The organism is Micromonospora haikouensis, assembly GCF_900091595.1.
GTDB classification, from domain to species: Bacteria; Actinomycetota; Actinomycetes; order Mycobacteriales; family Micromonosporaceae; genus Micromonospora; species Micromonospora haikouensis.
Map to the genome: position 1 here is coordinate 56,879 of NZ_FMCW01000008.1, position 111,686 is coordinate 168,564.

Here is a 111,686-nt window from a genome sequence, read left to right on the forward strand (position 1 = left end):
AGCGGGCCGACCAGCTCGAACGACTTGGGCCGCACCACGCCGCCGGCGACCACCACCTTCATCCGGGAGCGCACCAGCAGCTCGTTGGCGATGTTGAGCGCGTTGGTGACGACGGTGAGCTGCGCGCCCTCGGCGCTGGTGTTCAGGTCGGGCCGGACGGCCAGCGCGCGGGCCACCTCCGTGCTGGTGGTGCCGCCGTTGAGGCCGACCACGGTGCCCGGGGTGACCAGCGCGGCGGCGGCGGCCCCGATCCGCTGCTTCTCCGCCGAGTGCTTGGCCGTCTTGTAGCGCAGCGGCAGGTCGTAGGAGACGCCGTTGGCGACCGCGCCGCCCCGCGTCCGGGTGATCATCTGCTGCTGGGCGAGCTGGTCGAAGTCGCGCCGGATGGTGGCCTGGGAGACGTCCAGCCGCCCGGCGGCCTCCTCCACGCTCACCCGCCCGCTGTCAGTGAGCATCTCCAGCAGCGCGTTCCATCGGGCGTACCGGTCCACTGCGGCACCTCCACTGACTGCACGAAGGGTGATTGATTGCGTGCACAGTAGTGCGCGAAACTACCAAGGTGCAAAACTCCGCTCTGCGCGATCGGGTACCCGGTTGCCAGAGACGCGAGGTTTCGCGCAGAATAACGCGCGAAAGGCGGCCGTATTGCGCCGTATTGCGCACGACCTCCCAGCGAGGAGTTCTCATGGCGTTCGTGCACGCGGAGATCGCGAGTCAACCCGACTGTTGGCGGGAGGCAGCGCTGCTGGCCCCCACGGTCGCCGAGCACCTGCCGCGCCCTGGGGAGCGGGTCGCCGTCGTCGGTTGCGGCACGTCGTGGTTCATGGCGACGGCGTACGCCGGGCTGCGCGAGGCCGCCGGCCACGGCGAGACCGACGCGTTCCAGGCGTCCGAGTTCCCCACGGGCCGCCGCTACGACCGGCTGATCGCCGTCACCCGCTCCGGCACCACCACCGAGGTGCTGGAGCTGCTCGCCGCGCTGCGCGGCCAGCTCCCCACCACCGTCATCGTCGGCGACCCGGCCTCCCCCGCCGTGGACGTCGCCTCCGCCGTGGTCGCCATGCCGTTCGCCGACGAACGCTCCGTGGTGCAGACCCGCTTCGCCACCACCGCCCTGGCCCTGCTCCGCGCCCACCTCGGCGACAACCTGGCCGCGCTCTCCGCCGACGCCGAGGTCGCCGTCCGGGCCCCGCTGCCGATCGACCCGGCCCGCATCGAGCAGGTCACCTTCCTCGGCCGGGGCTGGACGATCGGGCTGGCCCAGGAGGCCGCGCTCAAGTGCCGCGAGGCGGCCACCTTCTGGGCCGAGGCGTACCCGGCCATGGACTACCGGCACGGCCCGATCTCGGTGGCCGCGCCGGGCCGGCTGGTCTGGGCGTTCGGCGACATCCCCGAGGGGCTCGCCGAGGACGTCGCCGCCACCGGGGCCGCCTTCGTGCACAGCCGCACCCACGGCTGCCGCGCCGTGCTCACGAGCTGGGCCGCCGGGCGTACGCCGGTCGACCCGATGGCCGACCTGATCCTCGCCCAGCGGTTCGCCGTCGCCCTGTCCACCAGCCGGGGCCTCGACCCCGACGCGCCCCGCCACCTGACCCGCTCCGTGGTCCTCGCGTGAGCCCAGCCGACGCCGCCGGTCCCGCCGACGTCGTCGTCGCGCTGGACGTGGGCGGCACCGGCATGAAGTGCGCGCTGGTCCGCCCGGACGGCACCACCGTCCACACCGAGCGGCACCCCACCGACGCGGGCCGGGGCCCCGACGCGGTCGTCGAGACGATCCTCGACGTCGCCGAAGGGCTGGCCGGCAAGGCCCGCGCCGACGGGCTCGACCCCGTCGCGCTGGGCATCGCCGTGCCCGGCGTCGTCAACGAGGCCGCCGGGGTGGCGGTCTGGTCGGCGAACGTGGGCTTCCGGGACGTACCCCTGCGGGATTTGGCGGCGGCGCGGCTCGGGCTGCCCACGGCGCTCGGCCACGACGTGCGCGTCGGCGGCCTCGCCGAGGCCCGGCTCGGCGCGGGCCGGGGCACCGGGCACGTGCTCTTCGTCGCGATCGGCACCGGCATCGCCGCCGCCCACGTCGTCGACGGCGTGGCCGCCACCGGCGCGCACGGCGCCGCCGGGGAGATCGGCCACATCCTCGTCCGCCCCGGCGGCCCGCGCTGCGGCTGCGGGCGCGACGGCTGCCTGGAGGCCGTCGCCTCCGCCTCGGCGATCGCCCGCCGCTACGCGGAGGCCACCGGCGCGGGCCCGACCGGCGCGGCGGGCGGCGGTGGGCTGACCGGCGGTGGGCTGGCCGGCACGCCCGCGAGCGCCGCCGACGTGGCCGACCGGGCCGCCGCCGGGGAGCCCGCCGCCGCCGGAGTGTGGGCGGAGGCGGTCGAGGCGCTGGCCGACGGGCTCGCCACCGGCCAGTCCCTGTACGACGTGGAGAGCATCGTGATCGGCGGCGGCCTCGCCCGGGCCGGTCCCCGCCTGTTCGACCCGCTGCGCGCCGCGCTGCACGAGCGGATGACGTTCCACCGCCGGCCGCGCCTGGTCGCGGCGGCCCTCGGCGACGAGGCCGGCTGCCTCGGCGCCGCCCTGCTGGCGCTCGACGCCCGCTGATCTGTACCGGCACGCCTCACACATCTGGAGAAGCGATGACCCTGCGGGCGAACGGCAAGGTGGTGACCCCGACCGGCGTGATCCGGCAGGGCTGCGTGGAACTCGACGGCGACCGGATCACCGCCGTCGCCGAGTACCCGTCGGTGCGCGACGGGCACTGGATCGTCCCCGGCTTCGTGGACATGCACACCCACGGCGGCGGCGGGCACACGTTCACCACCGGCGACGCCGAATCCGCCCGCCAGGCGGCGGCCTTCCACCTGGGGCACGGCACCACCACCCTGCTGGCCAGCCTGGTCAGCTCGCCGTTCGAGCTGATGCGGGCGGCGACCGCCGCATACCGGCCGCTCGTCGAGGAGGGCACGCTGGCCGGCGTCCACTTCGAGGGGCCGTACCTGTCGGCGGCCCGGTGCGGCGCGCAGAACCCGCAGTTCCTCCGCGACCCGTCCGTCGCCGAGCTGACCGAGCTGATCGAGCTGGGCGGGGGCGCGGTGCGGATGGTCACCCTGGCCCCCGAGCGGGACGGGGCGCTGGAGGCGATCAAGCTGCTCACCGCCCACCGGGTGGTCGCCGCCGTCGGCCACACCGACGCGACGTACGACCAGACCAGGGCCGCCGTGGGTGCCGGCGCGAGCGTCGGCACCCACCTGTTCAACGGCATGCGCCCGGTGCACCACCGCGAGCCCGGCCCCGTCGTGGCCCTGCTGGACGCCCCGAACGTGGTCTGCGAGCTGGTCGCCGACGGGGTGCACCTGCACGACGGGATGCTCACCTTCGTCACCGCCACCGCCGGCCCCGAACGGGCCGCGCTGATCACCGACGCGATGTCCGCCGCCGGCATGCCCGACGGCGAGTACGAGCTGGGCGGCCAGGCCGTCACCGTCACCGACGGGGTGGCCCGGCTGGCCGCCGACGGGGCGATCGCCGGCAGCACCCTCACCATGGACGCGGCCCTGCGGCACGCCGTGCACGCGGGCGTGCCGATGGCGGACGCCTGCCGGATGGTGGCCACCACCCCGGCCCGCGCCATCGGCCTCGGCGACCGGGTCGGCGCGCTCCAGGTCGGCCTCCGCGCCGACCTCGTCGTCCTCGACGACGACCTGAACGTGGTCCGGGTGATGCGCAGCGGCTCCTGGGTGGAGTGACGCTGGCGCGGCGGTGGCGCGGCCGACCCGACAGGCGCACCACGCGCGCTAGGGAGCTGAGTCGTCTACGACATCACGCTCCCGACGACGCGCGCTTCCGACGGCCACCCGATCCATCCACGACATCAGCTCGCTAGCGTCGGCGGGAGGCATTGCCGGGCAGGGCGGCGGGCGGCCGGGTCAGGGCAGGGCGTCGACCTCGACGCCGAGGACGGCCTGCTCGTCGGGGCGGTGCACCAGCACGTCGGCCAGGTACGACTGCACCGCGTGCCGCATGCCGACGTCCCGGCCGGCGCGCTCGGAGAGCAGCCACTTGTGCTCGATGATCTGCGCGAACAGCTCCTGCGGCTCCAGCTTGCGTCGCAGGTGCGCCGGCACCGCCCGCACCACCGGCTCGAAGACCTCGGTGAGCCAGCGGTGCGACGCCTGCTGCTCGTCGGTCAGGTCGCTCTCCGCCCGGTACGCGTCGAGGTCGTTGAGCAGCTTGCGGGCCTGGTTCTCCTCGGCGTCCAGCCCGGTGAGGCGGAGCAGCCGGCGGTGATGGTAGCCCGCGTCGACCACCTTCGGCCGCACCAGGTACCGCCCGCCGGGGATGGTGGACAGGGCCACCTCGGCCACGTCGAAGCCCAACTCGTTGAGGCGGCGGATCCGGCGCTCGATGTCGTGCCGGGCCTCCCGCTCGACCTGCTGCTCGTAGGTGATCTCGTGCCAGAGCCGCTCGTAGCGCTGCACGACCTCCTCGCACACCACCTCCGGGTCGATCGACTCGTGCAGCAGGCCCGCGGCCTGGAGGTCGAGCGCCTCGCCGAAGATGTTGACCCGGGCGATCTCCAGGTCCTCGCCGCGCTGGCCGTTGGACAGCGAGCTGTGCAGGGCCCCCGTCTCGGCGTCCACCAGGTACGCGGCGAACGCGCCCGCGTCCCGGCGGAACAGCGTGTTCGATAGCGAGCAGTCGCCCCAGAAGAAGCCGGTGAGGTGCATCCGGACGATCAGGGCGGCCAGCGCGTCGAGCAGCCGGCCCATCGTCTCGGGGCGCAGCGTGTGCGAGAACAACGCCCGGTAGGGCAGCGAGAACTGGAGGTGCCGGGTGATCAGCACCGGGTCCAGCGGCTCCCCGTCGTCGGTCTGCCGGTCGGCGACGATCGCCACCGCCTCCACCGACGGGAAGTCGATCCGCTCCAGCGCCCGCAGCAGGTCGTACTCCCGCTCGGCGACCCGCTCGCCGGTCTCCTTGACCGCGTAGACGTACCCGCCGAGGCGGACGAAGCGCACGATGTGCCGGGAGATGCCCTGTGGCAACGCCACCAGGTGCTCGGCAGGCCACTCCTCCAGCGGGGTCGACCACGGGAGGTCGAGCAGCGCCGGGTCCACGAGGGCAGAGGTGATCCGCACGCCGACCAGCATGACGCGTCACCCCGCCGAAGCGCACCCCATCGTGCCTCGCCCCACAGCGGGCGGGCGGCGGCCCGGTAGCGTGGTCGGGTGCGTGAAACCCAGACGGTACGGCGGAAAGTGCAGCTCAGGCCCGTACGCCCGGCCGGCTGGTGGTGCGATCTGCTGCTGCTCGCCGGACTGGTCGGGTTGACGGCCGCGCTCGCCGCCGGCCGGCTGTTCGGCGTCGACCGCGCGATCGCCGACTGGGCGGAGGCGCACCGGCCCGGTGCGGCGTACTGGGGGGCGGTGGTGTTCAACTACCTGGGCCAGGGCACCCCGCTGACGCTGATCGCGCTGGGCATGGGGGTGCTGCTGGCCGTCCGGGTGCGCTCGGTGCGCCCGGTGCTGCCGCCGGTGCTCGCCTTCGTGTTCACCCTCTTCACCATCGGGCCGCTGAAGGTGTGGACCGCCCGGCCCGCACCGAGCGCCAGCGTCAAGGAGCCGTTTCTGCCCCCCGAGGCGACCCTGCCGCTGTTCCAGCACGACCTGCCGGTGCGGTTCGCCCAGTCCTACCCGTCGGGCCACGTCGCCAACGCCATCGTCTGGTACGGCGTCATCGCGCTGCTGCTGACGCCGCTGCTGGCCAGCTTCGGCCGGACCGTGCCGCCCCGGCTGGTGGCCGTCGTCCGGCTGGTTCCGCCGGCCGTCGTGCTCTGCACCACAACCTACCTGGGGTGGCACTGGTTGACCGACTCGGTGGCCGGGCTGCTGCTGGGGCTCCTGCTGGACCGGCTGCTGCACCGGGTGCCGTGGGACGACGTGCCGCTGCCCCGGCGGTTGCTGGGCGGCTGGGATCGGCCCGCGCTGTTCACCTCGGCCCCCTAGGGTCCGGGTCATGGAGCGGCTGGCGCGGCGTTTGGGCGTACCCGATGCGGTGGTCATCGGTCTGGGGTCGATGCTCGGCGCGGGCGTCTTCGTGGTCTTCGCCCCGGCGGCGGCGTCGGCCGGCGGCGCGGGCCTGCTGGTGGCGCTGGCCCTCGCCGGGTTCGTGGCGTTCTGCAACGCGACCAGCTCGGCCCGGCTGGCCGCCCGCTATCCCGAATCCGGCGGCACGTACGTCTACGGGCGGGAGCGGCTGGGCCCGTTCGCCGGTTTCGTGGCGGGCTGGGGCTTCGTGGTCGGCAAGACGGCGAGCTGCGCGGCGATGGCGTTGACCATCGGGGCGTACCTCTGGCCGGGGCGCGCCCGGTTCGTCGCCGTCGCCGCCGTCGCGGCGGTGACCGCCGTCAACCTGCGCGGCATCGGCAAGACCGCGACGGCCACGAAGGCCCTGGTGGGCGTGGTGCTGGCGGTGCTGGCCCTGGTCGCGGGGGCCGGCCTGCTCGGCGGCGGCTTCGACGCGGGCCGGATCGCCGGGCCCGGCGCCTCCAGCAGCCCCGGCACGCACGGCGTGCTGGCCGCCGCCGGGCTGCTCTTCTTCGCCTTCGCCGGGTACGCCCGGATCGCCACCCTCGGCGAGGAGGTGCGCGACCCGGAGCGGACGATCCCCCGGGCGGTGCCGCTGGCGCTCGGCGTGGTGCTGGCGATCTACCTCGTGCTGGCGGTGGTGGCGCTCGGGGTGCTCGGCGCCGGGCGGCTCGCCGCGTCCGCCGCGCCCCTGGCCGACGTGGTGACGGCCGCCGGGCTGCCCGGCCTGGCCTGGGTGGTGCGGGCCGGGGCGACCGTGGCGGTGACCGGGGTGCTGCTGTCGCTGGTCGCCGGGGTGGGCCGGACCCTGCTGGCGATGGCCCGCCGCCGGGACGTGCCGCACGGCCTGGCCGCCGTGCACCCCGTGCGCCGGGTGCCGCACCGGGCCGAGCTGGCGGTGGCCGCCGTGGTGACGGTCGTGGTGCTCGTCGGCGACGTACGCGGGGCGATCGGCTTCTCCAGCTGCACGGTGCTGGTCTATTACGCCATCACCAACGCCTCGGCGCTCACCCTGGGCCGCGACCCGGGCCGCCGGCTGCCGGTGCGGCTGCTCGCCGTGCTGGGGCTGGTCGGCTGCGTGGCGCTCGCGGTCAGCCTGCCGCTGGCCAGCGTGCTCGCCGGGTTCGGCGTGCTCGCCCTCGGCGCCGCCTGGTACGCCCTCCGCCCTCGGCAAGCCTGAAGAAGTGCGCCGATCAGTCCGTCTCGCGGGGATGTCCGGCACCTGCATAGGTGAGCCAGACCGTACGCCGTTCGTCGTCGATCAGATACCAGATCCGCCCGCCACCGGTCACCTCGTACTGCCAGCGCTCGAACTGCTCCCCCTTCCAGGCCGCCGAGGCGAGCGCGCCCTTGAGGCGGTGCTGCCTCTCGGGTGCCGTCCTCGACCTGGGGTCGGCTCGTAGGACCTCGTAGGCGCGCCGGAGGTTGGCCGGCACCTGCCGGGCAAGCTGCTCCCAGCCGTCGGCCGCCGCAGAGTCGGCGAACCGCAGCTCGAACTCGGTGCCGACGGCGGGCGGGGCCGCCCGATCTCCCCGCTTCGGACTCACTGGCGAACCTCGGGGGCGGGCACCGGGCCGAGATCACCGGTCGGCTCTCGGGTCAGGATCTCCAGCAGCGTCGGGTCGGCATGGATCTCGGCGGTGTGCCGCCACTGGGCCAGCAGCACCGCCACCGGCGACAGGTTCTCCAGTGACGCCGCGCCCTGCGCCACCTCGATCAACTCGCCCAGCAACTGGTCGACGTCGTCCTCAGGCAGGAAGGACACCCAGGGCAGTGCCTCGCCCAGCACTCGACGCACGGCCTCCGGGGACTGGGTACGAACGAGGCCGGCCAGCAGACGCGCGGTGAAATCGATGACGACAGCGTCCTGTTCCAACTGGTCGGCGCGGGTCAACGCCAGGTCCCCGGCGCCGCGCCGCCGCAGCCGCAGAGCACGTACGGAGTCCAACCGATCGGCCACAGCCGCCGGCCTGTGCAGGAACTCGCTGAACGGGAGTTCTTCGTATACAGCCGTCACGACTTCCACAGTACCGTGGAAGTCGTGGGGAGTAGGTGGCCGGACGCGCCACTACTCTTCACTCGTCCTGGGCGGGGGTGGGCCGGCCGGGGCGGGCGGGGGCTCCGGGGCGGGCGGGGTGGTCTCGCGCAGCAGGGCGGTCAGCCCCGCCCGGCGGGCCACCACGGTCAGCCGGTCCCCGGCCGTGATCACCAGGCGGGGGTCGGCGGACCAGTCCGCCTTCTGGCCGGGGCGGGCGTGCGCGAGCAGGCGTACCGCGCCGGGCTGGGCCACGGCGGACAGCGGGCTGCCGTCCAGCGGCGACCCGGCGACCACCTGGACCTCGGTGACCAACAGGGCGTGCCGGCCCACCGGGATGGTGGCGATCACCGCCCGGTCCAGCAGGGCGGCGGCGAACGACGGCGCGGCGAGATACGACACGCTGCGCGAGATGCCGATGCCGAACGCCTTCTGGACTCGCTCGGCGAAGTCGCCGTCGAACAGGCGCAGCACCACCCGCAGGTCGGGGGTGAGCCCCCGCGCGTTCAGCGCGGCCCGCAGGTTGACGTCGTCGTCGGTGGAGACCACCACGAGGGCCTGGCAGGTCTCGACGGACGCCGACCGCAGCGTCTCCTCCCGACCGGCGTCGCCGACCACCATCGGCACGCCGAGCCGGTGCGCCAGCGACGCGCCCCGGGCTTCCGGGTCCTTGTCGATGGCGACCACCTCGACGCCGAAGTCGTTGAGCTGGGCCATGACGCGGGTGCCGATGTTGCCCAGCCCGACGACCACGACGTGCCCGGACCGGGCGGGCTGGATCCGGCCGGTGTGCAGGGCCAGCCGGGCGTTGACGATCCCGTCGACGACCACGGCCGTGATCAGCGGGATCAGCGCCAGCCCGGCCAGGTTGAGCACCACCTGCATGACCTGTGCGGCGACGGGCTTGGCGACGTCCGGGTCCTCGCCGGTGAGCGTGGTGACCAGGGTGAGGTAGAGCGCGTCGGCCCAGCCCACGTGCGCGGCCCGGGCGTTGAGCCAGCCCAGCGCGGCGATGACGGCCAGCAGCACCAGCACCGCGATCCCGATCTTGCGGGTGGCGAAGCTGCGGACCGCACGCAGCAGCACGGCGACGGGCCGCCGCCGGCGGCGGGCCCGGACCAGCCGGCGGGCGGCCAGCTCCGTGCCGGGCGGCTGCCCGGTCGCCTCGGCCAGCACCACGTCGGCCGTCGACTCGTCGGCGGGCAGGAGGCGCGGCCGGGCCGCATCCCGGGTGTCGGCCACCCCGCACACGACATCCTTCTCGCGTACGTCGGCGCGACGCGCCACGTAGAGGGTGCGCCCGCCGTGCCGGAAGTGCGTCGGGGCGACCTCGCCGAGGGCGGCGGCCACGAACGCGGGGGCGGCCATCGACGCGTCGGAGAGCACCGCCGAGTCGGGGAAGAGCTGCCGCAGCCCGTTGGCGAGGCTGGTGTTGAACATGCGTACCACCAGCCGCAGCCGGGGCTCCACCTCCTGCGCGCAGAGCGCGGCGTGCATGTTGCCGACGTCGTCCTGGTGCAGCAGCGCCAGCCCGTCCGCGCCGGTCAGGCCGGCCCGCCGGAACGTCGCCTCGTCGAGCCGGTCGGCGCGGACGACGTGGAGACCGGGAAGGTCGCGCCCGTCGGGGCCGTCGGAGCGGCGGCGCTCCGGCACCACCAGGGTGATCCGCGCCCGGCCGGAGTCCAGCTCGGTGGCGAGCAGCGCCCGTACCACCCAGTAGGCCAGCGGATCCGACCCGCAGACGACGTAGTGCGGGCGGGTCTCCCCGTTGACCCGCAGCCGCCAGCCGGTCGCGCGGCGCGCGCGGTCGCGCAGGGGCTCCGCCATGCGCCGAATCGTAGTCAGCGGCGCGGAGCCCGCGCAGCCCCGTGATCATGAACGATCATCGGGAACGATTGTCGCGCCCGGGGACGGGTAGAGCGGGGCATGCAGACGTTCCTGCCGTACCCGGACTTCCTGGCCAGCGCGCGGGCGCTGGACACCCGGCGGCTCGGCAAGCAGCGGGTGGAGGCCATCCAGGTGCTGCGCGGGCTGACCCGACCCGGGTACGGCTGGCGCAACCACCCGGCGGTGAAGATGTGGGCCGGGTACGAGGAGGCGCTGGTCCGCTACGGCCTGGACGTCTGCGCGGTGTGGTGCGGGCCGGGGCGGGCCGACACCTGCGCGGCGACGCTGGTCGCCGACCTCGCCGCCGCCTGCGGCGTGACCACCGTACGCACCCAGGCGGAGCTGGCCGACGCCGGTGAGCTGCCGCCGTGGCTGGGCCGCGACGACCTGCACCGCAGCCACCGCTCGTCGCTGCTGCGCAAGGACCCGGACCACTACCGCCCGATCTTCGGCGACGTCGACCCGGGCCTGGAGTACGTCTGGCCCGCCTCCGACCGCGAGCGCCGCGGCACGCTGTGCTGAGGCGCTGGGAGGCGCAAGAAGGGGACCCTTCTCGACCGCAGGCGTTAACAGGGGGCCCTTCCTTGCACCTCGGGCAGACTGGGCGCATGGCACTGTCTCAGGTGGTGGGCCGGCTGATCGGCGTACGGCAGCACGTGGTGGACCCGGGCGGCGGTGGCGCCCACCGCGTGCCGCGCCCGGTGGAGGCCGTGGTCGTCGGCGGCGGGATCGCCGGCATGTCGGCGGCGGTGGTGCTCGCCGAGCGCGGGGTGCGGGTGACCGTGCTGGAGGCCGCCCCGACCCTCGGCGGCCGGCTCGGCGCGTGGCCGCAGGAGCTGGCCGACGGCGTCCAGGCCAACGAGCACGGCTTCCACGCGTTCTTCCGGCAGTACTACAACTGGCGGTCGATCCTGCGCCGGGTCGACCCGGAGCTGCGGTTCCTCAAGCCGGTCCCCGGCTATCCGATCCTGAGCGCCGACTGGCCCACGGAGGAGTTCGGGCGGCTGCCGCCGGCCCCGCCGGCCAACCTGCTGGCCCTGCTGCTGCGCAGCCCCAGCCTGCGGCTGGCCGACCTGCGGGCGATGGACCGGGACGCCGCGCTGCCGCTGCTCACCTACGACCCCGTGCGCACGTACGCCGAGTTCGACGGCAGGACCGCCGACGAGCTGCTGAACTCGCTGCGGCTGCCCGACCGGGCCCGCGCGATGCTGTTCGAGGTCTTCTCCCACTCGTTCTTCAACCACGAGGCGGAGATGTCGGCGGCCGAAATGATCGCCCAGTTCCACTTCTATCTGCTCGGCAACCCGGAGGGGCTGGCGTTCGACTGTCCCGACGAGGACTACGGCACCGCCATCTGGCAGCCGCTGGCCCGGCACGTCGAGCGCCACGGCGGGCGGGTACGCACCGGCGTCGCCGCGACCCGGCTGGACCGCACCCCCGACGGCTGGCGGGTGAGCGCCGCCGACGGCACGGCGTACCCGGCCGGGCACGTGGTGCTCGCCGTCGACGCGCCAGCCCTGGCCGCCCTCGTCGCCGCCTCGCCAGTGCTGACCGGTGCCGCACCGGAGCTGGTCGCGGCGATGCCCGCGTTCGGCACCCCCGGCCCGCCGTACGCGGTGGCCCGCTACTGGTGCGACGGGGACGTCGATGCGGGGCGGGCGGTGTTCAGCGGGGTGTCCCGCCAGCCCACCCTGGACTCGGTGACGCTCTACCACCGGCTGGAGAACGAGTCCCGCCGCTGGGCGGAGCGCACCGGCGGCTCGGTGCTGGAGCTGCACGCGTACGCCTGCGAGCCGGGCGTGCCGGCCGAGGAGCTGGCCGAACGGATGCGCGCCGAGCTGGTGGCGCTCTGGCCGGAGGCGGCCCGGCTGCGGGTGCGCGAGCTGCGGGCCCGGGTCGAGGCGCAGGCCCCCGCGTTCACCCCGGGCGGTCACGCCCGGCGGCCGGGGGTACGCACCGACGCCGACGGGCTCTACCTGGCCGGCGACGGCATCCGCACCGACTTCCCGAGCGCCCTGATGGAGCGGTCCGCGGCGACGGGGATCGTCGCCGCGAACCACATCCTGCGCGCCGAGGGCGGGGCGGCCGAACCGGTCCGCTCGATCCGCCCCCGCGGCCTCCTCGCTGGGAGGTAAGGAAGGGCACCTTGTTAACGCTTTCTGCATAGGAAGGGCCCCCTCCTAACACCTGCGTCAGGCGGCGGCCCAGCGCGTGCCGTGGTACGCCGCCCGCATGAGCTGCTGCATGTCGTCGAGCATCGGCATCCTCGGGTTGGCCGGCGCGCACTGGTCCTCGTAGGCGTTGAGCGCCTGCTGCGGCAGGGCCGCCTCGAACGCCGCCTCGTCCACGCCGATCGCGGCGAACGACGGCTCGATGCCGACCGCGTCGCGCAGCCGTTCCACGGCCGCCGCCAGCGACTCGACGCCCTCGGCCGGGGTCGCCGCCGGCAGGCCCAGCGTCCGGGCGATCTCGGCGAACCGCTCCGGCGCGCGGTAGCTCTCGTACTTGGGCCAGCCGGACAACTTCGACGGGACGGTGCCGTTGTAGCGGATGACGTGCGGCAGCAGCACCGCGTTGGTGCGCCCGTGGGCGATGTGGAAGGTCGCCCCGAGGGTGTGCGACATGGCGTGCACGATGCCGAGGAACGCGCTGCCGAACGCCATCCCGGCGATGGTGCCGGCGTTGTGCATCCGTTCCCGCGCCTCGGCGTCGCCGCCCGCCGCCAGGGAAGCACCGGCGGCCGAGGAGCCGCCCGCCGCCGAGGAGGCACCGGCGGTCGAGGAGCCGCCGGTCACCGAGCGCTCCAGGTTGGCGAAGATCAGCCGGATCGCGTGCAGGGCCAGGCCGTCGGTGAAGTCGTTGGCGTAGACCGACACGTACGCCTCGATGGCGTGGGTGAGCGCGTCGAAGCCGCTGTCGGCGGCGATGGCGCGCGGCATGCTGGCGGTCAGCACCGGGTCGACGATCGCCACGGTCGGGGTGAGCGCGTAGTCCGCGAGGGGGTACTTCTTGCCGGTGCGGCGGTCGGTGATGACCGCGAACGGAGTCACCTCCGCCCCGGTGCCCGAGGTGGTCGGCACGCAGACCAGCCGGGCCTTCTCGCCGAGGGTGGGGAAGGCGAAGGCGCGCTTGCGGATGTCGAAGAACTTCTCCCGCAGGTCGTCGAAGACCACCTCGGGGTGCTCGTAGCGCAGCCACATCACCTTTGCGGCGTCCATCGCCGAGCCGCCGCCGAGGGCGATGATCGTGTCCGGTTGGAAGGAGCGCATCAGGGCGGCGCCCCGGTCGACGGTCTCCACGCTGGGCTCGGGCTCGACGTCGTCGATGATCTGGAGCGCGATGTGGCCGGGGCGGCGCTGGAGGATCCGGTTGACCCGGTCGACGAAGCCGAGGCGGGTCATGGTGGCGTCGGTGACGACGGTGACCCGGTGCACGTCCGGCATCTCGGCGAGGTAGCGCAGCGCGTTCGGCTCGAAGTAGATCTTCGACGGGACCTTGAACCACTGCATGTTGTTGGTCCGCCGGCCGATCCGCTTGATGTTGACCAGGTTGACCGCCGAGACGTTGTTCGACACCGAGTTGCGGCCGTAGCTGCCGCAGCCGAGGGTCAGCGACGGCAGGAAGGCGTTGTACATGTCGCCGATGCCGCCCTGGGAGGCCGGCGAGTTCCAGATGATCCGGACCGCCTTGACCCGCTGCCCGAACTCCTCGACCAGCGCCTCGTCCTCGGTGTGGATCACCGCGCTGTGGCCGAGGCCGTGGAACTCGACCATCTCCTCGGCATACCGCAGGCCCTGCTCGCGGGTCGGGGCGCGCAGCACCGCGAGGACCGGGCAGAGCTTCTCCCGGGTCAGCGGCTCGTCCGGGCCGACGCGGTCGACCTCCGCCAGGATGATCGAGGTACGCGGCGGAACGGTGATGCCGGCCCGCTCGGCGATCCACTCCGCCGGCCGCCCGACGACGTCCGGGTTGAGCCGGCCGGCGGGGAACAGCAGCGCCTCCAGCTTCGCCTTGTCCTGCGCCGACGCCACGTACGCGTGCAGGGCCCGGAACTCGTCGAGCGCGGCGTCGGCGACGGCCTCGTCGAGGATCACCGCCTGCTCCGAGGCGCAGATCATGCCGTTGTCGAACGCCTTGGACAGCACGATGTCGTTGACGGCGCGCTTGAGCTTCGCGCTGGCCGCGACGTACGCGGGCACGTTGCCCGCACCGACGCCGAGCGCCGGCTTGCCCGCCGAGTACGCGGCGCGGACCATCGCGTTGCCGCCGGTGGCGAGGATGGTGGCGATGCCGGGGTGGTGCATGAGCGCGGTGGTCGCCTCGACCGACGGCTGCTCGATCCACTGGACGCAGTGCTCGGGCGCGCCCGCCGCGACGGCCGCGTCGCGGACCGTGCGGGCCGCCTCCACGCTGCACCGCTGCGCCGACGGGTGGAACGCGAAGACGATCGGGTTGCGGGTCTTCAGCGCCAGCAGGGCCTTGAAGATGGTGGTCGAGGTGGGGTTGGTGACCGGGGTGATGCCGGCGACGACGCCGACCGGGTCGGCGATCTCCACGCTGCCGTCGATCTCGTCGCGGCTGATGATCCCGACGGTCCGCACCCGCGCCATGCTGTGGGTGACGTGCTCGCAGGCGAAGATGTTCTTCACGGCCTTGTCCTCGAAGACCCCCCGGCCGGTCTCCGTCACGGCGAGCCGGGCGAGTTCGGCGTGCCGGTCCAGCGCGGCCACGGACGCCTTGCGGACGATCCGGTCGATCTCCTCCTGGGTGAACCGGTCGTACTCGGCCAGGGCCTTGAGCCCGTCGGAGACGAGGGCGTCGACCATGGCGTCGAGCTCGGTCGACGGGGCGGTCCTCGGTTCGGCCTTCATCTGTCACACCTCGGCGGTCGCGGCTTCTTCGGTCACCTTCAGCATCGATCGCCGGCGATCCCGACGGTGGTGCGGAAGGGCCCCTCCGGCACCGCCGAAGGTCCCGACCCCGCACCCCAATTCACCACAAAGCAAACTATTGGTGCATATGCTCGAAGGGGTGCCCGGGTGGCCGGCAGGGCCCGCCCGGGAGGTCGGACGGGGGTGTCGACGGGTGTCGACGGTGCACCGGCGGGGCGCGGGACGCGAACCGGCCACTGGCGACGCGGCCGACGGGCCGCTGCCCGGTGACGCCTACGGCGGCCGGGACGGCGACGCGCACGGCGGCCGGGGCGACGACGCGGCCGGGCGGCTCCGGGACGAGCGGGGCTGCGTCGTGACGGCCCTGCGGCTGGGCTGGCGGCTGGCCGACGCGTACCACCACGCGCAGACGGCCGACCTGTCGGCGCCGCAGCGACGCCCGGGCGGGCCGCCGGTGAAGCTGACCAATCTCACCGAGATGTCCGGCCGGCGGCGGCTGCGGATGTACCTCGACGGGATCGACGTCGCGCTGGCCCAGATCGCCACGCTGACCGGCACCGGCGGCGCCGCGCCGTCCACCGCCGCCGCCCGGGCGGCCACGCCGACCGACACGACGACGGCGGAGGCGACAGCGGCCCTGCCGGCCGAGACGACGGTCCCGCCCACCGAGCCGGCGACGGTCCCGCCCACCGAGGCGACGGCGGCGCTGCTGCTCGCCCTGGACGACCTCAACGTGGACGTGCTGCGCTGGGCCATGGCCGCCAACCCCCGGGTCGGGCTGGCCTACCGCCTCGGCCGGTCGCTGGCCGACACCGTCCGGCACGGCGAGGCCGAGCAGGTGCCGTGGCGCTTCGCCGGCCGGCAGCACGAGATCAGCCGGTGGCTCGACGAACTGGCCAGCGTGCTGCCGCCGTACTCGGCCGCCGTCGTGCGCCGGTCGCTGCGGGCGTGGGCCGACGCGGTCACCCGGGCCCTGATGGGCGACCCGGCCGAGGCCGGCCTCGACGAGTTGGCCCGCGAGCTGCGCAACCAGGGCGACCGGTGGCGCAACGTGCTGACCGGGGGGCTGCACCCACGCGACCTGCTCGACGAGGAGGACTACGCGGTCGTCGCCCGGAACGTGATCATCCGGGACCGGAAGTTGGTCGTGCAGGCGGCCCGGGGGATCTTCTGGCCCGTGCTCGTACCCCTGCTGGTGGTGCTGTTCGCGGTGGTCGGGGTGAGCGCCGCCGCGGCGGCCGGCTCCCCCACCACCCGCGCGGCCGTCGCCCTGGTCGGGCTCGGCGCCGGGCTGACCGCGATCTGGCGGACGGTGTCCGGGCCGACCCTCGCCGTCGCCGGTGAGGTCAACCGGCCGCTGCTGGAGGGGGAGCTGACCGTGCGGATGGCCGGCCGGGTCGACGGACCGCTGGCCGACGCGCGGGCCGCCGCCCGGACCCGACGGCCACGCCATCCGGACCAGGTCCCCGGTGGATCGAAATACGTTGCCGGCCTCACCCCCGCCGACCTACCGTGATCGCGCAAGGTCAACCAGCCAACCGGGAGACGATCATGTCGTTGTCGCACGTCAGAGGCGTGCCGTCGGCGCTTACCGTCGGCGGTTGTCGATTCGTCGCGCCCCGGGAAGGGCGGCCCGGCTGACGCGCGTCCGCACGCGTCGAGCCGCCCGTCCCCGCCGGACCCGGGCGGCTCTTCGCTGTCCGGCCCGACCCACCGTCGCCCCTGGAAGGAGACCCGGTGGACGCCGTCCTCGTCATCAACGCCGACCTCGGCCCGCTGCACCGGGTCACCGTCCAGCACGCGATCCGGATGCTCTGCCGCCGGGTCGCCGAGATCCACGAGGCCGAGCCGGACCGGGTGATCGGGATCTTCCCGGTCCCCCGGGTGGTCCGCCTCGTCCGGTACGTGGTGACCCGCTGGCGGTTGCGCGCCGGCCCGGCCTGGTCCCGGGCGGGTGTGCTGCGCCGCGACGACCGGTGCTGCGCCTACTGCGGCGGGCCGGCCAGCACCGTCGACCACGTCCTGCCCCGCTCGCGCGGCGGCCGCAACACCTGGCGCAACACCACCGCCGCCTGCTACGCGTGCAACCAGCGCAAGGGCGACCGGACGCCAGCCGAGGCGGGCATGCCGCTGCGGCACGAGCCGGCCGTACCGAGCTGGGCGTCGCTGGCGGGGCGGTGACCGGCCGGCCGGCGGGAACGGGGGGCCGCGTCGGGGGTACGCCCCGGCGCGGCACCCGCCGGCCCCGGCCGGGCAACCGCAGGCCGTGCCACCGCGGGCCGGGTCAGCGCTCGATCTCCCGTACCCTCGGCACCACCATCCCGTTGGCGCAGCTCGCCCGGACGTCGCTGGCGTGGGCGGCGGAGCCGAGCACGACGCGGACCTCCCGGGTGGGGCCCGGCACGTACTCCTCGACCTGGTAGCCGTCCGCCGGCACGGTCGACGTCACCGCCGCACTCTGGCCCGTGCAGGACACCCGGACGATGCCGCCGCTCGCGCGCACCGCGACCGTCGGCGGCTCGGCGGGGGCCGGCTCGGCCGGGTCCTCGCCGGAGTCCGGGGCGGACGGCGACGCGGAGGTGGAGGGGGACGGGGCCGCCGACGGCGACCTGCCCGACCCGCCGGGGGCCGACGGGCCCGGGGCCCCGCCGCCCGGGGCGGGGCTGCGTGCGGGGTCGCCGGGGCGCGGCGAGCCGGCGTCCCCGGCGGGGACGCCGACGTCGCCGGCGGGTCGGACCTCGCCGACGGGGGCGACGACCTCGTCGGCGGAGGGCACCGGCGACCCGGTCGGACCGGCCGCGCCGGACCGGTGCGGGCGGGACGAGTCGGCGAGCGAGCCGGCGGTCGCCACGGCGATGACCAGCGCGGCGGCGACCACGAGCAGGGCCCGGTACCGCCGCCGGGCCGGATCCCGACGGGGCGCGGGGCGCGGTGCCGGCCCGCGCGGCGCGTCGCCGGAGCCGGCCTCCGCCCCGCCCCCGCTCCCGCCCGCAGCACCGGACATGTCGGCACCGCCGGACCGGTCGGCACCCCCGCCGGCCGGGCCGTCACCGGCGGCGGCCGCGGTCGGCTCGGGCCGGGCCGCCTCGGCGGCCCGCATCCGGGTGACCACCGCCGCCAGCCGCGCCGCCGCCTCCTCGGCGGACGGCCGGGCGGCCGGGTCCTTGGCGAGGCAGCGCCGGCACAGCTCGGCCACCTCGGCCGGCACGCCGACGACCGGCGGCAGGGGCCTCGGCTCGACGTAGACGTGGGCCCGCAGCATCTGGGTGGGGGTGTCGGTCTCCCAGGGCAGCTCGTCGGTGAGCACGAGGTGGACGAGCAGCCCGAGCGCGTAGACGTCGGAGGCGGGCACCACCTCCCCGGCGTCGAGCCGCTCCGGCGCCAGGTAGGAGGGGGTGCCCAGCAGCTTGCCGTCGAAGTCGATCTCCGGCTGGCCGACGGCGGCAGCCGTGCCGAAGTCGACCACCTTCGCCCCGGACGGCGTGAGCACGACGTTGGCCGGCTTGACGTCGCGGTGCACCAGACCCCGCGCGTGCGCCGCGGCGAGCGCGGCGGCGACCTCCGCGCAGATCCGCAGCCCCTCCACCGCCGGCAGCGGTCCGTCGTCGAGCCGCCGGGCCAGGGTGGGACCGGGCAGCAGCTCCATCACCACGTACGGCGCGGGCTCTCCGGTGTGGGTCAGCGCCTCGCCGTAGTCGTAGACGTTGGTGACGTTCGGGTGCGAGAGCCGGGCGGCGGCCTTCGCCTCGGCGCGGATGCGTCGGCGGGCGGCCCGGTCCGAACCGAGCAGCACCTTGACCGCCACCTCGCGTTCCAGCAGCTCGTCGTACGCCCGGTGGACCACCGCCGTGCCGCCCTTGCCGATGCGATCTCCCAGGCGGTACCGGCCGTTGAGGAATTGATCGATCTGCACCGGCACAGCGTGCCAGTATGGGCCCCGTCACACCAACCGATCATCGAGAAAACCCGATCGGGCAGTTCAGGGCCCGGGTGCCGGGCGTTCCGGTGTGGACGGTCCGTCGGCGGCGGGCGGGGCCCAGCCGAACCGGGGCGCCCGGCGCCCGTTGGCGGCCGCCACCCCCTCCCGGGCCTCCCCGATGTCCCGGACCTGCCCGTGCCACCAGGCGATCCGTTCCGCGTCGGCCCGGTCGTCGACGATCTCCTTCGCGGCGGCGACGGTGAGCCGGGAGCGCTCGGCGATCGTGGCGGTGAGCGCCGCCACCCGGGCGGCGAGCCCGGCCGGCGGCAGCACCTCGTCGACCAGCCCGATCCGCAGGGCCCGCTCGGCGTCGATCAGCTCGGCGGTGAAGAGCAGGTGCTTCGCGGCCGACGGGCCGACCAGCCGGGCCAGCCGGCGGGTGGTGGGCGCGGGATAGACCAGGCCGAGCCGGGCCGGCGGCACCCCGAACCGGGCGTCGGCGGCGGCGAGCCGCAGGTCGCAGGCCACCGCGAGCTGGCAGCCGCCCCCGACGCAGGCACCCTCGATCGCGGCGACGGTCGGCCGGGCGAAGGCGGCGAGCCGCTCCTCGGCGGCGACGGCGATGCTGGCGTCACCGGCGTCGAGCAGTTCGTCGAGGTCACCGAGGTCGGCCCCGGCGCAGAACGTGCCAGCCGCGCCGGTGAGCACCAGCGCGCGGATCCGCTCGTCGGCCTCCAACCGGTCCAGCAGCACCGGCAGCCGCCGCCACATCGCCGGGGTCATCGCGTTGCGCCGCCGCGGGTTGGAGATCACGATCGTGGCCACCGGGCCGGTCGTCCCGACGGTCAGCTCCGCGTCCGGCACCGCCACCACCCCTCGACGATACCGACGTGGGCCCGGCGACCACCCGAGTGGGGTGGCCGCCGGGCCGGGAGAGGTACGGCTACGTCAGGCGACGTCGACCGCGGTGTCGTCGACGACGAAGGACGTCTGGAGCGAGAAGTCCTCGGTGCCGGTGAACTTCAGGGTGACGGTCTGGCCGGCGTACGAGGCCAGCGAGAAGGACTTCAGCGAGTAACCGGTGGCCTTGTTCAGGTTCGAGTACGTGGCCAGGGTCGCCAGCACCGTCCCGGACGAGTTGAGCACCTGCACGGAGAGCTTGTCGTACTGGGTGCTCGTGGTGCTCTCGTTCGAGTCGATGTGCAGCCAGAAGCTGAAGTTGTACGAGCTGCAGCCCGCCGGCAGGCTCACCGACTGGGACAGCGTCTCGGTGTTGCTGGTGGCGCGCCCGTTGAGCCAGGCGCTGTAGGTGCCGGTGCGGGCCGGCTGGCTGGTGCCGTGCTGGGCGATGACGCCGGAGGAGGCCGTCCACACCGTGTTGCCGGACTCGAAGCCGGCGTTGCCGAGCTTCTGGCCCGCGCCGGTGCAGCCGCCGACGCCGCCGACCGTCAGCGTGTAGGTGGCCGTGTGGTTCACCGAGGTGCCGGTGCCGGTCACCGTGACGGTGTAGGTGCCCGCCGGGGTGCTGGCGCCGGTGGCGATGGTGAGGGTGGACGACGCGCCCGAGGTCACCGAGGCCGGGCTGAACGACGCGGTCGCGCCGGAGGGCAGGCCGGACGCGGAGAGCGCGACGGTCTGCGCGGTGCCGCTGGTGGTGGCGGTGGCCACGCTGGTGCTGGCGGAGCCGCCGGCGGTGACCGAGCCGGAGGTCGGCGAGAGCGTGACGGAGAAGTCGTTGCCGGTCGACGAGCAGGGCGCGTCGCTGCCGGCCACGTTCACCGCGGTCCACGCCGCCTGGACGGCCTTGTACTCGGTGGAGCAGCTGCCGTAGAGGTCGGTGGCCGCCTTGAGGCTGTACGCCCGCGCGGTGTTCGCCGGGTTGCTGGTGTTGACGTACGACGTGTTGGAGGTGAAGTACACGTCGAGCGCGCGGAACCAGATCTTCTCCGCCTTGGCCCGGCCGATGCCGGTGACCGCCGGGGCGGAGCCGCAGACGGGCGAGGTGCCGTACGCGGTCGCGCCGGTGCCCTCGGCGAGGTTGAAGTAGAAGTGGTTGCCGACGCCGGAGGAGTAGTGCACGTCCTTGTTCTTGGTGCTGGTCGACCAGCACGAGTCGGACGAGCCGTCCAGCGACGGGTTGTACATGTAGCGCAGCGGCGTGCCGTTGCCGTTGATGTTGATCTTCTCACCGACCTGGTAGTCGCCCGGGTCGCTCGGCGCGGCGGCGTAGAACTCCACCATGTTGCCGAAGATGTCGCTGGTGGCCTCGTTGAGGCCGCCGGACTCGCCGGAGTAGACCAGGCCGGCGACGGCCTCGGTGACGCCGTGGCTCATCTCGTGGCCGGCCACGTCGAGGGAGACCAGCGGGCGGGAGTTGCTGGACCCGTCGCCGTAGGTCATCCGGGAGCCGTCCCAGAAGGCGTTGACGTAGTTGTTGCCGTAGTGCACCCGGCTCGGCACGCCCGCGCCGTTGCCGAAGATGCCGTTGCGGCCGTGCACGTTCTTGAAGTAGTCGAACGTCTTGGCGGCCCCGAAGTGGGCGTCGACGGCGGCCGACTGCCGGTTGCTGTTGGCGCCGGTGCCCCAGACGTTGTCGGCGTCGGTGAACGTGGTGCAGGTCGACGTGCCGTTGTTCATGTCGCAGGTGGTGCCGTTGCCGCGCACCGGGTCGATCATCTGGTAGGTGCTGCCGGAGAGCGTGGTGTCGATGGCGACCGCGCCGGTGTAGATGCCGGTTCCGCTGCCGGCGACCGACTCGATCTCGTCGTACGAGCCGATGAGCGCGCCGGTGACGGCGTCGGTGATCACGTGCAGCTTCGACGGGGTCTGCTTGTCGGCCTTCCAGCCGCTGACGACGGTCTCCCAGGCCAGGCGGCCCTTGCCGGAGCTGGCGTCGACGAAGAGCTCCGGGGTGCCCACGGCGGTGAGCGAGCCGGAGAACTCCTTGCGCGCGGCAGCCTTGGCCTTGGCGGAGGTGACCTTCGGGCTGGTGCCGAGGGTCAGCGGGGCGGCGAGGCCCACCGAGGCCCCGGCGTACTGGCCGTTCGCGGTGGCGTGGATGACGAAGTCACCGCCGTAGACGCGCAGGCCGTGGTAGGTGCGGGTGTAGCGGGTGTGTGAGGCACCGCTGCCGTCCACCTTGGTGCGGACGACCTGGTAGGCCTCCGCGCCGGTCCCCTGCACGGCACCGGGGTTGGCGCGCAGGACCGAGTCGGCACGGGCCGCGGCGGCGGCGTCCGGGGTGGGGGCGGCGGGGGGTGCCGCTTGCGCCGTGGTGGTGACGCAGGCGAGCAGGCCGCCGGTCAGCAGCGCTGCGCTCGCAGCGGCGAGGGTTTTCTTCACGTGCCCTCCTGGCAAGAAGATGTGACGGGGGTAGTCACGCATGTAGATATAGAGTCACATCAACCAGAGGGGAAGGGCGGGAGCGCTATCAGACACCAACACTGGCCGAACGGATGAGTAACGGCAGGTGACGGAACCGGGTCGAGTCCGGACACGTCCCACCAATATGAGATCGACTCTCCTCCGCGCCGTCCTCGTCGCCGCCGCCGTCACCGCGTCGCTGGCGTCGGTCGGATGCTCCGCCGGCGACCCGGGCACCCCCACGTCGACCCCCTCCGGCGTCACCGGGCCGACGCCCGCCCCGGGCGCGCCGACCACCGGCCCGGCGGGGTCCACCGGAGGCCCGGCGACCACCGGCACCGCCGCCCCGGTGGCCGCCGACCGTGTGGTCGTGCGGCGCTCCGGCGGCTACGGCGGGCTGGACGACACCGTCACCGTCGAGCCGGACGGCCGGTGGACGGCCGTCGACCGGGCCGGCGCACGGCGGACCGGCCGGTTCACCGGGGCCGACCTCGACCGGCTGCGGCAGCTCGCCGCCGCCCCCCGGATCGCCGAGGGCGGCACCGACGACTCCGACGGTCGCTGCGGCGACGCCTTCGAATACCAGGTCAGCGTCGGCGGCGCCACGGTCGACTGGACCGACTGCCCGGTCGCGGGCACGCCGCCGCCGGCCGCGTCGGCGCTGGCCGAGTTCGTGCTCACGTCCGCCCGCTGACCCGGGTGGCGGCCACCGTCGGCGACCACGCCCCACCGGGGGATCAGAAGCGGTAGGCCGCCGGGAGGCCGGTGGCCCGCAGGTCCGGCGGCAGGTGGGACACGTCGTTGACCGCGACCAGGGTCGCCGGCCCGGCCGAGCGGTAACGGATCACGGTCAGGCCGGCGTTGTGGTGGCCCAGCCCGAGCCAGCGCCCCGGCGGCGCGTCCAGCGCGTGCCGCACCAGCCAGGCGATCAGGAAGGTGTGGGTGACCACCAGGACCCGGTCGTCGCCGGCTGCCGGCACGGCGGCGAACCGGGCCACGGCCGCCGCCGTCAGCCGCGGCCCGTCGACCCGCTCGGCCGGCGAGTAGGCGGCCAGGAGCCTCGCGTACGCCGGGGGCAGGCCCGCCGGGTCGGTGTCGTGCGGCAGGTGGTCGCCGGCCAGCTCGGTGGCGTACACCGGGACACCGGGCAGCGACCGGGCGACCAGCCCGGCGGTCTGCGCGGCCCGGGGCAGCGGCCCGTGGTGGACGGCGGCGAACGGCACCCCGCGCAGCCGCTCGCCATCGTCACCTCACCGGTCGGGAGGCGCGATGCTAACCCGCGCCCCCGACGCCCCGCCGGCCCGGCCGCACGGAACGGGCTCAGCCGCGCGGGAACATCTGCCCGATACGGATCTTGTTGCCGAACGGGTCCCGGATGCCGAAGTCGATGCCGTACGGGCGCTCGGTCGGCTCGTCGGTGACCTCCACGCCCTTGCCGACCAGGTCCTCGTACGTCTTCTGCGCGTCGTCGGTGGTCATGAAGAGGTAGCCGCCCAGCGCACCCTTGGTGAGCAGCTCCCGCACCTGCTCGGCCGTCGCCGGGTCGAGGGCCGGCGGCCCCGGCTTCTCCAGCAGGATCTCCCGCTCCGGGTCGCCCGGCAGGTTGACCGTCAGCCAGCGCATGAAGCCGAGATCGGCGTCGGTGTTGACCTCCAGGCCGAGCTTGCCCACATAGAAGTCGAGCGCCTCGTCCTGGTCGAGCACGTAGATCTGGGAGCGGCTGATCGCGTTCATCGTCATGCCCGGAACGCTATGCGACCGCCCTGACCTGCCGCTTATCCAAAACTGCTGGGTCGCGTCCAGGCCTTGGCGAAGCAGGCGGGCACGTCCACCGGGGCCCGGCCCCGCCGGTACGCCGTCGGCGGCTCGCCCACGATCCGGTGGAACGTCCGGCTGAACGTCCCGAGGCTGGCGAACCCCACCGCGAAGCAGACGTCGGTGACGTCCCGGTCGGTCTGGGTCAGCAGGTACATGGCCCGCTCGACCCGACGACGTTGCAGGTAGCGGTGCGGGGTCTCGCCGAAGGTGGCCCGGAAGGTGCGGATGAAATGCGCCGGTGAGACGTGCGCGATCCGCGCCAGGGCGGGAATGTCCAACGGCTGGGCGTACGACCGGTCCATGGCGTCGCGGGCGCGCAGCATCGCCCGGTTGGACTCCTCCACGGCGCGGCTCATCCCACCCCCGTCGCGCTACGGTCGCCGCTGCTGTCACGCCACCGGGACGGCCCGGCAGGACACCGGAACCGCCTTGTGGGACTGGAGCCCCCGGCCGGGATCGAACCGGCGACATCTCGCTTACAAGGCGAGTGCTCTGGCCAGCTGAGCTACAGGGGCGCATCGTGCGTGGTCAGCATAAGCGACAGACCTGCGAACATCCCCCTCGGCAGCCCCTCCGAGCACGGAAAACGCAATCTTTCCGAACCGGGAGGCGACCGTTCGTCGCCGGCCCGGCGAAACCGCGCGGAGATTGATGCCCGGCTGTGCCCGACTGCCCGGAATGCGTATGCCGTCCGTCGCACCCGATGGTTCATGTCTTGGCAGGATACGAAAAGGCGTTTACCGTGCAGTGACACGGATGACACTTCCGGCGGCCCCGGCTGCCCGGCGTGTCGCCCGATGGCCGGCGTCACACGACGCCGGTCGCTCCTTCACTCGGATCGTCCGGCACGTTCCTGCCGGTGAAAGGAAGCGCTCCAGCATGGCTACGGTCACCTACGCGAAGGCGTCCCGCATCTACGCGGGCACCGAGCGTCCCGCAGTGAACCAGCTCGACCTCCAGATCGGGGACGGCGAGTTCCTGGTCCTGGTCGGCCCCTCCGGTTGCGGCAAGTCCACCAGCCTGCGCATGCTCGCCGGCCTGGAGGACGTCGACGACGGCGCGATCTACATCGACGACCGCGACGTCACCCACCTGCCGCCGAAGGCCCGCGACATCGCGATGGTCTTCCAGAACTACGCCCTCTACCCGCACATGTCGGTGTACGAGAACATGGCGTTCGCGCTCAAGCTGCGCAAGACCCCCAAGGACGAGATCGACCGGCGGGTGAAGGAGGCGGCCGGGCTGCTCCAGCTGGAGGAGTACCTCAGCCGCAAGCCGAAGGCCCTCTCCGGCGGTCAGCGCCAGCGGGTCGCGATGGGCCGGGCGATCGTCCGCGAGCCGCAGGTCTTCCTCATGGACGAGCCGCTGTCGAACCTCGACGCCAAGCTCCGGGTGCAGACCCGCACCCAGATCGCGTCGCTGCAGGCGAAGCTCGGCATCACCACCGTCTACGTCACCCACGACCAGGTCGAGGCCATGACCATGGGTCACCGGGTGGCGGTCATGCTCGACGGCGTCCTCCAGCAGGTGGACACCCCCCGGGCGCTCTACGACACCCCGGCCAACGTCTTCGTCGCCGGCTTCATGGGCTCCCCCGCCATGAACATCAAGACCGTCCCGTTCAGCGAGCGGGGCGCGGCGTTCGCCGAGATGAACATCCCGCTGACCCGCGAGCAGGCCGAGGCGGCCCGCGCCGAGGGCGGCAACAACAAGGTCACCGTCGGGTTCCGCCCGGAGGACTGCGACCTGGTCAGCCCCACCGAGGGCGGCATGCCCGTCGTGGTCGAGCTGGTCGAGGACCTGGGCTCCGACGCGAACGTCTACGGCCACGCCGCGCTGGAGGGCCACAACGAGCGCTTCGTGGTCCGCACCGACCGGCGCACCATGCCGAACATGGGTGACACCGTGTTCGTCAAGCCGCGCGCCGGGCGTACCCACGTCTTCAACGCCGCCACCGGCAAGCGGATCTGACGCAGCAGCACGGAAAGGGGCGGTCCGCCGGGTGGCGGGCCGCCCCTTCCGCGTACGCCTGCCGGAGCCGGACGCACGACGGGCCGCCCCCTGGTGCGGGGACGGCCCGGCGCGTCGGTCGGGTGCGGCGGGTCAGGACTCCGCGGCCCGGCGGCGGGCCACCTCGGCGAGAGTGACCGCCGCGGCGACACTGGCGTTGAGCGACTCCACCTCGGAGACCATCGGGATGCTCACCGTCAGGTCGCAGGTCTCGCCGACCAGCCGGGACAGCCCGCGCCCCTCGGAGCCGACGACCACGACCAGCGGGCCGACGGCCGCCTCCAGGTCGTACAGGTCGGTGTCGCCGTCGGCGTCCAGGCCGACGACCATGAACCCGGCGTCCTGGCACGCCTTCAGCGACCGGGTCAGGTTGGTGACCTGGGCGACGGGCACCCGCGCCGCCGCGCCCGCGCTGGTGCGCCAGGCCGTCGCGGTGATCCCGGCGGCCCGCCGCTCCGGCACGAACACGCCCTGCGCGCCGAACGCGGCGGCGGACCGGATCACCGCGCCGAGGTTGCGCGGGTCGGTGACCCCGTCGAGGGCCACCAGCAGCGGGGCCGTCTGCTCCAGCGCCGCCGCCACCAGGTCCTCGAACGGCTCATACGCGAACGGCGGCACCTGCAGGCCGATGCCCTGGTGCAGCACGCCGCCGGTCATCCGGTCCAGCTCGGCCCGGCTGATCTCCAGGATGGAGATGCCCCGGTCGGCGGCGGTGCGGACGATCTCGGTGACCCGGTCGTCGATCTCGATGCCGTGGGCCGTGTAGAGCGCGGTGGCCGGCACCTGGGCGCGCAGCGACTCCAGCACCGGGTTGCGCCCGACCAGCAGCTCCGGGCTGTCCTTCGCCGGGTTGGACTTGCGGCCCGGCGCGACCCGGGGCCCGCTGCGGGCGGTCGGCTTGCCGCCCCGGCCGCCGGCGCCGCCCCGCAGGGTCGGCACCCCCCGGCCGCCGCCCCGGCCCCAGGTGGTGTCCTTGGTGCCCGGCTTGCCGACCTTCGGGGTACGCCCCTCCTCGGCCGCCGCCCGGCGCTCCTTGTCCTGCTTCCAGGCGGTGCGCTGGGGCAGCTTCTCGGTGCCCGAGTAGGCCTTGTGCCAGGGGCGCTCGTCGGCGGGCAGGGTCTTGCCCCGGCCCGCGAGAGAGTCCTTGTTCTTGCCGCCGGAGCCCTTGGGGGCACCCGCCTTCGACGTCAGTCGCCGGCCACGGCGCTGCGAGTTGCCGGCCATCAGTCCTGCTCTCCAATAGTCCAACGGGGGCCCTGGGGGGTGTCCTCGACCACCACGCCGGCCAGCTTGAGCTGGTCGCGGACGGCGTCCGCGGCCGCCCAGTCCTTGCGGCTGCGGGCCTGCGCGCGCTGTTCCAGGGCCAGCGCGACCAGTGAGTCGACCACGCCGCGCAGGTCGTCCACGCGACCGCCGCCGGTCCAGGCCTCGTCGAGGGGGTCGATCCCGAGGATATCCAGCATCGCCCGCGCGGAGCCGAGCGCCGTGCGGACGGTCACATCGTCGCCGGTCGCCAGGGCGGTGTTGCCCTCCCGGAGCACCTCCTGGAGCACCGCGAGCGCGGCCGAGGTGTTCAGGTCGTCGTCCATCGCCGCGACGAAGCCGGCCGGCAGCTCGCCGAGCCCACCGGGGCCGACCCGCTCGGCGGCCCGCTGGACGAACCCCTCGATCCGCCGGAAGCCGCTGGCCCACTCGCGCAGCGAGTCCTCGGTGTAGTCGATGTGCGACCGGTAGTGCGCCGCCGCGTAGTAGTAGCGCAGCTCGATCGGACGCACCCCGAGCGAGGCGACGTACGCCAGGTCGAGGGCGTTGCCGAGCGACTTGCCCATCTTCGCCCCGCCGATGCCGAGCAGCCCGTGGTGCACCCAGTAGCGGGCGAACGGCAGGCCCGCCGCCTGCGACTGGGCGATCTCGTTCTCGTGGTGCGGGAAGGTCAGGTCGAGCCCGCCGCCGTGGATGTCGAACTCCTCGCCCAGGTAGCGCCAGCACATCGCCGAGCACTCGATGTGCCAGCCGGGCCGCCCCCGCCCCCACGGCGACGGCCAGTAGGCGTCGGCCGGCTCGTCGGGCTTCGCGCCCTTCCACAGGGCGAAGTCGCGCGGGTCGCGCTTGCCCCGCTCCGGGGCGTCGTCGGCGGCCTGCATCGCGTCGGGCGACTGCCCGGACAGCGCGCCGTAGGCCGGCCAGGACGCCACGTCGAAGTAGACGTCGCCCGAGCCGTCGGTGGCCGGGTAGGCGTGCCCGGTGTCGATCAGCTTCGCGATCAGCTCGTGCATCTCGGGGATGTGCCCGGTGGCCCGCGGCTCGTACGTCGGCGGCAACACGTTCAGTGACCGGTAGGCGGCGGTCAGCGCTCGCTCGTTGGCGTACGCGATCGACCAGAACGGCCGGTCCTGCTCGCAGGCCTTCACCAGGATCTTGTCGTCGATGTCGGTCAGGTTGCGGATGAACCGCACCTCGAACCCCCGGGCCAGCAGCCAGCGGCGCAGCACGTCGTAGTTGACGCCGGAGCGGAGGTGGCCGATGTGCGGAGGACCCTGGAGCGTGAGACCACACAGGTAGACCCCCACCTTGCCGGCTTCCCGCGGGACGAAGTCCCGCACCGATCGGGTGGCGGTGTCATACAGGCGTAGCGTCACGGCTCCAGGGTAGCCGTCCACACGTTGCCGGTTCGCCCCGCGCCGGGTCGTCCGCCGCCCCGCGTTCCCGGTTCGTCCCGTGCCGGGTCGTACGCTGCCCCTCGTGGATGAGGCGGCGCGGCAGGAGCGCACGACGACCCGGACCGACGACGGCACGCGCGGTGGTGAGCGCGGCGGTGAGCGCGGCGGTGAGCGCGGCGGTGAGCGCGGTGGTGAGCGCGGTGGTGAGCGCGGTGGTGAGACAGCTCAGACGCTGGACCGGGGGCTGCGGCTGCTGCACCTCGTCGCCGACGCCCCGGGCGGGCTGACCGTCACCGAGGCGGCCAACCGGCTGGGCATCGGCCGGGCGGCCGTCTACCGGCTGGTCGGGGCGCTCAGCGGACACGGCATGGTGCGCCGCGACGGCGACGGCCGGCTGCGGCTCGGCGCGGGCGTGCTGCACCTGGCGAGGAGGGCCCAGCCGCTGCTCGCCGAGGGGGCGCTGCCCGCCCTGCGGCGGCTCGCCGAGCAGGCCGGCGCGACCGCGCACCTGACCGTCGTCGAGGGCGGCGAGGGGGTCGCCCTGGCGGTGGTGGAGCCGAGCTGGACGTCGCTGCACGTGGCGTACCGGACCGGGACGCGGCATCCGCTGGAACGGGGGGCGGCCGGGCGGGCCATCCTCGCCGCCCGCGCGGGCTCCACCGGCCCGGTGAGCACCAGCGGCGAGTTGCAGCCCGGGGCGTACGGCGTGGCCGCTCCGGTGCTCGGCGTGCCGGGGCTGGAGGCGAGCGTCGGCGTGGTGGCGCTGGCCCCGCTGGACCCGGAGTTGGTCGGCGAGCAGGTGCTCGCGGCAGCGGCGGCGATCAGCGCGGCGCTGGCCCCCTGACGCGAGCCGGCTGGGCCCGGGCGGGGCGAGCACCGGGCTGGTTGGCCCGGCATGTCGGCGACATGGCGGTATCCCAGCCGCCGGATACCCCTACGTCGCCGACACTGCGTCCCCGCTAGCACATCCGAGGGCGGGTTGGGCGGTTATCCACAGGGTGGGGAGCCGGCGAGGTGGCCGGTTGTCCACAGGGGTGTCGCCGGGCGTACCGGGACGGTGACGCTGGTCGACATGCCCCCACAACCTTCCCGCCCCGCTGCCCTGGCCCGGCAGGTCTTCCGCGGCTCGGAGGCCGTCCGGCTCGGGCTGCTCAGCCGGCACCAGCTCCGCGGCGCGTCCTGGCTGCGCCTGCGTCAGGACGTGTACGCCGACGCCCGACTCCACCGAGACCACGGCCTGGCCTGCCGCGCCGCCGTGCTGCGGTTGCCGCCCGAGGCGGTGCTCGCCGGCCCGTCGGCGGCCTACCTGCTCGGCGTCGAACACGCCGCCTCGTTCACCGACGACGTGCATGTGCTCGTCCCCCGGTCGGCCCGGATCGACTCACAGCCCGGCATCCGGGTGCACACTCTCGGCGCTGCTCCGGCGCTCTTGCCAGTGGGTGGCGGCCCAGCCACCCGGGCGGGCACCGGCCGGACACTCGACGACCACCCAGCCGGGAGCTGGACGGGTGCGGCGGGCGCCGCCGCAGACCCGGCCTTCGGTCCCGCCACCGCCGGCCAGGGAGCCGTCGAGAGGACCGCCGCCGGGCTGGGCATCATCGACGCGACCGCCGCCGGTGTCGGGGCCCTGCGGTGGACGCAGCCGGCCCAGGCCGCATGGGAGACGGCGGTGTGGCTGGAGCCGTTCGAGGCGGTGCCGATCGTCGACAGCCTGCTCGGTCGAGGGCTGGTCACCTGGGATGACCTGACGGCGGTCACCGAGCACAACGCCGACCGGCCGGGCGGGCGGCGCGCCCGCTGGGTGTTCGGGCTCGCCGACGGCGGCGCGCAGTCGCCACCGGAGTCACAGCTGCGGTTGCGGCTGGTGCTCGCCGGCCTGCCCCGCCCGGTGGCCCAGCACCCGGTTCGGCTGGCGTCGGGGCTGATCCTGCACCCAGACCTGGCCTGGCCGGCCTTCCGGGTCGCCGTCGAGTACGACGGGCACTGGCACGCCGACGCCGAGCAGCTGCACCGCGACCGCCAGCGGCTCAACCACCTCGTCGGGGCGGGCTGGGTCGTGCTGCACGTGACCAGCCGCCGCCTTCACCGGGACTTCCCGGCGGTGGTCCGCGAGGTGCGCGCCGCCCTGGTGTCCCGAGGCTGGCGGCGATGACCCGCCCCAACCCGGTGGCCTGGCCCCAAACGGGCCTGTGCCTGTGCCTGGGCCTGAGCCGGGGCGCGACGGGGCGGGGCGGGGCGGGGCGGCGGGTTGCGCCGCCATGTCGGCGGCATTGCGCCATCCCAGGCCCCTGGACCCCGCCATGTCGCCGACATGGCGCAACGCCAGCGACGCCCGCAACACGAGCGAGGCCAGCGACGCCCGGAACCCCGGCGACGCCAGCGACGGCCGCAACACGAGCGACGCCAGCTACGCCCGCAGCCGGAAACGCGCGAGGGCCCGGGCGACCGTGGTCACCCGGGCCCAGCCGGAGAGGATCCGGGATGTCACATGCGGGTCGTCACCGCGGCGTACGCGTCGATGATGCCGTGACCGTAGAAGCCGTTGAACGTCGAGCTACCGGCGCAGAAGGCGTCGAACTCGGCCGGACGGCCCTCGTTGGTGTAGGTCTGCAGCCGGGGCTCCGGGCAGGCGCGCTCGGCGGCGGTGCGGTAGAGCTGCCGCTCCACCTTGTCCGGGTCCATGCCCAGACCGCCCTTGACCTTCTTGCCGTACTTGCTGACGATCAGCGCGGCGACGCCGCTGACGTGCGGCGACGCCATCGAGGTGCCCTGCAGGTAGGTGTAGTAGCCGCAGTCGCCGTTGGCCTTGCACTCCTTGAACACCGACTCCTCGAAGCCGGCGACGATGTTGCCGTTCTCGTCGACGGAGCCCTCCTCCTGGAGGACGTGCTTCGGGTACGCGGAGAGGATCATGTTGGAGTCGAGGCGGTAGGTGTCGGTGCCGTAGCCGTCCCGGAACCAGCCACCCGGCGCGGCGACGGCGATCTGCTCGGTGCCGTAGTTCGAGTAGTCGGCCTTCTTGCCGGACGGGCCGACCGCCGACACGCCGATCACGTGCGGGCCCTCCACCGGGAAGTCCCAGCAGCTGGCGTTGTCGATCGGCCGCTCGTACGGGTCGGCGCCGTAGTCGGGGCTGGAGAAGTCGGTGCGCGGGGCGCCCAGGTCCTCGTGGTTGTTGCCGAGCGAGCCGACCAGGGTGACGCCCTTGCGGTGCGCGTAGTTGAGCGCCCGCGTCATGGCCTCGATGATCGCCCGCTGCTCGGCCTGCGACTCGGGCGAGTCGGCCGGGTTGGCCGTGCAGTTGTAGAGCCACGGGTCGACGTAGAACGACATGTTGACCACGTCGAGGCCGACCTTGCCGGCGTGGACCAGGGCGTTGACGACCGGGTCGAGGAAGAAGTAGCCGGAGTCCTGGCCGCCCTTGAGTTCGACCAGGGTCACGTTCGGGGCGACGCCGGAGAGGCCGAAGCCGTCGGCGGCGGCGCCGATGGTCCCGGCGACGTGGGTGCCGTGCCCGCCGTCGTCGGTGCCGACCGGGTCGAGGCAGCTCGCCACCTCGCACTCGCCGTCGACCTCGGGGATGTCGGGGGCGAAGTTGCGCGACAGTGACCAGCTGAAGTTCGCCGCCAGGTCGGGGTTGCTGGCGTCGAGGCCGGTGTCGAGGACGCCGACGGTGACCCGACGGTCGCCCGGCTCCACCTTGCGCGCCTTGTCGGCCCGGATCATGCCCAGGCCCCAGAGCTTGTCGTCCAGCGGGTCCAGCTTCGCGCCCCGCTTGGCGGGGGCACCCTTCGCCTTGGCCTTGGCCTGGGCGAGGAGGTTCTCCTGCTCGACCCGGTCGAGCTTCGGCTTGCGGCCGATGGCCTTCTTCTCGGCCGCGCCGAGCAGGGCGGTGTTCGCGGCGGCCCGGCTGGCGAAGTCGGCGCGGTCGCTGGTGACCTGGTACAGGCCGACCTCGTCGGTGCGGGACACGACCGTGCCACCGGCGGCCTTGATCGCGGCGATCGCCGCGTCGGCGGAGACGCCGGACTCCGCCACGACGGTGAACTCCCGGGTCACGGTCGGCTCGGCATTCGCCGGGCCCACCACGCCGGTCACCGTGAGTGCCAACGCCGTTGCGGTTGCGACGGCACCGGCGGTGAAGCGCTTGCTCACCACATCAGATCCTCTCGTTGAGGGACGTGGCAGCCATCCCATACCACCGGGGAGCGTTCCGCTAGATGGGAGTCCGTATTACACGGCAATCAGGCTTTCGTCGGCCCGCTGTCATCCAACGCCGACGGACCGGCCGGCGAGGGCTTGCGGGCCCGCCCGACCGGGCGGCCTACGTGCCGCTCAGCTCGACCCGGGCGTACCGGTCGAGGACGTCCGGCAGGGCGGCCAGCGTGGACACCTCCGCGTCGGCGGGCACGCCCTCCGGGCGGGGCAGCCCACCGCGGTTGAGCCACACCGCCCGCATCCCGGCCCGCAGGGGCGCGACGACGTCGTGGCTCGGGGAGTCGCCGACGTACACGATCTGGCGCGGGGGCACCCCGGCGGCCTCGACCACGGCGGCGAAGAACTCGGGGGCGGGCTTCTTCGGCAGGCCGTTCTCGTGCGCGTACACCTCGAAGGTGAACTCGCCGGTGAGCCCGCAGCGTTCGGCGCGGCTGTTGCCGTTGGTGGCGTAGCCCAGGGTGTAGCGCGGGCGCAGGGCGGCGAGCGCGGGCAGCGCGTCGGGGAACGGCCGGGTGAGCGCGAAGCGCCGGGCGAAGAAGAGCGCCGCGAGGTCGTCGAGGTGCGCGTCGAGGCCGGCCCGGGCGAGCGACCGGGCCAGCGCGGCCCGCCGGATCTCGTTGACCGGCGCGGCGCTCAGCGCCCCGAAGACCGCACCCCAGTCCGACTCCAGGTCCGCGAGGGTGACCTCGGCCGCCGCCGGGGTCAGCCGCCGCATCTCCTCGAGTACGGCCGCCAGCCCGCCGGTGACCGCCGGGCGCAGGTCGAGCAGGGTCTCGTCGGCGTCGAACACGACGTGGGTCAGCATGCCGGCAAGGGTGCCACCGAGCCGGGCCCCGGGCCACGTCGGCCCTGTTTCCCCGGGCTGGGCGTGCCGGTACGGGCCCGGCCGGCCCCGACCGGGTGCCGGCTGCCGGCCCGGACGGCGCGATGGCGGATGGTCATGCCTCGGCCGCGAGGGCGGGCGACCGGCCGAGGGCCCGCGCCTCGCGCAGTTCGTCGACCCGGACCAGGGCGACCCCGGCGACGATCAGGGCGCCGCCGAGCAGCTGCACCACGGTCGGCAGCTCGCCCAGCACCAGCCAGGCGATGAGCACCGCGAACATGACCTCGGTCAGCCCGACGAACGACGACAGCCGGGCCCCGAGGATCCGGGCCGCCGCGATCCCGGTCAGGTACGCGACGACCGCCGCGACCAGCGACAGGCCGACGATGGGCACCAGCCAGCTCGTGCGCTGCCCCGCGAAGGTCACCTCGCCGAAGGTGGCCCGCAGCGGCAGCGCCCCGGCGAGGCCGAGCACGAGCAGGGCCGCCGCGCCGACGCCCATGCCCGCGCTGGCCATCGCCACCGACGGCAGGCCGTCGTCGAGTCGCCCGGCGATCACGAAGTAGCCGGCGAGGCCGACGGCCGCGCCCAGCCCCCAGAGCACGCCGGCCGGGTCGAGGCGACCGCCGCCGGTGACGTCCAGCACGGCGGGGAGGCCGGCGAGCGCGGCCACCGACCCGGCCACGGTGAGCCGGCGGGGGCGCTGCCCGTGGACCGCCCACATCCAGCCGACCACGAGGATGATGCCCAGGTATTCCAGCAGCAGCGCCACCCCGACCGGGAGGTAGCGGACGGCGTTGAAGAAGCACGCCTGCGCGAGGGCGACGGCGAGCAGCCCGAACGCGCCCACGGAGGCGTGGTTACGCCGCAGCACGTCCCACCGGCCGCGCAGGGCCAGCACCGCCGGCACCGCGAGGACGGCGGCGGCGCTGCCGACCCGGGCGATCACCACGGCCTCCGCGGACCACCCGGCCTCGATCAGCGACCGGGCGAAGGTGCCCGAGGTGGCGAAGGTGACGGCCGACAGCAGTGCCAGGCCGAGACCGACGCCGGTGGGTCGTTGACGCATCGACTCTCCTCGGGACGTCATGAGTCAAGTAGCTTTATGCTCGTGACGCTAGGTCGGTCGGCCGACAGGAGTCAAGTTGCTTTTCGCCCATGACACCGAGCCCGCGCTGATCGCCGCCGCCGCGCTGGTCAACACCGGGGGCAGCCACGGCGAGGCGCTGCCCGACGTGGCGGCCCTGGACGCGTTCCTCGCCACGCACGGCTGGACCGGCCGGCACGAACGCACCGACGCGGAGCTGCGGGCCGTCCGGGACCTGCGCCCCCGGCTGCGCCGGATCTGGTACGCCGACACCGACGAGGTCGTCGCCACCGTCAATGCGCTGCTGCGCGACGCCGGGGCGCTGCCGCAGCTCATCCGCCACGACGACGAGCCGTATCACCTGCACGCCGTGCCGAGGGACGCGCCGCTGCCCACCCGGATGGCCGTCGAGGCCGCGATGGCCCTCGCCGACCTGGTGCGCGGCGACGAGCTGAGCCGGCTGCGCGTGTGCGACCATCCGGACTGCGACAACGTGCTGGTGGACCTGTCCAAGAACCGGTCCCGCCGATACTGCGACGCCGGGTGCGGCAACCGGGCGGCGGTCACCGCCTACCGGGCCCGCCGGGCCGCCGCCCGGTCCTGACCCGGGCGCTCGGCCCCGCCGCTGGGCTGAACATCATGTCGGGCGGGTGGTGGTATCCCGGCCGCCGGATACCGCCCCCTGCCCGACATGACGTCGATCAACCGGCCTCGCGCGCCGTCCACTCCGCGCGGAGCAGCTCGTACTCGACCTCGCCGTGCTCGGTGCCCTCGATCGGGTCGTCCCAGTCGAGGTGGAACGTGCGCACGTACCGCAGTCCGGCCTTCTCCATCACCCGCCGGGAGGGCGTGTTGACCGCCATCGTCTGCGCCCACACGCGGGCCAAACCGACGGTGGCGAACGCGTACCGGAGCAGGGCACGGGACCCCTCGGTGGCCAGGCCGCGCCCCCACGCCGCCCGCCGCAGCCGGTACCCCAACTCGGCCTGCATCCCCGGTTGCGCCGCCGCCGGGGCGTCCAGGGCGAACCAGCCCAGGAACGTCTCCGTCGCCCGGTCGACGGCGGCCCACCGGCCCAGGCCGGGACACCGGTCGTACCCGGCCAGGAGGCGGGGCAGCAGCTCGCCCCGGACCACGTCGGCCGGGGTCGGCCGGCCACCGGTCAGGTAGCGCATGACCTCCGGGTCCGAGTCCAGCTCCGTCAGGGCGTCGGCGTCGGCCTCCGTGAACCGGCGCAGCCGCAGCCGCCCCGTCTCCAGCAGGACCGCCCCGGACCCGTCGACCCCCGTCATCCCCGCCACCCCCGTCATCCCCTTCACGCTGAAGATCATGTCGGGCGGGTGGCGGTATCCCGACCCGCCCGATACCGCCATGTCGCCGACATGAAGTCGATCAACCGGCCGGGCCGGCGGTCACGAGGCGCTGCCAGCCATCAGCCAGCGGGTGACGGGGACCCGGATCAGGACGTTCTCCCCGGCGGGCCCGGCCGGGGCGGTGACGTCCCAGTCGTACTTGCGGCGGAACCCGTCGTCGACCCACTCGGGGAACGGCTGGCGCACGATCACGGCCGCACCCTCGGCGACGACCGGGAACTTGCCGTCAGGCAGCGCCAGCGACACCCGGGGGTCGACGACGATGTTGCGGACCTTGCGGTTCCGCTCCTGTGTCCAGATCCACCACTCGTCGCCTCGGAACAGGAACCAGACCGGCGTGACGTGCGGCGAACCGCTCGGCCGCACCGTGCACAGCCAGACGATCCGCTCCTGGGCGAGGCGGTCCAGGACCTCCGGCCCGGGCACCGCTTGGCCGGTCAGCGCGGGACCGCCGCGACGAAGGCCCGCCACGCGTGCGCGTCGACGGTCAGCACCGGCCCCGAACGGTCCTTGCTGTCCCGCACCCCGACCACCCCGGGAAGATCCGTCGCCACCTCCACACACTGGTCGTTCGACCCGCTGCGGCTGCTCTTCCGCCAGTGGGCACCCATCAACTCCATGACTCCGCCACTTCCCTCAACCGATCGATCGACTCCTGCGGGGGCAACGCCGCGCCGAGGGTAGCCTCCCAGGTCCGCTGGAGACGACGCAGATCCTCGGGCTTGTCCAGTTCCTGCCCGCCGATCTGGCCACCGAGGAACGCCAACTCGACGTCGTCGGACAGCGTCGCGAGGATGAACGGTCCATTCAGGCCCGGATACTCCTCGGCCGTGCAGGGCACCACGTGCACCCGCACCCCCGGATGCTCCGTGGCCAGCCGCGCAAGATGCGATGCCTGGTCACACATGATCTTGCGACTGCCGACGCGGCGCCGGAGCACGGACTCGTCGACCACCGCGACGACACGGGGCTGGCGGTCTCCGTAGAGGACTGCCTGGCTCTCCATCCGATCGTCCAGCCGGCGCTGCACCTCCTCGGCATCGAGCAGGTCGTCTGCTTCGAAGACGGCGCGGGCGTATGCCTCGGTCTGGAAGAGGCCGGGCACGTGCAGCGGGTCGAACCAGCGCAGCGCGCGGGCCTGGCCCAGGATCACCCGCCAACCGCGCAGCCAGACCTGGGCCTTGTCCAGGGTGACCAGCTCGGCGAGCATGCGGCCGAAGAGGCCGCCGGTGTCGAGCGCCTCGTCGAACAGCTCCAGGTATTTCGGCGCGGGTGGGCCCTCCACCCTCACGGTGATCCACTCCGATGCGCCGCCACCTGCGGAGATGCCCGGAACACCCCGGCTCCCGCAACGGCCGGAGACGCTTCCGAAAGTAGCGACCCGATCACCAGACTGTGCAGGGCGGACGGCCAAAGTGGCCTATCCCCCGGCCCCGTCGCCCGCCCGGGGACCGCCCCGCTCCCCCGGCCGGGCGTCCCCGACCAGGGCGCGATGACGCAGATGACTCAGCTCCCTAGGGAGGCCGCTCCATGTCCCGGCCCGCGCGCGACCGACGAGTCGTACCCCCGCCGACCCCGCACGCGGCGCTTCGGCCGCTCTGGCTGTGCCGGGCCTGCGCCGCGCCCTGGCCCCAGCACAGGCACCGGCAACCATCCCGACCGGTGAGCGTCAGGGGTGGGTCATCCGGAGCAGGTCGAGGGCCTCGTCGAGCTGCTCGGCGGTGAGCTTGCCGTTGGCCACGTGCCCCCGGGCGATCACCACGTCCCGGATCGCCATCTCCTTGGCCAGCGCCTCCTTGGCGATCGAGGCGGCCTCGTCGTACCCGAGGTGGCGGTTGAGGGGGGTGACGATCGACGGCGAGCCCTCGGCGTACGCCAGACAGACGTCCGCGTTCGCGACCAGGCCGGCCACGCAGCGGTCGGCGAGCAGGCGACTCGACGCGGCCAGCAGCTTGATCGATTCCAGCAGGTTGCGGGCCATCACCGGGAGCATGACGTTCAGCTCGAAGTCGCCCTGCGAGCCGGCGAAGGCCACCGCCGCGTCGTTGCCGATGACCTGGGCGCAGACCTGCCGCACGGCCTCGGCGACGACCGGGTTCACCTTGCCCGGCATGATCGACGAGCCGGGCTGGAGGTCGGGGATGCGCAGCTCGCGCAGGCCGGCGCGGGGGCCGGAGCCCATCCACCGGATGTCGTTGGCGATCTTGTAGAGGCCGACGGCGATGGTGCGGAGCTGCCCGGACGTCTCCACCAGCGCGTCCCGCGCGCCCTGCGCCTCGAAGTGGTTGCGCGCCTCGCTCAGGGGCAGGCCGGTGGACTCGCGCAGCTTGGCGATCACGGCGGCTGCGAAGCCGAGCGGCGTGTTGATGCCGGTGCCGACGGCGGTGCCGCCCAGCGGCAGCTCGGCCAGCCGGGGCAGCGCCGTCTCCAGCCGCTCGACGCCGTAGCGGACCTGGGCGGCGTACCCGCCGAACTCCTGGCCGAGGGTGACGGGCGTGGCGTCCATCAGGTGGGTGCGGCCGGCCTTGACCACGGTCTCGAACTCGGCCGACTTGGTCTCCAGCGCACCGGCGAGGTGGGTCAGGGAGGGCAGCAGGTCCTCGACGATGAACTGAGTCGCCGCCAGGTGGATCGACGACGGGAAGACGTCGTTGCTGGACTGCGAGGCGTTGACGTCGTCGTTCGGGTGCACGTCCCGGCCCAGCTCCCGGCTGGCCAGGGTGGCGATGACCTCGTTGGTGTTCATGTTGGACGAGGTGCCCGAGCCGGTCTGGAACACGTCGACGGGGAACTGGTCGTCGTAGCCGCCGTCGGCCACGTGCGCGGCGGCGGTGGCGATCGCGGCGGCCACCTCCGCGTCGATCACGCCCAACTCGCCGTTGACCTGCGCCGCCGCGCCCTTGATCTGGGCCAGGGCCTTGATCTGGGCCGGCTCGATGCCCCGGCCGGAGATCGGGAAGTTCTGCACCGCGCGCTGGGTCTGCGCCCGCCACAACGCCTCGGCGGGCACCTCCACCTCGCCCATCGAGTCGCGTTCGATCCGGTAGCCCGCTGCCTCTGGAGTCGTCACGCACACCATCCTGCCCCGCCCGCCGCCGGCCCGCAGATGATCGCCCGCCCAGGCGGACGGGCGGGCCGAAAGTCGAAGGCGCGGAGCCAGTCACGTAATTAAGATCATGGAATCGTTTGCCTTCCACGAAAGGGCCTGACTTGCAGTTCAACGGGGGTTCCACCGGCGTTCGTTCCGGACGCCCGCGGCGCGCACCGCGCCGCGTGACCACCATCGGCCTCGCCGGCCTGCTCGCCGCCTCCGGCGCGCTGGTCGTGACCGCCGCGCCGGCCAGTGCCGGCGTGACCCGGTACGTCCTGCCCATCAGCGTCAGCTACACCGACGCCCGGCAGCCCACCGTCGCCTTCCCCACCACCGACGCCGACGTGCCCGTCGGCACGTGGCAGGCCGACGGGGTGAAGCACACCTCGCGGGCCTACTTCACCTTCGACCTCACCCCGTACCGGGGCAAGGAGGTCATCTTCGCCCAGGTCGTCACCGGGGAGTCCTCGGTCGCCGACTGCACGAAGCCGCGCGAGCTGGAGCTGTGGCGCACCGACACCCCGGCGGCCCCGCCCACCTGGAACACCGCGCCCGCCGTACGCGAGAAGGTCGGCGATGTCGGTCCCACCGCGCCCTGCCCGGCCGGCTACCTGGAGCTGGGCGTCACCGACGTGTTCCGGCAGGCCGTCGCCGACGGCCGCGACTCGCTCACGCTGATGGCCCGGATCGCCGGCGACCACGAGGGCAACAAGCACTTCGGGCGACGGATGGAGAAGCCGGGCGTCTCGCTGCAGGCGAACGGCGCGCCCGACGTGCCGGGCAAGCTGAGCGTCTCGGGCCGGGCCTGCGCCGACGGGCTGCTGGTCGGCACCACCACGCCGGTCCTCACCGTCGAGGTGACCGACCCGGACAGGCTGGAGCCCTACGCCGGGGACCAGGTGCGGGCCACCTTCGCCTGGTGGCCGGTCGACCGGCCCGCCGAGCGGACCGAGTGGACCTCCTCCGCCTGGTACGCCCCGGCCACGATCCCGTACACGGTGCCTGGCGGCCTGCTGGTCGACGGCGGCACGTACGCCTTCGCGGTCCGCGCCGCCGACGAGCGGGCCGCCTCCGCCTGGTCGCCGGAGTGCCGCTTCACCGTGGACACGGTCCGCCCGCCCGCGCCCACGGTGGCCTCCGCCGACTACCCGGCCGACCCGGGCTTCCCCGGCCACGGCGGCCCGGGGATCGCCGGTGACTTCACCTTCACCAGCGCCGCCGACGACGTCGCCGGATTCTGGTACGGCCGCTCCGGCCTCACCACCTACGCCGCCGCCGGCCCAGGCGGCACCGCCACGGTCAGTTACGCCCCCGAGCGGTACGGCCCGGACTGGCTCAACGTGCAGGCCGTGGACCGCACGGGCAACCGCTCGGCGCAGACCCGGTACGAGTTCTGGGTGCGCAACACCGCGCCGACGGTCACCGACGGCAACCCCGACGGCTGGCTCGGGCAGCCGCGCGAGGTCACGTTCGCGCCGAACATGACGGACGTGGTGGAGTACGTGTGGTCGCTCAACGACGGCACCGAGCGGACCGTGGCGGCGGACGCCGCCGGGGCGGCCACGGTGACGGTCACGCCGACGGTGGTCGACAACACGCTGCACGTGCGCAGCCGCACCCGCGACGGGGTGCTCTCCGGCGACGCCGGTTACACGTTCTCCGTGCGCACCGCCCCGTTCGTCACCTCCGGGGACTGGCCGTTCGACGGGACGCCGGGCGCGCCGGCCGGCACCGAGGGCAGCTTCACGTTCGCCCCGGCGATGGCCGACGTCACCGAGTACGTCTACGCGTTCGACCGCGGCGACGAGCGGACCGTCCGGGCGGGCGCGGACGGCAGCGCGACCGTGTCGTACACGCCGGCCGACGCCGGGTACCACACGATCGAGGTGTTCAGCCGGACCAGCGCCGGGGTGGAGTCCGACCCGATCGGCCTGGCGTTCTATCCCGCCTCGGTCGCGCCGACGGTGGCGTCCGAGGCGTACCCGCGCAACATGACCGGCGGCGGACCGGGCGTGCCGGGCACCTTCACCTTCGCCCCGCACCCCTCGGTCACCGGCGTCACCTCGTACGTCTACCAGTTCCGCGACGAGCCGGAGCGGACCGTGGCGGCGAACGCGGACGGCACCGCCAGCGTCGAGTGGACGCCGTCGGCGTACGACAACACGTACGGCGGCTGGGTGGAACTGCGGGTACGGGCGCGCACGGCCGCCGGGGTGACCACGGACGCGCAGTACTACTCGTTCCGGGTCGACCCGCAGAGCCCGCTGGTCACCTCTGACGTGTTCGGCTGGCAGGGCGGCGCCGTGGTCGGGCAGACCGGCGAGTTCGTGTTCACCGCCCAGTTGCCGGGCACCACCGAGTTCGTCTACTCGTTCGACGACGGGGCGGAGGTCACCGTGGCGGCGGGCGCGGCCGGCACGGCCCGGGTGAGCTGGGCGGCGGACTCGCCGTACGGCCACAGCCTGACGGTGCGCAGCCGCACGGCGGCGGGGATCGTCTCCGGCCCGACGTACTACAGCATCTTCATCGACCCGAGCTGACCCACGCCGTACGCCGAAGGGGCGCCGGGCTCACGCCCGGCGCCCCTTTCGCGTTCCCCGAGGATGGTCAGCCGTGGCACCGCACAAGGCCGCCGGAGCTGCGTGCTTACGAGTAGACGTCCTTGCGGTGCCCGACGTCGTGGATGGTCAACTCGTCGCCGTCGAGGCGGTAGAGGACGCGGTAGTCCCCGACCCGCAACCGACGCCCGGACCCATCGCGCATCTCGGTCGAGCTCTGCGGCACTGGGTCGGAAACCAGGCCGAGGATCGCGCTCAGGACGGTCAGGAACACGTTGCGCGGCTGCTTGTGCAGCCAGACCAACACATCCCGGTCGATCTGAACCTTCACGCCGCGGCACCGCCGGCCCGGTCGGCCAACAGCGCTTCCACCTCGCGGGGATCAACCCCGAGCGACTCCAGAGCCGCCGACAGCGGCACGAACTGACCCTCGGCACGAGAACGAGCGATCACCGCCGAGTCCCTGCGGTCTCGGAAGGCCTCGATCTCCTCCCACTCGTCGATTCCGAGCAACACGGCCACGGGCCGCTCGTACTTGGTGATGATGACCGGTTCTCCGGTGCGCTCGACCCCGTCCAGCACTCGGCCCGCGCCATCGCGGAACTCCCGCAGGGTAATCTTCATCATGTACCAAACCGTACCATGCGGTACCGCGCCACGCGCCTTAACCCTCAACTAAGCGTCAGGGTCGTCGGCACTCTCGGGCGGGACGTGCCAGCCCACGCCCGGAACCATGACGGCCAGACGCTCGGCCGCCAGTGCGTCCATCGCCTTGGAGGCGGTCTCACGCGCCACCCCGTAGGTCTGGGTCAGCGTCTTCTCGGACGGGAGCCGGCTCCCCGGCGGGTACTCGCCGGCCTCGATCGCCTTCCGAAGGATCACGGCGAGTTGCCGGTATCGCGGCACCGGCGACATCGGGTCGGTCCTCGCAGTCATGGCTTCATCCTCGCGGGCGACAGGAGTCACGTCGAGAACCGGAACCGCTGCTCACCCTCTGACGCTCAAGCGTCAACGGACCCGGTGTCACCGGGCTCCACACCGGCGGCTCGCAAGATTCGCCGGACCTGTTCACGGCCGTAGCCCGCGACGCGGGCAATCTCGCCGACCCGCTGACCGCCCCGGTACGCCGTCACGATCGCGGTGGCCAACCGCTCGCGCACCTTCGGCACATCGGCACGGGCCGAGGCGACTTCCGCGAGCCCGTCCTGCACCCGCTGGAGCGCGGCTCGGTACGCCTCCGACGCTGCCTCAAGGTCGCCCGCCACGTGGCCAACTCTGACACGTGCAGCACATCCCACTAGGTGGCACATATCAGTGGCCACCTCAAAGGTTTACAGGTGGCCTCCTGACATTTATCGTGGTGGGACATTGCAAGCGGCCCCCGGCAGGCGTGGTAGCGCCGGCCGGGGGCCTTGATCGGACATGGGAGGTCCGACCCGATGAATAGTTTCCCTGACCGCCTCCAGCCGCCTCGCATCGGAAGGTGCGCCTCATGACGATCCTGGCGATCGGCCCACGCAAGCTACCGGCTGGGGACACGGTGGAAGTGTGGTTCGACGCCGGCAGCAGCGCGACAGGGCAGCGCGTCATGGTCCCCGTGAAGCGTCTGACCCTCTCCGACCAGGATCGCGGAGAGGGCGCGACGGCCCTGTACGAGTACGAGTCGCACGACCGCCGGAACTGACCCGAACACCCGACACCAAGGAGCCCTGGCCAGCCGACCGGGGCTCCTCGGTGTCCGATGGTCAGCGGCGGCCGACGGTGAGCACAGGCTTGGTGACCTCGGCGAAGAAGTCGTTGCCCTTGTCGTCGACGACGATGAAGGCCGGGAAGTCCTCCACCTCGATCTTCCAGACCGCCTCCATGCCCAGCTCCGCGTATTCGAGCACCTCGACGTGCCGGATGCAGTCCTGGGCGAGGCGGGCGGCGGGGCCGCCGATGGAGCCGAGGTAGAAGCCGCCGTGCTGCTGGCAGGAGCGGGTCACCTGGGCGGACCGGTTGCCCTTGGCGAGCATCACCATCGAGCCGCCGGCCGCCTGGAACTTCTCCACGTACGCGTCCATCCGGCCGGCGGTGGTCGGGCCGAACGAGCCGGAGGCGTACCCCTCGGGGGTCTTGGCGGGGCCGGCGTAGTAGACGGCGTGGTCGCGCAGGTACTGCGGCATCGGCTCGCCCGCGTCGAGCCGCTCGGCGATCTTGGCGTGCGCGATGTCCCGGGCGACGACGAGCGGGCCGGTCAGCGACAGCCGGGTCTTCACCGGGTACTTCGACAGCTCGGCGCGGATCTCGGCCATCGGCCGGTTGAGGTCGACGCGCACCACCTGCTCGGCGTCGAGGGTCTCGTCGGTGACGTCGGGCAGGTAGCGCGCCGGGTCGGTTTCGAGGCGCTCCAGCCACACGCCCGACGGGGTGATCTTGGCGACGGCCTGCCGGTCGGCGGAGCAGGACACGGCGATCGCCACCGGGCACGACGCGCCGTGCCGGGGCAGCCGGACGACCCGCACGTCGTGGCAGAAGTAGCGCCCGCCGAACTGCGCCCCGATGCCGAAGTTGCGGGTCAGCTCCAGCACCTCCGCCTCCAGCTCCAGGTCGCGGAAGCCGTGCGCGGTCATCGAGCCCTGCGTCGGCAGGGCGTCCAGGTACTTCGCGGAGGCGTACTTGGCGGTCTTGAGGGCGTATTCGGCGCTGGTGCCGCCGATGACGATCGCCAGGTGGTACGGCGGGCAGGCGGCGGTGCCGATGAGCCGCAGCTTCTCCTCCAGGAACTGCATCATCCGCGTCGGGTTCAGCAGCGCCTTGGTCTCCTGGTAGAGGTACGACTTGTTGGCCGACCCGCCGCCCTTGGCCATGAACAGGAACTTGTACGCGTCGGGGTGCCCGTCCGGGTCCTCGGCGTAGAGCTCCACCTGCGCCGGCAGGTTGCTGCCCGTGTTGCGCTCCTCCCACATCGTCAGCGGGGCGAGCTGCGAGTAGCGCAGGTTGAGCTTCGTGTACGCCTGGTAGACGCCCCGGGAGATCGCCTCGGCGTCGCCGCCGTCGGTGAGCACGTGCCGGCCGCGCTTGCCCATCACGATGGCGGTGCCGGTGTCCTGGCACATCGGCAGCACCCCGCCGGCCGCGATGTTCGCGTTGCGCAGCAGGTCCAGCGCGACGAACCGGTCGTTCGGCGAGGCCGCCGGGTCGTCGATGATCGCCCGGAGCTGGGCCAAGTGGGCGGGGCGCAGGAAGTGGGCGATGTCGTGCATCGCCTCGGCGGTCAGCGCGGTCAGCGCGGCCGGCTCCACCGTGAGGAACCGGCGCCCGCCCGGACCGTTGACGACGTCGACACCCTCGTCGGTGACCAGGCGATACTCGGTCTGGTCGGCACCGGTCGGCAGCAAGGGAGCGTAGGAGAACGCGGCGGCACTGCTCATGAGCGGAAAGCCTAGGGCAGACCGGTCGATCGCTCGCACCCGACGGGGGCCTGAAGGGACCTCGCTCTCAGCACCCCGGCCGGACCGCGCTCAACGGCCCGGCTCCACGCCGCTCAGCACAGCTCGCGCTTCGGGCCGCAGCGGTCCTCGTCGGCCGGCCCGTCGCCGCCCGGCGCGTCGCCGCCGGGGTCGCCGCCGCTGCTGCCGGGGCCGGGCACCCCGGCGTCGCCGCCGGGCGCGGTCCCGCTGCCGCCCGCGCCGAAGCGGACGTACCCGATCTCGCGGCCCTCGCCGATGACCATGCCCGCCGGGCCCACGGCCAGGGCGTTGGCCGAGGTCCGCAGCACCAACAGCTCCTTTCCGGTACGCGGGTCCAGCGCGATCAGCCGGTTCGGCTTCTCCTGCGTGAGCACCGCCGCGTACGGGGTGAGCGTCGCGCCGTTCTTCTCGCCGGTGGGCCGGGTCCACCGGGTGCGGTCCGCGCCCAGCTCCCGGGCGACGATGGAGCGCTTGTCGGCGGTACGCAGCAGCGCGTACCGGTCGTCGACGGCGATCAGCTTCTGCCCCTCGTCGTTGACCTGGAGCAGCCGCCCGTCGTACCCGTCGATGACCGCCTCGCGGCCGTCCGGGGCCACGCCGATGAGCACGTTCCGCGCGCCCTGCGGGTCCTCCCGCTGCACGCAGCCGGCGCTGTCCGCGGTGCGCAGGTTGATCCCGGTGCGCCGCCACACCTGCTTGCCCGTGGTCGGGTCGTGCGCGGTGAGGGTGAACGCGCACGCGCCGTCCCGGCCGACCGCGCTGATCCGCAGCATCCGGCCGCCGACCACGGCGAGCCGCTCGTCGCGGCCGGGCTCGACGTTCTGGAGCACCCGGCCGGTGGCGGTGTCCACCACGTGCACCCGGCCGTCGACGGGGAAGCCGAGCAGCGGCGGGACCGGCTCCGGCCCGGCCGCCCCGGCGTCGATCCGGTTGGCGGTGAGCCGGCGGGTGCCGAGCAGGTCGGGGTTGTCGGCGAAGAGGCCGGTGCTGACGCCGGGCAGGAACGCCGTCCACAGCGGCGCGGTGCCGCGCGGGTCCCAGGCGCTGAGCGTGCAGTCGGTCGCCTCGACGCAGTGGGCGTCGAGCAGCAGGTTCCGGTACGTCCACACGGCCACCGCGTCGCCGTCGCGGCGGCGGGTCGCGCCGGTGGTGGGGTCGAGCACCTCGTACCCCTTGACCAGGAGCTTGCCCACGGCGACGACGGGGTCGCGGTCCCCGCCGGCCACGGCGGCCCAGTCGGCCTTGCGGTCCCACAGCTGCGCGCCGGTGGCGAGGCTGCGCGCCTCGACCCGGGTGCGTTGCTCGACGATCACGGTGTCGCCGGCGATGGTGACGCTCTTCGGGGTGCCGCCGACGCGCTGCTGCCAGATGACGTCGGGCTCGGAGATGGGCTCGCTGCGGTCGACCCAGTCCCACACGCCCGGCCAGGGGTTCCACACCCCGGCCACGGCGAGGACGACCACCGTGACGAGGCCGAGCAGGAACCAGCCACGCATCCTGAGGCCGCCCACCTTCGCCACACCGGACACGGTAACGACGATCACCGCCGCCCCGAGTGCCGGTGCGGCCGTGTCGCGGCGCTTTCTCGGTGACCGGCGTGTTAAAAGGGGGCCCTTCCTCGACAAAAGGCGTTAGGAGGGGGCCCTTCCTTCTCCCCGGGCGGCGGAGCGGACCAGGGGGAGCGTCCGGTACGGGATCTGCTGGGCGAGCGCGATGATCGTCGACGCCCGCCGGATCCCCTCGTACGCCACGATCTGGTCGATGACCCGCTGGAGGTCGGCGTTGGAGCGGGCGACGATCCGGCAGAGCAGGTCGCTGGAGCCGGTGATGGTGTGCGCCTCCAGCACCTCGGGGATCGCCGCGAGGTGGGCGGTCACCGGGTCGTGCCCGAGCCGCTGGCTGATCTCCAGGGTGACGAAGCTGGTCACCGCGAAGCCGATCGCGGCCGGGGAGATGTCCGGCCCGAAACCGCCGATCACCCCCCGGTCGACGAGCTTGTCGAGGCGGGCCTGGACGGTGCCCCGGGCCACCCCGAGCCGCCGGGAGCACTCCAGCACCCCGATCCGGGGCTCCTCGGCGAAGAGTTCGATCAGTCGCGCGTCCAGCTCGTCGAGCTGGACATCCTGCACAGCGGTCACGGGTGACGACCATACCGAATGCGCAACCTGACCAGGGCTATCCGCGACTGTTGCCCAACCAAATCCGTTCCGGAGATGCTTCCTGGACAACCAGCCCACGGCGGCCCACGAGGCCGGCCGGTACGCGAGGGAGGCCACCGTGACCCAGGCGATCGACCGACCCAAGCCCACCGAGGAGATCGACGTCGACCGGCTCGTCGGCGCCGTCGACCACGACATCAGCCGCGACCCGTTCCCGGTGAAGGCGCTCGACCACGTCCACTTCATGGTCGGCAACGCCAAGCAGGCGGCGCACTACTACTCGACGGCGTTCGGCATGACCTGCGTGGCGTACCGGGGGCCGGAGCAGGGCTTCCGCGACCACGCCGAGTACGTGCTGACCAGCGGTTCGGCCCGGTTCGTGCTGACCGGCGCGGTGCGCCCCGACGCCCCCGGCGCGGAGCACGTGACGAAGCACAGCGACGGCGTGGTGGACATCGCGCTGGAGGTGCCCGATGTCGACGCCGCGTACGCCCACGCCGTCGCCCAGGGCGCGACCGGCCTGGTCGAGCCGCACGACGTGGGCGACTCCCACGGCACCGTGCGGATGGCGGCCATCGCCGCGTACGGCGACACCCGGCACACCCTGGTCGACCGGTCCCGCTACACCGGGCCGTTCCTGCCCGGCTTCGTGGCCCGGGGCCCGATCGTGGACCGGCAGCCGATGATCGACGCCGGCCTCCAGCCGAAGCGCTTCTTCCAGGCCGTCGACCACGTGGTCGGCAACGTGGAGCTGGGCCGGATGGACGAGTGGGTCGACTTCTACAAGCGGGTGATGGGCTTCTCCAACATGGCGGAGTTCGTCGGCGACGACATCGCCACCGACTACTCGGCCCTGATGAGCAAGGTCGTCGCCAACGGCACCCGCAAGGTCAAGTTCCCGCTCAACGAGCCGGCCGTGGCCCGCAAGAAGTCGCAGATCGACGAGTACCTGGAGTTCTACCAGGGCCCGGGGGCCCAGCACATCGCCGTGGCCACCAACGACATCCTGGCCAGCGTCGACGCGATGCGCGCGGCCGGCGTCGAGTTCCTGGACACCCCGGACTCGTACTACGACGACCCGGAGCTGCGCGCCCGGATCGGCCGGGTGCGGGTGCCGATCGAGGAGCTGAAGGCCCGCAAGATCCTGGTCGACCGGGACGAGGACGGCTACCTGCTGCAGATCTTCACCAAGCCGGTGCAGGACCGCCCGACCGTGTTCTTCGAGCTGATCGAGCGGCACGGCTCGCTCGGCTTCGGCAAGGGCAACTTCAAGGCCCTGTTCGAGGCCATCGAGCGGGAGCAGGAGAAGCGGGGAAACCTGTAGCCACCTGCGACACTGTCGAGCGTGACCCAGCCTCCGACGTACCCGACGCCGCCGGCCGGCGGGCAGCCGCCCGCCGGTGGCGGCGCGCCGCCCGCCGCCCCGGTTCCGCCGGGGTACGCCGTCCCGGCGCAGCCCGGCCCCACCGGCTACGCCCCGCCCGGGGGTTGGGCCCCGCCGGGGGCGTGGACCCCGCCGGGCGGTTACGCCCCACCACCGGCCGGGTGGGCCCCGCCGCGCCCCGGGCACCCGCCGGTGCCGGTCGGCCCCGGCGGGCAGCCGCTGGCCAGCTTCGGCGACCGCCTGCTGGCCTTCCTGATCGACAGCGCCGTCGCCGGCCTGGTCGGCCTGACGCTGTTCCTGCCGGCAATGATGTACGTCTGGTTCACCGTGTTCGACCAGTTCACCCGGACCGAGCCGGTCGACAGGCTCCTGGGATACCACCCCAAGTCGTTCCTGACCGACCTCATGCTGCCGCTGCTCCTGGCCGAGCTGGGGCTGGTCGTGCTGATGCTCGGGCTCTACTGGCTCTACCACGTCGAATACCTGCTCCGGTCCGGGCAGACGCTGGGCAAGAAGGTGATGAAGCTCCAGGTCGTCCCGCTCGACCCGACCCGGACGCTCGACCGCGGCATGGCCGGGCGGCGCTACCTCGTGCAGTTCGTCGCCGCCACGGTGGTGCCCGGGTTCAACTACCTCGACGGGTTCTGGCAGCTCGGGGACAAGCCCTGGCAGCAGTGCCTCCACGACAAGTTCGCCGCGACGGTCGTCGTTAAGGTTGCTCCGTGAGCGTGCAACCAGGCTGGTACGTCGACCCCGCCGATCCCGACACCAGGAGGTACTGGGACGGTGAGGGCTGGATCGGCGCGCCGATCCCCGTCGACGCCACCCCGCCGGAGGGGCCGCCCCCGGTCGAGCCCTCGCCGCCGGCCAGCCCCGCCCCCGGCCAGGGCGGTCCGGTCGCGCCGACGACCACCGGCGGCGTCCCCGCTCCGGCCGGTGGGCCCGGCACGCCGCCCGCCCCGGGCCCGTTCCCCGGCTGGCCGGGGACCGGCCAGCCCCCGTTCCCCGGGCAGCCCGGCCAGCCGCCGCACCCCGGCCAGCAGCCGGGACCCGTCGGCGGCCCGCCGTACGGCCCGCCCGGCGGGATCCCCGGCCAGCCGGGCCCACCCGGGCAGGGGTACCCGCCCGGGTGGGCGTACCCGGGGTGGCCGGGGCGTCCGCCCGTGCCCCGCCCGCACGGGCTGCCGCTGGCCTCCTTCGGTGCCCGGTTCGTCGCCCGACTGATCGACTTCGGCGCGGTGTTCCTGCTCAACGCCGTCGTCAACGGCTGGTTCGTCTACCGGTACGTCGAGGAGGTCACCCCCTACTTCCGGGAGGTGCTGCGCCGGAGCATGGCCGGCGACACGTCCACCGACGGGCTGCCGCAGCCCGGCGAGCAGGCCGGCGGGCTCCAGGTCGCCATCCTGCTGATCGCCACCGCCCTCTGGTTCGCGTACGAGGTGCCGGCGATGGCCGGCAACGGGCAGACCCTCGGCAAGCGGCTGCTCGGCGTACGGGCCGTGCCGGTCGAGGCCGACCAGCCGCTCGGCTTCGGGCGGGCGCTGCGCCGGTGGAGCACGCTGGGCCTGCCCACCCTGCTGTGGTACTGCTGCGGCTTCGGCCTGCTGCTCCAGCTCGTCGACGCCGTGTCGCCGCTGTTCGACCACCCGCTGCGGCAGGCGCTGCACGACAAGCGCGCGCAGACCGTGGTGGTCCGGCTGCCGCCGCGCACCCCCGCCGCCGGCGGCGGCGCCCCGTCGGGCGGTCCCGCCGAGCCGGCCGACGACCCCACCACCCCCGCCACCCCTTCGGGAGACAAGCCATGACCGACACCGGACGTCACGAGCCACCGCTGCGGCTGACCCGCGCCGACCTCGACGCGCTGCCCAACTACGTGCCGGGCCGCAGCCCCGCCGACCTGGCCCGCGAGCTGGGCCTGCCGGAGGCGATCAAGCTGGCCAGCAACGAGGTGCCGTACGGGCCGCTGCCCGGCGTGGTGGAGGCGGTCGCCGAGGCGGTCGCCGGCTCGCACCGGTACCCGGACATGGGCGTGGTGGCGCTGCGCCAGGCGCTCGCCGAGCGGCACGGGGTGCACCCCGACCGGATCGCCACCGGCTGCGGGTCGGTGGCGCTGGCCGAGCACCTGGTGCGGGCCACCTGCCTGCCCGGCGACGAGCTGCTCTACTCGTGGCGGTCGTTCGAGGCGTACCCGATCATCGCGGCCACCAGCGGCGCGACCAGCGTGCGGGTGCCCAACGACGCCGGGCACGGGCACGACCTTCAGGCGATGGCCGCGGCGGTGACCGACCGGACCAGGATGGTGCTGGTCTGCAACCCCAACAACCCGACCGGCACCGCCGTGCGCAAGGCGGAGCTGGACCGGTTCCTCGACGCCGTCGGCGAGGACGTGCTGGTGGTCATCGACGAGGCGTACCGGGAGTTCGTCACCGACGCCGAGGTGCCGGACGGCCTGACCTACCTCGACCGGCCGAACGTGGTGGTGCTGCGCACCCTGTCGAAGGCGTGGGGGCTGGCGGGCCTGCGGATCGGCTTCCTCGTCGCCGCGCCCGAGGTGGCCGCCGCCGTGCGCAAGGTGGTCACCCCGTTCTCCACCAGCATGGCCGCCCAGGCCGGCGCGCTCGCCGCCCTCGCGCAGGCCGACGAGGTGCAGCGGCGCTGCGCGCTGGTCGTCGCCGAGCGGGACCGGGTCACGGAGGCGCTGCGCAAGTTCGTCCCGGACGTGCCGGCCAGCCAGGCCAACTTCGTGTGGCTGCCGCTGGGCGACCGGGCGGTCGGGTTCGGCAAGGCGTGCGAGGCGCGCGGCGTGATCGTCCGGCCGTTCCCGGGCGACGGGGTGCGGGTCACCATCGGCACCCCGGCCGAGAACGACGCGTTCCTCGCCGCTGCGGAGTCCGCCCTGGCCTGAGCCGCCCCGACCCGAACCGAGCCGCCCGATCAGGGTGGCGGCGAGGATCTCATGCCCCCCGGGGGCGGCGTCGGCGGGCGAGGGTCAGGGCCAGGCCCAGGAGCACGCTGGCCGCGCCGACGGCCAGCGGCCACGCCGCCCCCCACGCTCCGCCGGTGACCGGCAGCCGGCCCGGCCGCGAGGGGGCTGGCTGCCCTGACGGGGCCGGCCCGCCCGTGGGGGTGCCCGTCGGCGGCGGCACGGTGGGCTGCGTCGGGCCCGGGAGCACCTGGAAGCCGACCACGGTGCCGGCGGACGGTCCGGGGGGCGGTTGCGGCGGGGCCGCGGCGACGGGCACGGCCCGGGGCAGCGCTTCGGGCGCGCCGTCCGCCGACTGGCCGGCACCGGCGAGGGCGGCCACCAGCAGGGCAGCCAAGGCGCCGCCCAGGACTCGCGGTGCGGCTGCGGAGCCGATATGGCCGGGCATGGGGGGAAGGTAACCCTTCCGACGTCGGCAGCGATGAGGGTTCGCGGGATCCCACCCGCCCGTAGTCCGGCTATGGACGACCAACTCCAGGCTTTTGTCCCGTTTTAAACCCTTAAGACACTCTTGTCGCTAACGTCCATCCTGGCTCGTGGGCCCTCGACCACGACGGTCCGCACCAACCGAGCAAGGGATGAGAGAGCATGCGTACTCGCACGATCCTGGCCGCGACCGCCGCGGCCGCCACCGCCGCCCTGGTCGCCTCGCCGGCGCTGGCCGCGCCGACCGACACCACCACTGTCACCTTCGACGTCCTCGCCGGAACCCTCGACATCGACGCGCCCGCCACGGCCAACCTCGGCTCCGGCGCGCCGGGCACCACGATCACCGGGCAGCTCGGCACCGTGACCGTGTCCGACACCCGGGCCACGGGCGCCGACGCCTCGTGGACGGCGTCGGTGACCTCGACCGACTTCACCACCGGCACCGCCACCGCCACCGAGACCGTCCCCGCCACCGCCGTCGACTACTGGTCGGGCCCGGCGACGGCCACCAGCGGCACCGGCACCTTCACCGAGGGGCAGACCGCCTCCGGCAACGCCGTGCCGCTGGACAACACCACACCGGTCACCGCGTTCACCCACACCGGCGGCACCGGCATCAACTCGGCCTCCTGGAACCCGACCCTCGAGGTCAACGTGCCGTCGGCCAACCAGTCCGGCACCTACACCGGGACGGTGACACATTCGGTCGCCTGAGCCGCTGATCCGCCTCGCGGCCTGGTCGGCCGCGGTGCTGCTCTGCGCCGCCGGTCCGGGCGTCCCTGCCCGGGCCGGCGCGCCGGCCGCGGAGCCCGACAGTCGCGCGATCGGGATCCAACTGCTGGAGGCACCCGTCGCCCGGCACGACGACCCCCGGGCGTTGCGCTACATCGTCGACCATCTGCCCCCCGGCAGCACGATCAAGCGGAAGATCAGCGTCGTCAACCACTCCGCCGAGCGCCGCCGCCTCGACCTGTACGCGGCCGGCGCTGACGTCGCCGACGGCAAGTTCCGGTTCGCCGAGGGCCGCACGGCCAACGAGCTGAGCGGCTGGATCACCCTCGACGAAGGCTCGGTCACCCTCGACCCGCAGGAGAGCGCCCGGTTCACCGCGACCGTGCGGGTGCCCCGGGAGGCGTCGGCCGGCGAGCGCTACGGGGTCGTCTGGGCGTCCACAGTTCCCGCCCGGGACACCTCGGCCAACGTCAACATCGTCCACCGGGTCGGTGTCCGGGTCTACCTCGACGTGGGGCCGGGCGGCGAGCCGCCGTCCGACTTCACCATCGGCGACGTCGTGCCGGCCCGGGACGGCGGGGGCCGGCCCTCCGTCGACGTCGCGGTCCACAACACCGGCGGGCGCGCCCTGGACATGGGTGGCAGTGCCACGCTCTCCGACGGCCCGGGCGGGGTCCGGGCCGGCCCGTTCGACGTCGTCCAGGGCACGACGCTGGCCGCGGGCGAGGCCGGCAGCGTGCGGGTGCTCTTCCCCGCCGAGCTGGCCGACGGCCCGTGGCGGATCGCCCTGGACCTGGAGAGCGGCAAGGTCAGACGCAGCGCCAGCGGCACGATCACCTTTCCCGAGCCCGGCCAGGCCGGCACGCGGACCCCCCTGTTCGACCGCCTCGCCCGGAGTTGGTGGCTCCGCGGCGGGTCCCTCGCCGTCGCGGCGGCGGCGATTGCCGGAGTCGCCCTGCTGGTCCGCCGGCTCCGTCGGCGGCGGCGGGCGGTCGTCGGACCGGCCGTTCACCGGGGCCGTCAGGTGGCGGCGAGCAGCACCGGCTCGGACATCAGGAAGTAGCGCTGGTCGTCGGCGTCCGGGGCGACCGGCTCGCGCAGCCGCTCCACCGCCACGTAGCCGCCGCCCGCGTACGCCAGGCCGGCGGCCCAGCCGATGCCGTCGCGGCCCACCTCCAGCCGGAAGCGGGAGCGCTGCGCGCCGGTCCTCGGGTCGAGGGTGACCAGGTCCCGGGTCTCGGTGAGCAGGTGCACCCGGCCGGGCTGGACGGCCAGGATCCGGGCCGGGCCGAGGTCGGCGCGCCGCCACAGTTCCTCGCCGGTGCGGGCCGACCGCGCGGTCACCACCCCGCCGGCCGTGCCGACGGCGCGCTCGCCGTCCAGCTCCGTCCCGGCCGCGTCCAGGCCCGGGGCGGTGACCGGGTCGGCGGTGCCGACCAGCCAGCCGCGGCCCGCCCCGTCGGCGAAGCCCTCGGCGTGCAGGCCCCGGCACCGGGAGCGGGGGCTCACGCAGCCGACCGGGGTGACGGTGAGGTCAGCGGTGGCCCCGGTCGGCGTCAGGCGCACCGTCGGCGTGCCGGTGGCCACGTCGCGGAACTCGACGGCCACCGGGGCGGCACACCGGTCGACGGCGACGAGCTGCCCCGCCGACGTGGTGGCCACGTCGTCGCGGCATCCGCCGTCCACGTCGACCGACCAGAGCCGCCGGCCGTCGGCGAGCGCGAAGCCGGCGACCCGCTCCGGGCCGGCGACCACCAGCACGGGCCGGCCGTCGGCGGCGCGGGCGAGGAACAGCCCCGGCGGGGCCCACACGGTGCCGGCCCCGGTGCGGCGGGCGGTCCAGCCGTCGGCGGGCTCCGGGCCGTCGGACTGCCAGGCCACCCGTCCGGTACGCGCGTCCAGCGCCACCAGCTTCCCGTCCGACCAGCGGCTGACGACCGTGGTCGCGTCCGCCACCACCCCGCTGACCTCCGCCGGCCAGCGCCGGTACGACCAGTACGGGGTGACCCGGTTGCGGGAGTCGGCGGGCTGGTCGGCGTACACCTGGCGGGTGGCGGCGTAGACACGGAGCCGGCCGTCCACGATCAGCGGGGCCGCCGGCAGCCGGCCCACCACGCCGATCGTCGGGGTGGCCGTGGCCGGGTAGGCGGCGCTGGCGGGGGTCTCCACCTCGGCCGGCGCGAGCACCCGGTGGACGACGAAGGCGACCGCCGCGACGCCGACCAGCGCCGCGAGTGTCATCGCGACGCCCCGCCGTCCCTTCGCCACAGTCATGCCGCACCTCCGCCCGGCACCCTACCGAGGCCGGTCCGCTCCGGTGCCGGCCGGCACCCGGCCCGGCGCACCGGCCCGGCGCGCTTTCAGGCCGCCTCGGCCGGGGTCGGTGGGTGGGCGGCGCGGGAGAGGTCGGCGAGGTCGCGGCGGAAGGTGCCCTCGACCGCGCGGGCGGCCAGGCCGCCGAAGAGCAGGGCCAGCACCCGACCGTACGGTGCCGTGGCGACCGCCTCCTGCGCGACGGTGACGGCGGTGCAGGCCCGGCGGCGGCGCTGGACGGTGCGCAGGACCCAGGTGGTGCGGTAGGACACGCCGATGCCCGGCGAGGCGAGCACCAGCCGCCGGGGCGGAACGCACTCCACCACGACGAACTCCTCGGCCTGGGTGCCCCCGTCCGGCCGGGTGCGGGTCTCCCGCCAGGCCGTGCCGGGGGCGAGCGGGCCGGGGGTGAGCAGCTCGACCCCGCCGACCGTGCGGAGCCAGTCGGCGCGGACCGGCAGGTCGACGAGGAGCCGCCAGAGGTCGACGGCGGGCGCCTCGATGAACTCGGTGACCGTGACCGTCGACATGACACCTCCCGTGTCGTCCACGGTACGGCCGGTGAGCGCGCGGTGGGGCCCCAGCGGCGGAACTTCCGCCGCTGGTGGCCGATCCGGGGGTGACGGGCACCCGGGGTCAGGGTCAGGCCAGGAAACGCCCGACCCGGATCGCGTCGACGAACGCGGTCCAGCCCGGCGGGCTGACGGTCAGCGCCGGGCCCGCCGGGTCCTTGGAGTCGCGTACGGCGACGACTCCGGCGCTGCTGACCAGGTTGTCCGCCACCTCGACGCACAGCCCCTGGTCGTTCGAGCGGCTGCTGGTGCGCCAGACGGCACCCGAAAGATCGATCATGTTCATTGCCTCCACTCCGTTGGGACGTCCCACGACGGCCGGGCGGCACCACCCGGAGCCGCCGGCCGGGTTCCGCCACGCGGGGAACCCGGCTCGATCAACGAGCGGGGTCAGGCACCGGTCGCACCTGATGTGCGACCGCGGTTCCCCGGCTGTCACCGGGTGGAGTCCGCCGGTCCGGACGGCCCGGACGAAGGGCGCGGCGGGGCCGGCGGGCGGAACGGACGGCGGGGCGCTGACGGGGTCAGCGGGCGGGGCGGATCGTGCCGGTCACCTCGCCGAGGGCGATCGTGGTGCCGTCGGGGCCCGGCGCGGTGGCGGTGACGGTGACCGTGTCGCCGTCGGCCAGAAAGGTGCGCTCCGCCCCGCCGACCGTGACCGGCTCCGCGCCGCCCCAGGTCAGCTCCAGGAACGAGCCGACCTGATCCCGCCGGGGGCCGGAGACGGTGCCGGAGGCGTACAGGTCGCCGGTGCGCAGGGACGCGCCGTTGACGGTGAGGTGCGCCAACTGCTGGGCGGGCGTCCAGTACATGGTGGCGAACGGCGGCTCGCTGACCCGCTCGCCGTTCCACTCCACGACCAGCCGCAGGTCCAGCCCCACGTGCGGCACGTCCCGCAGGTACTCCGCGACCGGCGGGTCCTGCTCGGGGGCGGGCACGAACGCGTCGGCGAGCGCGTCCAGCGGGGTCACCCAGGCCGACACGGAGGTGGCGAAGGACTTGCCGAGGAACGGGCCGAGCGGCTGGTACTCCCAGGCCTGGATGTCCCGCGCCGACCAGTCGTTGACCAGCACCACCCCGAAGACGTGGTCGGCGAAGTCGGCCACTCCGACCGGCTCGCCGAGCACGCTGGGCACGCCGACGACGAAGCCCACCTCGGCCTCGATGTCGAGGCGCACGGACGGCCCGCAGACCGGCCCGTCCGGGGTGGCCCGCTGCCCGGTGGGGCGCACGACCGGCGTGCCGGACACCACCACCGTGCCGGCCCGGCCGTGGTAGCCGATCGGCAGGTGCTTCCAGTTGGGCAGCAGCGGCGGCTGGCCGGGGCGGAAGATCTGCCCGACGTTGCCCGCGTGGTGCTCGGAGGAGTAGAAGTCGACATAGTCGGCCACCTCGAACGGCAGCAGCAGCTCGGCCTCGGCCAGCGGCACCAGCAGCGGCTCGACGGCCGGCCGGTGGGCGGGGTCGGTGAGCAGCTCGGTCACCCGCTGCCGGACGGCGGTCCACTGCGGCCGCCCCAGCGCCAGGAACGCGTTGAGCGTGGACCGGCCCAGCGCGCCGGCGGCCAGCACCAGCCCGGCCGCCTCGGCCGCGCCCAGGTCGAGCACGAACTCCCCGATCCGTACGCCGACGCGGGGGTCGCCCCCGCCGGAGCGGAACACCCCGTACGGCAGGTTGCGCACCCCGTACGCCGAGCCCTCGGCACCCGTCACCCAGGTCATGCCCCGTGTCCCCCGTCACCGTCGTGTCCTGCGTTCACGTCGTCTCCCCCGCTCCCGTCGTGTCCTGCGTCGACCAGGCCCAGCCGGATCAGGTCGGTCAGTGGTTCGGTGATGCTGCACGAGCCGTACCCCACCCACAGCGGCCGGTCGGCGGCGCGGGCGGCCCGGGCCCGCTCGACGAGCGGCACCGGGTCGGTGGTGGCGAGCACGGCGGCCACCTCGTCCACCTCGGCCCCGTCGGCGGCGGCGAGGGTCGCGGCGAGCACGTTGCCGAAGCCGTGGTGGGTGAAGCCGGTCTCCGGGTCGCGGTGCCGCACGGCGTGGTGCAGCCCGGCGGTCAGCTTGAACGGCAGCGCCCGGTCCCGGCAGGCGCAGATCACGGCGGCCAGCTCGACCGGGGTGGGGAACAACTCGGCGGCCAGCCCGCCGGTGCGGAACTTCGCCGCGACCGGCACCCCGTCGGCGCGGGCGGCGGCGACCGCGTCGAGCGCCCCCATCAGCCCGAACGTCAGCGGCAGCTCGGCGTGGACGTCGACCCCGCCGGACCGCCCGGCCAGGCCCAGCAGCGCGGTCAGGCCGGGCAGGGGGTCCTCGCCGCGCTTGGCGACGGCCACCTCGACCTGGCGGGCGGTGACGCCGGCCGGCAGGGCGGCCAGCGCGGCGGGCAGCCCGTCGATCCCGGTGTCGCCGATCAGCCCGACCACGAGGCTCGACCCGACCCCGGGGCCGTTCGCGGCGCTGTCGCCGGCGGACGCGGCGGGGCCGGCCGGGCCATCCGGCGCGTCGACCAGTTCTCGGGCCAGCTCGCCGGAGACGACCGCCGAGGCGGGCACGAGCAGCGGGCCGACCAGGTCGGCGTACCAGGAGGCACGGTGCCGACGGTGCGCGGCGAGCGCGTCGGGCAGCGCCGCACTGCCGGGCGGGAAGACGGCGGCGTCGTCGACGAGGCCGGCGAGGAGGTGTGGCACGTGCGTTGACACGGAACAAGAACTTACGGGACGCTACAAGGAACGGACAACAGCGTCCGACTATCGGACGCGAGCGGCCGGTGAACGGGACGATGGCCGGTGAACGCGCCCATGCTCGGGTGAACGCGACGAATCGGGAGGCGACATGCCGTACTACCGCAGCGTCGGCGAGGTGCCCCGCAAGCGGCACACCCAGTTCCGCCAGCCCGACGGCACCCTCTACGCCGAGGAGCTGATGGGCCAGGAGGGCTTCTCCGCCGACTCGTCCCTGCTCTACCACCGGCACGCCCCCACCGCGATCGTCGCCGCCGAGGCGTACGACCCGCCGGCCGTCACCCGCGTGCCCAACCTGCCGCTCAAGCCCCGCCACCTGCGCACCCACCAGCTCGACCACACCGGGGCCGACCCGATCCTCGGCCGGCGCTACCTCCTCGCCAACGACGACGTGCGCATCGCGTACGTGTCGGCCGACCGGCCGTCCCCGCTGTTCCGTGACGCCACCGGCGACCACTGCCTCTACCTGGAGTCCGGGGCGCTGCGGGTCGAGTCACCGTTCGGCGCGCTCGACGCGGTGGCCGGCGACTACGTGATCATCCCGACGTCGACCATCCACCGACTCGTCCCCACCGGCGACGAGCCGGCCCGGCTGCTGGCCATCGAGGCCGCCGGGCACGTCGGCCCGCCCAAGCGCTACCTGTCGGTGCGCGGCCAGTTCCTGGAGCACTCGCCCTACTGCGAGCGCGACGTCCGGGGGCCGGACGCCCCGCTGCTCGTCGACGGCTCCGACGTCGAGGTCCTGGTCCGGCACCGGCGCGGTTGGACGAGGTACGTCTACGCGCACCACCCGTTCGACGTCGTCGGCTGGGACGGCCACCTCTACCCGTGGGCGTTCTCCATCCACGACTTCGAGCCGATCACCGGCCGCATCCACCAGCCGCCGCCCGTGCACCAGACGTTCCAGGGCCCCAACTTCGTGATCTGCTCGTTCGTGCCCCGCAAGGTCGACTACCACCCCGACGCCATCCCGGTGCCCTACCACCACCACAACGTCGACTCCGACGAGATGCTGTTCTACACCGGCGGCAACTACGAGGCCCGGCGCGGCTCCGGCATCGGGCAGGGCTCCATCTCCCTGCACCCGTCCGGCTTCACCCACGGCCCCCAGCCCGGCGCGGCCGAGCGCTCGATCGGCGTCGACTTCTTCGACGAGCTGGCCGTCATGGTCGACACGTTCCGCCCCCTCGACCTGTGCGCCGCGGCGGACGAGTGCGAGGACCCCGCGTACGCCTGGACCTGGGCCCGGCCCGGCACCACTCCGGCCGGCTGAGCCCCGGACCATCAGGACATGGACACCGTCGCGCAGCTGACCATCGTCCGCCACGGGCAGAGCACCGCGAACGTGGCCTTCGCCGACGCGCAGGCCTGCGGGCTGGCCGACCACGGCCTCACCGGGCGCGACGCCGACATCGAGCTGTCACCGCTCGGCTGGCAGCAGGCCACCCACCTCGGCCGTTGGCTCGCCACCCGACCCGCAGACCAGATCCCCGAGGCGGTCGTCTGTTCCCCCTACCGGAGAGCCCGGCAGACGTGGGCGCAGGCCGCCGACACCGCCGCCACGCTCGGCAGCCCCCATCCCCAGGCGTGCATCGACGACCGGCTGGGTGACCGGCTCATGGGGGACCTGGAGCTGCTGACCCCCCTCATGATCGCCCGGAGGTTCCCCGCCGAAGCGGCCCGGCTCGCCGCCGACGGCCTCTACGCCTACCGGCCGCCGGGCGGTGAGACGTTCGACGACGTCGCCGCACGCATCGGCGCCGTCCTCACCGACCTGAACAGCCGGCATGCCGGGCAGCGGATCCTGGTCGTGGCTCACGACGCCGTGGTCGTCGCCGTACGGCACCTCCTCGACCGACTGTCGTTCACCGACCTCGACGCGATCCTCACCGTCACCCCGGTCGCCAACACCTCGCTCACCCGCTATGTCCACGCCGACGGCCGCCTCGCCCTGGTCGAGTTCGCCGCCACCCCCCACCTGACCGGATGAGCGGAGCCAGGATGCCGGGCTCCCCGGCGAACCCCACCCCGCACCCGACGCGACAGGACGACTCAGCGCACCGTCCGGGAGAACACCGCCAACTCCGCCACCGCCGCCACCGCGATCGCCGCCACGAGCGGCCACGGCGTCCCCACCGCCGCGTAGACCAGCAACAGCACCGGCCCGGCGGCCACCGCGTACACCGCCAGGGCCAGCGACCGGTCCGAGCGCAGCAGCCCGGGCAGCACCGTACGGGTCAGCCCCGGCACCCGCGCCGCGAGCAGCCAGCCCAGCACCGCCCCGCTCACCGCCACCAGCACCGCGAGGAACCTCGACGGGCCGGACGACGACGTCCCGGCCGCCGCGACCGCCACCAGCACGGCACCCACGAGGGTCCAGCCCGCCCCGTACAGCACGAGCCGGCGCAGGTCGTCGACGACGCCCCGGGGCCTGTCGGGCGCGACCGGGGCCGCCTGGACGGCCGGCACGCTCTCCGCCAGCTCCGCGAGCGCCGCCGCGTACCAGCGTCGTTCCAGCCGGACGATTCCCGGCTCGTCGCCGGCCCGGTCCAGCTCCGGGTCGAGCCGCAGCGCCTCCCGGTACGCCCGCTCGGCCAGGTCGTACAGCCGCAGCCGGGCGGCGACGAGGGCGAGCACCAGGTGCGCCTGGGACTCCTCCGGGGCCAGCTCGACGCCCCGCCAGGCGGCGTTGAGGGCCGGCTGCCCGTTGCGGGAGCCGGACAGGATCGCGGCGGCGCTGCGCTGGGCGTACGCGTCGTCTGCGGCGGCGAGCAACCGGCCCGCGGTGCCGGCCGCCTCGGCGTACTCGCCCTGCTCGACCAGGGCCAGCCCGCGGGCGACGAGCGGGGCGACGGCGTCCGGGGCGAGGGCCAGGGCCGCCTCGGCGGCGGCGCGCGCCTCGGCGGGGCGGCCGGCGGCCAGGTGCACCCGGGCGAGGGTGGTCAGCGCGTCGGCGTTCGCCGGCTCCAGGGCGAGGGCGAGGCCGACCTCCCCGGCGGCCTCGTCGTACCGGCCGAGGTCGGCCAGGAGTTGGGCGCGCTGGAGGTACCCCTCGGCGGTGGCGTCGCTCGACATCGGGCGACCCTACGCGGGCGGGACCGGGTGGACCAGGGCCACCGCGATGCCGGCGAGCCCTTCGCCGCGCCCGGTGAAGCCGAGCCCGTCGGTGGTGGCAGCGGAGACGGTCACCGGCGCGCCGACCGCCTCGGAAAGCACCGCCTCGGCCTCGGCGCGACGCGGGCCGATCTTCGGCCGGTTGCCGACGACCTGCACGGAGACGTTGCCGATCTCGAAGCCGGCCGCCCGGACCCGGCGGGCGGTCTCGGTGAGCAGCGCCACCCCGGGCGCCCCCGCCCATTCGGGCTCGGCCACGCCGAAGTTGGCGCCGAGGTCGCCGAGGCCGGCGGCGGAGAGCAGCGCGTTGCAGGCGGCGTGCGCGACCACGTCGGCGTCGGAGTGCCCGGCCAGGCCGTCCTGGTCGGGCCAGAGCAGGCCGGCCAGCCAGCAGGGTCGGCCCGCCTCGAAGGCGTGCACGTCGGTGCCGATGGCCACCCGAGGAACGATCATGAACCGAGGGTACGCGTCACGCGCCGCCGGCCAGCAGGTGCTCGGCCAGCGCGAGGTCGAACGGGCGGGTGACCTTGAGGGCGTGCTCGGAGCCGGGGACGCAGACCACCGGCACGCCCTGCTTCTCGACGAGGCCCGCGTCGTCGGTGAGCGGGTCGCCGGCCGCCTCGTGGGCGGCGGTCAGCACCGCCCGGCGGAAGCCCTGCGGGGTCTGCACGGCGCGCAGGGCGGACCGGTCGACCGTGCCGAGGACCACCTCGCCCGGGCCGACCTCCTTGATCGTGTCGACGACCGGGAGGACGGGGATCACCGCGTCGTGCCCGGAGCGGACCGCCGCGGCGACGGACTCGACCAGCTCGGGCGGGGTGAGCGCGCGGGCCGCGTCGTGCACCAGGATGATCTCCGGGCCGGCGGGGACGGCGGCCAGCGCGGCGGCCACGGACGCCTGGCGTTCCGCCCCGCCGGGGACGACCGTCACCGGGGCGACCGGGGTCAACAGGTCGCGGACCGCCTCGACCTCGGCCGCCGGGGCGGCCACCACGATCGTGTGCACGGACGCGGCGGCGGCGATCCGGCGCACGGCGTGCACGAGCAGCGGCTCACCGGCAAGGGGACGCAGGGCCTTGGGCGCGCCCGGGCCCAGGCGTACGCCGGCACCGGCCGCAGGCACGAGGACCGCGACGTCACCGCGCGGATTGAGCTGCGCGGTCACGTCGCGGTCCTCGGATTCTGCTGCTGCGGGGTGGTCGATGATCAGGTGCGGATCAGGCCTCGGTCAGCACCTTGTCGAGCAGCGTCTCCGCCTCGTCCTTGGTGCTCTTCTCGGCCAGCGCGACCTCGCCGACGAGAATGTCCCGCGCCTTGGCGAGCATGCGCTTCTCGCCCGCCGACAGGCCCCGCTCCCGCTCCCGGCGCCACAGGTCGCGCACGACCTCGGCCACCTTCAGCGGGTTGCCGGAGGCCAGCTTCTCCAGATTCGCCTTGTAACGCCGCGACCAGTTGGTCGGCTCCTCGGTGTGCGGAGCCCGGAGGACGTCGAAGACCTTGCCCAGGCCCTCTTCGCCGACCACTTCGCGCACGCCCACGATCTCGGCGTTCTCAGCGGGCACCCGGACCGTCAGGTCACCCTGCGCGACCCTGAGGACGAGGTATTCCCTGGGCTCGCCCTTGATGACCCGAGTCTCGATTGCCTCGATGAGTGCGGCCCCGTGGTGGGGGTAAACAACGGTCTCGCCGACACTGAAAACCATAGGTTCGAAACCCCTTTCGCTGTGTCTAGGGTAACACGCTCAGGCACCGATGTCCCACCGCTGTCCTGACCGTTGGCGCAGCTCAGGGGCCCTGTGAGAGGTATTTCTTCAGCTTGACAGGAGGCCAAACCGATGGTCTGAACACGCTCCGTGATTGGCGGATGACACCCCGACGTGGGTGATCGGAGCGTGGATTTCTCGGGCTATGCGCTGTTCCCATGGTATCCCGGTCGCGCCAGCCGCGCCCAGGTGTAGCGGGAGGAGCTAGCGGTGCGGGACCCTGGAGGCACAACACTGTCCGCGCGCCGAGACGGTTGCAGGGGGTCCGATGGGCATGCCCGACGCAGAGGGCCAGGGCTCCGCCGACGGCCTCCCCGGCCTGCCACCGGAGTGGGGCCGCATCGTCGTGCCGGACGACCCGTCCGCGCTCGCGGAGGAGGCGGCACGGGTCCGCCGCGAGCTGCGCCGCCAGGCCAACCAGACCCGCTGGCGTCGCCGCCTCGGCCTGCTCCCCCGCCCCGACGGCCGGCCACCGCTGCGGCTGCCGCTGCTCGTCCTGCTGGTCACGCTGCTGATCACCCTCGCCGGCCTGTTCGCCGTCACCTGGCCCCGGTCGCCCCGGGGCGGCGACCGCCCCACCGTCGTGCCGTACCCGACGGCGACCGACCTGAGCGGCCGGGCGCTGCCGGCGCTGGACCTGGTCGACGCCGGGAACTCGGCCGTCTCGCTGCGCGGCCTCACGCCCGCCGTGATCATCCTGGTGGACGCCTGCCCCTGCCCCGAGCGGGTCGCCGAGGCCGCGGCGCTCGCCCCGCCCGGCGTGACCGTGGTCACCGTGGAGGGTGGCCGCACGGTCCACGCCACCCCGGCGTCGGCCACCGCGACCGTACGTCCGCTCGCCGACCCGGCCGGCGGCCTGCGCACCTTCCTGCGGCTGCCGGCGCAGCCCGGGGCGGCCACCGCCCTGCTGGTCGACCGCGCCGGCGTGCTGGTCCGGGTGGTTGCGGAGCTGCGCTCCGCCGAGGACTACCGCGCCGACCTGGCCCGCCTCGGCACCTGAGCCGCCCTGCGTTGCGGCTCAGAAGACGAGCGCCGCCAGCCGGGCGTCGACCACGACCGGGGCGTCGCCGGACGCGGCGAGGACGAAGCGGAGCTTCCTCCCGCCGTCGAGCAGCACGGTGGCGGACGAGCCGTCGCACGCCACCCGGTGGCTCTCCCGCTGGCCGAAGGGGAAGGCCACCAGCACCAGCTCTCCCAGGCCGGTGCACCGGGCCTGGAGCAGGTGGGGCCGGGACCCGGCGGCGGGAACGGCACGCTGCTGCGGCGGCAGGCCGGGGCGCAGGGTCAGCCGGGCCTGCCACAGGGTGCCGAACCCACCGAGGTCGCCGCCCCGGTCGTAGGAAACGGACCCGCTGGCATCGTCGGCCAGCACCCGCCCGGTGGGTCCGTCGAGGACGACGGCCCGGCGCGGGGACCTGAAGACCACCCGACCGTTCGCCGGATCGACGACGAAGAACTGGGGACTGTCACCGGGGGCGACCCGAACCGTTTCCCGGCCCGTTGGCACGGAGTCCACAGCGTCTACAGAATCCACGGCGCCCACGGCGTCCATGTCGGACGAACGGTCCGGCCCACCCGTCGGGTCGATCCGGGGAGCCGCGCCCCGCCACCACGCGCCGCCGGCGACCACGAGGAGCACGGCCAACCCGGCCAGCACCCCGCCCCGCAGCCGATCAACCCAGACATCCCCCGCCCCACCCACACCGCTGAGCCTAACCCGCCCCACCCTCCGCTCGGCTCGGTGATCAAGAGCTTTGCGTCATCGTCGAGATCAACTTTGACACTTTTCTCTTGATCACCGGGGCGAACCTGGGGGCGGGGAGGGTGGGTCAGGGGGTGTGGTCCAGGAGGGCGGCGTAGAGGGTCAGGCCGGGGCCGAAGGCGAGCATCAGGATCCGCTCGGCCGGGCGTTGCGCGCGGAGCAGCCGGTCCAGGATCAGCAGCACCGTCGCCGAGGAGCAGTTGCCGTGGGCGTCCAGGGTGGCGCGGGCCGCGTCCAGCGCCTGCGGCGGCAGCGCCAGCTCGCGTTCCACCACGTCCAGGATGCGCGGGCCGCCCGGGTGCACCGCCCAGCCGCCCACCTCCGACAGCGTCGCGCCGTGCCGGTCCAGCAGGTCGTCGACCAGGCCCCGGACGTGGCGGGAGAGCACCTGCGGGACCTTCGGGGACAGCCCCATCCGGAAGCCGGTGTCGGTGACGTCCCAGGTCATGTGGTCCGCCGTGGACGTGTCGGTGATGGCGGTCACCTCGCGCAGCGCGTACCCCCGGCCGCCGGGGACGACCACGGCGGCGACGGCGGCGTCCGAGAAGAGGGCGTGGGAGACGATCTGCTGGGTGTCCAGCCGGGCCGTCGCGGGCTGGATGTGCAGGCTGGTCAGCTCCGCGCAGAGCAGCAGCGCCGGCCGCTGCCGGGCGGTGACGAAGTCACCGGCCGCGCCGAGCCCCGGCAGGGCCGCGTAGCAGCCCATGTGGCCGACGACCATCCGCTGGGTGTGCGGGGCCATGCCCAGGTCCCGGGCGAGGAGGATGTCCAGGCCGGGCGTGGCGTACCCGGTGCACGAGCAGACGATGAACATGCCGACGTCCCCGGCGTCCAGGCCGGCGGCGGTGAGCGCCCGGCCGACCGCCTCCTTGCCCAGCGGCAGCGCCTCGACCTGGTAGCGGCGCATCCGGCGCTCCGTCGGCCAGTCCGAGACGTCCTCCAGCAGCGGGTTGACCGCCGCCTGCCGCCGCGTCACGCCGGAGTTGGCGAAGATCCGCTGCGCGAGCGCCCGGGTGGCGTCGGGGAAGTGGCCGGCGAAGAAGCCCGACCAGAGTTCGTCCTGCGTGGCCCCCGGCGGCTGCGCCGTGCCCAGACCCGCGATCACCGGTACGGCCACGTTCCCCACCTCTCGTTCGCGTACCCCACGTCGTCACCAACGAGAGGCGGAGCTGTCGCGGTCCGGCCTCACCTGTACCCCTGCGCGGGCCCGGCTATCCGCGCCGGACGCCGCGCCCCTGGTAGAGCACCGCCGTCGACCAGGTCGACCTGATCCGGGGCTCCCGCCCGCCCGACGGCGACAGGCCGCCGCCCACCTGCGGCTGGCGGCCGGCCCGCAGCCGGCGGACCAGCCAGCGCAGGGTGCCGCCCAGCTCCGGCCGGACGCCCCGGACCCGCAGCTCGACGCCGTGCCGGGCGCACTCGGCGATCAACTCCCGGTCGTCCACGAACAACCGTGGATCGTGGATGCCCCGGGGCACCGTCGGCAGCCGCTCACCGATCTCCACCGCGACCAGCCGGCTCAGCGCGGTGTCGTTGAGCGTGTCCAGCACCAGCAGGCCGCCCGGCCGCAGCAGCCGGCCCGCCTCCGCCACGGCGGCCCGCCAGTCCGGCACGTGTTCCAGCAGCTCACCTGCGGCCACCACGTCGGCGCAGCCGTCGGCCAGCGGAACGGCGGTGGCGTCGCCGTTGACCGGGGCCACCCCGTGCGCGGCGGCCTGGGTCAGGGCGGAGCGGGTGAGGTCGACGCCGACGTGCCGGTAGCCCTTGCCCGCCAGGTGCGGGGCGAGCAGGCCGGCGCCGCAGCCCAGGTCGACCAGGAGGGCGTCGGGCCGGGTGGCCGGCGGCACCAGGGCCGCCCGGGCGCGGGCGAGCCAGTGCAGCATGGCGAACGCCCCGTCGGGACGCCACCACTCGTCGGCCAGGTCGTCGTACTGCCGGGGATCGTTCGGCGGCAGCACGCGCGGCCGGTCGGACACGGAGGACGATCCGTCACGCATGGCACCGAGCGTGGCACGACCGGACGGTAACGACCAGACTTCCCATATGGCGACGACGGTGTTAGGGCTGCTCAGGGCAAGTCACCCGGAGCCGGCCGCGGCGGTGACCGTGGTGGCGGGGCTGCTCGCCGTGGGGGTGGGGCACCACGCGTCCGGGGTCGCCGCGGTGGCGCTCACGGTGCTCGCCAGCCAGTTCGCCGTCGGCTGGTCCAACGACCACCTGGACGCCGACCGGGACGCGGCGGTGGGGCGTACCGACAAGCCGGTCGCCGCCGGCGCGGTGAGCCGGCGCGCGGTGGGGCTGGCGACGCGGGCCGCGACCCTGGCCACGGTGCTGCTCGCGGCGGCGACGACCAACCGCACGGCGGCGGTCTGGGCGACAGTGGCCCTGGTCTCCGCCCTGGCCTACAACTGGCCGCTGAAGTCGACGCCGTTCTCCGTGCTGCCCTACGCGGTGTCGTTCGGCGCGCTGCCCGCCTTCGTGGTGCTCGCGCTGCCCGGCGCCCCCGGCCCGCCGGCCTGGCTGGTGGCCGCCGCCGCCCTGCTGGGGGCCGGCGCGCACTTCGCCAACGTGCTGCCCGACCTGGCCGACGACGCCCGGACCGGGGTGCGGGGGCTGCCGCACCGGCTCGGCGCGAACGGCAGCCGGGTGGCCGCCGCCGCGCTGCTGCTCGCCGCGACCGTCACCCTGGTCGCCGGGCCGCCCGGGCCGCCGTCGTGGTTCGGGCTGTCGGCGGTCGCGACCGCCGCGCTGGTCCCGCCCCTGACCTGGTACGCCGGCCGCAACGCCCGCCGCTCCGGCGACCGGGGGGTGGCCGCGTTCCGGGCGGTGCTGCTGGTGGCCCTGATCGACGTGGTGCTGCTGGTCACCGGCGGGCGGGTGCGCTGAGCGCCCCGGGAAGGTGGTGGTGCCGGGTCGGCGTGCGGCTCTCGATCAGCCCCAACTACCCTGAAGCCGGTCTGCGCGGGTATGGCCACCGTGCCCGGCGACGGCCGGGTGGGGATCGTGACGAGGAGGACCGACGTGACGCGCTCGATCAGGGGTTCCCGGCGGGCGGCCCTGCTGCTGTCCGGCGTGGCGGCGGCGACCGGCCTGCTGGCGACCGGCTGCGGCGCCGGCCAGGTGGCCGAGACCGCCAACAAGGAGCCGTCGGTCCAGGGCGTCAACATCCAGACCTCGGACAACGCCTACAAGGTGCGCGGGCTCTACGTGGAGTACCCGGGCGCCGGTGGCTACCAGGCCGGCGCGAACGCCGCCGTCAACGCGGTGCTCTACAACGACACGCAGAGCCCGGTGACGGTGACCGTCACCACGGACAGCGCGCGGGAGATCGTGATCAGCGGCGGCGCGTCCGCCTCGGCGAGCCCGTCGCCGTCGGCCAGCGAGTCGCCGTCGGAGAGCGCGTCACCGTCCGGGTCCGCGTCGCCGTCGGGTTCCGGGTCGGCCAGCCCGTCCGAGGGCGCGTCGCAGGACCCGTCCGCCTCGCCGAGCCCGTCGGCCCCGGCCGGGGAGCCGGCCCGGTTCGAGATCCCCGCCCTCGGCTACGTCCAGCTCAACGTGCAGGGTGGCCGGTCGCTCCAGCTCGTCGGCCTCAACCAGGCGCTGCTCGCCGGCCAGCAGGTCAACCTGACCTTCGACTTCGGCAACGGCAACACCGTCAGCACCCCGGCCCCGGTCGGCGTCCCGCTGACCCCGCTCCCGCAGCCGTCCCAGATCGTGCAGCGCGAGGGCGCGCACGGCGCGGAGGGCGGCACCGAGGGCTCCGGCCACGGCGGCTGACCGCCGACCGCTAACAGCGCGACCGCACCGCCGGCGTGGCACCCGCCACGCCGGCGGTGCTTCGTCGTACGGGGGGACTAACGTTCCGGTGTGACGACGCCCCGATCGACACCCTCCAGGGCGACCCCGCGCGGCCGGGCCGCCCGTGAGCCCCGCCCCGCCTACGAGTGCGACGCCTGCGGCCACCAGCCGCCCAAGTGGGTGGGGCGCTGCCCCGAGTGCGGCGAGTGGGGCTCGGTGGTCGAGTGCACGGTGACCGGCCCGACCGTCTCCGGGCGGGTGGTCAGCTCCCGGATGCCGGCCGAGCCGGCCCGGCCGATCGCCACCATCAGCGCCGCACCGGCCAAGGCCCGCCCCACCGGCGTGAGCGAGCTCGACCGGGTGCTCGGTGGCGGCCTGGTGCCCGGCGCGGTGGTCCTGCTCGCCGGCGAGCCGGGGGTCGGCAAGTCCACGTTGCTGCTCGACGTCGCCCAGCAGTGGGCGGCCACCGCCGGCAGCCCGTCGCTGGTGGTCAGCGGCGAGGAGTCGGTCAGCCAGGTGCGGCTGCGCGCCGAGCGGATGAACGCCCTGCACGACCAGCTCTGGCTGGCCGCCGAGAGCGACCTCGGCGCGGTCCTCGGCCACCTCGACGCGGTGAAGCCGGGGCTGCTGGTGCTCGACTCGGTGCAGACCATCTCCACCGCCGGCACCGAGGGGGTGCCCGGCGGGGTGACCCAGGTGCGGGCGGTCACGGCCGCCCTGGTCGCCGTGGCGAAGGAGCGGGGGGTCGCCACCGTCCTGGTCGGCCACGTCACCAAGGACGGCCAGGTGGCCGGGCCCCGGGTGCTGGAGCACCTGGTCGACGTGGTGCTGCACTTCGAGGGCGACAAGCACTCCTCGCTGCGGATGGTGCGCGGCGTGAAGAACCGGTTCGGCGCCGCCGACGAGGTCGGCTGCTTCGAGATGCACGAGGGCGGCATCAGCAGCCTCGCCGACCCGTCCGGGCTGTTCCTCACCCGCTACTCGGAGCCGGTGCCGGGCACCTGCGTCACCGTGGCGATGGAGGGGCGGCGGGCCCTGGTCACCGAGGTCCAGGCGCTGATCGGGGCGACCGTGGCGGGTTCGCCCCGGCGCACCGTGTCGGGTCTGGACGGCGCCCGGCTGGCGATGGTGCTGGCGGTGCTCCAGCGCCGCGCCGAGCGGCTGACCCTGCACGACCGGGAGGTCTTCGCGGCCACCGTCGGGGGCATCCGGGTGGTGGAGCCGGCCGCCGACCTGGCCGTGGCCCTCGCGGTCGCCTCCGGCGGCCTCAACCTCGCCATCAACCCCCACCTGGTGGCGATCGGCGAGGTGGGCCTCACCGGCGAGGTGCGCCGGGTCGGCGCGGTGCCCCGCCGGCTCGCCGAGGCGGCCCGGCTCGGCTTCCGGGTGGCCCTCGTGCCGCCGGGATGCGGCCCGGAGAGCGCCGGGGCGGGCCCCGAGAACATGCGCGTGATGGAGGTCACCGACGTGCGCTCGGCGCTCCAGTGTGCCGCCCGCGCATCGGCGGAGTGACCGACGGTGGCCGTCGGGTCGGACCGCCGGTGCGATTCCGGACAAGCGCGGCGGGCCTCCCGACGCGGTCGACAGGGGGCATCGTGACACATCACAGTAACCACGACAGCACCCACCGCACGCCAGTCCGTAGACTGTGCGCGTGCCGATCGACCGCGATGCCAGCAAAACCGCCGGCGCGACACCCCACGCCCGCACCGGTGCCGTGGGCTCGCCCGCCCGTCCGATCAGCGTCAGCGTGACCGGGAGTGTCGGCGGCGCGAGCGGTGATCCGCTGCGGGCCAATCTCGCCCTCATGGCCCCCGGCACCGCGCTGCGTGACGGCCTGGAGCGGATCCTGCGCGGCCGCACGGGCGCGCTGATCGTCCTAGGCTACGACAAGGTCGTCGAGGGGCTGTGCACCGGCGGCTTCCCGCTGGACGTGGAGTTCTCGGCGACCCGGGTGCGGGAGCTGTGCAAGATGGACGGCGCGGTGGTGCTGTCCAGCGACGGCACCCGCATCGTCCGGGCGGCGGTGCACCTGATGCCGGACCCGTCGATCCCGACCGAGGAGTCCGGCACCCGGCACCGCACCGCCGAGCGGGTGGCCCGGCAGACCGGCTACCCGGTCATCTCCGTCAGCCAGTCGATGCGGATCATCAGCCTCTACGTCAACGGCCAGCGGCACGTGCTGGACGACTCGGCGGCCATCCTGTCCCGGGCCAACCAGGCCCTGGCCACCCTGGAGCGCTACAAGCTGCGTCTCGACGAGGTTTCCGGCACCCTCTCCGCCCTGGAGATCGAGGACCTGGTGACGGTCCGGGACGCGGTGGCGGTGGTGCAGCGGCTGGAGATGGTCCGCCGGATCGCCGACGAGATCGCCGGCTACGTGGTGGAGCTCGGCACCGACGGTCGCCTCCTGGCGCTGCAGCTCGACGAGCTGATGGCAGGCGTGGACGCCGACCGCACCCTGGTCATCCGCGACTACCTGCCCGCCGGCCGCAAGTCCCGCACGCTCGACGAGGCGCTGGTCGAGCTGGACCTGCTGGGCGCCACCGAGCTGATCGATCTGGTCGCGGTGGCCAAGGCCATCGGCTACCCGGCCGCCTCCGACGCGCTGGACGCGGCGGTCAGCCCGCGCGGCTTCCGGCTGCTGGCGAAGGTCCCCCGGCTGCCGGTGGCCATCGTCGACCGGCTGGTGCTGCACTTCGGCAGCCTCCAGCGGCTGCTCGGGGCCACCGTGGAGGACCTGCAGGCCGTCGAGGGCGTCGGCGACGCCCGCGCCCGCGGCGTCCGGGAGGGGCTGTCCCGGCTCGCCGAGGCATCCATCCTCGAACGCTACGTCTGACGCGCCCGACGCCCGGCGGCAGCGGAACCGAGCCGCCGGGTGCCGGGCGTCGGAGCCGCCTCAGCGGCGGGGCGGGTCGTCAGCCGGTGATGGTGAGCTTCACCGGCGAGCTGAGCTTGGTGTCGAGCCGCCCGAAGACCTGGTACGCCCCGGCCGGCGGGAACGGGCCGTTGGCGAGCCCGTCCTTGCAACGGCTGGTGTCCCGCCCGTTCCAGTCCACCTGGTACGACCGCTCGAAGCCGGGCGTGAACGACTGCACGTCCGAGCCCTTGACGTTGCCGCAGGTGTCGGAGGACCAGACCTTCTCCGCGCCCGACTTGACGAACAGCTCCTGGAAGTCCGCGCCCACGTCGCGGCTGCAGGTGCGGTCCGACTTGTTTTTGATCTTGAGCTGGAGGCTGACCACGGTGCCCTGCTGCGCCGACGTCGGCAGCACCACCGGCGTCACCGAGATCTCCGCGTCGGTGCACGTCCCGGCGTCCGCACCGGGCCCGGCCGGAGCGCCGTCGCCGCCGGAGGGACCGCCGCTCGACCCGCCCTCGTCGCCCCCCGACGAGCCCGGGTCGCTGCCGGGGTCGTCCGACCCGCCGGGCGGCAGGCCGGTCTGCGGCGTCAGCACCGAGCCGCTCGGGTCGGGCACCGCCGACGGGTCGCCCGCACCCGGGGTCGCCGTCGGGGTCGGAGTCGACTTCGACTGCGGCGTGGTGCCGGTGTTGCCCGCGCCATTACAGGAATAGAGCAGGACAATCAGGAAGAGAAGGCCCGCTCCAAGTACGACGGCGCGACGCCGCCAGTACACGGCGGGTGGCAGGGGGCCGACCGTCAGACGCATGATGCCCCCACCGTAGCGGCGCGACGCGCCGTCGCCGGGCGCGACGCGCCGGAGCACCCTCGGCTCACCGTGACGACCCTCCACTCACGACAGCGACACCCCGCCGGGGACGGCGGTCCCGCCCGCGGCGGCACCCGGCCCGGCGGCGCCGGGACCGGTCACTGGTAGACCTTGCGCTGGTAGATCGCGTGCGCCCCGGCCACCCGGTCCAGGAAGAGCAGGCCGAGACAGTGGTCGATCTCGTGCTGCAGGGCGCGCGCCTCGAAGCCGTCGGTGACCAGCCGCACCGACGCCCCGGTGCCCGGCAGCAGCCCCTCGACGACCAGGCGGCTGGCCCGCTTGACGTCGCCGGTGAGGTCGGGCACCGACATGCAGCCCTCCCGGCCGCTCTTCCACCGGGCCGCCTCCACCACCCGGGCGTTGCACAGGACGAACGTGCCGTGCACGGTGAGCGCCTTCGGGTGACCGGTGACGTCCACCGCGAACACCTGCGCGCTCACGCCGACCTGCGGGGCGGCGAGGCCCACGCAACCCGGCGAGACCCGCATCGTGGCGATCAGGTCGGCGGCCAGGCGGACCACCTCGTCCGAGGTCGGATCCACCTCCGGCCCCGGCCGGCTGAGCACCGGGTCGGGGGCGGACACCACCGGGCGCACCTCCCCCGGCACCGGCAGCGCCGCCGGTGTCCAGCCGGCGAGGCCCGCGTACTCCGTCGTCACAGCAGGTCCGTGTCCGCCGGGCGGAGGCTGACCCCCACGCCCAACTCCGCCGCGGCCAGCGCCAACCGGCCGGCCACCTCGTCGAAGGTGCCCGGCGGCAGGTCGACCTCCGCGACCACCACGTAGAGGGAGCCGGTCAGCCGGGTGCTCAAATCGGTGACGTTGCCGCCCGCGTCGGTCAGCACCCGGGTCATCGCCGCGACGATGCCCATCCGGTCCGCGCCGTGCACCGCCAGCACGTACGGCTCACCGGTCGGCACGGCCGCGCCGTCGGGGGCGACCGCCCGTACGGTGGCCAGGAGCTGGCCGTCGGCGGCGAGCGGGGCCAACGCGGCCTCGACGTCGGCGGCGGCCGGGCCCACACAGATCAGGGTCATCGCGAAATGACCCCGCAGCCGGGTCATGGTGGAGTCGGTGAGGTTCGCGCCCAGCCGGGCGAGCACCTCGGCGACGTCGGCCACGATGCCGGGCCGGTCCCGGCCGATGACGGTGATCGCGAGCTCGCTCATCCGGGCATTCTGCCCGATCGGGGGGCGGCCTCCGCGTCGCCCCGCCCGGCCCGCCCAACCTGCGGGAAGGCGGCCCGTGACATGATCGACGACGCGATGTCCGAGCACACTTTCGCCACCCTCGTCAGCCGGTGGTACGAGCGCAACGCCCGCGATCTGCCGTGGCGGGTGCCCGGCGTGGGCTCGTGGGCGATCCTGGTCAGCGAGGTCATGCTCCAGCAGACGCCCGTGGTGCGGGTGCTGCCGGCGTACGAGGCGTGGCTGGCCCGCTGGCCCACGCCCGCCGCGCTCGCCGCCGACCCGCCCGCCGAGGCGATCCGGATGTGGGGAAGGCTGGGCTACCCGCGCCGGGCGATGCGGCTGCACGACTGCGCGGTGGCGATCGTCGAGCGGCACGGCGGCGCGGTGCCGGACCGGCTGGAGCAGCTGCTCGCCCTGCCGGGGGTCGGCACGTACACGGCGCGGGCGGTGGCCGCCTTCGCGTACGGGCAGCGGCACCCGGTGGTGGACACCAACGTGCGGCGGGTGGTGAGCCGGGCGGTCGCCGGGGAGCCGGACGCCGGCCCGGCCACCCGCCCCGCCGACCTGGTGGCCACCGAGGAACTGCTGCCGGCGGAGCCGGCCGAGGCCGCCCTGGCCAGCGCCGCGTTCATGGAGCTGGGGGCCGTCGTCTGCACCGCCCGGTCGCCCCGGTGCGCGGTCTGCCCGGTGGAGTCGATCTGCGCCTGGCGGGCCTCCGGCCAGGCGGCGCCGGCCGGCCCGACGCGGCGTCCCCAGCGGTACGCGGGCACGGACCGCCAGGTCCGCGGGCTGCTGCTGGCGGTGCTGCGGGAGTCCAGCGGCCCCGTGCCGCGCCAACGGCTGGACCAGGTCTGGACCGACGACGTGCAGCGCTCCCGGGCGCTGGCGGGGCTGGTCACCGACGGTCTGGTGGAACCGGCCGGTGGGGAGTCGTTCCGCCTCGCGGGTGACGGCCCGGCGATCCCGGCCCCGGCCCTGGACGCCTGACCCGCCCCGGGCCGGGTCCCGCCCAGCCGGGCCCGCCCGGGTCACGCCCAGCCCTCGACGGGGACGCCATGTCGGCGACATGGCGGTTTCCGCGCCTCCTGATGCCCCCACCTCCCCGGCATCCACCCAGGCAGGAACGGGCGACGGCCCGGCGGCTCTCGCCGCCGGGCCGTCGCCCGTTCTGTCGTCGTGCGCCTCGGCTCAGGCGGCCTCGGTGCCGCCCAGCTCGGCGGGCACGGCGTCGGGGACCTCGGCGGGTCGGTCCGAGCCGCGGAACACCAGCTTGGACTTGTCGATGTCCTCCGGGTCGCCCTCGCAGTCGACCACGACGATCTGGCCGGGAATCAACTCGTTGAACAGGATCCGCTCGGACAGGTTGTCCTCGATGTCGCGCTGGATCGTGCGCCGCAGCGGCCGCGCGCCCAGGACCGGGTCGAAGCCCTTCTTCGCCAGGTACTTCTTGGCGTTGTCGGTCAGCTCCAGCCCCATGTCCTTGTTGCGCAGCTGGGTCTCGATCCGGGCGATCATGATGTCCACGATCGAGAGGATCTCGGTCTGCCGCAGCTGGTGGAACACGATGGTGTCGTCGATCCGGTTGAGGAACTCCGGCCGGAAGTGCTGCTTCAGCTCGTCGTTGACCTTCTGCTTCATCCGGTCGTAGTTGGACTCCGAGTCCTCCGACGCCTGGAAGCCCAGCGAGACGGCCTTGGCGACGTCCCGGGTGCCGAGGTTGGTGGTCAGGATGATGACCGTGTTCTTGAAGTCCACGATCCGGCCCTGGCCGTCGGTCAGCCGCCCGTCCTCCAGAATCTGCAGGAGGGTGTTGAACACGTCCGGGTGGGCCTTCTCGATCTCGTCGAAGAGGACCACGGAGAACGGCCGACGCCGCACCTTCTCGGTCAGCTGCCCGCCCTCGTCGTACCCCACGTAGCCGGGAGGGGCACCGACGAGCCGGGACACCGTGTACCGGTCGTGGAACTCGGACATGTCGAGCTGGATGAGGGCGTCCTCGCTGCCGAACAGGAACTCCGCGAGCGCCTTGGACAGCTCGGTCTTACCCACGCCGGACGGGCCGGCGAAGATGAACGAGCCGGACGGGCGCTTCGGGTCCTTCAGGCCGGCCCGGGTGCGCCGGATGGCCTTCGAGACGGCCTTGACCGCGTCCTCCTGGCCGATGACGCGCTTGTGCAGCTCGTCCTCCATGCGCAGCAGGCGGGAGGTCTCCTCCTCGGTCAGCTTGTAGACCGGGATGCCGGTCCAGTTGCCCAGGACCTCGGCGATCTGCTCGTCGTCGACCTCGCTGACGACGTCGAGGTCGCCGGCCTTCCACTCCTTCTCCCGCTGCGCCTTCTGGCCCAGCAGCTGCTTCTCCTTGTCGCGGAGCTGCGCGGCGCGCTCGAAGTCCTGCGCGTCGATCGCGGACTCCTTGTCGCGGCGCACCTGCGCGATGCGCTCGTCGAAGTCCCGCAGGTCCGGCGGCGCGGTCATCCGGCGGATCCGCATCCGCGCGCCCGCCTCGTCGATCAGGTCGATCGCCTTGTCCGGCAGGAAGCGGTCGGAGATGTATCGATCGGCCAGGGTCGCGGCGGCCACGAGGGCGGCGTCGGTGATCGAGACGCGGTGGTGCGCCTCGTACCGGTCGCGCAGGCCCTTCAGGATCTCGATCGTGTGCGCCAGGGACGGCTCACCCACCTGGATCGGCTGGAACCGCCGCTCCAGGGCGGCGTCCTTCTCCAGGTGCTTGCGGTATTCGTCGAGCGTCGTGGCGCCGATGGTCTGCAGCTCGCCACGGGCCAGCATCGGCTTGAGGATCGACGCCGCGTCGATCGCGCCCTCCGCCGCGCCCGCGCCGACGAGGGTGTGAATCTCGTCGATGAACAGGATGATGTCGCCCCGGGTGCGGATCTCCTTGAGCACCTTCTTCAGGCGCTCCTCGAAGTCACCCCGGTAGCGGGAGCCGGCGACCAGCGCGCCCAGGTCGAGGGTGTAGAGCTGCTTGTCCTTCAGCGTCTCCGGGACCTCGCCCTTGATGATCTTCTGGGACAGGCCCTCCACGACGGCGGTCTTGCCGACGCCGGGCTCACCGATCAGCACCGGGTTGTTCTTGGTGCGGCGGGACAGCACCTGCATGACCCGCTCGATCTCCTTCTCCCGCCCGATGACCGGGTCGAGCTTGCCCTCGCGGGCAGCCTGGGTCAGGTTCCGACCGAACTGGTCCAGCACCAGGCTGGTCGACGGCGCGGCCTCGCCCGTCGTCGTGCCGGCCGCCGCGGGCTCCTTGCCCTGGTAGCCGGAGAGGAGCTGGATCACCTGCTGGCGGACCCGGTTGAGGTCGGCCCCGAGCTTCACCAGGACCTGGGCGGCGACGCCCTCGCCCTCGCGGATCAGGCCGAGCAGGATGTGCTCCGTGCCGATGTAGTTGTGGCCGAGCTGCAGCGCCTCGCGCAGCGACAGCTCCAGGACCTTCTTCGCCCGCGGCGTGAACGGGATGTGCCCGCTCGGCGCCTGCTGGCCCTGACCGATGATCTCCTCGACCTGCTGACGCACACCCTCCAGCGAGATCCCCAGACTCTCCAGGGCCTTCGCCGCGACACCCTCACCCTCGTGGATCAGGCCCAGCAGGATGTGCTCCGTACCGATGTAGTTGTGGTTGAGCATCCGGGCCTCTTCCTGGGCCAGGACGACAACCCGTCGCGCTCGGTCGGTGAACCGCTCGAACATGCCCTCGTGCTCCTCACGTGCCGTGCGCCTTGATGGTCAGATCTCGGCGGGGCCGGTGCGCGGACGTCCGGGACGGGCGTCCTTGCCTCATTACTCTATCGCCGCGGACCGACTCCGCTGAGGTCGTGTGTCCTCCACGGGGGTCCGGTACGCGTCGTTTTAGCCAACCGTCCGCGCTCAGGGCGTGTTCCGGGGTCTCCGCGTGTACGCGCAGAGCGAAATTCGGACGGCCGGTGGGACCCGGCTGCGGGCCTCCCCGCGGGCCCGCAGCCGCCCTCCGGCGACCCGGGTCGGGCGGCGGTTCGGCCGGGCCGACGAGCGGACCAGGCCGACGGCCGGTTGTCCACAGGCTGTGGACGAGTTTTCCACCGGTTGTGGGACAACGCCGCGGCGAACCGGGTTCTTCCCGGCGGGTGACACGGCGACGCCGGCCCGGAGGTGTGCTCCGGTCCGGCGTCGGTGTCGCCCGTGTCGGGGATGTCCCGCCGAGGGCCTTGTCGCACCCGGCGACTGCGGCGGTCACCCGGGACCGCCTCGGCGCTCAGCGCTTCGCGTGGAACTCGTCGACGATCTCCTGGGGGATGCGCCCCCGGTCGGAGATCTCCTTGCCCTCCCGCTTGGCCCACGCCCGGATCGCCTTGTTCTGCTCACGGTCGGCGGTGGCGCCGCCCCGGCCGCGCGCAGCCCGCCCGCCGACCACCACGCCGCCCCGGCCCACCTTGGTGCCGTTGGCGACGTAGGGCGAGAAAACCTCCCGCAATTTCTCGGCGTTCGTGGCGGACAGGTCGATCTCGTACTGAACCCCGTCGAGCGCGAACTTGACGGTCTCGTCAGCGTCCCCGCCGTCCAGGTCATCGACCAGCTTGTGAATGATCTGCTTGGCCACGTCCCACATTCCTTTCGAGCAGGGTGATCCTGCAAACTGAGAGCACAATAACCCGCCCGATGCTTGCCTCGTCAATAGGATGCGGTAACTGCCCCTAGCGGTGTGGCCGGTCGGCTACTCCGCGCGGACCAACGGGAAGAGGATGGTTTCCCGAATTCCCAGGCCCGTCAGCGCCATCAACAGCCGGTCGATTCCCATTCCCATGCCGCCGGCCGGGGGCATTCCGTACTCCATGGCCCGGAGAAAGTCCTCGTCGAGCCGCATGGCCTCGTCGTCGCCGCGCGCCGCGAGCTGGGCCTGGGCGACGAGCCGCTCCCGCTGCACGACCGGGTCGACCAGCTCCGAGTACGCGGTGCCCAGCTCGAACCCGAGGACGTAGAGGTCCCACTTCTCGGCCAGCCCCGGCTCGCTGCGGTGGGCCCGGGTCAGCGGGCTGGTCTCCTCCGGGTAGTCCCGCACGAACGTCGGCGCCTGGAGCCCCGGCACGACCAGTTCCTCGAACAGCTCCTCGGCGAGCTTGCCCGGCCCCCACTTCGGGTCGACGGCCAGGCCGACCTTGTCGGCGTACTCGACGAGGCGGGCCCGCTCGGTGCGGACGGTGACCTCTTCGCCGAGCGCCTCCGAAAGCACCCCGAAGAGGGTCACGGAGCGCCACTCGCCGCCCAGATCGAACTCGCGGCCATCCGCGTGCGTCACCACGGTCGAGCCGCCGACCGCGATCGCGGCCTCCTGCACCAGATTACGGGTCAGCGACGCCATCGTGTCGTAGTCGCCGTACGCCTCGTAGGCCTCCAGCATCGCGAACTCGGGCGAGTGCGAAGAGTCGACGCCCTCATTACGGAAGTTACGGTTGATCTCGAACACCCGATCGACCCCGCCGACCACGGCGCGCTTGAGAAACAGTTCCGGCGCGATTCGCAGATACAGATCGGTGCTCAACGCATTGCTGTGGGTCACGAATGGCCGGGCCGCTGCGCCGCCGTGCAGCAACTGGAGCATCGGCGTCTCCACCTCGACGAAGCCCTGCCCGTGGAGGCAGTCGCGCAGGCTCCGCACGGCAGCGGCCCGCGTACGCACCATCTGCCGCGCCTGCGGGCGGACGATCAGGTCGACGTAGCGCTGGCGGACCCGGGCCTCCTCGCTGAGCGGCTTGTGCGCCACCGGCAGCGGGCGCAGCGCCTTCGCGGTGATCGCCCACTGCTCGGCCAGCACCGACAGCTCGCCGCGCCGGCTGGTGATCACCTCGCCGGTCACCCCGACGTGGTCGCCCAGGTCGACGAGGCGCTTCCAGTCGTCCAGCCGCTCCGCCCCCACCCGGTCGAGGGAGAGCATCGCCTGGAGTTCGGTGCCGTCGCCGTCCCGCAACGTCGCGAAGCAGAGCTTGCCGGTGTTCCGTACGAAGATCACCCGGCCGGTGACCGAGACCCGGTCGCCCGTGGCGGTGTCGGTGGGCAGGTCGGCATACCTCGCGCGGACCTCGGCCAGGGTGTCGGTCCGGGCGAACCCGACGGGGTACGGCTCGACGCCCTCGGCGAGCATCCGGTCCCGCTTCTCCCGGCGGACCTTCATCTGCTCCGGAAGGTCGTCGGCGGGGTCGACTGGCACGGCGTTCTGCTCGGTCACGGCACGCTTCCCTAGCTAAGGAGTTTCGGCGGGGTCAGGGCCGAGCGTACTCAAGGGCTCTGGCGGCCGTTGCGGGATAACCTCCCGCCATGACCGACCCCACGGCGGCCGGGTCGTCCGGCACGGCCGCCGCCCCATCGGGTACGGGGTGAGAGGGGTGCCCTTCTCTACCGAAAGCGTTAACAGGGGGCCCTTCCTTGCACCTCACACGTTGCGGTCGTAGACCATGCGCAGGCCGATGAGGGTGATCATCGGCTCGTGGTGGGTGATGGTGCGGCACTCGCCGATCACCACCGACGCCAGCCCGCCGGTGGCGATCACCGCCCGCACCTCGCCCAGCTCCTCGGTCATCCGCTCGACGATCCGGTCCACCTGCCCGGCGAAGCCGAAGTAGAGCCCCGACTGGAGACACTCGACGGTGTTCTTGCCGATCACCGAGCGGGGCTTGGCCGCCTCCACCTTGCGCAGCTGGGCGGCGCGGGCCGCGAGCGCGTCGAAGGAGATCTCGATGCCGGGGGCGAACGCGCCGCCGAGGAACTCGCCCCGGCCGCTGATCACGTCGAAGTTGGTGGTGGTGCCGAAGTCGACCACGATCGACGGCCCGCCGAACAGGGTGTACGCCGCGAGCGTGTTGACCACCCGGTCGGAGCCGACCTCCTTCGGGTTGTCGATCGCCAGTTGCACCCCGGTGCGTACCCCCGGCTCGACGATGACGCTCGGCAGGTCGGCGTAGTAGCGGGCGAGCATGGTCCGCAGCGACCGCAGCGCGGCCGGCACCGTCGAGCAGGCGGCCACCCCGGTGATCTCCACGGCGTCACCGGCGAGCAGCCCCCGGAACATCAGCCCGAGCTCGTCCGCCGTGGAGCGGGCGTCGGTCTTGATCCGCCAGGAGTGCACCAGCTTGTCGCCGTCGAAGGTCGCCAGCACGGTGTTGGTGTTTCCGATGTCGATGCAGAGCAGCACGCACGCAGCCTAGTCCGGGCGGGCAGGCGGGCCTGGGTCATCCCCGGGCGCGGGCCCAGGTCAGGAAGCGGTCGGTCAGGTCGGCGGGCGGGGTCGTCGGGGTCAGCTCCGTGAGGTGCGTGGTGGCCTCCTCCTTGAGCACCGCCAGGTAGATGAGCAGGGCGATGCGGTTGCCTCGGTACTCGGTGAGCAGCGACAGCCGGGCGGGGCCGCATGGCCACGGGTGGCCGCAGCGGCGGCGCAGCCAGACGGGGCGGATCGGCAGGTGTGGGTGGGGGCGTGCCATCAGCGGAACCTCAGTGCGACGGCGCGGGCCTCGTCGTCGGTCATCGGCAGGAACCACAGGAACCGTTTCACGATCTGCGGCGGGGTTGGGCCGTGCGGGTGGCCCCGAAGGTCGCGGATCGCCTGTCGCAGGAACAGCGTGAAGCCCGCCAGCAGCGCGCCGCGTAGGTGGTTGTCCATCGGCAGGTTCCGCCATTGCGGGCAGGGAAACGGTTCGCCGTCGACCTCGCACAGCCAGTCGGGGCCCTCGGCGCGGTGCAGTTCCAGCGCCAGCGGAACGGGAGCCGGTCTCACCACCGGCCCCCGTTGCCGCGCATCGCCTGCGCCGGGGTGCGCAGCTCGCCGGCCAAGCCCCAGATGACCTCGGTGGCGATCTCGTTGCGGGGAAACCGGTGCGGCGGGGTCATCGGGCCGATCAGTGGCGGGTCGTACGGCACAGGGTCCGCAGGGCCCGGGGCGGGCACGGGGGTTGCCGGCTTCGGTCGCTGCCTCTGCGGTCGGTCCTTCGTGAACCGGTCCCGCCAGGTGGCGGGTCGGGCGTGCCGAGAGTTCCGGGCGCGGTGTCGGCCTCGGTCGGGCATGGCGCTGTCCCCTCATGCGTCGAGATTGGGAAGGGGCCGCCCGCTCGGGTGATGTTGGAAGGACCCGGGCGGCCCCCTCGACGAACGCGACCGCCGGGCTTTGCCTCCACCGGCCGCGCCGTCTGGTGACACTCTGGTATGGAGGTCGTTACCCTCGGAAGGTCGTCGGGGCGTCCGGGCTGCGCTGGCCGATCGGGGCTCCGTCCCGTGGTGCCGTGATTAGTTGATCTCGAATCTGGGAGGCTCTGTGTGAGCGACGTGCCAGGTCCCTTCGCGGACTTCATCGTGAGCGAGATCCGCCGCGCGCGAGGCGCGGCTGGCATGACGCAAGAGGCGTTCGGGCGCGGGGCGGGCTTCAGCGCGTCGCACGTGAGCGCGGTCGAGAGCGGCGCCCGAGCGCTGACCATGGACTTCATCCGTGGCGCGGACCGGGCGCTCAGTACCGGCGGACTCTTCGAGCGCCTCGTGACGAAGCTTGGAGCGCCATCGTGGTTCCTGCCCTGGCTGGACGCGGAGCGCAGCGCGACGCAGCTCCGCTACTTCGAGCCGAACCTGATTCCGGGGATCCTGCAAACCGAGGTGTACGCCCGCGCCGTGCTGCGGCTTGACCCGAAGTTGACGGACGACGAGGTAGACAGACGCGTGGCGGCGCGCATCCAGCGGCAGGCGATCCTGTCCCGCGAGGCCCCACCGCAGGTCGTCGTAGTCATGGACGAAGGCGCGGTCCGACGTGCCGGTGAGGGCTCCGAGAAATTGATGGGTGAGCAGCTACAACACCTTGTAGCCTGCGCAGAGCGGCCGAACATCAGTGTCCACGTCGTTCCGGCGGATGTGGGCCTTCACGCTGGCCTGTCTGGTCCCCTGTCGCTGGCGCACCTGCTGGATGGCAGTTGGGTGGGTCACCTGGAGAGCCAGCTCGGCGGCGATGTCGTAAACCGCCCGGCAGACCTCGATACACTCTTCGAGCGGTGGGAGGGCGTCCGTAACGAGGCGCTGTCGCGGCGGCAGTCCCTGGACCTGATAAAGGAAGTAGCGAACCAATGGACCTAACTGGTGCGCAATGGAGGAAGTCCACACGCAGCGGCACTAGCGGCGGCAACTGCGTCGAGGTCGCCGACAACCTTTCCGACGTTGTGCTGGTCCGAGACACCAAGGACCGTGACGGCGGCACGCTGGCGTTCGCCCCGGCCGCATGGCGTGGCTTCGTGGCGCTGGCGAAGGAGATCCGCCCCGTCGGCTGATCCCGGCTCGCGATCACAGGCCCCCGACGAAACACCGGGGGCCTGTCTCGTACGGGCGGGCCCAACGGCCTAGACGCCGCGTGGAGCGGGGTCCCGCAGGTCCAGCGCGACGTCCAGGATCGGCGAGGAGTGCGTCAGCGCGCCGACCGAGAGGTAGTCCACGCCGGTCGCCCCGTACTCCGCCACGACGTCGAGGGTCAGCCCGCCGGTCGCCTCCAGCTCCGCCCGGTCCCCCACCGCGGCCACCACCTCGCGCAGCGTCGCCGGGGTCATGTTGTCCAGCAGCAGGAAGTCGGCACCCGCCTCGACGGCCTCCAGCGCCTCGGCGAGGGTGTCCACCTCCACCTGCACCGCCACGCCGGGGAAGACCTCCCGGACCCGGCGGTAGGCCGCCGCGACGCCGCCGGCCGCGAACTTGTGGTTGTCCTTGATCATGGCGACGTCGTACAGGCCCATCCGCTTGTTGGTGCCGCCGCCGGCCCGCACCGCGTACTTCTCCAGCGCCCGCAGGCCCGGGGTCGTCTTGCGGGTGTCCAGCACCGTCGCCTTCGTGCCGGCCAGCGCGTCCGCCCAGGCCCGGGTGTGGGTGGCCACCCCGGACATCCGGCAGAGCAGGTTGAGCGCCGTGCGCTCGGCGGTGAGCAGCAGCCGGGTCGGCCCGGCCACCGTGGCCAGCACGTCGCCGCGCGACACCCGCTGCCCGTCGTGGGCCACGACCGACACCTCGACGGTACGGCCACCGCCCGCCTTCGCGCCGGCAGCCGGCCCGGCCGGGAAGCCGGTCACCTCGGCGGCCAGCTCGAACGCGGCGGCCGCCACGGCCAGCCCCGCGACCACCCCGTCGGCGCGGGCGACCAGGTCGGCCGTGTCGGTCTGGGTCGCCGGGATCGTGGCGACGCTGGTGACGTCGAGGAAGTCCGGGCCGAGGTCCTCGGCGAACGCGGTGACGAGCACCCGCCGTACCTCGGCCGGATCCAGCCCGGTCGCCCGCAGCGCCTGCTCCGTCGTGTCCCTCATCGCTCTCCAGCCTCCCAGCGAGACGTCAGCCTGCCCTGCGCCCCGACCTCGGCGACCAGGTGGCCCCGCCACCGCTCGTCCGCCGTCGGGTGGTCCTCCCGCCAGTGGCAACCCCGGGTCTCCTGGCGGGCGTACGCGGCGGCGACCAGCGCCGACGCCACCGTGATCAGGTTCGTGGCCTCCCAGTCGGCGGTGCGCGGGGTGCCCCGGCCGGAACCCAGCTCGCCCAGCTCCGTGGCCGTGGCGGCGAGCGTGCCCGCCGAACGCAGCACACCGGCGCCCCGGGTCATCGCCCGCTGCAGCGCGGACGTCCCCTCGGCGGGCACCACCCAGCCGCCCCCGCCGGCCCACGCGCCGCCCTCGGCGGGCCGGGCCTGCTCGGGCAGGCCGGCGGCGATGTCCTCGGCGATCCGGCGGGAGAACACCAGCCCCTCCAGCAGCGAGTTGCTGGCCAGCCGGTTCGCGCCGTGCACGCCCGTGCAGGCCACCTCGCCGCAGGCGTACAGGCCGGGGATGGAGGTGCGGCCGCGCAGGTCCGTGCGGACGCCGCCCGAGGCGTAGTGGGCGGCCGGGGCGACCGGGATCAGGTCGGTGGCCGGGTCGACGCCGATGGCCAGGCAGGAGGCGACGATGGTCGGGAAGCGCCCGGCCAGGAAGTCGCCGCCGAGGTGTCGGGCGTCGAGGTAGACGTGGTCGGCGCCGGTGGCCAGCATGACCCGGTGGATGCCCTTGGCCACCACGTCCCGGGGGGCCAGCTCCGCCAGCTCGTGCTGGCCGACCATGAACCGCTTGCCGTCGCCGTCGACGAGGTGCGCGCCCTCGCCGCGCAGCGCCTCGGAGACCAGCGGCTGCTGCGCCCGGCCGGCCCCCGGCACGCCGGCGCCGGCCGGGGTGATCAGCGCCGTGGGGTGGAACTGGACGAACTCCACGTCGGTGACCGCCGCGCCGGCCCGCATGGCCAGCGCCACGCCGTCGCCGGTGGAGACGGCCGGATTGGTGGTGGCGGAGAAGACCTGCCCCATCCCGCCGGTGGCGAGCACCACCGCGCGGGCCAGCAGCGCGCCGACGCCGTCCTCGCTGCCCTCGCCGAGCACGTGCAGGGTGATCCCGCAGACCGGGCCGAGCCCGCCGGGCCCGTCGCCGGGGGCGCGCAGCAGGTCGAGCACGAGGGCGTGCTCGACCAGCCGGATCCACGGGTCGCGGCGGACCGCCGCGTGCAGGGCCCGCTGCACCTCCGCGCCGGTGGCGTCCCCGCCGGCGTGCACGATCCGGTCGGCCCGGTGCCCGCCCTCCCGGGTGAGCATGAGCGAGCCGTCGGGGTGGCGGTCGAACTCCGCGCCGATGCGCATCAGCTCCCGCAGCCGGGTCGGCCCCTCCTCCACCAGCACCCGCACGGCGGCGGGATCGCACAGCCCCACCCCGGCGACCTCGGTGTCGAAGGCGTGCGCGGACGGGGTGTCCGCCGGGTCGAGCACGGCGGCGATGCCGCCCTGGGCCCAGCGGGTCGAGCCGTCGTCAATGTTGACCTTGGTGACCACGGTGACGTGCAGGCCGGCCTCGCGCAGGTGCAGCGCGGCGGTCAGCCCGGCCACCCCGGAGCCGACCACGATCACGTCGGTGGTCTCCACCCAACCGGGCGCGGGCGCGGCCAGCAGCGTCGGCAGGACGGGCAGGTCGACGGTCGGTAGGTCCATGAGCACAGTCAACCCGAACGCCGTTCACCTCGGGCGGCGGGGGCGGGACGAGTGGTTTGGGCTACCCCGGGCCGCCGGCGTGCCCTGCGTCCGGGTCGGGCGGGGCGGCGGTCACTTCGTCCGGACCGGGAGGCCGGCCGGGCCCGCGCCCTTCAGGGAGGCGGTCACCGTGCGGTCGCTGAGCCACAGGTAGCAGCGGACCCCCCGGTCGCCGACCCGCCAGCGCCCCGCGCTCGGCGGGCGCACCACCAGGCCGCTGCGGTAGCGCAGGTCGTCGTCGTCCGGCACCCCCACGTACCGGGCCAGGACGGTGCGGCAGCCGGTGTAGAAGGGAAGCCAGTCGGCGTCCCGGGCCGGGTACGGCTTGTCCGGCGCCTTCCACACCCCGACGAACTCGGCGTCGTGCCGGGTGGCGCACTCGACCGGCTTCAGCACCTGCGCGCCGCGCCGCCCGACGTTCTCGCTACGCTGGCAGCCCAGCCGCAGCGGGGAGGGCCCCTTCAGGGCATCCCGCAGGCTGCCGGTGCGGGTGACCGGCGTCGCGCCCGCCTCTGCGGTGCTGACCTCGGTCAGGTCGCAGCGGTACCAGCGGGCCCCGGACGTCCAGCCCGTCTTCGACGGCACCGCCACGGCCAGCCGGAGCCGGCCGGCCCGCCAGTCGTCCCCCACGTACGCGGTGGCCTTCGTGTCGCAGTCGGCGAACGGGGCGCGCAGCTCGGGCGAGCCGCTGCCGGGCGGGGCGGGACGCTCGGCCGGGAACGCGCCGACGTGCACGGTCTCCACCCGGTGCGGGAGCGCGCAGTCGACCGGCGCGTACGCCGACAGGGGCAGCACGTCGACGAAGTCGGCGACCTGGCAGACCTCGGCGGCCGGGGTGAACGGGCCCGCCGGCCCCGGGGCGGCCCAGTCGTCGGTGAGGTCGCCGTCGAGGCCCGCCGGGCCCCCACAGCCGGCCAGCACGACCGCCGTCACCAGGGCGGCGCACACGCTCGTCAACGCACGACGCATCGGGCCTCCCCAACCACCAGCTCGCGACGGGACCCAAGAGTATCCAGGGATGACCATCGGTGACATACCGCGTACGGGCAGACATCCGCGTCGACCGCGGGGGTCGACCCGGACGCCCGGCGGCGCGGGCGGCGGGGATCCGGCCGGGCGGCCCAGGTCAGCCGACGACGGCCAGCGGGCTCGGGACCGGGTCGCCGGCGGTGCCCGGGGCCGCCGCGGCCGGGTCGGCCCCCAGCTCGACCACCCGGTTGGCGGCGTCGACGTGCACCACCCGGGGCCGGTACGCCCGCGCCTCGGCGTCGTCGAACTGCCCGTACGAGATCAGGATGACCAGGTCGCCCGGGTGCACGAGGTGGGCGGCGGCGCCGTTGATGCCGATCACGCCGCTGCCCCGCTCGCCGGGGATCACGTACGTCTCCAGCCGGGCGCCGTTGGTGACGTCCACGATCGCCACCTGCTCGCCGGGGAGCAGGTCGGCCGCGTCGAGCAGGTCCTCGTCCACGGTCACCGAGCCCACGTAGTGCAGGTCGGCCTGGGTCACCGTGGCCCGGTGGATCTTCGACTTGAGCATGGTGCGGAACATCGGGGTGCCTTGCCTTTCGCGGGCGGGAGGACGGGTCAGGGTCGGGGGGGCGAGCCGGATCGCCACGTTGTCGATCAGGCGGGTGGTGCCGACCTTGGCCGCGATCAGCAGCCGGGCCGGCCCCGGGGGCGGCCCGGGTTCCAGGTCGGCGTCGGTGAGCGCCACGTAGTCGACCTCGACCCCGGGCGGGCCGTCGCCCAGCGCCCGGTGCACGGCCGCCAGCACCTCGCCGCCGGGCTCGCCCCGGTCGGCGGCCGCCGCGCCGGCCCGCAGCGCGGCGGACAGGGTCAGCGCGGCCTCCCGCTGCGCGGGCGAGAGGTAGCGGTTGCGGCTGGACAGGGCCAGCCCGTCCGGCTCCCGCACGGTCGGCACGCCGACCACCTCGACGGGCACGTCGAAGTCCCGGGCCATCCGCCGCACCAGGGTGAGCTGCTGGTAGTCCTTCTCGCCGAAGAACGCCAGGTCGGGGCGGGTCAGCTGGAACAGCTTCAGCACCACGGTCAGCACCCCGTGGAAGAAGCCGGGCCGGCTCAGGCCCTCCAGGTCGGCGGCGAGCCGCCCCGGGTCCACCCGCACCAGGGGCTCGCCGTCCGGATACACCTCGCCCCGGTCCGGCGCGAAGACCACGTCGGCACCGGCCCGCCGGCAGACCTCCAGGTCCGCCTCCAGGGTGCGCGGGTAGCGGTCGAAGTCCTCGTTCGGCCCGAACTGGAGCGGGTTCACGAAGATCGTCACCAGCACGTGGTCGGCCCGCTCCCGGGCGGCGCGCAGCAGCGTCTCGTGGCCGGCGTGCAGCGCGCCCATGGTCATCACCACGCCGACGGTGCCGGTCAGGGCGGCGCGCGCCTTCGCCAGCTCCGCGCGGGTCCGCACCAGCTCCGTCATGCGTGCCTCACCTCTCGTCGGGTCCCGCCGAGCACGTCGAGCAGCGGCGCGGCGTCCGCCGGGCGCAGCCGGCCCGACGCGATGGCCCGGTCCGCCGTGCGCCGGGCCAGGGCCAGGTAGGCCGCGACCGAGTCGGGCGCGGTCGACGCCAGCCGCTCCAGGTGTCGGCGTACGGTGCCGGCGTCGCCCCGGGACACCGGGCCGGTCAGCGCGTCGTCGCCGAGGCTCAGGGCGTTCTCCAGCGCCGCCCGCAGCAGCGGGGCGAGCACCTTCTCCGGCTGGCCCACCCCGGCGTCGCGCAGCCGGTCGGCCGCCTCGTTGACCAGGGTCACCAGGTGGTTGGCGCCGTGCGCCAGCGCCGCGTGGTAGAGCGGCCGGTCGGCCTCCCCCACCCACTCGGGCACCCCGCCGAGGTCGGCCACCAGCCGGGCGGCCAGCGGGCGCAGCTCGGCCGGCGCGGTCACGCCGTACGAGATGCCGGCGAGCCGGCCGAGGTCGTCGGGCGTACCGGTGAAGGTCATCGCCGGGTGCAGGGCCAGCGGGCGGGCCCCGACGGCGGCGGCGGGGGCGAGGACGCCCAGCCCGTGCGCGCCCGAGGTGTGCGCGACCACCTGGCCGGGGTGCAGCGCCCCGGTCTCGGCGAGGCCGGCCACCACCGCCGCGAGCTCGTCGTCGGGCACGGCGACCAGCAGCAGGTCGGTCGCGGCGTGCGCCACGGAGGTGGCGGAACGGTTGGCGGCGTCGGGCAGCAGCAGGGCGATGCGGGCCTTGGTCGCCCCGGAGACGCCGGAGGCGGCGACCACCCGGTGCCCGGCGGCGGCGAGCGCCGCGCCCAGCACGGCACCGACCCGGCCGGCGCCGAGCACGCCGACGGTCAGCACGCGGGGAAAGGAGAGTGTGGCGCCGCCCGAGGGTGCGGCGGCCCGCGCGGGGGCAGCCGGACGCGGGCGCAGCGGTGCGCTCATGGCAACGATCCAGTCCTCGAAGGGGGTACCGGTCGATGGCAAGTATGCGCCGCGGTGAAGAGGTCGCAACAAGAAGGTGTGAAAACCTTCACCGCCGACGCGGGCCGGGCCGCCGCAGGGTGCCACGGCGGCCCGGCCCGGCCACGGTCACCGGCCGCCCAGGAAGCCGGCGTCGACGAACTTGAAGTCGGTGTCCGGGCGTGCCTCGCCGTCCCCGCCGGGGGTGTCCGGGGTGTTCCGGCCGTCGTGCACCACCAGCAGCCCGCCGGGGAAACCCGGCAGCGGGGTGGCGGTCACCGCCGCGCCGTCGCACTCCTGCGAGCCGTCCACCGCGCCGTCGACCACCGCGAAGCGGCCCGTCGGGCGGCCGGTGCGCCGGTCGTACGTGTGGAACGTGTCGTCGCCCTGCGCGGAAACGACCAGGGTGCCGGTCAGGCGGCCCGTCCGGTAGATCGTCAGCCCTTCCACGTCCTGCGCGATCCGGCCGCCGAACCCGGGATCGGCCGGGTAGTCGGTCACGCAGTCGTCCTCCGCCGGGTCGAACGCGGCCGGCACGCCGTACTCGCGGACCCGCTCGACCAGCTTCGGCGTCCCGGCGAACCGGCCGCCCGCGAGCCGGGTCCGCCACAGGCCCACCTTCTCCTGCGCCAGGTGCACCACGCCGGTGTCCGGGTCCACCACGGTCCCCTCCACCTGCGGGCCGTCGCCCGGGTCGGTGCACGGCGACCAGGCGGTGCCGTCGGGCAGGGTGAACGCCGACGGCAGCGTCAGCCGGTCCACCGGCCGGTAGGTGATCCGCCCGGCGCGCTCGACCAGCCGGAACACCCCCACCTCCGGGGTGCTGCGCCGGCTCACCACCGCGTACGCGGCCCCGGCGGGGTCGACGTAGGTGCCCAGCCCGTACGCGGTGCGCTGCTCGTCGACCTCGCCCTGGTCCCGGCTGAACGCGAACGGCACGCCCGGCGCGGTCACGTCGGTGAGCAGCCGGGTGGCCGGGTCGATGCGGTAGAACCGGAGCTGGTCGCGCCCCCGGTCGGTGACCACCGCCAGGTCGACCCGCTGCCCGCCGAGCCGGAACCCGGCCACCAGGTCGACGTTGTTGAACCGGCCGGACTCGTCGTCCGGGCCCGGGGCGGGCGGGGTGGCGATCGCCTGCCGCTCGCGGGCGGCCAGGTCGTAGACCCGCAGGCCGCCGTTCTTGGCGGTGGCGATCACCAGGCTGCCGGCCCGGTCGGTCGGGTGCACCCAGATCGCCGGGTCGTCGGCGTCGGCGTCGCCGCCGGCTTTGTCGTCGTACAGGCTGGGGGTCTCGGCCACCGCCCGCACCGCGCGCGGCGCGTCGTCCCGGGTGGGGGCGGCGGCGGCACCGGAGGCGGCCAGCAGCAGCGGTACGGCCACCAGCGCGGGGATCGCGATTCGTCTCATGCCCGCAGACCGTAGGGTCGGCACGGTGACGGACCCTGAACGCGGGATGAACTCCACGGCGCTGCGCTGGCGGGACGCGATGGACCGGGCCCTGTACGGGCCGGCGGGCTTCTTCGTCGCCGGGGCGGGCCCGGCCGGTCACTTCCGCACGAGCGCGCACGCCTCCCCGGCGTTCGCGGCCGCGGTGTTCCGGCTCGTCACGCGGCTCGACGCCGCCCTCGGTCTCCCCACGCCGTTCGACATCGTGGACGTGGGCGCCGGCCGGGGCGAGCTGCTGCGTGCCCTGGCCACCCTGGCCGACGAGGCGGCCGGGTCCCTCAGCAGCCGCCTCCGCCTCACGGCCGTGGAACTGGCCCCCCGCCCGCCGGACCTGCCTCCGGCCATCGACTGGACGACCGAGACCCCGACGGGAATCACCGGCCTGCTGTTGGCCACCGAATGGCTGGACAACGTCCCCGTCGACGTGGCCGTCCCCACCGAAACCGGCTGGCGCTACGTGTTGGTGAACCCGAGCACGGGCGAGGAGACCCCCGGCCCCCCACTGACCACAGAGGACCACACCTGGCTGACCCGCTGGCACCCCACCTCCGGCCCCGGGGGGCGGGTGGAGGTGGGGCGGGGGCGGGATCTGGCCTGGGCCGGGGTGGTGGGGTGCCTGCGGCGGGGGGTGGCGCTGGGCGTGGACTACGGGCACCTGCGTCAGGCGCGGCCGGTGGGCGGGACGCTGACCGGATACCGGGGCGGGCGGCAGGTGCCACCGGTGCCGGACGGGTCGTGCGACGTCACCGCCCACGTGGCCATGGACTCCGTCGCCGCCGCCGGGGAGCGGGCCGCCGGGTGCGCGTACACCCTGGTGTCTCAGCGGGAGGCGCTGCTCGCGCTCGGGGCCGACGGCGGGCGACCGCCGCTGAGCCTGGCCGGCACCGACCCGGCCGGGTACGTGCGGGCGCTCGCCGCCGCGTCGGCGGTGGCCGAGCTGACCGACCCGGCCGGGCTCGGCGGGCACTGGTGGCTGCTCCAGCCGGTCGGCGTCGCCGTCGATGCGCTCATGGCACGATGACGGGCATGACCACGGACACCGGTGACCTGCGCGAGCTGACCGTCGGCACCGGGGCCGGCGGGGAGCAGCTCGGCACCGACATGGTGCTCAACATCGGCCCGCAGCACCCCTCCACGCACGGCGTGCTGCGGCTCAAACTGGTCCTCGACGGGGAACGGGTGGTCGCCGCCGAGCCGATCGTCGGGTACATGCACCGGGGCGCGGAGAAGCTGTTCGAGGTGCGCGACTACCGGCAGATCATCGTGCTCGCCAACCGGCACGACTGGCTGTCGGCGTTCTCCAACGAGCTGGGCGTGGTGCTCGCCGTCGAGCGGCTCATGGGCATGGAGGTGCCCGAGCGGGCCACCTGGCTGCGGATGGCCCTGGCCGAGCTGAACCGGGTGCTCAACCACCTGATGTTCCTCGGGTCCTACCCGCTGGAGATCGGCGCGATCACCCCGGTCTTCTACGCGTTCCGGGAGCGGGAGACCATCCAGGCGGTCATGGAGGAGGTCTCCGGCGGCCGCATCCACTACATGTTCAACCGGGTCGGTGGGCTCAAGGAGGAGGTGCCGGCGGGCTGGACCGGCCGGGCCCGCGCCGCCATCGGCGAGGTGCGCCGCCGCCTGCCGGACCTGGACAACCTGATCCGGCGCAACGAGATCTTCCTGGCCCGCACCGTCGGGGTGGGCGTGCTGTCGGCCGCCGACGCCGCCGCGTTCGGCGCGTCCGGGCCCGTCGCCCGCGCCTCCGGGCTCGACCTGGACCTGCGCCGCGACGAGCCGTACCTGGCCTACGACCAGCTCGACGTGCCGGTGGTGACGAAGACCGCCGGGGACTGCCACGCCCGGTTCGAGGTGCTGCTCGACCAGGTGTACGTCTCGCTCGACCTCGCCGAGCAGTGCCTGGAGCGGGTGGACCGGCTCACCGGGCCGGTGAACACCCGGCTGCCGAAGGTGGTGAAGGCCCCCGAGGGGCACACGTACGCGTGGACGGAGAACCCGCTCGGCATCAACGGCTACTACCTGGTGTCGCGGGGCGAGAAGACGCCGTGGCGGCTGAAGCTGCGCACCGCGTCGTACGCGAACGTGCAGGCGCTGGCCACCCTGCTGCCCGGGTGCCTGGTGCCGGACCTGATCGCGATCCTCGGCTCGATGTTCTTCGTGGTGGGAGACATCGACAAGTAACGGGTTTCCCGGTCCTGACCGGCCCGTGCCGCCGGTCAGCGCCAGTGGTCGGCCGGGCGGGCAGCGCCGGCGCGGGGCGTCTCGTCGCGGGGCGGGTAGCCGTACCGCTGCCCGTCGGCGCGCTGGTGCCGGCTGGGCCGGGCCGGCTCGGGTTCCGCCGCGCCCCACTGCTCCGCCGCGCCCCACTGCTCCGCCGCGCCCCACTGCTCCGCCGACGGTGCCTCGCGTGGGGCCGGCGGACGCCACTGCGCCGGCACCGGCACGCCGCCCGCCGGCAGCGCCGGAGAGGCCGGCTCGGACCACGTCCCGCGGTCCCAGTCCGTGCCGCTGCCCGGCTCCGCGCGGCCGGGCCGACCGTCCGGGCCCGCGCCGCTGCGGTCCGCGTCCGGCCAACCGCCGGACCGGTCGGTCCCCGGTCCGGCAGCGGCGGCGTCCCACCAGCGGTCCGCCGGGCCGCCCTCCGGGTGGGGGTCGCCGTGGCGGACCGCCGCCCAGCGGTCCTCCACCCGGTATCCGCTGCCGGTCGCGTCGGCGTGCGCCGCGGCCCGACGCTCACCCACCCGGACCTCCCGGCCCCGGTCGTCGTCGCGTACCTCCGCCCACCGGTCGCCGGCCGCCGCCTCGGACCACTGACCGGAGGCGGCGGGCGCGGGCGGGTACGCGGGGGCGCGGTCCGCCTCGTACCGACCCGCCGCGCCGCCGCCGGCCGGCACACCGTCGTAGCCGCCCCGCGCCTCCGGCTGCACGGGCACGCCCCAAGCCTGGGGGCGGGGGGCGTGGGCCGGCTCGTCCCGGGAGGGTTGCTGCCGCGCCCAGGCGCGGTCGTCGAACGGCTCCGGGTCGACCGGGGCAGGGTCCCGGTGGGCGTCGGCACCCCGCACGTGGGCGGCCGGGTCGGCGTGCCCGGCCCACGACCGGCCCTCCGGTTCGCCGGTCGCCGGTCGTTGGCCGCCGGCCCACGACCGCTCCGGGGTAGGCGGTGACCACCGGTCGTCCGCAGCCGGGGACCACCCGTCGCCGTAGCCTCCGGGAGCCGGGGACCAGCGCTCGCCGCCATAGCCGCCGTAGCCGCCCGTTGCCGGATCCGGCCCGTCGACGACGGTGTGCCGGGTGGTGACGTGCACGGTCTCCGTGTGCCGGACCATGCCGACCGGGCGCGGGGCCGGGGCGGGGGCCGGCGCGGGGTCGGGGGTGGCCGGCTGCGGCGCCCGGATGCCCGGCTCGGCCGGGCGGGCCGACGCGCCGTAGACGCCCGGCTGGGCGGGACGGTCGCCGCCGTAGACACCCGGCTGGGCCGGACGGTCGCCGCCGTAGACGCCCGGTCGGGGCGGGCCGTCCGCGCCGTGACGTGGGGTGGGCCGGGGGCGGTGGCCGGGGGACGCGTCGTCCGGGCGGGCGGGCGCACGGAGCGGGGCCACGGGGGCCGCCTCGGCGTCGCCGGGCGGGCCGGCGTCGGCGTACGTCTCGGCGGGCGCGACCCGGGCCCGGCCCGCTCCCGCCGGCTGCGTGCCCGCCGACTGCACAACCGGCGGCTCGGGGTCGGCGGCGATCCCGGCCGCCGCGGCGTCCAGCCGGCGACGCAGCGCGCCGACCTGTTCCTGGGCCCGCTGGGACGCGTCGAGCGCCTGGTTGCCGCGCTGGGCGGCAGCCACGATCTCGCCACGCAACTCCCGGCGCAGCTGGTCGATCTCGTCCCGCAGCTCCTCGGCCTCGCCGTGCCCGCCCTCGCCGTCGGCGCGCAGCGCGATCGACAGGCCGATCAGCACCACGGCGAGGATCGCCAGCACGGCGGCGAACCGCAGCGGGCCGTTGCCGTCGGCGACCAGCAGGATCAGCGCCGCGACGGGGGCCAGCGCCACGCCGATCCAGAACAGCACGGACAGCAGTCGGGGATCACGCCTGTCGGTGGCGGCAACCGGGGCGGGCATGGATGTGCAGCCTACCGAGAGTTCCGCCTACTGGGAACGCCCTGCCAGCACCGGTCGCCGGGCCCGGTGGGGACACCGGCGACCCGGTGGGCGGGTCAGCTGGCCGCGAGCGCCCCGTCGGACGAGAAGACGAGGCCGACGCTGGCGCTCCCCGTCTTCAGGGCGTTCTTGGTCTGCGGGCCACCCGCGTCCAGCGAGCTGAACGAGCCGGCCTTGAAGTCGTAGACCTCCACCAGGCCCGCCTGGCACTTCGGGCGCTGCGGGCACTCCGGCGGGCCGGCCAGCACGGTCGCGCTGCCGGAGCACTTCGCCGCCAGGTCGGACAGCGTGCCCACCCCGTACTTGTCGGCGAACGCCTTGGTGACGGCGAACGCGTTCTGGTCCTGGGCGGCGGACGGCGTGCCGAAGGCGATGCCGGCCTTCTCGCCGGCGGCCTTGAGGGCGGCGACGGTCTTGTCCAGCTCCGGCGAGGAGACCGGCTGGGCGTCCTTGCCGTTCGCCTTCGTGTTGAGGAACTCGGCCATGGTCGCCGCGTACTCCGGGACGACCTGGATCTCGCCCTTCTCCAGGGCCGGCTCGTAGAGCTCCCGGTTGCCGATCTGCTGCACCTTGACCTGGTAGCCGGCGGCGGTGAGCGCGACGCGGTACAGCTCGGCGATGGTCTGGCTCTCGGTGAAGTTGCCGGCGCCGACGACGATCGTGCCGCCCGACCCCTTGGCGATGCCCTGGGTGACGTTGTTGGCCGTGACGAACTCCTCGGCGGCGACCTTGCTGGTCTTGCGGTCGACGTCGACGGCCTTGTTGAGCGCGATCAGCTTCGGCGTGTCCAGCGCGGCCGAGACCTTGTCCAGCGCCGCGAGCAGCTCCGGGGTGGCCGCCTTGGCGTTGACCGCCGGGATGACGTTGTCGGTGTTCTGGAGCTTCTTGTCGTCGGCGAGGACGACGAGCTGGTCACCGGCGACCGGGGCGCACCCCGCCCCCGACGCCCCCTGCTGCGGGGCCTCGGTGCCGGAGGAGCCGGCGTCGCCGCAGCCGGTGAGGAAACCGGCCGCCGCGAGGGCGCCGACCGCGCCGATGGCCAGCCGTGTACGTGCGCGCATCAAGCCCGCCTTCCGTGTCCCGGCGCGGCCCTCGGGCCGGCCGCGTGTCCGACGGACGATCTCCTGTCGTCGCCCGCGATCTTCCACCCAACATCCTGCCCGCCGGGACCGACAACCCGAGGCGAGGTTCGTCACCGGATCGTCACCCGAGCGTGACCCGGGCCGTCAGCTCCCGGCGACGGCGACGGCGACGGCGTCGGCGGCCCGGCGGTTGGCCCGCCGCCGCGCCGGACGCAGCGGGCGCGGGGTGACCAGCCGCTCGACCAGGGCCAACACCAGCTCGACCAGCATCGCCAGCCCCGCCACCAGCAGACCGCCCGCGATGATCTGCCCGCCACCGGCGGCGATGTCCAGGCCGAAGCCGGCCCGGATGATCTGGCCCAGCCCGCCGCCGTTGACGAACGAGGCCAGCGCGGCCGTCGCCACCACCTGCACCGCCGCCGTGCGGAACCCGGCGGCCAGGTACGGCACCGCCAGCGGCAGCTCCACCCGGCGCAGCACCTGCCCGCCCGACAGCCCCATCCCGCGCGCCGCGTCCCGGGCCTCCGGGTCGGTCTGCCGCACCCCCGTGTACGCGTTGGCCAGCAGCGGCGGCACCGCGAACACGGCCAGCGCGACCACCACGGCGGGCCGGCCGAACCCGAGGAAGGTCAGCGGCAGGATGGTCAGCAGAGCCAGGGTGGGGATCGCCAAAGTGACGTTGGACACCAGCACGACCAGCCCGCCACCCCGGCCGGTGTGCCCGAGCCACAGCCCGACCGGCCAGGCCACCAGGCAGCCGAGCAGCACGGCCGCGGCCGACATGCCGAGGTGCTCGCCGAGCCGGTCGAGGATGCCGCCCGGGTTGGTCCAGTTCAGCGGGTCGTTGAGCCAGAGCACCGCCTGGCCGACCGGGTTGCTCATCGGGCCCGCCCGCGCAGCCAGGGGGTGACCGCCCGGCCGAGCCCGGCGAGGACCAGGTCCAGCACCAGGGCGAGCAGGACGCAGAGCAGCGTGCCGGTCATGATCTCGGCCTTGTAGAAGTTGTTCTGGAAGCCGGCGAAGATGAGCTGGCCCAGCCCGCCCCGGCCGACCACCACGCCGACGGTCACCAGCGCCACGGTCGACACGGTGGCCAGCCGCAGGCCGGTGAGGATGCCGGGCAGCGCCAGCGGCAGCTCGATCCGCAGCAGCCGGCCCCACCGGCCGTACCCCATCCCCTCCGCCGCCTCGCGGACCTCGGGCGGCACCTGGCTCAGCCCGGCGACGGTGTTGCGGACGATGACCAGCAGCGCGTACAGCACCACCACGCTGAGCACCGTCACCGCCCCGATCCCCAGGTAGGGCGCGAGGAACGCGAACAGGGCCAGCGACGGGATCGTGTAGAGCACCCCGGTGAACGCGAGGATCGGGCCGGCGAGGGGGCGGAACCAGTGGGCCGCCACCGCGAGCGGCAGGGCCACCAGGGCGGCGATCAGCACGGCCCGGGCGGTCAGGGAGGCGTGGTCGCGCAGCGCGGCGACGATCGTGTCAGAGTTGTCCCGCACGTACTGCCAGGAGAACCACGGGTTACCCGGGTCGGCCCGGTAGCTCAGGCGGAAGGACATGCGTGGACGTTACCCCGAACACCCGGAGCGGCGCCGGACCCGAGGCGGCCGGGACCCCCGCGGCGGCCATCGCGCTGGAGGGCATCGGCAAGCGGTACCCGGACGGCACCGAGGCGGTCCGCGAGCTGAGCCTGCGGGTGCCGGCCGGCGAGCTGGTGGTGCTGATCGGGCCGTCCGGCTGCGGCAAGTCGACCGTGCTGCGCATGATCAACCGGCTGATCGAGCCGACCGCCGGCCGGATCCTGCTCGGCGACGAGGACGTGACCCGCGTCGACCCGGTCGCGCTGCGCCGCCGCATCGGGTACGTCATCCAGAACGTGGGCCTGTTCCCCCACCAGACGGTCGTGGCCAACGTCGGCACCGTCCCCCGGCTGCTCGGCTGGCCCTCCGACCGGATCCGCCGCCGCAGCGAGGAGCTGCTGGAGCTGGTGGGGCTCGACCCGGGCCGGTTCGGCCGGCGCTACCCGCACGAGCTCTCCGGCGGGCAGCGGCAGCGGGTCGGGGTGGCCCGCGCGCTCGCCGCCGACCCGGTGGTGCTGCTGATGGACGAGCCGTTCTCGGCGGTCGACCCGATCGTGCGGACCCGGCTGCAGGAGGAGTTCCTGCGCCTGCAGGCCGAGGTGCGCAAGACCATCGTGCTGGTCACCCACGACCTCGACGAGGCCGTCCGGCTCGGCGACCGGATCGCCGTGCTCTCCCAGGGCGGCCGGCTGGAGCAGTACGACACCCCGGCGGCCCTGCTCGCCGCGCCCGCCTCCGAGTTCGTCCGGGACTTCGTCGGCGCGGACCGGGGCATCCGGGCGCTGGCGGTCACCCCGGTCACCCGGGAGGCGCTGGAGCCGGCCCCCGCCGACCCGGCCGGGCTGCCGCAGGTCGCGCTGGGCACCTCGGCGTACGACGCGCTCGCGGTGATGCTGACCTCCGGCGCGGACCGGGTGCTGGTGACCGCCGACGGCGGGCCGGCCGGCGTGCTCACCCGGGAACGCGCGCTGGGCGCCGGCCGGGAGGCGGCCTGAGTCAGGCGGGGCGGCGGGGCGGCGCGATGGCGGTCAGGCCCGGCCGCCGAGGCTCGCCGTGCCGATGATCCAGCCGGAGAGGAAGCCGTACCCGGCCCCGGTGCCGGCGGCCTGCAACGCGGCGAGCAGCGACGGGGCGGGCCCCAGCAGCGTGCTCAGCAGCGCAGCCAGGCCGGCGGCCAGCACGTACGCGCCCCAGCCGGAGAAGAACTGGCTCACCGACCCCTGCACCCGGGCCACCTGGGACGCGGGCAGCAGGTAGAGCAGGGCCGCCGCCAGGACCACCAGCAGGATGGCGCGCAGGTCGGTGGCGAGCACGCCCTGCCCCGAGTCGCCGGAGCCGAACCGCCACGCCGGCCAGGCCAGCAGCCGCAGGAACCAGCCGCCGGCCGACCCGGGGTCGGTGTGGTCCTCGGCCCAGCCGACGTACAGCGGGCTGCCGCAGACCGCGACGAGCAGCAGCACCGCGAGGGTGCCGGTGCCGGCCGCGGTCCCGTACCGGCTGACGGGGCCCGACCGGCTGGTGACACCCGAGCGGTTGATGGCGGCCATGAGGCGACCAGTTCCCGGCGCGCCCCGGCGGGCAAACCTGCGGACCACGGTGACCGCGCTCCGGTCAGTGCTTCATCAGGTAGTCGATGAACTTGGCCCGCAGCAGCGGCGCGGACTCCTCGTAGCCGTGCCCGGTGAGCTCCCGCCACAGCGCCGCCGCCTCGTCGATGGTCGGGCCGACGGAGTTCGGCGCGCCGTCCAGCGCGGCGGCCTCGTCGGCGTTCGGCAGGTGGCGCAGCACCGACCAGAAGAACCCGACGTCGCGCCGCTCCCGGGCCGTCGCGAACGCCCGCTCCCGCAGCTCCTCCGTGGAGAGCGCGTCCAACTCGTCGAACGTGTGCCCGCCGGTGCCGGTGGAAGGTGTCTCGGTCATGCCGCCGAGCCTAACCGGCGAGATCACCGGTGGCGCGCCGCCGCCCCCGACTCGTGCAGGTCAGCGGTCGCCGGCGTCCCAGCGCGGCGGGCGGTCGTCCCAGCGCGACGCGTCCCAGGGGTCGGTCGGGGTGTCGTCGGTGCGGGTGGGCAGGGCCGGGGGCCAGTCGCCCACCGGCGCCGGCCGGGGCACCGACCAGCCGGAGCTGATCGTGCCGTCGCCCCGGGGGACCGGCTCCGGGTCCGCGCCCACCGTCCGGGGCCGCCCGTACGTCTCGACCAGCCGGGTGACCACCAGCCCGACGCCGAGGGCCACCCCGCCGACCGCCCACCGGCTCACGATCCAGCCCTCGGCGTCCAGCCAGGCCCGCAGGACCACGACGAGGCTGACGGCGAGCAGCGTGCCGAAGATCGCGCCCCGCCGGCCGTACGCGCTCGTGCCGCCGAGCAGCGCGATGCCGACGGCGAGCGTCGTCCAGCCCAGCCCTTCGGTGGGGACGACGGGCCCGTCGCCGTTGCTGGCGAACAGGATGCCGGCGAGCGCGGCGAACACCGTGGAGAGGACGAAGGCGAACACGACGATGGTGGCCGCCACCCCGCCCCGGCGGCGGGCCGGGTCGGCCACCGGGCGGAACCGGCCGACCAGGCGGCGCACCGGGCGGATGGCCCCGAACAGTCCGCCGAGGACGGCCACGGCGGCGAAGCCGGCGAAGAGGTAGAACGCGGTGTCCCGGGGGTCGTACCCGCCCTGCACCAGCACCGGCGCGGGGCGCTGCTGGATGTAGACCACCACGCCGGCCGCGCCGGCCAGGCTCGCCGCCCAGCCGGGCACGTGCAGCAGCACCACGGCGAGCCCCACGGCCAGCCCGCCGACGGCGGCCACCGCCACGGCGTGGCCCAGCGCGACCTCGACCCCGCGGTCGCCCTGCTCGGCGACGTGCAGGGCGGCGGCGACCGCCACCGGGCCGACCGCCAGGTTCACGGCCGAGGTCCGCAGGGTCAGCCCGGCCGCCAGCACGAGCAGCCCCAGCGCCACCACGTCGACCAGCAAGGACCGCAGCCCGTCGTCACGCAGCGCGGCCGGCTCCGCCTGCCACAGCAGCCAGGTCAGTACGGCGAGGGCGGCGGCCAGCAGCAGTTCCCAGACGACGTGCACGGCGACGCGGTCGCGGCCCGGCTCGCCGTGGGCCGGGTCGTCGAAGACGTTCTCCAGCACCGACGCGGGCACGCCCGACGAGGGCTCCACGGGGTGGTGCCGGCCCGGATCCTCGTGCCCCATGACGCGTGCCCTCCCCAGGTCACGGCCGCAGGGTCCGACCCGGGCGGACCGGGGCGGCCGTTGCTCTCCGGTCGCCAGGCACGGTACCTGCGCGCCGCTCCGGGCGTAACCCCCCGTGTTCAGCGCTGACCCGGGCCGCCCTCCCGCCGGTCGGCGTCACGCTCGTCCTCGGGCCGCTCCGGCACCCGGCAGGACCGCTCCAGCCACAGCGCGGCGGCCACCAGGGCGAGTGCCGCGAGCAGGCCGGCACCGGCGGCCGGGCGGTCCTCTGCGGCAGCCCGGGTGGGCTCGACGAAGAGCCACCCGGTCAGCCCGGCGCACCAACCGGCGAAGATCGCCCCGGCCAGGGCGGACGCCTTCGCCAGCACCACGAACCGGGCCACCAGCAGCGGATTGACCGGGTCGCGCCCCGGCCGGCGCTCGATCCGGCTGCGGGTGTTGACCGCCGCGTACGCCTCCAGCACCGCCAACGCGGCCAGCGTGACCACCGGCAGCCAGGGCAGCCGCGGGAAGCCGCCGTAGAGGGTGCTGATCAGCAGCCAGGCCACCGCCGCGGCGGCCAGGCCGGCGACGACCAGGGTGGAGATCCGGGTGGGGCCCATCCTGGAGCGGTCGGGATCCGACCCGCCCGGCGGTCGGGACTGCGCCTGGGTCATGCCGGCCGGCTCCACTGGCTCATGCCGACGACTCTAACGCCAGATCCGGTCGGGGGCTCAGTTCCAGGGCGTCGCCGGCCACCGGTTCGGCGTTGAGCAGGTCGGTCAGCCAGCCGTGCCCAGGCAGCCGCCCGTACGGCTGGATGTCGATCCACGGCCGGAGCACGAACGCCCGCAGGTGGGCCCGGGGGTGCGGGAGGGTCAGCTCCGGGTCGTCGCTGACCACCGGCTCGCCGGCGTCGTCCCAGACGGCGACGACGTCGACGTCGAGGGTGCGGGGGCCGAAGCGGCGCGCCGGGTCGCGCTCGCGGCCGGCGCGCCGCTCGGCGGCCCGGGCCCGCGCCAGCCAGTCCCGGGGGGCCGCCGCCGGGTCCTCGGCCAGCACCACCGCGTTGAGGTACGCGGGCTGGTCCGCGTCGCCCCACGGCGGGGTCTCGTAGACGCCCGAGACCAGCAGCACCGCCTCGCCGAGGGAGTCCACCGCCGAGCGCAGGTGGGCCGGCCGGTCGCCGAGGTTGCTGCCGAGGGAGAGCAGGGCGCGGGTCACGCGGCACCCCCGTCCGGTGCGGTCGCCGGGGGGTCGGTCCGCGTCCTGGACATGGTGACGGCGACGTCGGTGAAGGCGTGCGGCACGGGCGCCTCCGGCTTGTGCACGGTCACCGTCGCGCGCGTCACCCGGTCGTCGGCCAGGCAGATCGCGAGCAGCCGATCGGCGAGCGTCTCGATCAGGTTCACCGGCTCGCCGGTCAGCACCGCGACCAGTCGGTCGGCCAGCTCCCCGTAGTGCACCGTGTCGGTCACCTCGTCGGAACGGGCGGCGGGCGCGAGGTCGAGTTCGAGGACGGCGTCGACGACGAACTCCTGCCCCCGCTCCCGCTCGAAGTCGTAGACGCCGTGCCGGCCGTGTGCCCGCAGGCCCGTCAGCGTGATCCGGTCGGTCACCGTTCCCCCTCCGTCGGACTTCCGACTCCTGCCGTCGCCCGCTGGCCCCCACCGGCCGCCCGCCCACCCTCGCGGGCGGGCGCGAGGCGCGGACTGCCGCTGGCCCGCCAGACCGCCAGGGCGTCGACGGTGCCGAGCACGTCGTGCACGCGTACCCCCCAGGCCCCGGCCGCGACCGCGAGCAGGCTGGTCGCGGCGGTGGCGGTCTCCCGGCCGGCGGTCGGCCGGGGGGTGCCGTCGGCGGCGGCGAGCAGCCGGCCCAGGTACGACTTGCGGCTCGCCCCGAACAGCAGCGGGAGGCCGAGCTCCAGCAGCTCGGGCAGGCGGGCGGTGAGCTGCCAGTTGTGCTCGGCGGTCTTGGCGAAGCCGAGCCCGGGGTCGATGACGATGCGGTCGGCGGCCACCCCGGCGGCCAGGGCCGCGTCGACCCGCTCGGCCAGCTCGGCCCGCACGTCGGTCACCACGTCGGTGTAGTGGGCCAGCGCACTCATGCCGCGCGAGTGCCCGCGCCAGTGCATGAGCACCCAGGGGCAGCCGGCGTCGCGGACCACCCGGGCCATGTCCGGGTCGGCCAGGCCGCCGGACACGTCGTTGACCACCGCCGCCCCGGCCGCGAGGGCGGCCTCGGCCACCCGGGCCCGGCTGGTGTCGATGCTGACCGCGACGCCGGCGGCGGCCAGTTCCCGGACCACCGGCAGCACCCGGGCTGCCTCGGTGGCGGCGTCCACCCGGTCGGCCCCCGGACGGGTGGACTCGCCGCCGACGTCGACCAGGTGCGCGCCCTCCCCCTTCAGTCGCACCCCGTGTGCGACGGCGGCGTCGAGATCGGCGTATCGGCCGCCGTCGGAGAAGGAGTCGGGCGTGACGTTGAGGACGCCCATCACCACCGGGGTCCGCGTCCGTACCAGATCGGTCACGACTGCACGGTACCGGTCGTGGCGGCGGGCTCCGGCAGCCCGGTGCACCCCGCCCGCGACACCCCTGACATGCCAATTAGAACGAGTGTACGATCGGTCGTCCGGGTCGTACCGGGCCGACTCTTCGCGGCTTGTCGCAAAGGGGGGCGGCCCGTACCCTTTGGAATTGCCCAGCAGCGAGACGGCGAAGCCTGGAGGGAGGGCCGAAGCGGGAAAAATCCCCCCAAAGCTCACTACTCCGCGTGGTGGGTGACGAACGCAGGGTCGCCGACACTGCGCAGAGTGAGCACCATCCCGCCAAGCTCGCCTACCGCACCGCCGCGGCTTTGCCGGCCGCAACATGGGGAGGTTCCAGTGATCGCCATCGAGCTCATGGAGGCGACGTCGTCCGGCGTCACCCACGCGCTCCACACCCTGGCGTCGACTCCACTCGCCGAGCCGGCACCCAAGGGCATCGACACCAACGGCGTCGTCACGTTCTTCGCCAGCAAGATCGCGCCGATCCTGCTGGCCGTGCTCGGCGTCATCTTCATCGGCCGGGCCAGCCGCGGCGAGATCTCCAAGGTCCTGACCAGCTCCGCCATCGCGATCGTCGGGCTGGCCTTCATCGCCGGAGCGGCCACACTCTTCTTCGTCGGTGACTACCTGATCGAACTGATCTTCGAATAGGCGCGGGCAGATGCGGCTGCGCACCGACGACGACATCTACCGGGCTCGCCTGGTCTACCTCGGGCCGCCCGGCTACACCCTGCCCGTCCACCTGCCGTATGCCCAGTACGGCGTGTTCATGCTGCTCGTACCCCTCTACATGTTCATCCACTGGCTGTTCACGTTGCAGGTCGAGCTCTTTCCCGCCTGGGAGATCGCGCTCGCCATCGTGAGCACCTCGTTCATCTTCCGGTACGTCGACCCCGACCGGCCCGCGCGCATGGTGATCCGCACCGCGCTGACCGACTGGCGGCGCACCCGGGAGTCGGCCGCCGAGCAGCGCGACCCGCGCCTGGTGGCGAGCCGGATCAGGATCCGGGAGGAACTGGCATGACCGGGCGTACGCCGATCGGGCCGAAGCAGCACGCGGATGAGGCGGTGGCATGAGTCGCTCTTCCACGCCGGGTTCCCCGGCAGGACGTCACGCGGCCACGCACGGTAACCGTGCGCGCTCGTTCGACTACCCTCCGGACGAGGATCTGGACGAGGTCGCCCTCGACCCCGCCCTGGCCACCACCCCCGGCCACGGCCGCGTCGGCGTCTTCCAGGCACCCCGACCCACGCCCGGGCGTCCCGCGCCGGCCGGCCCCGAGCCGAGCCCGCCGATGGTCGCCGACAGTGCCGACATCGACTCGCCGTTCCTCGACCTCTTCGGCGGCGCCCACCCGGTGCCCCGGCCCGCGCTGCCCGCGCCGCCCCGACCCACGGCCCGCGAGCACCCCCCGATCCCGCACCAGCCGCCGGCCGTCGCGGCCCCGCCCGCGCGGGCCGAGATCCCGCCGGCCCCCGCCGAACGGCCCCCCGCCGCCCCCACGCCGCACGGCCGGCCCCGGGTCCCCCAGCAGCACGTCGAGCGGCTGCCAGCCGCACGACCGGCACCCGCGCCCGACCTGCCCCCACCCCCGGTCGCGGTCGCGCCGCCCACCGACCCCGACGACGAGACGTACGGCTGGCAGGACCCCGAGCCGCCAGTGCGCCGGGAGCCCGAGCGGTCCCCGCAGCGGGACGCCGAGGCGTCGGCACGGCGGGAGGCCGGGCACGCACCGCAGCGCGGCGCCACGCCGGCCCCGCAGCGCGGTTCGCTCTCGTCGCCCCAGCGCAACGCCGAGGCCCCGCCCCGGGGCCGGGAACCGGACCGACCGGCACGCCCGGCGGCGGAGCCGGCGCAGCCCCCGGCCGGCCGCGAGGTGACGGCACCCCGGCAGCGGACGGCCGAACGGCGGGAGCAGGCCGGCAAACCCGCCAAGCCGGCCAAGCCCGCGAAGCCCGCCCGCCCCGCGCGGCAGGTGAAGCCGCCGAAGATCAAGTTCGGGGACCGTGACCCGTCGGTCGAGCTGGCCATCACCGAGATCGCCGGCCACCTGACCTTCACCCCCAACACCGTCACGGCGTGGTATTGGCTGCCCGAGGTGCGCTGGGCGTTCCGGCCCGACGCCGAGCGGGAGGCCCTGCTCGCCGCGATCTCGGAGCAGTACGCCGGCCTCGCCGGCTTCCGGCTGCACCTGCGCCGCACCACCCGCCCGTTCCCGGCCGACGAGTGGGCCCGCACCATCGACGCGCACACCGCGTCCCCGCTGCCGGACGTGCCGGGCACCACCGGCTGGGGCGACCACCTGGTGGCTGCCCAGCGGCACCTGCTGTCCGTCAACCACGCCGAGGGGCAGACGTACCTCGGGGTGACCTTCGCCCGGCGCTCCCTCGGCGACTCCCTCACCGAACGGCTCCTGCGCACCTTCGGCCGCGGCGTCGCCGAGGGCGAACGCCGCAAGCTCGGCCGCACCGTCGAGCAGTTCGACGAGGTGCTGGGGGCGTTCGGCATGCGCGGCCGGCGGGTCACGGCCCAGGAGCTGGAGTGGCTGCTCTACCGCTCGGTGGCGCTCTGCATGGCCCCACCCGGCGCCCTCTCCCCCGTCGCCAACGGCCGGTGGGAACGCGGCGACCTGCTCGCCCTCACCGAGCAGGTGGAGCGGTACCGCACCCCGTACGGGTCGACGGTCAAGCTGGTCAACCGGATGACCGGCGAGGAGCGGCACGTGGCCGTGCTCGCCGTCGGCCGGATGGAGCCGCTGGAGATCCCCGAGCGGCACGAGCCCTGGCTGCACTTCCACGAGCGGCTGCCCTGGCCGATGGAAATCTCCACCCGGGTCGACATCCTCGGCTCCGGTGACTCCTTCCGCAACCTCGAACACCGGCTGCGGATGATCCGCTCCCAGCAGCTCGACTACGCCGAGCACGGCATCGACGCCCCGCCCGAGCTGGAGCGGCTGGCCAAGCGGGCGCTGGTCATCGGCGACGAGATGACCACCGGTCTGCCGGTCGACTCCGCCCGGGCCCACGGCTGGCACCGCATCGCCGTCGGCGGCCGCACCCGCGAGGAGTGCCTGGAGCGGGCCCGCCGGCTGATCCAGCTCTACTCCCGGGAACTGCGCGTGTCGTTGCAGCACCCGAAGAACCAGGACTGGCTGGCCCGCGAGTTCATCCCCGGCGAGCCGATCGCCAACACCGGCTACGTCCGGCGGATGCCGGTCAACCTGCTCGCCGCAGCGCTGCCGCAGGCCGCGTCCACCGTCGGCGACCGGCGGGGCGACCTGATCGGGCGTACCGCCGGCACCTGCCGCCGGCCGGTCTTCCTCGACCTGCACTTCCCGATGGAGGTGCGGGAACGCTCCGGGCTCGCGGTCTTCGTCGCCGAGCCCGGCGGCGGCAAGTCGACCCTGCTCGGCGCGCTGGGCTACCTCGCCGCCCGGCGCGGGGTGCAGGTGACCCTGCTCGACCCGTCCGGCCCGCTGGCCCGGCTGTGCAGCATGCCGGAGCTGCGGCCATACTCGCGGGTGCTCAACCTCACCGGGTCCGAGCAGGGGACGCTGGCGCCGTACGCGCTCATCCCGACGCCGCTGCGCAGCGAGTTCAGCGCCGGTGCGGCCGGCGACCGGGAGTTCGAGATCGCGGTCTCCAACGCCCGCGCCGAGCGGCGCATGCTGGTGCAGGACATCTGCATGATGCTGGTGCCGCCGCAGGTGGCCCGGGAGGCGTCCACCGCCACCCTGTTCCGGCACGCGGTCCGGCAGGTGCCGGCCGAGGAGACGTCCACGCTGGACGACGTGGTCGCCTGCCTCGGTCAACTCGACGACGACGCCGGCAAGGAACTGGCGAACCTGCTGCTCGACACCGCCGAGATGCCGCTGGCCATGCTCTTCTTCGGCCGCCCGCCGGAGGGGCTGCTCGGCGCCGACGCGGCACTGACCGTGATCACCATGGCCGGGCTGCGACTGCCCGACCTCAAGATCGAACGCGAGTACTGGTCGGCCGAGGAGGCGCTCGCGCTGCCCATGCTGCACACCGCCCACCGGCTCGCGGTGCGGCGCTGCTACGGCGGGTCGATGTCCTCCAGGAAGCTGGTCGGCCTGGACGAGGCGCACTTCATGGAGGGCTGGCGCTCCGGCCGGTCGTTCCTCGTGCGCCTCGCCCGCGACTCCCGCAAATGGAACCTCGCCGCGCTGGTGGCCTCGCAGAACCCGCGCGACATCCTCGGCCTCGACGTGCAGAACCTCGTCTCCACCGTGTTCGTCGGCCGCATCGCCGAGGACACCGAGATCGCCTCCGAGGCGCTGCGGCTGCTCCGCGTCCCCGTCAACGACGGGTACGAGGCGACACTGGCCTCGCTCTCCACAGCGGACGCCACCTCCGCCACCCGGCTCGGCTTCCGCGAGTTCGTCATGCGCGACGTCGACGGGCGGGTGCAGAAGGTCCGGGTGGACGTGTCGTACGTCGACGGGCTGCTGGACCACCTGGACACCACCCCCGCCGCGGTCGCCGCGGCAGCGGGCCAACTGCCGACCATCGCGGACCTGGAGGCGTGACATGGCGAGGGGCCGGGCCCGAATAGCGGCGTTCCTGCTCGCGCTCGGCGTACTCGCCGGCGCCACGGTCTCCTGGCCGGTCGTGGGCGGCGACGCCGCGTACGCCACCCTGCCGACCGCGCAGGCCAAGGCTGACCTGTGCAGCACCCAGGAATGGCAGGCGGACTTCCGCACCTGCGTCGGCAAGCTGGGCGCGGTCAGCAAGGACCAGGTGGAATGCCGCAACGCCCCGGTCCCCTCCGCACCCGACTCGGGCCTCGCCGGCTGGTTCGCCTCCCGCCCCGACTCCGCCAAGCTGCCCGGCCCCAAGGGTCTCTACAGCGACTACGGATACGCCGGATACAGCTTTCCGACCTACGACCTGCCCGGCGGTTGCGCCTCCGCGGTGATCCATCCGGACTACAAGTTCACCACCACGGTGGCGAACGGCGAGTTCATGATCGCCACCGCGATCATCGGCGGCTCGAACGCGCTGCGGGAGCGGGCCTGGGATCCCCGGTCGATGTGGGCCTGGGCCGACCCCCTGGTGGAGCAGGCCACCAAGGCCGTCTACCAGAAGGTGTTCAGCGTCTTCGGCATCATCACGCTCTGCGTGGTGGGGCTCTACCTGCTCTGGCGGTCCCGCCAGTCCGACATGAGCAACGCCATGACCACCGCCGGCTGGGCCCTGCTGGTGATGGTGGCGGTGACCGCCCTCGCCGCGTGGCCCGTGAAGTCCGCGAACATCGCCGACGGCACGCTCGTCACCACCCTCGGCGTGGTCCACGACGCCGTCGGGCCGGCGACCCGGGACACACCACCCGAACAGTGCGATGATCCCGATCCCGCCGCGTGTAAGGACAATCGCCCTCCTGCCGTGCGGGCCAGTGACACCGCGACCGAGTCCATGCTCTACCGCAACTGGCTGCGCGGGGTGCTCGGGTCGGCCGACAGCGAGACCGCCAAGAAGTACGGGCCGGCGCTCTACGACGCCAAGTCGCTGTCCTGGGAGGAGACGGAGAAGATCCGGGCCAATCCGGCGACCCGGGACACGACCATCTCCGCCAAGCAGCAGCAGTGGGCCCGGGTCGCGGAGCAGATCAAGAACGAGGACCGGGAGGCGTACGAATACCTCCAGGGCCTTCGGGACATGGACCGGGTCGGCTCGGGCTTCATCGCCGTGCTCGCCGCGCTGCTCTTCGCGATGTTCGACCTCACCGCGTCGCTGCTGGTGCTGCTGGGCTTCCTCATCTTCCGGTGGGCGGTGATCGCGGCGCCGATCCTCGGCACGATCGGGCTGATGCGCCCGGCGAGCGCCGGGCTGCGCCGGCTGGCCAACGCCGTCGTCGCCGCCGTGTTCAACATCGCCATCTTCGGCACCGGAGCCGCCATCTACCTCTTCGCCGTGGATCTGATCATGAGCACGGCGACCCTGGCGGGCTGGCTCCAGGTGGTGCTCGTCTGGCTCTGCGGGGTGGTCGGTTGGCTGCTGCTGCGGCCGTACCGGCGGATCACCCAACTCGGCGGCAAGGACAGCAGCGAGGCCGTCAGCTCGGCGGGATCGTGGCACCGACGATTCTTCCGGGACATGCGCACCGCTGCGAGGCTCGACGTGGCCGAGCCTGGTGGCACGAACGAGCCGGCCCTGGCCCGGAAGCGCGGCGCGACGGTCGAGCGGACGACTCTGCGGCCCGAGGCCCGGCACGAGGACCCGAGCCACGCCGCCGTCGGCAACGCGAACGCCGCGGAGCGGCAGCGGCCCGACGGACGCGAACGTCCCGACGAGGCCACCGTGCCGGAACAGCGCAGCCCCGCGCGGCCCGCCGCGCCCCGGCCACGACGCCGCCAGCCTTCGACCTGGACCGAGCCGGACGTTCCGGCGGAGAACCCGTCCTTCGTCATCTACCGGCCCGGCGGTGCCGAGCCGGCCACGCCCCGGCCTTCCGCACCGCGGATCCGCACCGAAGCGCGGTGAGGGCCATGCGACGAGCGGTGGAGTTTCTCTTCACTCGGGTGTTGCGGTCCCGCTTGGGCATCGCGCTGGCCATCGGGGTTCTGGTCTTCGGCGTGATCGGTGCCGCCCGGCTGGTGTCCGGTCCGGGGGACCCGGCGGCAGGGCTGAGCAATCGGCCCCGGCAGCCGATCACCACCGTCGACCCGACCTCAGGTGACGACGGCGTACTCGGCGGCACCGCGCCCCCGACGCCGGTGACCCGCCACGGCGCACCGACCCCCGAGCAGATCGCGGACCGGTTCGTCGCCGCATGGCTCGGTGGCCGCAGGAACAGCGCGGACGAGTGGCACGAGGCCCTGCGCCCGCTCTCCACCCCGGAGCTCACCGAGAAGCTCTCGGGCGCCGATCCGGCGGGTGTTCCGGCGGAACGAACGGCCGGCGAAGCGAGCCTCCGCCCGCGGACGGAACGCTTCGTCGAGGTGTTGGTTCCGCTCGACACCGGGCGGCTACGCCTGGAACTGGTGGCCCCCGAGGGGCAGTGGCTGGTCGACGCCGTGGACTGGGAGCGGACATGAACGAGCACATGGGAGACGGCAACAGCCCGCGGCGCAAGCTGCGGCTCGGCGCGCTGGCCGTAGCACTGACCGCCACGCTCGCGCTGCTCTGTTGCACCGGAGGGACCGCGGCCTTCTTCCTCACCGAGCTGAGCGGCGGCAGCGACGATCTCTCCCCAGAGGCCCAGTCCGCCTGCGGCTCGTCCCACCAGGTCAAGGTCTCCGGCAAGATGCCTCGCTTCGCGCAGTACGGGGAGAGCCAGATCCGCAACGCCGCGGTCATCATCAAGGTCGGGTCGGACATGAAGGTCCCGCCTCGCGGGTGGGTGATCGCCGTCGCGACCGCCATGCAGGAGTCCGGTCTACGTAACCTTCCCCACCTGGGCAGCCGCAACGACCACGACTCGGTGGGCCTGTTCCAGCAGCGTCCCAGCCAGGGCTGGGGGTCTCCCGAGCAGTTGCAGGATCCGTCCTACTCGTCACGCAAGTTCTACGAGAAGCTGGTGAAGGTCCCGGGATGGGAGCAGCTCTCGCTGACCCGTGCCGCGCAACGGGTGCAGGTGAGCGCGTTCCCCGACGCCTACGCGAAGCACGAGGAACTGGCCAGCAAGATCGTCGATGCGCTCGCCGGCGGGGCGGCCCGCACGGTGCAGGTGGCTCAGCGCAGCATCTGCAATGCCGCCTCCCGCGGCCAGATCGCCGCCTCGGGTTGGACGGCACCGATTCCGGGGGGCGTCGGCTCCGGATTCCGGACGGCCAGTCGCCCCCGACACAACGGGGTGGACATCGCTGCGCCGAAGCGCACCCTGATCCGCGTGGCGGCAACGGGCCGGGTGCTGGTCGCCCGCTGCGACCCTGCCAACAACGGCCAGCTGAGCTGCGATGTGGACGGCTATCCGGGCAAGGGTGGGTGTGGCTGGTTCGTCGACGTGCTGCACGCCGGCGGCTACGTGACCCGGTACTGCCACATGATCGTCAAGCCTCGGGTGGTCCCCGGCCAACTGGTCAAGGCCGGTGAGGTGATCGGTGAGGTCGGGAGCAGCGGAAACTCGTCCGGCCCGCACCTGCACTTCGAGGTGCACCTCGACGGGGACCGGTCCAGTCGTGGTGCCGTCAACCCAGTGCCCTTCATGCGGGACCGGGGCGCGCCGCTGAACGGCAAGGCGTAGGGCTCCGGTACGCATGACCGGGCCACTTCCCGACCCCTTCGCCGACCAGCCTGACTGGGCACCCCAGCCACCCAGGCCGG

The 111,686-nt window shown here is 74.2% G+C and carries 110 protein-coding genes, 1 tRNA gene and 1 pseudogene (2 of these 112 running past the window's edge); 42 read left to right on the forward strand and 70 right to left on the reverse strand.

From position 1 onward, the window contains the following. Positions 1-491, reverse strand: partial view of a DeoR/GlpR family DNA-binding transcription regulator gene (locus GA0070558_RS09910; RefSeq protein ID WP_091277912.1) — the 5' portion only. It extends 295 nt beyond the left edge of the window; the window shows 491 of its 786 coding nt (coding positions 1-491); the start codon lies at positions 489-491; its stop codon lies off the left edge, out of view. A gap of 194 nt (positions 492-685) precedes the next feature. Here GA0070558_RS09910 and GA0070558_RS09915 point away from each other — a divergent pair, with 194 nt between their 5' ends. The 3 genes from GA0070558_RS09915 to nagA all read left to right on the forward strand — a co-directional run bounded on the left by GA0070558_RS09915 (position 686) and on the right by nagA (position 3,746). Then, on the forward strand, positions 686-1,615 hold the full coding sequence (locus tag GA0070558_RS09915; RefSeq protein ID WP_077938101.1) for an SIS domain-containing protein: 930 nt from the start codon (positions 686-688) through the stop codon (positions 1,613-1,615). 62 nt (positions 1,616-1,677) lie between these two features. Beyond that, complete coding sequence (locus tag GA0070558_RS09920) at positions 1,678-2,601, forward strand: ROK family protein (protein ID WP_091278136.1); 924 nt, start codon at positions 1,678-1,680, stop codon at positions 2,599-2,601. A 35-nt stretch (positions 2,602-2,636) separates the two neighbouring features. After that, positions 2,637-3,746, forward strand: a complete 1,110-nt coding sequence (nagA, locus tag GA0070558_RS09925) for an N-acetylglucosamine-6-phosphate deacetylase (RefSeq protein WP_091277914.1) — start codon at positions 2,637-2,639, stop codon at positions 3,744-3,746. Positions 3,747-3,926: 180 nt separating this feature from the next. Here nagA and GA0070558_RS09930 read toward each other — a convergent pair whose 3' ends face one another. Then, positions 3,927-5,150, reverse strand: coding sequence for a DUF4032 domain-containing protein (locus tag GA0070558_RS09930; RefSeq protein WP_176734161.1), 1,224 nt, complete (start codon positions 5,148-5,150; stop codon positions 3,927-3,929). 78 nt (positions 5,151-5,228) lie between these two features. Between GA0070558_RS09930 and GA0070558_RS09935 the strand changes: the two genes are divergently transcribed. Beyond that, positions 5,229-6,005, forward strand: coding sequence for a phosphatase PAP2 family protein (locus GA0070558_RS09935; RefSeq protein WP_091277916.1), 777 nt, complete (start codon positions 5,229-5,231; stop codon positions 6,003-6,005). A 10-nt stretch (positions 6,006-6,015) separates the two neighbouring features. Continuing rightward, a complete protein-coding gene (locus GA0070558_RS09940; RefSeq protein ID WP_091277918.1) occupies positions 6,016-7,266 on the forward strand; it encodes an APC family permease in 1,251 nt (416 codons plus the stop codon). A 13-nt stretch (positions 7,267-7,279) separates the two neighbouring features. Here GA0070558_RS09940 and GA0070558_RS09945 read toward each other — a convergent pair whose 3' ends face one another. Genes GA0070558_RS09945 through GA0070558_RS09955 form a run of 3 tightly spaced genes read right to left on the reverse strand, consistent with a single transcriptional unit; the run spans position 7,280 to position 9,948 of the window. Further along, positions 7,280-7,633: a hypothetical protein gene (locus tag GA0070558_RS09945; protein ID WP_077938096.1), complete on the reverse strand. Its 354-nt coding sequence runs from the start codon at positions 7,631-7,633 to the stop codon at positions 7,280-7,282. Continuing rightward, positions 7,630-8,112: a hypothetical protein gene (locus GA0070558_RS09950; protein WP_077938111.1), complete on the reverse strand. Its 483-nt coding sequence runs from the start codon at positions 8,110-8,112 to the stop codon at positions 7,630-7,632. Before GA0070558_RS09950 ends, GA0070558_RS09945 begins: the two co-directional genes overlap by 4 nt. Before the next feature lie 42 nt (positions 8,113-8,154). Next, complete coding sequence (locus GA0070558_RS09955; RefSeq protein ID WP_091277919.1) at positions 8,155-9,948, reverse strand: potassium channel protein; 1,794 nt, start codon at positions 9,946-9,948, stop codon at positions 8,155-8,157. A 99-nt stretch (positions 9,949-10,047) separates the two neighbouring features. Here GA0070558_RS09955 and GA0070558_RS09960 point away from each other — a divergent pair, with 99 nt between their 5' ends. Together GA0070558_RS09960 and GA0070558_RS09965 are read left to right on the forward strand one after the other, a co-directional pair. Then, entirely contained in the window at positions 10,048-10,530 is a 483-nt protein-coding gene (locus GA0070558_RS09960; RefSeq protein ID WP_091277921.1) for an MSMEG_6728 family protein, read from the forward strand. A gap of 86 nt (positions 10,531-10,616) precedes the next feature. Continuing rightward, positions 10,617-12,143: an FAD-dependent oxidoreductase gene (locus tag GA0070558_RS09965; protein ID WP_091277923.1), complete on the forward strand. Its 1,527-nt coding sequence runs from the start codon at positions 10,617-10,619 to the stop codon at positions 12,141-12,143. 57 nt (positions 12,144-12,200) lie between these two features. On the opposite strand, the gene adhE is transcribed toward GA0070558_RS09965, so the two are convergent. Then, positions 12,201-14,879: a bifunctional acetaldehyde-CoA/alcohol dehydrogenase gene (gene adhE, locus GA0070558_RS09970; protein ID WP_091277925.1), complete on the reverse strand. Its 2,679-nt coding sequence runs from the start codon at positions 14,877-14,879 to the stop codon at positions 12,201-12,203. Positions 14,880-15,093: 214 nt separating this feature from the next. Between adhE and GA0070558_RS09975 the strand changes: the two genes are divergently transcribed. Together GA0070558_RS09975 and GA0070558_RS09980 are read left to right on the forward strand one after the other, a co-directional pair. Beyond that, on the forward strand, positions 15,094-16,416 hold the full coding sequence (locus GA0070558_RS09975) for a hypothetical protein (RefSeq protein ID WP_256091855.1): 1,323 nt from the start codon (positions 15,094-15,096) through the stop codon (positions 16,414-16,416). Positions 16,417-16,637: 221 nt separating this feature from the next. Next, a complete protein-coding gene (locus tag GA0070558_RS09980; RefSeq protein ID WP_091277927.1) occupies positions 16,638-17,081 on the forward strand; it encodes an HNH endonuclease in 444 nt (147 codons plus the stop codon). Positions 17,082-17,184: 103 nt separating this feature from the next. On the opposite strand, the gene GA0070558_RS34855 is transcribed toward GA0070558_RS09980, so the two are convergent. The 3 genes from GA0070558_RS34855 to GA0070558_RS09995 form a co-directional block, all read right to left on the reverse strand. After that, the gene (locus tag GA0070558_RS34855; RefSeq protein WP_305119935.1) at positions 17,185-18,813 is read right to left on the reverse strand and encodes a serine/threonine-protein kinase; all 1,629 of its coding nucleotides are present in this window, start codon (positions 18,811-18,813) and stop codon (positions 17,185-17,187) included. Between the two features lie 66 nt (positions 18,814-18,879). Then, positions 18,880-19,689 carry an enoyl-CoA hydratase/isomerase family protein gene (locus tag GA0070558_RS09990; protein WP_091278144.1) on the reverse strand — a complete coding sequence of 270 codons (810 nt, stop codon included), beginning with the start codon at positions 19,687-19,689 and terminating at the stop codon, positions 18,880-18,882. Positions 19,690-19,767: 78 nt separating this feature from the next. After that, the gene (locus tag GA0070558_RS09995; RefSeq protein WP_091277929.1) at positions 19,768-22,161 is read right to left on the reverse strand and encodes a M4 family metallopeptidase; all 2,394 of its coding nucleotides are present in this window, start codon (positions 22,159-22,161) and stop codon (positions 19,768-19,770) included. 166 nt (positions 22,162-22,327) lie between these two features. Here GA0070558_RS09995 and GA0070558_RS10000 point away from each other — a divergent pair, with 166 nt between their 5' ends. Further along, on the forward strand, positions 22,328-22,876 hold the full coding sequence (locus tag GA0070558_RS10000) for a hypothetical protein (RefSeq protein WP_091277931.1): 549 nt from the start codon (positions 22,328-22,330) through the stop codon (positions 22,874-22,876). A 43-nt stretch (positions 22,877-22,919) separates the two neighbouring features. On the opposite strand, the gene GA0070558_RS10005 is transcribed toward GA0070558_RS10000, so the two are convergent. The 4 genes from GA0070558_RS10005 to GA0070558_RS10020 form a co-directional block, all read right to left on the reverse strand. Next, positions 22,920-23,405: a histidine phosphatase family protein gene (locus tag GA0070558_RS10005; protein WP_369523373.1), complete on the reverse strand. Its 486-nt coding sequence runs from the start codon at positions 23,403-23,405 to the stop codon at positions 22,920-22,922. 97 nt (positions 23,406-23,502) lie between these two features. After that, on the reverse strand, positions 23,503-23,922 hold the full coding sequence (locus GA0070558_RS10010; protein WP_091277935.1) for a VOC family protein: 420 nt from the start codon (positions 23,920-23,922) through the stop codon (positions 23,503-23,505). A gap of 35 nt (positions 23,923-23,957) precedes the next feature. After that, complete coding sequence (locus GA0070558_RS10015) at positions 23,958-24,356, reverse strand: helix-turn-helix domain-containing protein (protein WP_091277938.1); 399 nt, start codon at positions 24,354-24,356, stop codon at positions 23,958-23,960. A gap of 82 nt (positions 24,357-24,438) precedes the next feature. Continuing rightward, positions 24,439-24,515, reverse strand: a tRNA-Thr gene (locus tag GA0070558_RS10020). A 364-nt stretch (positions 24,516-24,879) separates the two neighbouring features. Between GA0070558_RS10020 and GA0070558_RS10025 the strand changes: the two genes are divergently transcribed. Then, a complete protein-coding gene (locus tag GA0070558_RS10025) occupies positions 24,880-25,971 on the forward strand; it encodes an ABC transporter ATP-binding protein (RefSeq protein WP_091277939.1) in 1,092 nt (363 codons plus the stop codon). Positions 25,972-26,103: 132 nt separating this feature from the next. Here the strand turns inward: GA0070558_RS10025 and rlmB are convergent, their stop codons facing one another. Together rlmB and cysS are read right to left on the reverse strand one after the other, a co-directional pair. Next, positions 26,104-27,234 (reverse strand): 23S rRNA (guanosine(2251)-2'-O)-methyltransferase RlmB, encoded by a 1,131-nt coding sequence (gene rlmB / locus GA0070558_RS10030; protein ID WP_091277941.1) that lies wholly within the window; start codon positions 27,232-27,234, stop codon positions 26,104-26,106. Further along, positions 27,234-28,649 (reverse strand): cysteine--tRNA ligase, encoded by a 1,416-nt coding sequence (gene cysS / locus GA0070558_RS10035; RefSeq protein WP_091277942.1) that lies wholly within the window; start codon positions 28,647-28,649, stop codon positions 27,234-27,236. The genes rlmB and cysS overlap by 1 nt, the downstream gene beginning before the upstream one ends. Before the next feature lie 253 nt (positions 28,650-28,902). On the opposite strand from cysS, the gene GA0070558_RS10040 reads away from it, so the two are divergent. Continuing rightward, positions 28,903-29,514, forward strand: a complete 612-nt coding sequence (locus GA0070558_RS10040; RefSeq protein WP_091278146.1) for an IclR family transcriptional regulator — start codon at positions 28,903-28,905, stop codon at positions 29,512-29,514. 228 nt (positions 29,515-29,742) lie between these two features. Next, complete coding sequence (locus tag GA0070558_RS10045) at positions 29,743-30,822, forward strand: hypothetical protein (RefSeq protein WP_091278148.1); 1,080 nt, start codon at positions 29,743-29,745, stop codon at positions 30,820-30,822. A gap of 332 nt (positions 30,823-31,154) precedes the next feature. On the opposite strand, the gene GA0070558_RS10050 is transcribed toward GA0070558_RS10045, so the two are convergent. From GA0070558_RS10050 to GA0070558_RS10060, 3 genes are all read right to left on the reverse strand, one after another. Continuing rightward, positions 31,155-32,825: a S8 family serine peptidase gene (locus tag GA0070558_RS10050; protein WP_176734162.1), complete on the reverse strand. Its 1,671-nt coding sequence runs from the start codon at positions 32,823-32,825 to the stop codon at positions 31,155-31,157. A gap of 169 nt (positions 32,826-32,994) precedes the next feature. Next, complete coding sequence (locus GA0070558_RS10055) at positions 32,995-33,693, reverse strand: HAD family hydrolase (protein ID WP_091277946.1); 699 nt, start codon at positions 33,691-33,693, stop codon at positions 32,995-32,997. 133 nt (positions 33,694-33,826) lie between these two features. After that, a complete protein-coding gene (locus tag GA0070558_RS10060) occupies positions 33,827-34,780 on the reverse strand; it encodes an EamA family transporter (RefSeq protein ID WP_091277948.1) in 954 nt (317 codons plus the stop codon). A 76-nt stretch (positions 34,781-34,856) separates the two neighbouring features. On the opposite strand from GA0070558_RS10060, the gene GA0070558_RS10065 reads away from it, so the two are divergent. Continuing rightward, on the forward strand, positions 34,857-35,402 hold the full coding sequence (locus tag GA0070558_RS10065; RefSeq protein WP_091277950.1) for a CGNR zinc finger domain-containing protein: 546 nt from the start codon (positions 34,857-34,859) through the stop codon (positions 35,400-35,402). A gap of 97 nt (positions 35,403-35,499) precedes the next feature. Here the strand turns inward: GA0070558_RS10065 and GA0070558_RS10070 are convergent, their stop codons facing one another. The 5 genes from GA0070558_RS10070 to GA0070558_RS10095 all read right to left on the reverse strand — a co-directional run bounded on the left by GA0070558_RS10070 (position 35,500) and on the right by GA0070558_RS10095 (position 39,250). Beyond that, complete coding sequence (locus GA0070558_RS10070) at positions 35,500-36,108, reverse strand: GNAT family N-acetyltransferase (RefSeq protein ID WP_256091861.1); 609 nt, start codon at positions 36,106-36,108, stop codon at positions 35,500-35,502. 102 nt (positions 36,109-36,210) lie between these two features. Continuing rightward, positions 36,211-36,597, reverse strand: coding sequence for a pyridoxamine 5'-phosphate oxidase family protein (locus GA0070558_RS10075; protein ID WP_256091856.1), 387 nt, complete (start codon positions 36,595-36,597; stop codon positions 36,211-36,213). 11 nt (positions 36,598-36,608) lie between these two features. Then, positions 36,609-36,791, reverse strand: coding sequence for a DUF397 domain-containing protein (locus GA0070558_RS10080; RefSeq protein ID WP_091277952.1), 183 nt, complete (start codon positions 36,789-36,791; stop codon positions 36,609-36,611). Continuing rightward, entirely contained in the window at positions 36,782-37,456 is a 675-nt protein-coding gene (locus GA0070558_RS10085) for a DUF5753 domain-containing protein (RefSeq protein ID WP_439709585.1), read from the reverse strand. The genes GA0070558_RS10080 and GA0070558_RS10085 overlap by 10 nt, the downstream gene beginning before the upstream one ends. Positions 37,457-37,840: 384 nt before the next feature. Further along, positions 37,841-39,250: a class II fumarate hydratase gene (locus GA0070558_RS10095; RefSeq protein WP_176734163.1), complete on the reverse strand. Its 1,410-nt coding sequence runs from the start codon at positions 39,248-39,250 to the stop codon at positions 37,841-37,843. Positions 39,251-39,444: 194 nt separating this feature from the next. Here GA0070558_RS10095 and GA0070558_RS10100 point away from each other — a divergent pair, with 194 nt between their 5' ends. Beyond that, entirely contained in the window at positions 39,445-41,802 is a 2,358-nt protein-coding gene (locus tag GA0070558_RS10100) for a hypothetical protein (protein WP_091277956.1), read from the forward strand. Between the two features lie 106 nt (positions 41,803-41,908). Here the strand turns inward: GA0070558_RS10100 and GA0070558_RS10105 are convergent, their stop codons facing one another. The 4 genes from GA0070558_RS10105 to GA0070558_RS10120 form a co-directional block, all read right to left on the reverse strand. Continuing rightward, entirely contained in the window at positions 41,909-42,151 is a 243-nt protein-coding gene (locus GA0070558_RS10105; RefSeq protein ID WP_074472317.1) for a type II toxin-antitoxin system RelE family toxin, read from the reverse strand. Then, a complete protein-coding gene (locus GA0070558_RS10110) occupies positions 42,148-42,447 on the reverse strand; it encodes a type II toxin-antitoxin system Phd/YefM family antitoxin (protein ID WP_176734164.1) in 300 nt (99 codons plus the stop codon). The genes GA0070558_RS10105 and GA0070558_RS10110 overlap by 4 nt, the downstream gene beginning before the upstream one ends. Positions 42,448-42,495: 48 nt before the next feature. Further along, a complete protein-coding gene (locus tag GA0070558_RS10115) occupies positions 42,496-42,756 on the reverse strand; it encodes a GntR family transcriptional regulator (protein WP_091277958.1) in 261 nt (86 codons plus the stop codon). Positions 42,757-42,821: 65 nt separating this feature from the next. Continuing rightward, the gene (locus tag GA0070558_RS10120; RefSeq protein ID WP_091277961.1) at positions 42,822-43,085 is read right to left on the reverse strand and encodes a hypothetical protein; all 264 of its coding nucleotides are present in this window, start codon (positions 43,083-43,085) and stop codon (positions 42,822-42,824) included. Positions 43,086-43,312: 227 nt separating this feature from the next. On the opposite strand from GA0070558_RS10120, the gene GA0070558_RS10125 reads away from it, so the two are divergent. Continuing rightward, positions 43,313-43,504, forward strand: a complete 192-nt coding sequence (locus GA0070558_RS10125; RefSeq protein ID WP_091277963.1) for a hypothetical protein — start codon at positions 43,313-43,315, stop codon at positions 43,502-43,504. A gap of 61 nt (positions 43,505-43,565) precedes the next feature. On the opposite strand, the gene GA0070558_RS10130 is transcribed toward GA0070558_RS10125, so the two are convergent. The 3 genes from GA0070558_RS10130 to GA0070558_RS10140 all read right to left on the reverse strand — a co-directional run bounded on the left by GA0070558_RS10130 (position 43,566) and on the right by GA0070558_RS10140 (position 47,410). Then, a complete protein-coding gene (locus GA0070558_RS10130; protein ID WP_043965088.1) occupies positions 43,566-45,233 on the reverse strand; it encodes a fumarate hydratase in 1,668 nt (555 codons plus the stop codon). 113 nt (positions 45,234-45,346) lie between these two features. Next, a complete protein-coding gene (locus GA0070558_RS10135) occupies positions 45,347-46,768 on the reverse strand; it encodes a PQQ-binding-like beta-propeller repeat protein (RefSeq protein ID WP_091278154.1) in 1,422 nt (473 codons plus the stop codon). 135 nt (positions 46,769-46,903) lie between these two features. Further along, positions 46,904-47,410, reverse strand: coding sequence for an Lrp/AsnC family transcriptional regulator (locus tag GA0070558_RS10140; protein WP_043965086.1), 507 nt, complete (start codon positions 47,408-47,410; stop codon positions 46,904-46,906). Positions 47,411-47,549: 139 nt separating this feature from the next. Between GA0070558_RS10140 and hppD the strand changes: the two genes are divergently transcribed. The 4 genes from hppD to hisC are packed head-to-tail and all read left to right on the forward strand — an operon-like array spanning position 47,550 to position 51,720. Further along, on the forward strand, positions 47,550-48,755 hold the full coding sequence (gene hppD, locus GA0070558_RS10145; protein ID WP_091277964.1) for a 4-hydroxyphenylpyruvate dioxygenase: 1,206 nt from the start codon (positions 47,550-47,552) through the stop codon (positions 48,753-48,755). 21 nt (positions 48,756-48,776) lie between these two features. Beyond that, positions 48,777-49,541, forward strand: a complete 765-nt coding sequence (locus tag GA0070558_RS10150; protein WP_091277966.1) for an RDD family protein — start codon at positions 48,777-48,779, stop codon at positions 49,539-49,541. Further along, positions 49,538-50,620, forward strand: coding sequence for an RDD family protein (locus GA0070558_RS10155; RefSeq protein ID WP_256091857.1), 1,083 nt, complete (start codon positions 49,538-49,540; stop codon positions 50,618-50,620). The genes GA0070558_RS10150 and GA0070558_RS10155 overlap by 4 nt, the downstream gene beginning before the upstream one ends. Then, positions 50,617-51,720 (forward strand): histidinol-phosphate transaminase, encoded by a 1,104-nt coding sequence (hisC, locus tag GA0070558_RS10160; protein ID WP_091277968.1) that lies wholly within the window; start codon positions 50,617-50,619, stop codon positions 51,718-51,720. Before GA0070558_RS10155 ends, hisC begins: the two co-directional genes overlap by 4 nt. 49 nt (positions 51,721-51,769) lie before the next feature. Here hisC and GA0070558_RS10165 read toward each other — a convergent pair whose 3' ends face one another. Further along, on the reverse strand, positions 51,770-52,186 hold the full coding sequence (locus GA0070558_RS10165) for a hypothetical protein (protein ID WP_141722190.1): 417 nt from the start codon (positions 52,184-52,186) through the stop codon (positions 51,770-51,772). A 200-nt stretch (positions 52,187-52,386) separates the two neighbouring features. Between GA0070558_RS10165 and GA0070558_RS33330 the strand changes: the two genes are divergently transcribed. Next, positions 52,387-52,941, forward strand: coding sequence for a hypothetical protein (locus tag GA0070558_RS33330; RefSeq protein WP_077938061.1), 555 nt, complete (start codon positions 52,387-52,389; stop codon positions 52,939-52,941). Between the two features lie 34 nt (positions 52,942-52,975). Then, on the forward strand, positions 52,976-54,022 hold the full coding sequence (locus GA0070558_RS10175) for a COG1470 family protein (RefSeq protein WP_141722191.1): 1,047 nt from the start codon (positions 52,976-52,978) through the stop codon (positions 54,020-54,022). Here GA0070558_RS10175 and GA0070558_RS10180 read toward each other — a convergent pair. The 5 genes from GA0070558_RS10180 to GA0070558_RS10200 form a co-directional block, all read right to left on the reverse strand. Then, positions 53,980-55,233 (reverse strand): outer membrane protein assembly factor BamB family protein, encoded by a 1,254-nt coding sequence (locus GA0070558_RS10180; RefSeq protein ID WP_091277971.1) that lies wholly within the window; start codon positions 55,231-55,233, stop codon positions 53,980-53,982. The two genes, GA0070558_RS10175 and GA0070558_RS10180, sit on opposite strands and share 43 nt — an antisense overlap. A gap of 86 nt (positions 55,234-55,319) precedes the next feature. Beyond that, positions 55,320-55,802, reverse strand: a complete 483-nt coding sequence (locus tag GA0070558_RS10185; RefSeq protein ID WP_091277973.1) for an SRPBCC family protein — start codon at positions 55,800-55,802, stop codon at positions 55,320-55,322. Between the two features lie 112 nt (positions 55,803-55,914). After that, positions 55,915-56,124, reverse strand: a complete 210-nt coding sequence (locus tag GA0070558_RS10190) for a DUF397 domain-containing protein (RefSeq protein ID WP_091278157.1) — start codon at positions 56,122-56,124, stop codon at positions 55,915-55,917. A gap of 244 nt (positions 56,125-56,368) precedes the next feature. Beyond that, a complete protein-coding gene (gene fahA / locus GA0070558_RS10195; protein WP_091277975.1) occupies positions 56,369-57,565 on the reverse strand; it encodes a fumarylacetoacetase in 1,197 nt (398 codons plus the stop codon). Then, positions 57,562-58,545, reverse strand: coding sequence for a hypothetical protein (locus GA0070558_RS10200; protein WP_091277976.1), 984 nt, complete (start codon positions 58,543-58,545; stop codon positions 57,562-57,564). Before GA0070558_RS10200 ends, fahA begins: the two co-directional genes overlap by 4 nt. 133 nt (positions 58,546-58,678) lie before the next feature. Between GA0070558_RS10200 and GA0070558_RS10205 the strand changes: the two genes are divergently transcribed. After that, positions 58,679-59,860, forward strand: coding sequence for a homogentisate 1,2-dioxygenase (locus GA0070558_RS10205; protein WP_091277979.1), 1,182 nt, complete (start codon positions 58,679-58,681; stop codon positions 59,858-59,860). Between the two features lie 18 nt (positions 59,861-59,878). Further along, the gene (locus tag GA0070558_RS10210) at positions 59,879-60,577 is read left to right on the forward strand and encodes a histidine phosphatase family protein (RefSeq protein ID WP_091277981.1); all 699 of its coding nucleotides are present in this window, start codon (positions 59,879-59,881) and stop codon (positions 60,575-60,577) included. 62 nt (positions 60,578-60,639) lie between these two features. Here the strand turns inward: GA0070558_RS10210 and GA0070558_RS10215 are convergent, their stop codons facing one another. From GA0070558_RS10215 to GA0070558_RS10230, 4 genes are read right to left on the reverse strand one after another with little or no spacing between them, the layout of a single operon-like run. After that, positions 60,640-61,662 carry a tetratricopeptide repeat protein gene (locus GA0070558_RS10215; RefSeq protein WP_077938052.1) on the reverse strand — a complete coding sequence of 341 codons (1,023 nt, stop codon included), beginning with the start codon at positions 61,660-61,662 and terminating at the stop codon, positions 60,640-60,642. Between the two features lie 9 nt (positions 61,663-61,671). Next, positions 61,672-62,154 carry a 2-C-methyl-D-erythritol 2,4-cyclodiphosphate synthase gene (gene ispF, locus GA0070558_RS10220; protein WP_043965064.1) on the reverse strand — a complete coding sequence of 161 codons (483 nt, stop codon included), beginning with the start codon at positions 62,152-62,154 and terminating at the stop codon, positions 61,672-61,674. A gap of 16 nt (positions 62,155-62,170) precedes the next feature. After that, positions 62,171-62,866: a 2-C-methyl-D-erythritol 4-phosphate cytidylyltransferase gene (gene ispD / locus GA0070558_RS10225; RefSeq protein ID WP_091277983.1), complete on the reverse strand. Its 696-nt coding sequence runs from the start codon at positions 62,864-62,866 to the stop codon at positions 62,171-62,173. Positions 62,867-62,918: 52 nt separating this feature from the next. Then, positions 62,919-63,404 (reverse strand): CarD family transcriptional regulator, encoded by a 486-nt coding sequence (locus GA0070558_RS10230; RefSeq protein WP_013288937.1) that lies wholly within the window; start codon positions 63,402-63,404, stop codon positions 62,919-62,921. Positions 63,405-63,732: 328 nt separating this feature from the next. Between GA0070558_RS10230 and GA0070558_RS10235 the strand changes: the two genes are divergently transcribed. After that, positions 63,733-64,464: a hypothetical protein gene (locus GA0070558_RS10235; protein ID WP_077938051.1), complete on the forward strand. Its 732-nt coding sequence runs from the start codon at positions 63,733-63,735 to the stop codon at positions 64,462-64,464. 18 nt (positions 64,465-64,482) lie between these two features. Here GA0070558_RS10235 and GA0070558_RS10240 read toward each other — a convergent pair whose 3' ends face one another. The 3 genes from GA0070558_RS10240 to GA0070558_RS10250 all read right to left on the reverse strand — a co-directional run bounded on the left by GA0070558_RS10240 (position 64,483) and on the right by GA0070558_RS10250 (position 67,223). Further along, entirely contained in the window at positions 64,483-65,166 is a 684-nt protein-coding gene (locus GA0070558_RS10240) for a hypothetical protein (protein WP_141722192.1), read from the reverse strand. Positions 65,167-65,293: 127 nt separating this feature from the next. Beyond that, complete coding sequence (locus tag GA0070558_RS10245) at positions 65,294-66,343, reverse strand: type III polyketide synthase (RefSeq protein WP_091277987.1); 1,050 nt, start codon at positions 66,341-66,343, stop codon at positions 65,294-65,296. A gap of 94 nt (positions 66,344-66,437) precedes the next feature. Next, a complete protein-coding gene (locus GA0070558_RS10250) occupies positions 66,438-67,223 on the reverse strand; it encodes a methyltransferase domain-containing protein (protein WP_091277989.1) in 786 nt (261 codons plus the stop codon). Between the two features lie 46 nt (positions 67,224-67,269). Between GA0070558_RS10250 and GA0070558_RS10255 the strand changes: the two genes are divergently transcribed. The 4 genes from GA0070558_RS10255 to disA all read left to right on the forward strand — a co-directional run bounded on the left by GA0070558_RS10255 (position 67,270) and on the right by disA (position 71,863). Next, on the forward strand, positions 67,270-68,112 hold the full coding sequence (locus tag GA0070558_RS10255) for a UbiA family prenyltransferase (protein ID WP_091277991.1): 843 nt from the start codon (positions 67,270-67,272) through the stop codon (positions 68,110-68,112). Between the two features lie 135 nt (positions 68,113-68,247). Further along, entirely contained in the window at positions 68,248-69,003 is a 756-nt protein-coding gene (locus GA0070558_RS10260; protein WP_091278159.1) for a copper chaperone PCu(A)C, read from the forward strand. 90 nt (positions 69,004-69,093) lie between these two features. Further along, the gene (radA, locus tag GA0070558_RS10265) at positions 69,094-70,536 is read left to right on the forward strand and encodes a DNA repair protein RadA (protein ID WP_043965049.1); all 1,443 of its coding nucleotides are present in this window, start codon (positions 69,094-69,096) and stop codon (positions 70,534-70,536) included. A 142-nt stretch (positions 70,537-70,678) separates the two neighbouring features. Beyond that, a complete protein-coding gene (gene disA, locus GA0070558_RS10270; protein ID WP_074472796.1) occupies positions 70,679-71,863 on the forward strand; it encodes a DNA integrity scanning diadenylate cyclase DisA in 1,185 nt (394 codons plus the stop codon). Positions 71,864-71,942: 79 nt separating this feature from the next. Here the strand turns inward: disA and GA0070558_RS10275 are convergent, their stop codons facing one another. The 3 genes from GA0070558_RS10275 to GA0070558_RS10285 all read right to left on the reverse strand — a co-directional run bounded on the left by GA0070558_RS10275 (position 71,943) and on the right by GA0070558_RS10285 (position 73,923). After that, the gene (locus GA0070558_RS10275) at positions 71,943-72,695 is read right to left on the reverse strand and encodes a hypothetical protein (RefSeq protein ID WP_043966398.1); all 753 of its coding nucleotides are present in this window, start codon (positions 72,693-72,695) and stop codon (positions 71,943-71,945) included. A 158-nt stretch (positions 72,696-72,853) separates the two neighbouring features. Further along, a complete protein-coding gene (locus GA0070558_RS10280) occupies positions 72,854-73,414 on the reverse strand; it encodes a peptide deformylase (protein WP_091277993.1) in 561 nt (186 codons plus the stop codon). Next, positions 73,411-73,923 carry a glycine cleavage system transcriptional repressor gene (locus GA0070558_RS10285; protein WP_091277995.1) on the reverse strand — a complete coding sequence of 171 codons (513 nt, stop codon included), beginning with the start codon at positions 73,921-73,923 and terminating at the stop codon, positions 73,411-73,413. Before GA0070558_RS10285 ends, GA0070558_RS10280 begins: the two co-directional genes overlap by 4 nt. Before the next feature lie 96 nt (positions 73,924-74,019). On the opposite strand from GA0070558_RS10285, the gene GA0070558_RS10290 reads away from it, so the two are divergent. Beyond that, positions 74,020-74,931: an iron-sulfur binding domain-containing protein gene (locus GA0070558_RS10290; protein WP_091278161.1), complete on the forward strand. Its 912-nt coding sequence runs from the start codon at positions 74,020-74,022 to the stop codon at positions 74,929-74,931. Between the two features lie 201 nt (positions 74,932-75,132). On the opposite strand, the gene GA0070558_RS10295 is transcribed toward GA0070558_RS10290, so the two are convergent. From GA0070558_RS10295 to GA0070558_RS10320, 6 genes are all read right to left on the reverse strand, one after another. Then, positions 75,133-77,652 (reverse strand): ATP-dependent Clp protease ATP-binding subunit, encoded by a 2,520-nt coding sequence (locus GA0070558_RS10295; protein ID WP_077938041.1) that lies wholly within the window; start codon positions 77,650-77,652, stop codon positions 75,133-75,135. 541 nt (positions 77,653-78,193) lie between these two features. After that, the gene (locus GA0070558_RS10300) at positions 78,194-78,538 is read right to left on the reverse strand and encodes a histone-like nucleoid-structuring protein Lsr2 (RefSeq protein ID WP_198956599.1); all 345 of its coding nucleotides are present in this window, start codon (positions 78,536-78,538) and stop codon (positions 78,194-78,196) included. Positions 78,539-78,652: 114 nt separating this feature from the next. Further along, a complete protein-coding gene (lysS, locus tag GA0070558_RS10305; protein ID WP_043965039.1) occupies positions 78,653-80,161 on the reverse strand; it encodes a lysine--tRNA ligase in 1,509 nt (502 codons plus the stop codon). 204 nt (positions 80,162-80,365) lie between these two features. Beyond that, positions 80,366-81,124 (reverse strand): type III pantothenate kinase, encoded by a 759-nt coding sequence (locus GA0070558_RS10310; RefSeq protein WP_043965037.1) that lies wholly within the window; start codon positions 81,122-81,124, stop codon positions 80,366-80,368. Positions 81,125-81,161: 37 nt separating this feature from the next. Continuing rightward, positions 81,162-81,410, reverse strand: a complete 249-nt coding sequence (locus tag GA0070558_RS10315) for a flavin reductase (RefSeq protein ID WP_176734166.1) — start codon at positions 81,408-81,410, stop codon at positions 81,162-81,164. Further along, a complete protein-coding gene (locus GA0070558_RS10320; protein ID WP_256091858.1) occupies positions 81,410-81,703 on the reverse strand; it encodes a hypothetical protein in 294 nt (97 codons plus the stop codon). The genes GA0070558_RS10315 and GA0070558_RS10320 overlap by 1 nt, the downstream gene beginning before the upstream one ends. Positions 81,704-82,239: 536 nt before the next feature. On the opposite strand from GA0070558_RS10320, the gene GA0070558_RS10325 reads away from it, so the two are divergent. Both GA0070558_RS10325 and GA0070558_RS10330 read left to right on the forward strand, forming a co-directional pair. Beyond that, positions 82,240-83,040 carry a helix-turn-helix domain-containing protein gene (locus tag GA0070558_RS10325; RefSeq protein WP_091278002.1) on the forward strand — a complete coding sequence of 267 codons (801 nt, stop codon included), beginning with the start codon at positions 82,240-82,242 and terminating at the stop codon, positions 83,038-83,040. Further along, positions 83,031-83,231: a DUF397 domain-containing protein gene (locus GA0070558_RS10330; protein WP_091278004.1), complete on the forward strand. Its 201-nt coding sequence runs from the start codon at positions 83,031-83,033 to the stop codon at positions 83,229-83,231. Before GA0070558_RS10325 ends, GA0070558_RS10330 begins: the two co-directional genes overlap by 10 nt. Positions 83,232-83,300: 69 nt before the next feature. Here GA0070558_RS10330 and nadC read toward each other — a convergent pair whose 3' ends face one another. The 7 genes and pseudogenes from nadC to GA0070558_RS10360 all read right to left on the reverse strand — a co-directional run bounded on the left by nadC (position 83,301) and on the right by GA0070558_RS10360 (position 90,808). After that, on the reverse strand, positions 83,301-84,248 hold the full coding sequence (nadC, locus tag GA0070558_RS10335; protein WP_091278006.1) for a carboxylating nicotinate-nucleotide diphosphorylase: 948 nt from the start codon (positions 84,246-84,248) through the stop codon (positions 83,301-83,303). Beyond that, complete coding sequence (locus GA0070558_RS10340; RefSeq protein WP_091278008.1) at positions 84,245-85,942, reverse strand: L-aspartate oxidase; 1,698 nt, start codon at positions 85,940-85,942, stop codon at positions 84,245-84,247. Before GA0070558_RS10340 ends, nadC begins: the two co-directional genes overlap by 4 nt. A 111-nt stretch (positions 85,943-86,053) precedes the next feature. After that, positions 86,054-86,950: a septum formation family protein gene (locus GA0070558_RS10345; RefSeq protein ID WP_091278010.1), complete on the reverse strand. Its 897-nt coding sequence runs from the start codon at positions 86,948-86,950 to the stop codon at positions 86,054-86,056. A 157-nt stretch (positions 86,951-87,107) separates the two neighbouring features. Next, a complete protein-coding gene (gene panD, locus GA0070558_RS32770; protein WP_043965029.1) occupies positions 87,108-87,533 on the reverse strand; it encodes an aspartate 1-decarboxylase in 426 nt (141 codons plus the stop codon). Positions 87,534-87,578: 45 nt separating this feature from the next. After that, positions 87,579-88,418, reverse strand: a pseudogene (panC, locus tag GA0070558_RS32775) (pantoate--beta-alanine ligase); the annotation flags it as partial. After that, positions 88,415-89,383: a Rossmann-like and DUF2520 domain-containing protein gene (locus GA0070558_RS10355; RefSeq protein WP_091278014.1), complete on the reverse strand. Its 969-nt coding sequence runs from the start codon at positions 89,381-89,383 to the stop codon at positions 88,415-88,417. The gene GA0070558_RS10355 and the pseudogene panC, both read right to left, overlap by 4 nt. Positions 89,384-89,530: 147 nt before the next feature. After that, entirely contained in the window at positions 89,531-90,808 is a 1,278-nt protein-coding gene (locus GA0070558_RS10360; RefSeq protein WP_091278016.1) for a phytase, read from the reverse strand. Positions 90,809-90,854: 46 nt separating this feature from the next. On the opposite strand from GA0070558_RS10360, the gene GA0070558_RS10365 reads away from it, so the two are divergent. Further along, the gene (locus GA0070558_RS10365; protein WP_091278018.1) at positions 90,855-91,868 is read left to right on the forward strand and encodes an SAM-dependent methyltransferase; all 1,014 of its coding nucleotides are present in this window, start codon (positions 90,855-90,857) and stop codon (positions 91,866-91,868) included. After that, positions 91,865-93,034: an NADH-quinone oxidoreductase subunit D gene (locus GA0070558_RS10370; protein ID WP_176734167.1), complete on the forward strand. Its 1,170-nt coding sequence runs from the start codon at positions 91,865-91,867 to the stop codon at positions 93,032-93,034. Before GA0070558_RS10365 ends, GA0070558_RS10370 begins: the two co-directional genes overlap by 4 nt. 35 nt (positions 93,035-93,069) lie before the next feature. Here the strand turns inward: GA0070558_RS10370 and GA0070558_RS10375 are convergent, their stop codons facing one another. The 4 genes from GA0070558_RS10375 to GA0070558_RS10390 all read right to left on the reverse strand — a co-directional run bounded on the left by GA0070558_RS10375 (position 93,070) and on the right by GA0070558_RS10390 (position 97,648). After that, entirely contained in the window at positions 93,070-94,962 is a 1,893-nt protein-coding gene (locus GA0070558_RS10375) for a hypothetical protein (protein WP_141722193.1), read from the reverse strand. Between the two features lie 95 nt (positions 94,963-95,057). After that, the gene (locus GA0070558_RS10380) at positions 95,058-96,062 is read right to left on the reverse strand and encodes a glycine betaine ABC transporter substrate-binding protein (RefSeq protein ID WP_091278023.1); all 1,005 of its coding nucleotides are present in this window, start codon (positions 96,060-96,062) and stop codon (positions 95,058-95,060) included. 165 nt (positions 96,063-96,227) lie between these two features. Next, on the reverse strand, positions 96,228-96,965 hold the full coding sequence (locus GA0070558_RS10385; protein ID WP_091278025.1) for an ABC transporter permease: 738 nt from the start codon (positions 96,963-96,965) through the stop codon (positions 96,228-96,230). Beyond that, the gene (locus GA0070558_RS10390) at positions 96,962-97,648 is read right to left on the reverse strand and encodes an ABC transporter permease (RefSeq protein WP_091278028.1); all 687 of its coding nucleotides are present in this window, start codon (positions 97,646-97,648) and stop codon (positions 96,962-96,964) included. Before GA0070558_RS10390 ends, GA0070558_RS10385 begins: the two co-directional genes overlap by 4 nt. Positions 97,649-97,650: 2 nt before the next feature. Here GA0070558_RS10390 and GA0070558_RS10395 point away from each other — a divergent pair, with 2 nt between their 5' ends. Then, positions 97,651-98,664, forward strand: coding sequence for an ABC transporter ATP-binding protein (locus tag GA0070558_RS10395; RefSeq protein ID WP_091278030.1), 1,014 nt, complete (start codon positions 97,651-97,653; stop codon positions 98,662-98,664). Between the two features lie 33 nt (positions 98,665-98,697). On the opposite strand, the gene GA0070558_RS10400 is transcribed toward GA0070558_RS10395, so the two are convergent. The 7 genes from GA0070558_RS10400 to folP all read right to left on the reverse strand — a co-directional run bounded on the left by GA0070558_RS10400 (position 98,698) and on the right by folP (position 103,382). Continuing rightward, positions 98,698-99,216 (reverse strand): hypothetical protein, encoded by a 519-nt coding sequence (locus tag GA0070558_RS10400; RefSeq protein ID WP_091278032.1) that lies wholly within the window; start codon positions 99,214-99,216, stop codon positions 98,698-98,700. Between the two features lie 64 nt (positions 99,217-99,280). Further along, positions 99,281-99,589 (reverse strand): hypothetical protein, encoded by a 309-nt coding sequence (locus GA0070558_RS10405; RefSeq protein ID WP_074472273.1) that lies wholly within the window; start codon positions 99,587-99,589, stop codon positions 99,281-99,283. A 60-nt stretch (positions 99,590-99,649) separates the two neighbouring features. Next, complete coding sequence (locus tag GA0070558_RS10410; protein WP_077938027.1) at positions 99,650-100,867, reverse strand: ABC transporter permease subunit; 1,218 nt, start codon at positions 100,865-100,867, stop codon at positions 99,650-99,652. A gap of 119 nt (positions 100,868-100,986) precedes the next feature. Beyond that, positions 100,987-101,523 carry a DUF3180 domain-containing protein gene (locus GA0070558_RS10415; protein WP_043966390.1) on the reverse strand — a complete coding sequence of 179 codons (537 nt, stop codon included), beginning with the start codon at positions 101,521-101,523 and terminating at the stop codon, positions 100,987-100,989. Positions 101,524-101,542: 19 nt separating this feature from the next. After that, positions 101,543-102,070, reverse strand: a complete 528-nt coding sequence (gene folK / locus GA0070558_RS10420) for a 2-amino-4-hydroxy-6-hydroxymethyldihydropteridine diphosphokinase (RefSeq protein ID WP_091278034.1) — start codon at positions 102,068-102,070, stop codon at positions 101,543-101,545. Further along, positions 102,067-102,465: a dihydroneopterin aldolase gene (gene folB, locus GA0070558_RS10425; protein ID WP_091278036.1), complete on the reverse strand. Its 399-nt coding sequence runs from the start codon at positions 102,463-102,465 to the stop codon at positions 102,067-102,069. Before folB ends, folK begins: the two co-directional genes overlap by 4 nt. Then, positions 102,462-103,382: a dihydropteroate synthase gene (gene folP, locus GA0070558_RS10430; RefSeq protein ID WP_091278038.1), complete on the reverse strand. Its 921-nt coding sequence runs from the start codon at positions 103,380-103,382 to the stop codon at positions 102,462-102,464. Before folP ends, folB begins: the two co-directional genes overlap by 4 nt. Before the next feature lie 354 nt (positions 103,383-103,736). Between folP and GA0070558_RS10435 the strand changes: the two genes are divergently transcribed. The 7 genes in view from GA0070558_RS10435 to GA0070558_RS10465 are tightly spaced (at most 49 nt apart) and all read left to right on the forward strand, a layout consistent with a single transcriptional unit that may run on beyond the window. After that, positions 103,737-104,051: a hypothetical protein gene (locus GA0070558_RS10435; protein ID WP_074472268.1), complete on the forward strand. Its 315-nt coding sequence runs from the start codon at positions 103,737-103,739 to the stop codon at positions 104,049-104,051. A gap of 10 nt (positions 104,052-104,061) precedes the next feature. Continuing rightward, on the forward strand, positions 104,062-104,424 hold the full coding sequence (locus tag GA0070558_RS10440) for a hypothetical protein (protein WP_043965000.1): 363 nt from the start codon (positions 104,062-104,064) through the stop codon (positions 104,422-104,424). A gap of 49 nt (positions 104,425-104,473) precedes the next feature. Further along, entirely contained in the window at positions 104,474-107,950 is a 3,477-nt protein-coding gene (locus tag GA0070558_RS10445; RefSeq protein WP_091278040.1) for an ATP-binding protein, read from the forward strand. A 1-nt stretch (position 107,951) separates the two neighbouring features. Beyond that, positions 107,952-109,904 (forward strand): DMT family transporter, encoded by a 1,953-nt coding sequence (locus GA0070558_RS10450; protein ID WP_091278043.1) that lies wholly within the window; start codon positions 107,952-107,954, stop codon positions 109,902-109,904. After that, a complete protein-coding gene (locus GA0070558_RS10455) occupies positions 109,901-110,458 on the forward strand; it encodes a hypothetical protein (protein WP_091278045.1) in 558 nt (185 codons plus the stop codon). The genes GA0070558_RS10450 and GA0070558_RS10455 overlap by 4 nt, the downstream gene beginning before the upstream one ends. Positions 110,459-110,466: 8 nt before the next feature. After that, complete coding sequence (locus tag GA0070558_RS10460; protein ID WP_091278162.1) at positions 110,467-111,606, forward strand: M23 family metallopeptidase; 1,140 nt, start codon at positions 110,467-110,469, stop codon at positions 111,604-111,606. 13 nt (positions 111,607-111,619) lie between these two features. Beyond that, positions 111,620-111,686, forward strand: partial view of a hypothetical protein gene (locus GA0070558_RS10465; protein ID WP_091278048.1) — the start only. 533 nt of this gene lie beyond the right edge of the window; 67 of the gene's 600 nt are visible here — the first part of the coding sequence; its start codon is at positions 111,620-111,622; its stop codon lies beyond the right edge, outside the window.

Excerpts from the sequence above, each read along its gene's own strand:
- GA0070558_RS09915 (WP_077938101.1), top strand. The coding sequence starts at position 686 with ATGGCGTTCGTGCACGCGGAGATCGCGAGTCAACCCGACTGTTGGCGG.
- GA0070558_RS09920 (WP_091278136.1), top strand. The coding sequence starts at position 1,678 with ATGAAGTGCGCGCTGGTCCGCCCGGACGGCACCACCGTCCACACCGAG.
- nagA (WP_091277914.1), top strand. The coding sequence starts at position 2,637 with ATGACCCTGCGGGCGAACGGCAAGGTGGTGACCCCGACCGGCGTGATC.
- GA0070558_RS09930 (WP_176734161.1), bottom strand. The coding sequence starts at position 5,150 with ATGCTGGTCGGCGTGCGGATCACCTCTGCCCTCGTGGACCCGGCGCTG.
- GA0070558_RS09940 (WP_091277918.1), top strand. The coding sequence starts at position 6,016 with ATGGAGCGGCTGGCGCGGCGTTTGGGCGTACCCGATGCGGTGGTCATC.
- GA0070558_RS09955 (WP_091277919.1), bottom strand. The coding sequence starts at position 9,948 with ATGGCGGAGCCCCTGCGCGACCGCGCGCGCCGCGCGACCGGCTGGCGG.
- GA0070558_RS09960 (WP_091277921.1), top strand. The coding sequence starts at position 10,048 with ATGCAGACGTTCCTGCCGTACCCGGACTTCCTGGCCAGCGCGCGGGCG.
- GA0070558_RS09965 (WP_091277923.1), top strand. The coding sequence starts at position 10,617 with ATGGCACTGTCTCAGGTGGTGGGCCGGCTGATCGGCGTACGGCAGCAC.
- adhE (WP_091277925.1), bottom strand. The coding sequence starts at position 14,879 with ATGAAGGCCGAACCGAGGACCGCCCCGTCGACCGAGCTCGACGCCATG.
- GA0070558_RS10000 (WP_091277931.1), top strand. The coding sequence starts at position 22,328 with ATGAGATCGACTCTCCTCCGCGCCGTCCTCGTCGCCGCCGCCGTCACC.
- GA0070558_RS10010 (WP_091277935.1), bottom strand. The coding sequence starts at position 23,922 with ATGACGATGAACGCGATCAGCCGCTCCCAGATCTACGTGCTCGACCAG.
- GA0070558_RS10015 (WP_091277938.1), bottom strand. The coding sequence starts at position 24,356 with ATGAGCCGCGCCGTGGAGGAGTCCAACCGGGCGATGCTGCGCGCCCGC.
- GA0070558_RS10025 (WP_091277939.1), top strand. The coding sequence starts at position 24,880 with ATGGCTACGGTCACCTACGCGAAGGCGTCCCGCATCTACGCGGGCACC.
- rlmB (WP_091277941.1), bottom strand. The coding sequence starts at position 27,234 with ATGGCCGGCAACTCGCAGCGCCGTGGCCGGCGACTGACGTCGAAGGCG.
- GA0070558_RS10045 (WP_091278148.1), top strand. The coding sequence starts at position 29,743 with ATGCCCCCACAACCTTCCCGCCCCGCTGCCCTGGCCCGGCAGGTCTTC.
- GA0070558_RS10055 (WP_091277946.1), bottom strand. The coding sequence starts at position 33,693 with ATGCTGACCCACGTCGTGTTCGACGCCGACGAGACCCTGCTCGACCTG.
- GA0070558_RS10060 (WP_091277948.1), bottom strand. The coding sequence starts at position 34,780 with ATGCGTCAACGACCCACCGGCGTCGGTCTCGGCCTGGCACTGCTGTCG.
- GA0070558_RS10070 (WP_256091861.1), bottom strand. The coding sequence starts at position 36,108 with ATGACGGGGGTGGCGGGGATGACGGGGGTCGACGGGTCCGGGGCGGTC.
- GA0070558_RS10080 (WP_091277952.1), bottom strand. The coding sequence starts at position 36,791 with ATGGAGTTGATGGGTGCCCACTGGCGGAAGAGCAGCCGCAGCGGGTCG.
- GA0070558_RS10095 (WP_176734163.1), bottom strand. The coding sequence starts at position 39,250 with ATGGTGTGCGTGACGACTCCAGAGGCAGCGGGCTACCGGATCGAACGC.
- GA0070558_RS10110 (WP_176734164.1), bottom strand. The coding sequence starts at position 42,447 with ATGATGAAGATTACCCTGCGGGAGTTCCGCGATGGCGCGGGCCGAGTG.
- GA0070558_RS10115 (WP_091277958.1), bottom strand. The coding sequence starts at position 42,756 with ATGACTGCGAGGACCGACCCGATGTCGCCGGTGCCGCGATACCGGCAA.
- GA0070558_RS10125 (WP_091277963.1), top strand. The coding sequence starts at position 43,313 with ATGACGATCCTGGCGATCGGCCCACGCAAGCTACCGGCTGGGGACACG.
- GA0070558_RS10130 (WP_043965088.1), bottom strand. The coding sequence starts at position 45,233 with ATGAGCAGTGCCGCCGCGTTCTCCTACGCTCCCTTGCTGCCGACCGGT.
- GA0070558_RS10135 (WP_091278154.1), bottom strand. The coding sequence starts at position 46,768 with ATGCGTGGCTGGTTCCTGCTCGGCCTCGTCACGGTGGTCGTCCTCGCC.
- hisC (WP_091277968.1), top strand. The coding sequence starts at position 50,617 with ATGACCGACACCGGACGTCACGAGCCACCGCTGCGGCTGACCCGCGCC.
- GA0070558_RS10165 (WP_141722190.1), bottom strand. The coding sequence starts at position 52,186 with ATGCCCGGCCATATCGGCTCCGCAGCCGCACCGCGAGTCCTGGGCGGC.
- GA0070558_RS33330 (WP_077938061.1), top strand. The coding sequence starts at position 52,387 with ATGCGTACTCGCACGATCCTGGCCGCGACCGCCGCGGCCGCCACCGCC.
- GA0070558_RS10180 (WP_091277971.1), bottom strand. The coding sequence starts at position 55,233 with ATGACTGTGGCGAAGGGACGGCGGGGCGTCGCGATGACACTCGCGGCG.
- GA0070558_RS10185 (WP_091277973.1), bottom strand. The coding sequence starts at position 55,802 with ATGTCGACGGTCACGGTCACCGAGTTCATCGAGGCGCCCGCCGTCGAC.
- GA0070558_RS10190 (WP_091278157.1), bottom strand. The coding sequence starts at position 56,124 with ATGATCGATCTTTCGGGTGCCGTCTGGCGCACCAGCAGCCGCTCGAAC.
- fahA (WP_091277975.1), bottom strand. The coding sequence starts at position 57,565 with ATGACCTGGGTGACGGGTGCCGAGGGCTCGGCGTACGGGGTGCGCAAC.
- GA0070558_RS10205 (WP_091277979.1), top strand. The coding sequence starts at position 58,679 with ATGCCGTACTACCGCAGCGTCGGCGAGGTGCCCCGCAAGCGGCACACC.
- GA0070558_RS10210 (WP_091277981.1), top strand. The coding sequence starts at position 59,879 with ATGGACACCGTCGCGCAGCTGACCATCGTCCGCCACGGGCAGAGCACC.
- GA0070558_RS10215 (WP_077938052.1), bottom strand. The coding sequence starts at position 61,662 with ATGTCGAGCGACGCCACCGCCGAGGGGTACCTCCAGCGCGCCCAACTC.
- ispF (WP_043965064.1), bottom strand. The coding sequence starts at position 62,154 with ATGATCGTTCCTCGGGTGGCCATCGGCACCGACGTGCACGCCTTCGAG.
- GA0070558_RS10230 (WP_013288937.1), bottom strand. The coding sequence starts at position 63,404 with ATGGTTTTCAGTGTCGGCGAGACCGTTGTTTACCCCCACCACGGGGCC.
- GA0070558_RS10235 (WP_077938051.1), top strand. The coding sequence starts at position 63,733 with ATGGGCATGCCCGACGCAGAGGGCCAGGGCTCCGCCGACGGCCTCCCC.
- GA0070558_RS10250 (WP_091277989.1), bottom strand. The coding sequence starts at position 67,223 with ATGCGTGACGGATCGTCCTCCGTGTCCGACCGGCCGCGCGTGCTGCCG.
- GA0070558_RS10255 (WP_091277991.1), top strand. The coding sequence starts at position 67,270 with ATGGCGACGACGGTGTTAGGGCTGCTCAGGGCAAGTCACCCGGAGCCG.
- GA0070558_RS10275 (WP_043966398.1), bottom strand. The coding sequence starts at position 72,695 with ATGCGTCTGACGGTCGGCCCCCTGCCACCCGCCGTGTACTGGCGGCGT.
- GA0070558_RS10285 (WP_091277995.1), bottom strand. The coding sequence starts at position 73,923 with ATGAGCGAGCTCGCGATCACCGTCATCGGCCGGGACCGGCCCGGCATC.
- GA0070558_RS10290 (WP_091278161.1), top strand. The coding sequence starts at position 74,020 with ATGTCCGAGCACACTTTCGCCACCCTCGTCAGCCGGTGGTACGAGCGC.
- GA0070558_RS10295 (WP_077938041.1), bottom strand. The coding sequence starts at position 77,652 with ATGTTCGAGCGGTTCACCGACCGAGCGCGACGGGTTGTCGTCCTGGCC.
- GA0070558_RS10315 (WP_176734166.1), bottom strand. The coding sequence starts at position 81,410 with ATGGCACGCCCCCACCCACACCTGCCGATCCGCCCCGTCTGGCTGCGC.
- GA0070558_RS10330 (WP_091278004.1), top strand. The coding sequence starts at position 83,031 with ATGGACCTAACTGGTGCGCAATGGAGGAAGTCCACACGCAGCGGCACT.
- nadC (WP_091278006.1), bottom strand. The coding sequence starts at position 84,248 with ATGAGGGACACGACGGAGCAGGCGCTGCGGGCGACCGGGCTGGATCCG.
- GA0070558_RS10340 (WP_091278008.1), bottom strand. The coding sequence starts at position 85,942 with ATGGACCTACCGACCGTCGACCTGCCCGTCCTGCCGACGCTGCTGGCC.
- GA0070558_RS10345 (WP_091278010.1), bottom strand. The coding sequence starts at position 86,950 with ATGCGTCGTGCGTTGACGAGCGTGTGCGCCGCCCTGGTGACGGCGGTC.
- panD (WP_043965029.1), bottom strand. The coding sequence starts at position 87,533 with ATGTTCCGCACCATGCTCAAGTCGAAGATCCACCGGGCCACGGTGACC.
- GA0070558_RS10355 (WP_091278014.1), bottom strand. The coding sequence starts at position 89,383 with ATGAGCGCACCGCTGCGCCCGCGTCCGGCTGCCCCCGCGCGGGCCGCC.
- GA0070558_RS10360 (WP_091278016.1), bottom strand. The coding sequence starts at position 90,808 with ATGAGACGAATCGCGATCCCCGCGCTGGTGGCCGTACCGCTGCTGCTG.
- GA0070558_RS10365 (WP_091278018.1), top strand. The coding sequence starts at position 90,855 with ATGAACTCCACGGCGCTGCGCTGGCGGGACGCGATGGACCGGGCCCTG.
- GA0070558_RS10370 (WP_176734167.1), top strand. The coding sequence starts at position 91,865 with ATGACGGGCATGACCACGGACACCGGTGACCTGCGCGAGCTGACCGTC.
- GA0070558_RS10375 (WP_141722193.1), bottom strand. The coding sequence starts at position 94,962 with ATGCCCGCCCCGGTTGCCGCCACCGACAGGCGTGATCCCCGACTGCTG.
- GA0070558_RS10380 (WP_091278023.1), bottom strand. The coding sequence starts at position 96,062 with ATGCGCGCACGTACACGGCTGGCCATCGGCGCGGTCGGCGCCCTCGCG.
- GA0070558_RS10385 (WP_091278025.1), bottom strand. The coding sequence starts at position 96,965 with ATGAGCAACCCGGTCGGCCAGGCGGTGCTCTGGCTCAACGACCCGCTG.
- GA0070558_RS10390 (WP_091278028.1), bottom strand. The coding sequence starts at position 97,648 with ATGTCCTTCCGCCTGAGCTACCGGGCCGACCCGGGTAACCCGTGGTTC.
- GA0070558_RS10400 (WP_091278032.1), bottom strand. The coding sequence starts at position 99,216 with ATGGCCGCCATCAACCGCTCGGGTGTCACCAGCCGGTCGGGCCCCGTC.
- GA0070558_RS10405 (WP_074472273.1), bottom strand. The coding sequence starts at position 99,589 with ATGACCGAGACACCTTCCACCGGCACCGGCGGGCACACGTTCGACGAG.
- GA0070558_RS10410 (WP_077938027.1), bottom strand. The coding sequence starts at position 100,867 with ATGGGGCACGAGGATCCGGGCCGGCACCACCCCGTGGAGCCCTCGTCG.
- GA0070558_RS10415 (WP_043966390.1), bottom strand. The coding sequence starts at position 101,523 with ATGACCCAGGCGCAGTCCCGACCGCCGGGCGGGTCGGATCCCGACCGC.
- GA0070558_RS10440 (WP_043965000.1), top strand. The coding sequence starts at position 104,062 with ATGCGGCTGCGCACCGACGACGACATCTACCGGGCTCGCCTGGTCTAC.
- GA0070558_RS10445 (WP_091278040.1), top strand. The coding sequence starts at position 104,474 with ATGAGTCGCTCTTCCACGCCGGGTTCCCCGGCAGGACGTCACGCGGCC.
- GA0070558_RS10450 (WP_091278043.1), top strand. The coding sequence starts at position 107,952 with ATGGCGAGGGGCCGGGCCCGAATAGCGGCGTTCCTGCTCGCGCTCGGC.
- GA0070558_RS10460 (WP_091278162.1), top strand. The coding sequence starts at position 110,467 with ATGGGAGACGGCAACAGCCCGCGGCGCAAGCTGCGGCTCGGCGCGCTG.